We start from the raw sequence: 115,343 nt of genomic DNA, 5'->3' as shown, positions 1-115,343 counted from the left end.
AATTGGAATTGTTCCGAGTGACTTCCCTAAAAATATAGTATCGTTGTATTGCTCAGCTTTTAATACTTCCTTCATTACAGGATTCATATCATCCATCATTATTTTTGTTACTTCTTCCATTGGTTTATTCATTACTTGTTCGTCGTAAGAATAATGAATATATACAACATCAATTTTCTGTTCAAGCATAAGCATCGTCGCGTAATAAAATAACGGCTTATCATAATTGTATCCTGAACCTGAAAACATAAAGCAAACGGTACTAGAACCTTTTTCGATATGTGTGTAATAAATTACTTTGTCATTTATATGTATCTCTTTTTTAATCCCCTTCATCCTTTTCTCCTCCGAATACATTTAATCTTGTAAAATGATATGTTCTGTATGAACTGCTATATTCTTTACTTTCTCTTTTATAAATGCAGGCTGTAAATTATATGCATGTAACTCTTCTACCGGCACCCACTTAAACAAATATGTTCTATCCTCTTCTTCCAAAATATATTGATCCGCTCCATTTGCAGGTAATTCATGTAGCTCTACTTCATAATAAAAACTAATCTCATGAAACTTTTGCTCAGAAAGTGTAAAGAAATTTTCTACTGACCATATTAATCTCTTCCCTTTAATAGGAGCAGCTAGTTCTTCTGCAAGTTCCCGTTGTAACGCATCCTCACTGTTTTCTAACATTTTCACTCTTCCGCCCGGTACGTACCAAAAATCTTCACCGTCACCTTGCAGAATAAGTATTTTATTATCCTGTTTACAAATTGCTCCGACTCGGTAATTAAAACATGTTTCCTCAACTTTAAACGTAAGATCCATCCGTAACGCCCCCTTATATAAATATCGAATTATTACAAAACAATTATGTAATTACTGTACAAATAAGGTTACTAAATTTATCCACTCCATTCAATGGTTTTTGAATTTTCTAAACTATTATTTTTCATCATTACAAGTGTATATACATATGTTACAATCATATTGCACACTAGAAAACATTATGGGGGTACGGATGGAAACGTTATTAATCCAGCAAACTGAGAAATCAAATAAGTTTTGGAAAATCGTTGTGAAAGAAAAAGACTATGTTGTGTTTTACGGAAAAATTGGCACAGCTGGCAGTGTGAAAGCGAAAGAGTTTGAAACAGAAGAAGAATGTATGAATGAAGCTAATAAACTAGTTGCTTCCAAACGTAAAAAAGGATATACAGACCCGTTGCCTGGGGAAGATTACATAAAAGAAAAAACGATAACCGAAGAAGAATTTTGGGAGCTACTTCATCGTGCAAAAACGAAAGGTGAGGACCAAGAAGAACAAATAGAATGGCTTACTTCTCACCTTGCTAAACGTACAGTACATGAAATTGTAGCTTTTGATACGCATATGCATCGCCTTTTGAAAGACTCCTATACCTCCCGTTTATGGGCAGCAGCCTATATTATTATGGGTGGCTGTTCAGATGATACTTTCGATTACTTCCGCGGATGGTTATTATATCAAGGAAAAGAGACATACGAAGCTTGTATTGAAGATCCAGAACGATTAATTCCTGTATTAGAAAATTTGAGTGAGTATGACGTCCCAGAGATTGAAGAACTTACTCTATATTTCGGGCAAGAAGTTTACATGGAGAAGACTGGGGATGAAGATGATACTTACTTTACACTATACCATGTCTTAACAAATGAAGAGTTTGAGGAAGTTGATATCGAGTTAGATTGGGATGAAGACGATGAGGAAGGTTTAAAAAAGATGTTTCCTAAGCTATGGGAGATGTACGGAGAAGAACCAATTGAGTGGTAGATTAATTATTCGTGAAAAAGTGCCTTGTTTCTTTAGTAACAAGGCACTTTTTTTGATACTATATTTAAATTATTATCTTTCCACTCTCCCACCACTCCATAAAAGTCTTTAAAGAAGGAGCAACCCACGTTCTACTATCATTTTCATGGTTCCATACATATATATCATCTCTTTGTACTTTTCCATTCAAAATGGAATAGCCAAACAAATCACCATTTCCCCCATCAGTAAAAAATAATAAACAGTCAAAAGGCATGTATAAATCCTTAAAATCAACTATATTTCTCATACTCATATTTTCAGTTTTAATTTTTGAAGCAGACCATATAAAGTCACCGTATTCACCTTCTATACCGTTTGTTTCCTGTAATAATTGATATAAATCATTCGGTAACTCCACATGTAAACATTTTTGTATATCAGTAAGTTCATCCTTCGTAGCTGGGTTTTTCAAGCTTAAATTTGATGAGATACTGTGAATGGTGTCTTTCCACATCACCTTTTCCTCCTTATGTGCAATCAAGCATATTCAAAGAACTCCGCTAAATTTATTGATACCATCTTTCTAACAATTTCTTCTCCCTCTCGCCTGAAATACCTGCTTTTAATTCCCATTCTTCCGTACTCTCCATCCACTCATACACATCTGTAACTGTCTCTTCTATTCTTCTAAAAGTAAGCCCTTCTTTCACAGCATTCTCGATACTTATAGTAAACCCGCCTTTCCACGGCTTCGTTTCCCCTTCTAATGAAAAAATTTCTGGAAGCCATAAAGGCATTTCTGTCCAAGGCTGCACATTATGTTCATTCATAAACGATTCCTCTACCCAAACGAATTCAGCATCACTATTCATAACCTTTTTACACGTATTTAATAGCTCTTCCATCGTCAAATCATAATTTGGACCTGTTACATTGAATGTACCTGCATTTTTGTTTTCTGCCATGTTTAGTCCCCAATTTGCGACGTCTTTTATATCAACTATCTGCACTGGACGGTCTTTTCTTCCTGGAACTAACACCTTACCTCCTTTTGCTACACGCTGAATCCAATATGGAAGCCGATCTGTATAATCAAACATTCCTGAAAGAAGTCCTGCTCTTACGTGTAAAACACGCCCAGGCCAATACTTCTCTGCTTCTTTTTCACATAATACTTTAAGCGCACCATAATGCTCATAAGGAGATATTTCACCATTTTCTACAGTCTTTATTTGCTCAGCCGTCGGTTCAGGTTGTAATATATAGTCTTCTTTTATGTCATGCGGAATCCAATCTTTATATACGGAAAGGCTTGAGATGAATATATAGTGTTCAATATTATCTTTAAGTACTTCTCCAACATTTCTAATGTGATGTGGAGAAAATCCACATGTATCTATGACAACGTCCCATTTTCGATTTTCTAAACTTGATACATCTCCATTTCTGTCACCGATAAGCTGCTCCACTTCTAGAAAAATCTCCCGGTTTGTTCCACGATTAAATAATGTAACTTCATGCCCTCTCTGTAAAGCCTCTTCTACAAAAGCTCTTCCTAAAAAACGTGTACCACCTAGTATTAAAATTTTCATGGTTCTCCCCCATTCGTGATTAATAACCCTTCCTAATGTTTAACGATTTTTTATTGAGGAAAGTTACGGGGAGCGTTTAAATTTTTCTACAAGCTCACCATTACTCTGTTAAAAGTATATACTCTTTGATTAATCTCCATCTATCATTTGCTTCTGGCACAACTTCAGAAGCCATCACCACCACCAATTCCTTCTCTGGAATACAACAAATCATATTCCCCCCATCACCCATAGCGCAGTATGAAAAGATTCCATCTTCTTCTCGTAACCACCATAAGTAACCATATTGATTTTGGTTCATTTCTGTCGATTCTTTTATCCATGATTTTGATAGAACTTGTTTTCCATTATGAATACCTTCATTCAAATACATCTGTCCAAACTTAGCCATATCCCTAACCGTTAACGTTACTCCCCAGCCGCCCGTCGAAATACCATTTGGATCGTGAACCCATCCTTTCACATCTTTTCCGAATAAGTCATCGAATCCAAATGCTTTCATATTGTAGTTTGGAATTTCGCTCATGCCCAGTGGTTGAAATAAGTACTCATTCGCAAATTCACTTGCACTTTTCCCTGTTGCATTCGTAATAATCGCTGATAGTACATGCGCTCCTGCAGATGAGTATTTAAAAGATCCAATTTTTCCGCCGTTTCCTATCCTATTTAACGTATACTTTACCCAATCTCGTTGCATACATAGTTCTTCTAACGGCTCCTGCCAGTCTACGAAAGGATGTGGAGCTGTCATTGTCAACAGATGTCGTACTGTTATTTCAGATGAATTAACGTTATATTCCGGGAAAAATTCTATTACTCTTTGATCAACGCTTTTTATATAGCCCTTATCTATACATATCCCAATTAGCGCAGAGATTATCGTTTTTGTGACTGACGCTATGTGAAATGCATCATCTGGACCGTAACCGTTATAATATTTTCCAAAAATAACATTACCTTTCTGCACTACTAACATACCATTCATATTTTCATATTCTTCTTTTATAATCTGATCTAACTTTTCAGCAGTTTTCATTATTCCTTCCCCTTTAACCTATAATTAAAAAGGTTCGATAGGTACATATATATCAACTATATGTTTATGCTTTGGATGCTGCTTTGGGTCATTTCTATATACTTCAAAAGGATACGAATCTCTCGGTTTATATCCGCTATTTGGAAGCCACTCACCGTATATAAAGTCCCATGCTCCTTTATATTCATCTTGGCATATTTCAAAATGTCCTACTGCATACTTTCCAGAAGGTATTACCATTATTCCAACGTCGTTCGTTTCTACTGTGGATTCATCTGAAATTGTTACACATAAACTTGTTCTTAAATGATATTCCTCAGTAAATTCATGATGATCGTGGTAAATGGTTAATACTTTCGTATCATCAAATACATGATAGTTTTGCTTAGCTGCGTAATGAAATAGTTTTTCTATCATTTCTGGAAAAGCTATAGTTAACTCCTCATATGTACCGATATGTCTTATGTATGCGACGTTTATATCGTCCGCTGTTACAATTTCAACATTTCCTCGAACCTTCTTACATTCATTGTATTGAGAAATTCCCCTTACGTCTTTGCAATTCTTGCTATTATAGTTTCGATATTGAGACGGACTTACTCCGTAATAATTTTTAAATGTACGGGAGAAAACTGCTGAATCTGTGAAACCAAAATGGTAAGCGATATCCGTAATCGTCATATCCAATCGATATGTAAGAAGGTTTGTTGCCCTTTCTAACTTCAATCGATTTACATATCGTGATAACGGCTCGTCTACTATTCCTTTAAAAATTCGATGAAAATGAAACTTTGAAAATCCAGCTACCTCGGCTAGCTCTTCAATAGATAGTGAACTATTTATGTTTGATTCTATATAATCTTGAACTGTATGTATGCGTCTTACATACTCATTTCTGCTTTGTTTATTTTCCATACTAATACCTCCTCACAACAAAAAGGCTAACTTTGTGCTAGCCTACTTTTACACATTTTTCAAAAATAAAACTCTACTACCGCCATTCCCATCATAATTTGTATGTACCGATACACCCTCTATCTCATCATCCCCAGCCTCAATTTGAAAGCCAATCTCCCTATGAAACTGTATCGATTTTTTATTAACTGGTGACGTGATTGCTTTTACAACTTTACGGTTATTTGCACGTGCGACATCAAAGAAATACGAATACAATGTCGATGCAATTCCTCTTCTTCTATACTTCGGATTGACACCGATAAAATGAACGTACGCTTCCTCTTTATGCGTTTGTGAGAAGAATCCGCATAAGAAACCTAACGTTTCTCCCTCTTCTTCAATAATAAAACTCGTTTCTTGAAAGTGAATGAAGAACAATTTTGGCAACATGGCAGCCATGTCTCTCCCGCCCCACCAATCATTTAAAACAGAATGAATCTTTACATAATCTTCCCCTTGGATGTTTCTTACTCGCATATGTTTCTCCCTCTCACTCACTTCATTTTTTCATAAATTTTAATGACTGTTTCTACTAATAGGATGAATACCCATATCCCGCAAAATACGAGAACTGACTGAAATATAGAACCTAGCATAACAATACTTATTAAACCTAATTCTGATCCTGAAATGGACATTTCATCAAACCCCAGGTTATGTATAAATGGACCAGTTGAAAAAGCCATTAAAATAGATCCTATTAAATAAATCACACTCATTATTTTGAATATTTTTATAGAAAGATACAAAGTTTGTTTTTCTTCCACTTGTGATAATTCGATTTCTCCACTCGCAATTCCTTTTTGTAAACAGTCCTCACATAGAAATTCTTCCTTAATTTTTTTACCACCGTGCAATGTACCTGTAATTTCTTTACAGCGCGAACACTTTCGATTTATCATTTTGTTATCACTCCAATCTCGTAAGATTATACTTATACAATTCTATTTTTACCTTATTATTCCTTTTGTGTATTTTATAGAGAGGTGACGTGTCTTATGATATCTAAACTTATTTTTGGTTATAAAAAGCCTACTGAGCAATATGTATTACGGCCTAGTTGTTATGCAATTATTTTTAACTCAACTTCTTCAAACATTGCTATTATCCAAAAAGGAGACCGTTATTTTTTACCTGGTGGCGGTATGGAAGGTACCGAAACAAAAGATGAATGCTTACATCGTGAACTACTAGAGGAATTAGGATGGGCAATTGAAATTAATCAATATATCGGTAATGCAATGCGATATTTTTATGCGGAAAAAGAAGATACATATTATTTAAACGATGGATTTTTTTATATTGCGAACATGGTGCAGACACAAACTGAAAACTGTGAGGAAGATCATGTTTTGCGGTGGATGTCTCCTTTACTTGCTGTAGAGCTTCTCATTCATGATCATCAAAAATGGGCTGTTGAACAAGCGCTTTTATTACAAAAACCAAAAGGATCTCCTTCTATATGAAAGAGATCCTTTTTATTGTTAACTTACTTTTTTCAAATTGAGAGCTGGCTTTTGAATTCCACCCTTTTTTACAACATATAAGCCGATAAAGATTATAAGTCCGCCAACGAGTTGCATCATGTTGATTTGCTCTCCGATAGTTACTGCCGCGAAGATAACTGCGAACAATGGTACAAGATACATATAAACCATTACTTTCGTTGAGCCTATTTTACTAATACCGACATACCACATTGCAAGTCCGAAGATTGTCGCGAAGACGATTGAATATGCTAGAGACCCCCAGCTTGGCATGTCTACTGGCCACGTTAATGTATTTACGTTGAATAAACAATATACAACGAGAGGTACAATTCCAATTAAAGTTGACCAAGATGTGACTCTCATTGCGGAATATTTTGTTATAAGAGGTTGCGCTAATATTGGGTACCATCCCCACGCAATCGCTGCGACTAATCCAATTATGTTTCCGAGCCACGCATATTCGTAAGTAGCTCCTCCTGTATGCCCTGTTAATAAAACGAATGCTGCACCAACAAAGGCCACTATTGAACCAATTTGTACTTTCATCGAAAAACGTTCTTGTTTGTGCAATACTGCTAATATCCCTGTAAAAATAGGTGACATTGCAATTAATAATGAGGCGTTCGTTGCTGAAGTATATTTTACAGATAGCATAAACATCGTTTGATACATTGCCGTTCCAACGATACCAACTGCTACTAATCGTAACCAATCTTTTCTTTCAATACGTAATGAGCGTTCCATTAAAAATGTAATAAGTAATAATACCGGTGATGCTACTAAAAATCGTAAACTATTAAATTGAATGGATGACATAAATGCCACGCCATACTTTCCTATTGTATAATTTGCTCCCCATACTAACGCTACTGATACTAGGAGCCATTCCATTTGCCATCTTTTCATCCGAATCTCCCCTTCCATATTTAGCATAGTAAAATTGGCTGGATATAACACCGTCCAATTGGCTGTTTTTTTACCCAGCCAATTTGTTATACTTAATGTATATAAGAGATGCGGAGGCGTTTGTATGGAATGGAAGCTAGATAACGACAGTAAAATCCCTATTTATCAGCAAGTTGTTGACTTTATTGAAAAGCGTATTACATACGGAGAACTTCCACCTGGTAGCTTCCTCCCTTCCGAACGGAAATTAGCTATGCAGTTAAATGTAAACCGAAGTACAGTAACGACTGCTTATAATGAACTACGTGCTATGGGGATTGTAGAAAGTACGACTGGTAAAGGGACACGTGTAAGTACACATATGTGGGGCGTCTCTCCAACATTAACGCCGAACTGGAGAAATTTCGTAGAAGGTGGTACTTTTTTACCAAACTTACCGTTACTTCGCCATATTCGTGCGGAAGTACAACAAAATGAAAATATCATTGATTTCGCAAACGGAGAGCTCGGTTGTAACCTCTATCCGCACGATCAACTACAAACGATTTTACGAGAACAACCGTTAACACATTCATTAAGTTATGATCATCCGCAAGGCTATCTCCCGCTAAGACAAGCGGTCGTAAAATATATGAAGGAATATTTAAAAGTTGAAGCGACTGAGCAATCCATTATGATTACATCTGGCGCACAGCAAGCACTTCACCTTATCGTACAATGTTTATTAAATCCCGGTGATGCAGTCGCTTTCGAAAGTCCTTCACACTGTTATTCCTTACCGTTATTCCAATCAGCAGGTATTCGTATTTTCCCTTTACCTGTCGATGAACACGGTATTAACCCAGACGATGTGCAAGAATTATATAGAAAGCATCGTATAAAAATGATCTTTTTAAATCCAAACTTCCAAAATCCTACGGGAACAATGCTTCATCCAAACCGTAGAAAAAAACTGTTATCACTTTGCGCAGACTTACGAATTGCGATTGTTGAAGATGATCCTTCTAGTTTACTTACGCTAGAAAAGAAACAACCTTGCCCTACTTTGAAATCAATTGATGAAAATGGAACTGTCATTTATGTACATTCCTTATCAAAAATGATTGCACCAGGCTTACGAGTTGGTTGGCTCGTTGCCCCGCAGTCTGTAGTAGAAAGGTTATCCGACGCAAGGCACCAAATGGAATTAGGTATGAGCATTTTCCCACAGTGGCTTATGCAACAATTTTTTGAAACTGTACCATTTCAGTCGCATATCGTACCGTTACGAAAACAACTAGCAGAAAAAAGAGACGTTATCGTCCACGCTCTAAACGAGCAACTTCATGATAAAATCTCTTTTTCAAATCCGACCGGTGGAATATACATATGGGGAAAATTAAAAGAACCGATAAACGAAAAACAACTTATTATGCAAAGTTTAAAACAAGAAATTGCTTTTATGCCAGGTAGTATTTTCGGCGCAAAAGATGGTTATATACGTTTATCTTATGGAAAAGTGAATATTAATCAAATTGAGGAAGGTATTTCTCGTTTGCGGGAGGCTATTTTGGTTTGTGAAAAATAACGTGAGATAAAGCTTTCTCGTTTGACAAAAGAAAAATCTACCATTATTATCAACACGAACCTAGTTATAGGAGTGATAAAAATGAAAATTTACGTTGATGCAGATGCTTGTCCTGTAAAAGATGTAATTATTTTTGAAGCTACGAATGCAGAAATCCCTGTAACCCTCGTTACTAGCTTTTCTCATTATTCTAATGCGGAACAACCAAAAGGTGTGGAAACAATATATGTTGATTCCGGAGCAGATGCTGCTGATTACCGAATTATGCAGTTAGCAAAAAAAGAAGATTTAATCGTAACACAAGATTACGGTCTTGCTTCGCTCGCTTTAGCAAAAGGCTGTATCGTACTACACCATAAAGGCTATAAGTATACGAATGATAACATTGAACAATTGTTACAAACACGATATTTAAGTGCAATGGTTCGAAAAAGTGGTAAGCGTACAAAAGGACCGAAACCATTTACAGCAGAAGATAAAGAGAAATTTAGAGCGCTCTTTAAAAGTATGATCGCACTTTAAAAATGAATCGTCTATTTGCTAGGAAAACTTCGCAAAACAAAGAAGAGAATATCGTAATGAACATTCTCTTCTTGAGGTTTACCCGTTTAGAATGAAGGTAAATTATCTAAGTTATTTTCTTTTATTCCATCCGGTTCACTACGTATAATATCTCTGCCATACTTATGAAATACGTCCACATGAGCTAACTTCCCTGATTTTGCTTCATTAAGAGCAGTCATATAATCTAACTCTCTCCCGCTACTTGTTTTAAACGCTATTAAATCTCCATCATCATTTTTACGAACAGCAACAATTTGTTCTGCTCCTGTATTGACTTCATGGCCTACTTCAAATTGAGCTTGCTCTTCTCCTTGATGTAAATAATCATTATACACCTTTTCAAAGTCTTTTTTGTCCATAAAACTCACCTCCAACACATTTTATTAGTATGGTTGGGAGGTAGTGGTTTTATGTACTTTTCTCTTAGAAAAACGTATTTTTAATACCTACGCAACCCTTTCAAAGTCTCCAATATATCATCTGTAAAGGCTGTGCTACCCTCTGTCTCTAAAACTCTAAAATATAAACTTCTTAAGAAAGCTCTAATATTTTGTACTAAAATATCATATTGAGGATGCGGGATGTCTTCAACAATTGCTATACTATGTAACCAGTTGCTCCACTCTTCTTCAGTTAAAAGGTTTTGGTTACGTAACGACATAATTGGTGCTACTAATCTCTCATCCTCAAAGTGAATGTATACGTAGTCATGTAAGCGTACCTTCTGACGAACGGCAGCTAGTATTGCATATGAGAACTCACGATTTTGGATTGTACGCGCTAAAGCATCAAGCGCATCTGCTGCATGTGCAGTAGAGTGTGCCCAGCCTTTTCCTTCTACGTAGCCCCTTACATCTTCTTCTAAATATACATATTCCAACACTTGTTCTGCCACACTGTACAATTGTTCTTCCGATAACAACGGTTCTCTTTCATGAACAGATAAAATAAGTGGTGGAATTAATACGGAGAATGCACGTTTAAATACAGAGTCTGTTCCCTTTTCACCAATTTTATAAAATAAATAATCAGGACTAATTGCTTGTAACATTAATCCTCTTAACTCTTTTTGTCTAAATACATCATTTGTAATCCATGTGTGAAGCGTACTATAAATTAAATCATCACGTAATTCAGCATCAGGTGATCCGATATAATCTAGCATCCATTGCGCATATGGATATGCATCTACGTCTTCTGGTACAGCATAATTGTTATTTTTAATTTGTAGTAGTTCTTCTTTTAGTTCGAGTACTTCATTCATTATATTTCTTGTCCCCTTTTTGCGTTTTTTATTGTCTTATCCCCTTTTATTTGCTTCATAAAATTAATTTAATTATAACAATAAACAAAAGGCTATACATATATTTCTGATTATGTATTACGCTCTTTCATGAAATATAACTTCTGGATTTCCTAAATCACTATTCTTAAATATAACATTCGCACACTCTTTTGGATTATGCTCATCTATATACATCTTACAGGCCGCATGATATCTGTTCAAAAACATCTTCTCTGCTTCTTCATAACTTCCAAAAGCTTCAGTTTCCCGCTTAGCACCACGTTTTCTCGCAATCTCAAAATTTGTATCTACAAAGATTTTGTAATCAAATAAATACGCAACGTCTTTTTTCAATAGAAACGTTCCATCTACTATTAATATCATATTTTGCGTGGCCAATAGCGGCTCATTATGTACAGGCATATTCGTTATTAAGTTATGAGAAATCGTTTCATACTGTAAATTTCCGTTAGGTCCTAAAGGCATTAATAATCTTTCTTTGAAAGCTGTATAATCGTGTGCATCTTCATAATACCCTCTTGCAGATTCTTTTCCTTTTGCATAGCGAATCACTCTTGGATTATGAAAATCATCAATGCTTGCGCGTGTTACTGGTAATCCTCGTTTTTTTATTTCTTCTGCTAATTCGTTTGCAAATGTTGTTTTTCCTGATGCTGTAATACCACTTACTCCAACTCTTGTTGGATAGGTTAAGTTTAGCTTTACAATATGATCTGCAATTTCTTTGATTCGTTGTTTTCGGTTCATGATATCTCCCTTTATAATTAGTTTACATAATATAATTATAAGTCACAATTCATGTCACTATTTGTCGGTAAATCGATATCCTTTGTCGAATCGTTGATATATCGAAAAAATCGTTGATATATTTTAAGTTATGATAGATATATTTGAAAAATCGTTGATATATTATTAGCTTACTTCCCCTTAAACCCCCGATATAAGGCCGTCCGTAACTCTTGCTTATACTCTTCAATTTCTGGCATTTCGAGTTCTTCTGCTAATCTGATAGCTAATTCAATATCATACGGTACTCGTACAAGTTGAATAGAAAAGCTCGCCGCTTCTTTTTCATTATATGTTCCTTCAAATATTAAATAGGAAGCTTGCGTTATTTCAAGTGGGTTTCCTACGCTACCGGCATTACATAACGTTTTCCCTCTGAAATTTTGAACGAACGCTTGGTGAACATCACCGTAACAAACGACATCTGGTTTTCTTTCTCCTTCTATATTTTCTGTCAAATCACTATTTTCGAACATACTAATACGTTCTTCTCTTGAAGCGTGTGGTTGAATTCTTTCATATAAACTTCTCGGTGAAGCGTGAAACATACGAATGAGTTTTCCACTCATAAAAAATTCGATTGAAAATGGTAAACTTCTTAAATAATCATTTTGTTCTTCCGATAATTGTTTTTGATGCCATTTTAATGCTTCAAATTCAGTCGGCTTTGTAATAAAATCATCCCAGTTTCCCATTACGACTACTTCACATTCTTTACGAATGATTTCAATTGCTTCACTGGAATGAGGTCCTTTTCCTACTAAATCTCCAAGGCAAATAATGCGCTCGATTCCTCTTAATTTAATATCATTCAACACGGATTCTAATGCTTGAATATTACCGTGAATATCTGAAATTACTGCTATTTTATCCATATAAATTACTCCTTTATTTATTAAATTCGCTTGATTGATACCATTTTGGAATATAAGATGAAAAATGATTATGATCTTCTAAAATTCCATTTAATCTTTCCTTCATATCATCTACTAAATGCGGTGTACTTCGATTCGTCCAAACGATATCCGCTGGGAATGTCATCGCGACGTACAATGTATACAGTTTCCAAAAATGAAGCGATGGTTCGCCTCCGAAATAACCGTGAACTTGTCCAACCGCAAATGGTTTACTTATTCTTATAGTAAAAATCGCTACGTTATAAAAATCGTGTATTGGATCACCAAAATCATATCCACCAAAATCGATAACGATAAATTCCTTATTATGAATCATGCTATTTGCTGGATGGAAGTCATCATGTAAAAATCTTATTGGACGATTTCCCAATAAATCTTTATGATTTTCTACAAAGGTTAATACTGGCTTCAAATCCAGAAAATTCACCTCGTAATCTGTTAGTGCCTCTATGTATCTTTCGTATTTATTCCATCTAGATGTTTCCCATTTATTACTTGCACTTTCTCTTTCAATTGAGTGAATCCTCTTTAATACTTCCCCTGCTTTTCTTCCTGCCTTATACTGTTCTTCCACCGATAACTTCGTTAAACCTTCTTCACCATTTATACCTCGGGTCCATTCAAATACTTGAACACATTTATTTAATTTCTCAATTATTATGAAATGAATTAACTTGGGTGTTGGAATATGTAATGACTCTAATCGTTTCATATACGTATATTCTTCTTGTTTACGTTCAAAATGAACAGCATCACATACTTTTACAAAATAGGTTTCTTGATTCTTTAATTCAATTTTATACTTCTCTTCATGTGAAAAACCTTTTGAAATAGCTGTACACGTTGCAATACGAGGCCATTCTAGTATTCTCTCTATCTCTCTAAGCATTTCTTCCACAACGTTCACCTCTATTAATATATGTACAAACTACCTAGCACTTCATGCTCTCGTTTATTTCCACCTTTAAACTCTACTGCAAATGGATATTCACCATTCTTATTCAAATGTTCTAGTACTAGCCCTTCTCCAATCGGTTCACAAAACTGCACATGAATATCTCCAAATACTACACTTTGACACTCGGCATTCCATTTTTCATTTTTCACAACTGAGCTTGTAGATAGCTCCATTACTTCTTTCCATTTCCGTACTGTTTCTCGAACATTTTTTACTGCGTAATGAATCGTTTCAATTTGTTGCACTTTGTTTTTATGTTCAGTAATCGTCCCACTGTTACGTAAATCGTTTCTTCTTTCTTCGTCCGTTTCATTCCACTGTATAAAGAAAGGTAATTTCGGTCCGTTCTCTTCTTGCTTAACGAATAACATTTTCCATTCTAAAAGTCGGCCATCTTTTCTCATGCGTTTCCCTTCAAATGGCCCTATCGTATGTAAGCCGTACTTATTAAAGTTAACTGCTAGCTCCTCAATTGCATCTGTTCGGATCGCGATTTGTAGCATTCCTTCTCCATTTTGTAGTTTCACCACTGTTTCTTGTACTAATGGATTTTCTGCTTCTTTCGCTTTTTCTTCATGTTGAACTGCTAAAAATTCTATATATGATAAATCAAAATAACTTAAACTATTCCAAGTACCCCAATTCGTATGCTCTCCGCCTAATACAGTATGAAATCCAAGTTCCTGTATTTGTTTTGCCGCTTCCTCCGGTGTACCATGAACTGTGTGAACGAGATGATCAAATCGTAACATGTCTTTCTCCCCTTTCTCTCCATCCTTTTATTGTATATTTTATTTTTCTTTCATTCAATTCAAAAACTTTAAAACCTAGTTGATTTATACGATTAATATGTATTATAATGAAACAAATTTAATTATTGCTGATTGGAAAAACCAAAGGCACTTTTCTCATACGGGAAAAGTGTCTTTTTCATTTATTATTACAGGGGGATTATTTATGCAGAAATTAATTGTCTTTGCTATTATTGGATTTTTCGCTCAACTGATCGATGGAGCACTCGGAATGGCGTATGGGGTAACGTCTACTTCACTATTATTAATGTTTGGTATTGCACCGGCTGTAGCTTCCGCATCGGTTCATTTAGCTGAAGTCGTTACAACTGCAGCTTCTGGCGCATCTCATATCAAATTTGGAAACGTTGATAAATATACAGTTTCCAGGCTTACATTACCTGGGGCAATCGGCGCATTTGTTGGGGCATGTTTTTTAAGCAATTTACCTGGTGATGTAATTAAACCGTACATTTCCGTATTTTTATTTACTTTAGGGGTTTATATTTTATTACGATTCATCATTCAAAAACAAATTGTCACTTCAAATAAGCGTATGTCTGCAAAACAACTTGTGCCGCTTGGTTTATTCGCTGGATTCGTTGATTCAACTGGTGGCGGTGGTTGGGGGCCGATTACGACACCTGTTCTTCTAGCAAGAGGAAATGAAGCTAGAAAAGTTATTGGATCTGTAGATACGAGTGAATTTCCTGTTTCACTCGCTGCAACAATCGGCTTCTTCATCTCACTTGGCTGGGAACAAGTAAGCTGGGTTTGGGTATTTTCTCTCATGCTCGGTGGTATCGTAGCGGCACCAATCGCGGCATGGCTAGTTCGCATTGTTCCTTCTCATTTACTTGGCGTATTAGTTGGTGGTCTTATTATCTTTACAAACATTCGTACACTGCTTACTACATTTAAAGTGGATCCAACTATTATTTCACTTTCTTACGTTGCAGTTGGTCTTGTCGTTATTATTTCTATTTTCATTGCTGTTCGTAATCATTCCAATCGTCCTAATACGTCAACGGCTGAGTATCCGAATGATCAGAAGCAAATGCTACCATAACTATAAAAAATACCGCTCAATTTAGAGCGGTATTTTTTATTTTTCTATTTTCCAATTAATCATCATTTCTGTAGCATTTACTCTCTTCATATGTAACTTTTCTAAAACACGCATCGAACTATAATTATCTAGAAGTGTCTCTGCAATTATTGTTTCTACCTCACCTGTTTTGAAAGCCCAATCGATTAGTTCTTTTACAGCTTCTGTTGCATAGCCCTGATTCCAATATTTCTCAATGATTCCATAGCCAATTTCTACTGTTTGATTCTCGTTTGGTTTCCCTTTAAACCCAATATCACCTAAAACGCTATCATCTTCTTTTCGAAGAACATACCACGCCCCCCATGGTAATAAAGTTGCATCTTTTTTTACATTCTTTACATGCCCTACAATATGCGGGCCGCTATTGTATCCTTGCTCGTTAGCGACTTGAATCCTCTCTTCTGTACACGGCACTATATAGAGCCTTTCTGTTTCTAATTTCATTTTGATTTCCCCTTTTCAATTAAACAATACCTCAATTTTACTAAAAATAAAAAGAATATTCATTCTATTTGTTAAATTTACACTTATTCTTTGAAACGAATTTAAGGAATAATCCTCTTTTGATAGTTATGTCGAATTATATTTTTCTGAATTTTCTTTTAATTTAGAGGGTTTTTCAATATTTTTTGCGAAACATTTGTATAACAATTTTTTCTTTGCTTATTGCTACATAATAGTAGGTTCGGGTGGAGTTTTGCAAGCGTTTCCTATACAATAACCGATATTTTTTGACTTTTCCTAACAAAATATCTTGCAATATATTCAGAAAGTCATTACAATTGCCATATATTAAAAATCTTAGCAATATATAAATCCTCATCAATCCGATGAGGTAGAGGTTGCGACTTTTAATAGTAAAACGGACGAGACACAGAGAATGTCAGCTGACTCCGTTTGAAAGGAAAAGTTGCCGAAGTTTATATTTCTTCTCTGGAAATATGAGCTGGGGCTGTCTCCGAAAGGAACAGAACTGTCACGTTTACAAAATTACCGTGTAAACGTGGGGTGCTATCTTAACGGAAGGGTATGATGGGGTGGTTATTTGTGAAACGTTCCGCCAAATTCCTTTGGCGGTTTTTTGTATTTTTCTCCCCCGCTCCTTCCTAACCTACAAGAAAAGGAGTGTTGAACATGAATAGCGCAACAAATCAATCTACCTCTAAAACGCAAACTACACAAGGACAAGGTGAATTAAAACGCGGATTAAAATCTCGTCACCTTACGATGATTTCTCTCGGTGGTACAATTGGTACCGGACTATTTCTTGCCAGCGGTGGTGTCATCCATACAGCTGGACCTGGTGGCGCATTAATTGCATACGCCGCAATTGGAATTATGGTTTATTTTTTAATGACAAGCTTAGCTGAACTTGCAGCTTACATGCCTGTTACTGGATCTTTTAGTACGTATGCAACAAAATTTGTTGATCCATCACTTGGCTTTGCACTTGGATGGAACTATTGGTATAACTGGGCAATTACGATTGCTGCTGAACTTGCAGCCGTAACATTAATTATGAAATTTTGGTTCCCAGATACCCCTTCTCTTATTTGGAGCGGATTATGTTTAGCTATTATTTTCCTTTTAAACTATTTATCTGTTAAAGGGTTTGGTGAATCTGAATATTGGTTCGCACTTATTAAAGTAGTTACGATTATTATCTTTTTAATTGTTGGTTTCATGATGATTTTTGGAATTATGGGCGGTGAAACGGTTGGATTTAAAAACTTCACTGTTGCAGATGCACCATTTAACGGCGGTATCATGGCAATTATCGGTGTGTTTATGGCAGCTGGTTTCTCATTCCAAGGTACTGAACTATTAGGAGTAGCTGCTGGTGAAACTTCTGATCCAGAGCGTAATATTCCGAAAGCGATTCGTTCAATCTTTTGGCGTATTCTTTTATTCTATATCCTTGCAATTCTCGTTATCGGTTTATTAATTCCTTATACAACTGAAAGCCTTGCTGCAAGTGATGTTACAGTAAGTCCGTTTACACTTATTTTTGAAAAAGCGGGCGTTGCCTTTGCTGCTTCTGTTATGAACGCTGTTATTTTAACGGCAGTACTATCTGCTGGTAACTCTGGTATGTATGCATCAACTCGTATGCTTTGGGATTTAGCTCGCCAAGGAAAAGCACCAAAGTTTCTTGGTAAATTAGATAGCCGCGGTGTACCTGTTAACGCATTAATCGTAACATCGATTGTCGGTAGTATCGCTTTCATTGCTTCTTTATTCGGTGACGGTGTTGTATACATTTGGTTATTAAATGCATCAGGAATGTCTGGCTTTATCGCTTGGGTCGGCATTGCAATTAGTCATTACCGTTTCCGTAAAGCATATATTGCACAAGGAAAAGATTTGAAAGACTTACCATATAGAGCAAAATGGTTCCCATTTGGTCCAATCTTCGCATTTACACTTTGTATCATCGTAATTTTAGGACAAAACTACGGCGCATTTATGGGTGAATCAATCGATTGGAATGGCGTACTCGTTTCTTACATCGGTTTACCACTCTTCTTAGTACTATGGTTAGGATATAAATTTACGAAAAAAACAAAAGTGATTCCACTTGATAAATGTGAACTAAAATAAAGTGAAACGAGCAAACAAATTTGTTTGCTCGTTTTTTGTTGCAAACCTCTTTGCTTCCCTATTGCTCCTGTTTTTGCCATAATAGAAGAAATATAAATAAAAGGTTGGGATACAATGAACATTCGCATTACTGATGAAGCAAAAGCAGCTATACATAGATTAGAACGTGAAGACAAAAAGATCATTCGCATTAGAGGAACAATGACAAACTCTTGTAGTATTTTCGTTGATGTCGATTTAATTTGGGATACATTTAACGCAGATGATGTTGTATATGAAGATGCGGAGCTTATCGTACAAATGGATTCATTTACGAAAGACTACACTGGTGATACAGTGAAGCTTGATTATAAGACGACAGGTTTTAGTATTACGACTCCGAGTGAGACTTTGGTTTATGGATTGTCGATTAAAAAATAAAAATTGTTTTCATTTGACCACCGAGGTGAAAAAATGGGTAAATATGTTCCGTTAAAATTTTTATTTAATGAAGAATTAGCAGAAAAAACAGCTGATTCTATTTGTAAACACGATCCTTGTTTCTCTAAAAGCATCTTTGTAGATTCTGTAGCTTGTAAAGTTGAAAATTTAGAGTTAAAACAGCGTATTGAAGTAATTGCAGATGAATTACACAATGCTTTACAAAAAGATTTTAATGCTGCAATACATATATTACTGAAAACATTAGGACCAGAAAATACAACAGAAGTAGGCACATTTACAAATGGATATATGTACATGCCTGTTGCAAAATACGTTGAAAAATATGGGCTTAACGATTTTAAAATCTCGTTTAATGCAATGTATGAAATAACGAAAAGGAATACTGCTGAATATGCCATTCGGCCCTTTCTTGAAACATACCATGAAGATACACTAAACATATTACAACAGTGGATTCATGACGAAAACAGCCACATTAGGAGATTAGTTTCTGAAGGTACAAGACCAAGGCTTCCTTGGGCTAAAAAAATAGGAGCTCTAAAAGGTGATTTTCAGTACAATTTACAACTTCTTGAACCATTAATGAATGACCCTTCTAAATATGTTCAAAAATCTGTAGCCAATCATATTAACGATATTACGAAAGAAGATAAAGAACTCGTTTTTCAGTGGTTACAGCAATTACGTGATAAACAGCATCCTATTAATCCTTGGATTATAAAACATGGGTTAAGAACAGTTATTAAAAATGGTACTTTACCAAAAGATTTTTGTTTTTAAGTATTTTAAACAAAACCGCTTATGCTTCAAAAATGAAGTATAAGCGGTTTTCCTTTTGAATACAGAAATAACAAACGTAAAAAGCACTTTAAATTTCTTCTTTATATCATTATTTTACTAGCTCTTCTATGTTATTACTTTCCTTAATTTTTTCGGATGATAGCCAGAGTGAATAACTTGTTCCATCCTTGTTCCTTAAAAATATGTTAAATTCCTTATTATATAGTTCTTCTTTAAGAATAGTGACTACCTTTCTCAAATCCTCTATTACATATGGATCATTTCTATATTTTATCTCACTGTCATTGAAAACTAATGTCAATTCATACTCTAGACAATTGCCGTCTTTCGGGTGTGGACAAATAATATCCTCAATTTCAAAGTGGCTATTTTGTATCTCATTTAATCTTTCGCCTACTTTGGTTTCAGTTTGAACCAAATATGTCCAATAACCGTTTACTGTGTTTTTCATTGTTAAAAGCAGTTCTTCTTTCGTTATAGCTTTTTGTATATTTTGAAAAGGGAAACCTATAGATTTACCATTATAATCCTCAATTTCAAGTTTTGTTATCTTTCTATTACTCTTCTGAATGAATTGGATTAGAGCATATAAACGATCTAATTCTTTTGATTGGAATTGACTGTAATCAATCTTGTCACTCATTTTTAAAGTTAATAATAACGTATCCGTTGGTTTCTCCTCTATATCATCATCCACTATATATTGAAAAACATTTTTATTTTCAGGTTCCACGTAACCTAATTTTTTAATTTCTTCTAGCATTGGTTTAAATTTCTTATATTCCTCATATGTTTTTTTTCCGTATTGATATTCATCACCTTTTATTCTTGAGTATACTAAGCCATCAACCTCTACTCTAAATTGAATATTTTTATTGTTTTTCGCTTGAACAGTATGGTATGTATGCCCCATATTCCCTTCGTGTATAGCACCCCAATCTGTTACAATCACATCAATTCCGTGCTTTTTTTTCACATATTTTTTCACCTGATCTTCATCTTCATAATTACAACCACTTAAACATAAGAAACATAACAATAGTAACATTACATTTTTTATTCTTTTCATATAGCACCTTGCCCTCTTTTCGCATAAACAAAATATTCCATATATAAAGAATACTAAATCGTTGAATGTTTTCAAAGAATTAAAATATTTTTACAATCAGTTTATATATTTATTTCTTTTATTAATGGCTCTAATAAACTTTACTATTGATAATCGAATATAATAAAAAGAAACCTAAATTTAAGGTTTCCCATTTTTACCAATAATTCAGATTTTAATAGATATTTTTTAGCCAAGTAATAATTCGTAGTACCTGAACCGGCTCAAACCAAGTAATGAAAAACAGGACAACAAAGAAAAAGATAAGTGATATGAATTTTACTCTTCCATCTTCACGTCTAGCAATTGCTATAAAACTTAGAACCATTCCAATTTAAAAAGAAATATACCCTAATAGGATAATAGGCTCAGAATAGCTATCTATTATCCTATTTAATCCAAATAATAATAGTCCAAAAGTCATCAAGATTATTGAAAATACACTAAATTTTTTCATAATTCAACCTCCAATATAATTTTACTATTTTATGGAGAGAATAATTTTTTATGCGTATGAATGAACAATTACACTATAAAAATAGATAACTCAATTTATTTTTTCATTAAACAACTGCCTTCTTTTATTCCTTCAAAGGATTTCCACTCAATTATCCCGAATATATAAATAACCATTCTCACAAGGAGCGAATTTATATGAATCTATTCGAACACGAAACGTAAAACCGCTTCTCTTTCATAAGAGGTCCTCCCGTTCTCCTTTCTCATCATATCATTCATTGAAAAATAGGAGGACATAATTATGAAACGTGATCCATTATTTTTAACTTTATTAGAAAGTGCAAATACACATTTTAGCGGTTGGGATTTTTCTTTCATTTCAGAAACGGGTCGAATGAAGAGCGAGCCTTTATCGTGGTCGTACGGCAGTACTGCTTTCCAACTTATGCAACGCGCTAAATCAATGCTAGATATGGGGACTGGCGGCGGAGAGTTTTTATCTATGTTACAACCGTTCCCGTCAACTATTTATGCTACTGAGGGCTACGCTCCAAACGTGCCAATTGCTCGAAAGAAATTAGAGCCTTTAGGGGTTACTGTTGTAGAGGTGAACGATGATACTGCATTGCCATTTCAAGATGGTCAGTTTAATCTAATCCTAAACCAACATGAATCATATGCTGCTTCTGAAGTAAAAAGAATCCTTTCTCAAAATGGGATTTTCCTTACACAACAAGTTGGTGGTCTCGATTGTGTGGAACTTAATGAGCAATTTAACGCACCGCTAAATAACGAATTTGCAAGTTGGTCACTTGAAGCAGCATGTAGTGAGTTAGAGGAAACTGGATTTACTATTTTAGAAGCAAAGGAAGAATTCCCTTTCCAACGATTTTATGATATTGGCGCTATCGTCTATTATTTAAAAGCAATTCCGTGGCAAATTCCTGATTTTACTGTCGAAAGGTATTATGAGGAGTTATATCGTATACATGAAATTATCTTACAAAAAGGATATTTTGATGTGAAACAACATCGGTTTATCATTAAGGCGATTCGTGACTAACGGAAAAGAGGTGGCAAAGCCACCTCTTTTCCGTTTACGTATGTTCTCTACTCTTTCACCATAAGAAAAGTTATATCATACATATTACAATTCTGACCAATAAATTGTATTTCTGAAACATATAATCACTTCGTATATATAATGAGAACAAAAACGTGATTTTTCACTATCCTCTTCTATTGAGAAATGAGTTGTTTTTCATATCGCTTGTTCGCATCATCTTCTGTCAAACATGCAGTTGTGTAATTAATAATATTCCGGTTATCGTACGTGAATATATGTTTTAACTTATTTTCTTCTGTTATTACTGTCGGTAAGTATTTTGGTAAGTTGCTAACTACACCTCTATTATCACCATCTAATATCCAATCAATTTCTTTCCATTCTAATAATCCTTCAGCCGTACGTAATGGTGTATTCATTTGCATTCCATCTGGAAAATCAGCAACGAACACATACATTCCTTCACTAGCCTGGGGCTCATCTTTACCTTTAAAAACAACAGTCCCTTTATACGTTACACTTGAAAGTTCTATACCCGTTTCCTCAAACGTTTCTCTAATTATTCCTTCGTATGGCGTTTCATTCTCTTCTATTTTTCCTCCAACACCATTCCACATCCCCATATTCGGCTTTTTATTTCTATTTAATAGCAGTATTTTATCGCTTTTTCTAATAAAACAAATTGTGTATTTGTACATACGATCATTTCCTTTCATTTTCCACATGAGTTATTTGGCTTATTTTCAAGTAAAAACACTCGCCTTACAATTCCTTACTACATAATATATAGTACAACTTTCATGCGTAAACACTTTACGTCAAACGAGAGAATCCTTTTTAGAAAGGAGAATTTAAAATCGATAATATAAGCAATGAATTTCTAAACCAATATTACAACAGCCTCGTGTGGTTAAACGATACACACTGGTTCGGGGTTCCAATCTGTAAACTTCCCTCTGATCTCTTTTTGTATCAAGAAATTATTTATGAATTAAAGCCCGATTTAATTATTGAATGCGGGACTTTTCACGGTGGTAGTGCACTGTATTTAGCTTCTATGTTAGATTTAATTGGAAAAGGTCACGTACTTACTATCGATATAACTCCGCAGCCAAATCGGCCATCACATAATCGGATTACGTATTTAACAGCATCTTCTGTTTCTGTGCAGGCCATCCAAACAATTGTAAGCATGCGCAAACCTAATGATGTGGTTTTAGTTATTTTAGATTCTGATCATAGTAAAGAACATGTCTCCAAAGAACTATTACTATATAAATCTATCGTCACTACTGGCAGTTATATGATTGTAGAAGATACCTCCATTAATGGAAATCCGCTTCTTCCCGATTGGGGTCCTGGCCCGATGGAAGCTGTGGATGAGTTTTTAACTAAAAATAATAACTTCATAATCGACGAGTCTAAACATAAATTTTTCATATCATTTAATCCAAAAGGTTTTTTAAAGAAAATAAAGTGAAACTTTAATAAGTGGGGTTTTGCTCATCCCCCACTTATTCTATCATTTTCATTTTTGAAAAAGGATAATATACAAATTCCACCTTGCCTATTATGTTATCTTCTTCAATATATCCTAAGCCATTTCGACTATCTCTACTTACTTCGCGGTTATCTCCCATTACAAATAACTTATTTGGCGGAATTTTTGTCTTTTGAAAATTATAAAACACTTGTGTGTTGTTAAATAAATCTTTGTTTGTATATGGTTCTTCTTGCTTTTTATCGTTCACATATACCTTTCCGTTCGTTATGTTAATTACATCACCAGGAAGCCCTATTACACGTTTCACATAATATTTCGATTCATCCTCTTCTTTTATAATGACAATTTCTCCGTGTTGTAAATTAGAAAGACGTACTACCGCTTTATTTACAAATACGTAGTCTTCTTCATATAAAGTCGGCTGCATCGATTCCCCTTCCACCTTACATAAAGTAAAAGAATGGTAGCCTATGACTATCACCAATATAAATAGTATGTACTTTCCCCAGCCTCTCTTAATCTCCTTTTTCATATCCATTCCCACCTTATAAAGCGCTTTTTAACTCAAAAAATATATCACTGCACAATATGTTTCCATGCAGTGATACTATTTTTACTGTGCCTTGTTCGGTTGTTCTACTGGAATTGAATTTGCATTTGATCTATTTGTTTTTAATTCAAAATACGCATCCAAAATCTCTTTACCAATCGCAGAATTAATTCCTGATTTATCATCATTCACCCATGGTACAACAACTGAAAAAGCTACTTCCGGATCAGCATCATATGGTGCATAACCGGCAAGAGTTAAATTATAACATTTTTTTCGGTTGTTGTTCTCATCTCTTCCAATATCACTTTCTCCACCATATACTGTCTCAGCTGTTCCTGTTTTTCCCGCTGGTTTATATGGTAGACCTTTAAACGTTCCGGTACCTGTTCCGTCAGCTTCTTGAAAAACTCTTCTAAATCCTTCTTTTACATGATTAATGTACGAAGTGTCCATATCCACTCTATTTAATACAACTGGTTCAATCGACCGAACGACTTTTCCTACATCCTCTGGTCTATTCGGTTGCTCTCTAACTTCTTGTACAATTTGTGGTTTCATTCGGTAACCGCCATTTGCAATTGTGGAAATATATTGTGCAAGCTGAAGCGGCGTATATGTATCATACTGTCCAATCGCGTAATCAAGTAAAAATCCAGGTATGTTATCAGTTCTACCTACTTGACCAATTGATTCATTTGGCAGGTCAATACCAGTCGACACACCTAGGCCAAATTGTCTAAAATAGTAGCGCATTTTATTAAATGTTTCTTGTTTAATGTCTAATGGATTGTTTGGGACATAATTAATGCCTGCCATTTTTAAAGCCGTATTAAACATATAAACGTTCGATGACACTTGCAAAGCTCTTAAATCATCAATATCCCCAAATTCTTTCCACGATTTCTTCGGCTTAGAACTTCCTTTAAAATACATTGGCGCATCAAAGAAATGTGTATACGGCTTAATCGCTTCTGTTTGATATCCAGTTAATACAGTAGCCCCTTTTACAGTTGACCCTAACTCATAAGAACTTGTCATCGTTCCTAATGCATAATCTTCTATTTGCATCCCGCCATCTTTATTTACAATTTTCTTTCCTGCCATTGATAAAATTTGACCGTTTTTCGGATTCATCATTACTACGAACGCACGATCCATCATCGGCTCTGCAGCATGAAAGGCTCGTAAATTCTTTTCAAGGCTTCCCTCTACTCTTTTCTGTAAATCCATATCGACTGTTAACATCAAGTTATTTCCACTTTTTCCTTCAGTCACTTTTTCTGTTCGAACAATCTTCCCTGCTTTATCCATAATATTTTTAGACTGTTCCTTCGTTCCATGTAGTGCATCTTCATATTGTTTTTCAATGTAACTTTTACCAATACGGTCGTTTCGATTATAATCACGAACTAAATAATAATCTAATTGTTCTCTTGGCAATCCTTCATTTTCATTAGAAACGCTACCTAGTATAGAGCGCAGTATTTTATCATTTGGGTATTCACGTTCCCAATCTACTGTCGTATCTACCCCTGGTAAGCTTGCCAACCTTTCACTAACGACAGCATATTCATTTTGACTTACATCTTTTTTAACGATTTGCGGCGTCATTTTATATCCCGCATTCATTTTGCTTTTAATTACTAATACTTCTATATCTTCCTTTGAAAGCTCATTTAATTCTTCTTGTGTAATTCTTTCCCGGCGCAGTTCTTCTACTTTTTTATCTAACTCTTTTCCTTCTATTTCTTGCTTTCTAAATTTACTCTCATCTTCTTTCGTTACTTTCGCTGCTGCCCGCTTTTCATTTAACTGCATCCAAAAATCTTTCTTATCTGTCTCTGTTAACTTATCCATGTCCTCTTGCGACATTTCAATTAGCTTAGCTAAATCTCTTGCTACTTGTAAAACTTCTTTCGAGTCTACTCCTCTCATTTTCGTATATGTAACGGTTCGCAATGGTTTATTATTTACAATAACGTGACCTTGTCGATCAAACATTTTCCCTCTAGGAACGGGAGTACTTACCGTTACATCTTCCTTTTTGTTTACTTCATTTCTATACGTTTCTCCATCAATGATTTGTACTTTACCTAATTGAATTATAATAGCTGAAAATAAAAGAAAGACAATAAAAAATAGTACATTTAACCGAAATGGAATATGAGTCTTTTTCTTTTTCGATTGTTTTTTCTGCTCCTTTTTCTGTCTCATTTCGCTCCCTCGCTTTATTCTATTAACATTTCTACGCAAAATCATTATGTATCAAATTTATTTATATGATATATATAGAATTTTATATTAATTATAAAAGAAATAAAAGATTTAATTTTCAGTTTTTTGTTTTTACATCCTATTTATTACCATTCCCTTAATGCACAATAACATGAATATTATTCTAAAAGAAAAATGGGGCAAATTGATTTTTATAAATTATAGAGATGTTGTTACTACATTATCAAAATGTTTTCATATGGCTTAAAACAGTGATTACTCAAATAAAAAACTGAGGCAGATACCTCAGTTTTTTCGATAACTTATTTCATTGAAGATAACCCTTCAACAAACTCACCAATCTTATTTTGAAAAACAAAATCAAAGTTATATTCCTGTCCTGTTAACTCTTCATTTACTAAAATAGTTGTTGCTCCTACTTCCCTCTTTGCGATTTCCGGGAATGAAGCGACAGGTTGTACTTTTAATGACGTTCCCATAACGAGAAGTACACCTGTTTCATATAAACGTTTCATCGCATTTTGATATTGCGGCAATGTATCTCCGTATAAAACAACATCTGGATTTAAAATAAAATTACACTTCTCACAACGCGGTACTTCATGATCAATCATATACTGTAAATCATAGCCTGATTTACATTTTGGACAATGTGCTGTTTGAAGTGTTCCATGTAAATCAATGACATGCTTACTGCCACCTAATTGATGTAAACCGTCAATATTTTGCGTTAAAATCGTAATATCTTTCCCTTGTTCTTCTAGCTCAGCTAAAAAGCGATGGCCACGATTTGGTTTATATTGATGGAACGTATTAATTTGAAAGATTTCTTTATAATGCTTCCAAAATTCTTTCGGACTTCGGTTATAGTACCCTCTTGATAAGTACATCTCCACATTCGCATCAGCATACAATCCATTTGCTGAACGAAAATCTGGAATACCACTTTCCGTACTTGCACCAGCGCCTGTTAATACTGTAATTTTCTTCGCTTTTTCTAAAATTGAACGTACTTCTTCAAATTGTTGCACAAAAATCACCTCTATGTATTTTCCTATTCTTATTATACCAGTTGTTTACAGGAGGTGTTGTACAATTCATTTTACTTAATGCGTTGCGCCCCCAACCTCTACAATATCTACCTTAACTGTCGTCGTTACTTCGATTGCCAATTCTATCCCCTTACGAATAGTAGAAAGTGACATACTCGGTTGCCCTGGATAATTACTCGCTTGTTCTGGTAAAAACGGAATATGAATGAATCCGCCTTTTATTTTCTTATCATGTTTCTCTAGTTCATGCATAAGTCCATAGAATAAGTGATTACAAACGAATGTGCCTGCCGTCTGTGAAACAGATGACGGTATACCCTCTTCGCGAAGTTTTTTTACGATTGCTTTCATCGGAAGTGTAGACCAATACGCAATCGCTCCTTCTTCTACAACCGGTACATCTACCGGCTGATTCCCTTCATTGTCAGCGATTCTTGCATCATCAATATTAATTGCGATACGTTCTATCGTAATATCTGGTCTACCCCCAGCTTGTCCAATGCATATAATAATTTCCGGCGCTAGTTCTTCTATATACTCTTTTAATACGCTTATTGATTTATGAAATACAGTTGGTACTTGTTTGCTTATTATCTTGTATTCTCCAATTGTTTTTTCATGCAAACCTTTTGCTACTTCCCAAGCTGGATTGATATTTTCTCCGCCGAACGGATCAAACCCTGTTAATAATACTGTTTTCATAGTTTTATCCTCCTAATTAGAAACGATATACTAGGCCGTACATAATAAACATATTTATGATAAAAATTGAAAGAGCAATTGGTACTTGCGCTTTAATAACCGCATTTTTATCCTTTAGCTCTAAAAGCATCGCAGGTACGATATTAAAGTTTGCTGCCATTGGAGTAAGCAGCGTTCCGCAATATCCAGCAAACATACCGAGTGCTGCCATAATTGCTGGGTTTCCGCCGTGCATTTGAACTATTAAAGGTAAGCCAATTCCGCCAGTAATAACAGCAAACGCTGCGAATGCATTTCCCATTACGACTGTAAATAGCATCATGCCTAAACAGTACGCCATAACGGCAACGAACGGATACTCTGTCGGTAGCACTTGTCCGACTAAGTCTGAAACAACTTGTCCAACGCCAGACTTCGCGAATATACCGCCAAGTGCTGCTAACATTTGTGGTAAAATTACAGCCCAGCCAACAGCTTGTAATAGTCTGCTTCCTTCTTGTACAGGTGTTGTTATTTTTGATTTTGTAATACGCATCGCCGCAACAAATGCGAGTAATGCACCAAGCGCTAGTGCAACTAATGTTACTTTATCTGGATCAACAAGAGAGACATTTCCCCATTTAATTTTCCCTAAGGTCAACGTACCGATAATTGTAAAAATAGGAATTAATAGTGCAGGCATAAAAATTTTATTTTTTAATTTCTCAGCATGTTTCACACGTTCTTGTACTGGAACTTCTTTTTCCTCTGATTTTGTTACTTTATTTAGCGAGGCTAAAACGACCATAGCGAGCACGATACAGCCAACGTAAAACGAAGGAATTACATTTCCAAATAAAAATGTAACTGCAAACAATGCCCAAAATAAACTAGAACCGAATCTGTTTGGATGTTTACAATCGAATGCGATACGAACAGCGATAAAAGCAACGATTATCCCTAATACATAATAGATTGTATCCATTGTGATGATGTTCATATTAGATTGCCTCCTTCTCTTCTTTTCCTTCTGCCTTCATTGTTTTCTCTATATATTTATCAAACCTTCTAAATCTAATCCAGCTTACAATAAGTGCAGATATTGCTGTCGGAATGCCCCAAAGTGCCATATCCCATACTCCGACATGCATACCTACTGAATCGAAGAATCCTTTCATTAATAAAATAGCTCCAGTTGCGATGAAAATATCTTCTCCGAAAAACCAAGCTGTATTTTCCGCAGCCGCTGCGTTTGCTTTAATCTTTTCTCTTAATTTTTCAGGAAGTTTACCGTATTTACCTTGCGCGGCCCCTTCTGCCATCGGTGCAACGAGCGGCCTTACTGTTTGCGCATGCCCACCAATATTAAGCCCTAGTGCTGCTGATGATTCTCTTATCGTAAAATATGACATTAATACTCTTCCAGTTGTTGCTCCTTTTGATTTCGTTATAAGTGCTTCGGCTCTTTCTTTTAAACCGTAACGCTCTAAAATTCCGATTACCGGTAAAGTTAATATAATTGGCATAGACATATATCTATTCTCTATGAAAAATTTACCGAACATGCTGATCACATCATAAAAACTTAATCCTGAAACCATACCAGTAACAATACCTGCAACCATAACTACTAAAAGTGTATTTAATCTAAATAAAAAGCCCACTGCAACAAGTAGTATCCCGATTAATTTAATCATTTCTAGCACTTCCTCTCATTTTTTATTTCGGTGTACAAATAGAAACTTCGTTAAGTTTGAATGTTCTGTATATTCTTCCTGCAAATTGCACTGCTTTTTCCCCATCACCGTGTAAACAAATCGTTTGCGCCTGAACTGCTACTTTCTCTCCATTGACCGCATATACATAGCCTTCTTTCACCATTTGAAGTACTTGCTTTATCGCTTCGTCTTCATCTTTTATAAGCGCATTTTCTTCTGTACGGCTCGTTAATGTACCATCTTGCTTATATGTACGATCCGCAAAAGCCTCTTGTACGAGAGTTACTTTGTATTTTTCTGCAGCCTGTATAAACGCCTCGCTATTTGCTAATCCATAAAGTAATAGACTTGGATTTATATGATAAATTGCCTTTGCAATTGCATCTGCAATTTCCGGATTAGACGCCGCCATATTATATAAGGCACCGTGCGGCTTTACATGCTGCATTTTCCCGCCTGCCGCTTTCACAAATGCGTCTAATGCGCCTGTTTGATATAAAACATAATCGTATACTTCACTTGCTGAAACATTCATGTTTCTTCTACCAAATCCAATTAAATCAGGAAATCCAGGATGCGCCCCTACTGCTACGTTATGCTCCAAAGCTTTTTCAACAGTTTGACGCATAATAGACGGATCACCCGCATGAAAACCGCAAGCAACGTTTATAGAGGAAACGAACGGAAGAATTTCATCACCATTCCCCATTTTATAAGCGCCAAAACTTTCTCCTAAATCACAGTTTAAATCGATTGTAGTCATAATGTATTCCTCCTAATTTTAGCTTCGTAAAGCGATGAATTTCTTTAATAGATTCATATTTACTTCTTGTTCTATGTACAATTGTTCCGCTTCTTCAAGCGTAATTTTCTCAAAAGAAACATAGTCCCCCGGCTTTAGCTGGGCAAGAAGAGGTAAATCTACTGAAATGATATTTCCCATTCTCGGATAGCCACCTGTCGTTTGCCTATCTGCCATTAATATAATCGGCTGTCCACCATTAGGAACTTGAATGGTTCCAAATGTAACAGGACTCGATAAAATCTCTTTTTCTTCAATCCTATTTAAAACTTCTCCCTCAACCCTATAGCCCATACGGTCAGCATAATTAGATACCTTATACTCTTTCGTAAAAAATGCCTTTCTACTTTCTTCTGTAAATTGATCGTATTCAAAGTCAGCTATGACACGAAGCTTAGGATGTTTCTTATACTTTGGTAGTACACTGTTGCTAATTGCCCATTTCGTTTTTATACGCTCATCTTTTTGTAAGTCTTGTATGAAACGATTCGCCATTTCTGGTTGTGCACCAATTTGGAAGTAGTCACCCTTTTTCAGCATTCTTCCTTCTATACCACCAATCGTAGCACGTATGTACGTACTTTTGCTTCCCATTGTACGCTCAATATGTATTCCACCCGCAAAGGTCACATACGCTCTGCAACCACTTTTCACTTTTCCAAAACAAAGCATACTACCTTCTTCCGCTAAAATGGGACGCCATAACGGGATACGTTCTCCATTCAATAACGGTTCCATATCTGCTCCGCCAATCGCAAGTAAAGTCGTTTTCTTTATTAACAATTTAGGTCCCATAATCGTCATTTCGAGTCCCGCTTCATTCTCCTCATTACCAACTAACATATTGATCATCCGAAGTGCACTTTGATCCATAGTCCCGCCAACTGGTACACCGTATTGTTGATAATGAGATCGCCCTAAATCTTGGACTGTTGTAAACATTCCTGCATGCAAAACCTCTACATCCATTCTTTAGCCCCCTCAAGTGATACGTACTCTTCCTTCGTTATTGGGATAAATCGTAAATACATACCGCTTTGAATAAAGGTTGGTGTTTCTTCTTCCGGATTAAATAAGGAGATTGGTGTTCGACCAATAATATTCCATCCACCCGGTGTTTCAAGTGGATAAATACCTGTTTGATTTCCGCCGATTCCTACCGAACCAGGTGAGATTTGTAACCGCGGTATTTCTTTTCTAGGTGTTTCTAATTCTTTTGATAGTCCTCCTAAATACGGGAACCCTGGTGTAAAACCTAACATATATACAAAATATGTAGTTTCACTATGTATTCGAATCACATCTTCTACTTGTAAACCTTTATAATGTGCAACCTCTTCTAAATCAGGTCCATATTCTCCCCCGTAGCACACTGGTATAGAAATATGTTTCACATCCTGTTTTACTTCTTCTTTATAAGAATCACACAGCTCCTTTATATACTGGCGAACGTAATCATGTGACCTTTCACGTCTCTCATTTCCCTTCCATACTTCGTATACATTGTAGTAAACAGCTAATGAAGTAAACGACGGAACGCACTCTATCATTCCTGCAAACGGATGTTGCTGCAGTGCTTGAAATAACCGCTGTACTTTCTCATATATATCCCTCTTAATTTCTTCACCAAATATAACAATAATTGCTTGATCCCCTAACGCAGAAAATTTCATCCTACTCCCTCTTTCTATGCCAAAAAGCCGAGTTCTTTCGAAATGCGATGCGCTGTTTCTTTCACCTTCGCAATAAAATATGAAATGTTACTTTCGTTGTACTCAATTGCTAATCCCGAAATACTAATGCCTGCTACAACCGTTCCATCGCTCGCGAAAATGGGTGCTGCTATCGCGGCTGTATGATTTTCTAACTCAGCATAACTAATGGTGTAGCCTTCCTTTTTTGCCATTTGCAACACTTCTAACAATTGTTTCTTATCCACGATTGTTCCATCTGCAAACTGTTTTAAATCCACTTCCTCTATGTATCTCCGTTTCTCTTCCTCAGAGAAATACGATAGTAAAATTCTTGGACATGCGCCAGCATAAAGCGGTGCTCTTCTTCCAACCGCCGTATACACGCGTACCGGCTGAACACCTTCCATTTTTTCAACATAAATTGCGTCATTTCCATCCTGAATTATTAAATTAACTGCCTGTCCTAAACTATCTCTAAGTTCTTTCATATAAGGAATTGCTATATTTCTTACTGATAATCGTTGTGAAACAAGTTGACCGAACCGTAAAAATACGACCCCTAAACGATATTTCCCCTTTTCGTTTTTTTGTAAAAACTCCATCTCTTCCAACGAGCCAATTAAACGATAAACAGATGTTTTCGGCATATTTGTAAGCTGAACCATCTCTGTTAAACTTAGCTCTTCATGCTCATAAAACAACTCCAAAATATCCATTGTCTTAACTGCCGTTTTATTTATACTCATTCTATCTCCCTTTCGTTCCGAATTACGGAACTTAAATTCCGTTTTTCGAAACAAACATATAATTTAAAATTATATAATATTCTTTCAATTCAATCAATAGATTTTAAGCAAATAAAAAAGTATGGAAGAATATCTCTCCCATACTTCACCACACTTTATAACGCTCTTACTTGTTCCAACGGCCAGAAAACAGCTTGTCCTTTTCCGACAATTTCATCTTCTGAAATAAAGCCAAACATGCGACCATCCTTAGAAACTTCACGATTATCCCCTAAAACAAATACTTGGCCTTCTGGCACTTTCGTTTTCCCAGTGATTTGTTCTAACGTAAAGTCTGGAGTTAATACACGGCCTACTGCTTTTTCTTTAAACTGTTTTAAATATGGTTCTTCCATCGCTTTTCCGTTTACATATAAAACATCATTTTTATACTCAACTGTATCGCCTGGCAAACCAATTACTCGTTTTACTAAATCGTATCCTTCTTTCCCGTGGAAGACGATAATATCAAAGCGATCTAATCCACTTATACTATAACCAATCTTATTCACGAGAACTCTTTCGTTATTTTTTAAAGTGGGCATCATTGATTCACCTTGTACTAAAGAAGGTGTAAATAAAACACCGCGAATAATAGCAATTAATACAAGGGTAAAACCTATCGTTTTAGCCCAAGAGAATAATTCTTTCTTCGTATTTTCCTTCATCGTTTCTCCTCTTTCTTAAGCACTTATTTTATTATTTCAACTAATTCTTGTACTAAATTAGGATCTATTTCAGAAAAACATGATTTTCCTTCTCTTACCGCTGTACCGACATGCGCCTGCGTGATTCCGGTTTCATCTAGCAATCGCTTTATATTTTCTTTCGTCACGCCAGCTCCAGCTACAAGCTGAATTTGACCCTCACTTACCTTTTGCATTTCTGTAAGCACCGGAATATTCTCTACTATATTTCCTTGTCCACCTGAAGTTAAAACGTGAGTCACTTTATGAAACTTCTTTAAAGTGCTCATCGCTTCTACTGGATTTTTTATATCATCTATCGCACGGTGGTACGTTACATTTATTCCATCTACAACAGATAGTAAATCCGCTAATTTCTCTTCATCCACTTCATTTCGTTCGTTTAATACGCCTAATACTACCCCAGCTGCTCCTAACTTCTGTGCAACTATAATATCTTCTTTCATCATTTCAATTTCTTCTTCCGTATATGTAAAAGACTTCGCATGCGGACGAATCATAACATGAATTGGTATACTTACTACTTCTACCGCTTTTTTTATAAAAGCATAACTCGGTGTTAAACCACCTTCTGTATAAGATGAAATTAATTCAATCCGCTTCCCGCCAGCACTTTCAATTCGTTTTACATCTTCTAAACATGTTGCAATAACCTCTAGCATGAGATGACCTCTTTTCGTGCTTTTTTCTTATTATAACATTAGTAAAAATAAGAAGCCTAGCTTTCTCCTTTAAAACTTAAAAAAGAAGAATGAAAAGAAAGATTTTTTATTGGCAACGATTATTGGTAACATCCTATTATTCATGTACACTCCTACCATAATGAAAAAAGCCCTTCATTTTGACGGATTTTTCTAATTTCAAGCTTTTCTTTCCTCAGTTTTCAGATCAATGCCTAATTGATCTTCCAATAACTTTACACCTTTCTTTGTAAGATGGACAGCTCGGTTCTTATCCGTTTTCGTAATCCATCCCTGTTCAAAAAGCAGTTTTGCAATTGCAGACCCTAACCAACCAGAAATATGGTAACGCCGTTCACTCCAATCAAGGCAAGGTTTTGCAAATACCCTCCTTTTTGTATCTGCCTCATCAACATTTATTCCAAAATTCAGAAACCATTTCTTACCTTGTTCCGTTACAATGTATTCTCCATCCTCTAAAATTATAAATTGCCTATCTAGTAATTTTTCAGTTATCTCTACACCGAGTTTGCCTGCAAGATGATCATAACAAGTTCGAGCATAACGAATTTGTTTTAGTTGGCTTGATTGTTTTAAAGAGCGAACTTGAACTGTTGGTGCAATTGTCCCTAACTTTTCAAGCACTTCTGCAACTTCTTGATTAGCAAGTCGATAGTAACGATGTCTACCATGTTGTTCAACTGTAAGTAAATTCCCTTCTACTAATTTAGAAAGATGCGAACTAATTGTTGGATGTGACACTTTTGCCATATAAGCCAATTCACTAGCAGGTAGTGCCTGATTATTCATTAGACAATCTAAGATGATTGCTCTTGTAGGTTCAGCAATTAGTTTAGCTATATATGAGATATTCGGATATACATTCATATTTCGATGATACCCTAACTATTAAATTGATACAATTATTTTAAGTTTAATAGTAAAGGAGAATGTATTATGAATGCAATTGATCTTAGTATATTAAATTTAAAAGAAACGAGAAGGCGCTCAGAAAAATTATGGAATTCTCTTCCCGATAATTTTCTTAATTGGAAGCCTGATCCTGAGGCTATGTCCTTTGGTGAAATGATTCGTCACGTATGGAGCTCAACTTTTTACTATCATATGATTATAAAAAACAACGGTTCAATAAACGACATACGTACCCCGTATGATGACGAGCCAATTACTTGTGTAAAAAAAGAAATTGAATTGGCACAATCACACTTTACTGACTTCATAGAATATGTTCAATCAATAAGCATAGCCGAGCTAGATTCAAGACTTATTGATCGAAGCGATGTTGGCTATCAACGATATTTAGGTGATATGCTATTACGAATTGCCTATCATGATGCGGTCCATGCGGGTCAATTTTTACAATATTTGCGAATGGTTAACTTGGAAAGACCTTTAATTTGGGATTAAATACGAAAAATGTTTATACAGCCTCCAAACTGGCATTACAATAAGAATTTTTCAACAAGAAACAATCACAACACCATGATAATCATTTATATTAAAAACCTACATCTCCATTAAGTACTTCATACACATAAAAAGCACGGGTTTGATTACTAATCAAACCCGTGCTTTCAAAACAACTATAATATCCATAAACAATAAAATGTAAACTTCAAAAATCACGACCGAAACGCCGCATCCGCAAGCATAGATAATGTTGCATCATCCATCGGTGGATTGTGTAATCCTGCTCTGACATTTAAATAGTAACGATGGAGCGGATTTTTTTCTGATAGACTTTTTGCTCCTACGATGCGCATTGATTTATCCACTATGGATATCGCCGCATTTGTTACGGCGTATTTCACTGCCGCTAATTCTGCTTGCAGTGACAGTTTATCTTCTGCCTCATCGTATTTTTTCGCAATTTGATATAAAAAGACGCGAGCTTGCATAAGCTCGAGTTCTAATTCTCCAACTAATCTTCTAACATTCGGTAATAAACTAATAGAATGGTTTAAACTATTTGGTTTGTATGATCCCGCAAACTGAACTGCATAATTTCTTGCTGATTGTGCAATTCCTAAATAACATGCTGGTATATGTAGCAACCAGCCAATACCCTTTTGTTTCACTTTCCCGCCTTTTACATCCGTAAAAAAGCGGTTGTCTATCTCTACATTTTGTAAAACAAGGTCGTGGCTAGCAGTCCCTCGCATTGCAACGCTATCCCACGTTTCTTCAATAGATACACCGAGTGTATTTCTTGGAATAACAAACTCACCAACTTCTTCACGGCCTTCCATACTTGCTGAAATAATAAAATAATCAAGTACTGGCGCCATCGTTGTAAAAGTTTTTCTTCCATTTATAATCCACTTCTCGCCTTGTTGAACCGCTATTGTTTCTGGTTTGCCGCCACGCGTCGGACTCCCTGTTTTCGGTTCTGTTGCTGCCCTGTTAAAGAGCGCACCATTACGTACTTCTTCGCAAAACCATTTGAACATCTCATCATTCCAAGAGCGATTTTCCGCTAGCTCCTTCACAATGCCAAGATGCCAGCCAATCGATAATGCAGTAGCTCCACAGCCTTCCGCGATTTTCTCTTGAAATAAAACGAAGTCATATAAAGAAATGGTACTACCACCAAATTCCTTCGGTAACGTTAATTTCGTATATCCGATATCTTTCAAATCATTTATATTTTCATACGGAAATGATCCTAATTCACTTAGCTGATGCTCCCTTTCCATGAACTTCGGAATCAATTTATTTATTTTCTCAATAATTAAAGACTGTTCTTCTGTTTCAACAAATGAGAGTGCCATACTATAATCTCCTTTATCCCGCTATTTGCGGGCAGTAAAACTCCCACCTAAAAATTCAGGTGAAGCAAAGGAAGTTAGGTGGGAGATCAACTGCCCGTAAACGCCCGATTGGTTCAACTAATAATCAGTGAGAAACCCACCCACTGATTAAAGTTTCACTTTATGCTCGATTCATAAACCGTTCATTTTGTCATTATGATTATATGAAGCTACCTCTCTATTGTTTCACTATTCCGATAAAAATACAATGTTTTTGACTAATAAGAAAAGTTCCTATTTAAGGATAGATCCTTTTCTTATATTAGTCCCCCTTCAATGCTTTTAATGGCAAAGAGGTTACATATCCAATATACGAGAATAATTCTTTAAAGAAGAATGGTATTTCTGTATCTAACGTTTTATATGCTGATGTCGGCGTTGGTGAAGCATATGCTTCAATATTAATATGTTTTGCGATTCTCATTGCGCGTTTCATATGAAGTGGATCACTTACAATCGTGTATGTTTGTATGCCGTTCTCTATTCCAACTTGCTTCGCATTCTTTAAATTTTCTTCAGTGAAAAGGGATTTTGTTTCAATTAAAATATCTTCCTCTTTTACACCTTGTTTCATTGCATATACTCTTGCAGTACGTGCTTCCTCAAGTTCTGCCTCGAACTTTGTACCACCTGTAAAAATAATCTTTTTAATATTTCCGTTCTTATATAAAGAAATCGCATGATTAATTCTTTCTTTAAATACAGGAGATGGTTTTCCGTTCCATGAAGCTGCGCCTAGTACGATACCAGCATCCGTTTTCACGTCATCATTTGCTTTAAAACGATAACTCCAAATATCGTAAGCTGCATAACTTACATATAAAATAGCAGAACAAATCATTAGTAAAAATACTTGAAAGATTCGTCTTTTCTTACTCTTCTTATTTTCTTTCATTTGTAATTGCCTCCGTACATCATCCATACTTCTATAAAAAACATTTATATCAAATCGTTTTGTTTGAGTTTATTTAAAAGAAGGAACTTTACTTGTTATTTATGTATAAAAGGGTTTTCATTTAAAATTGAGGATTATCAATTCATTTTCATTTGCGGTTTTCATTACATTTTTTAAATTCATAAGTTTATTACCATACAACTACATTGTAACGAATTTTTTCTCAGAAGGGAACGATGAAACAAAAGGAATTAAAATAAAGTAGCATTTTGTAAGAAAAAAGGTATATTTTTCATGTCTCACGAACAATATACCTTTCAAAACACGAATTATAACTTTTCTTTATACAACTCTAATTTTTCTAACAATTGTTCTTTTATGCCTGGCCATTCACTCGAGATAATACTGTACACCACCGCATCTCTCACATAACCATTCGGTAATTTTCTTTCATTTCGAAGCACACCCTCTTTTACTGCGCCTAATCTTTCAATTGCTCGTTGGGCTTTTTCATTTCTTGCATCCGTCTTAATTTGTACCCTAAGCATATGCAGTTTTTCAAAAGCATACTGAAGAAGCATATACTTACACTCTGTATTTATACTCGTACGTTGCACACTCGGATGATACCACGTTTGCCCTAACTCAACTGTCTTATCTTCTACTGAAATATTATATAACCGTGTACTTCCTACAATCTTATTCGACTGTTGATCTACGACTATGAAAGGTATTTGAGTACCTCTTCCGTAACCCTTTATTGCTTTTTGAACGTATTGTTGCATATCTTGCACACTATCCATTTTAGAGATTAAATACGCCCAAATATCCCGATTTCCTTCTACAATCGAAAACAAAGTTTCGACATCAATATTATCCATTAACCGCAACTTTGCTCTTTCGTGAATAATTTCCATTTTTAAGCCCCCTTTGTTGTTACTATAACACATCATTAACATAGTTTTATTAATATATATTAATGAATTAGCGCCATAAACATATAGTACATCTAAAAATAAAAAATACGATGCCTTTATTCAAGCATCGCACTTATAATTTCACACTACCTACGCTTTTACGATAAATATTCATTTACACAATTTAGTAAACGCCATATATTCAGAACTTACATTATAGTTCAAAGCAACAAATAAGCAATCGGCGTAATAATAAGCAACGTTAAAATCGTTCTCTGCACATATAAAATAATAAGTTCAGATACTTTTAATGGAATATCTGTTGATAATATACAAGGAATGGAAGCGGAGAAAAACAAAATAGATGATACGGAAACAACTGCAATAACAAACTTTGTCACAAGTGGTGCATTAACTACTAATAATGACGGTAAAAACATTTCTGCAATACCAACTGATGCGGCTTTAGCAGCTAAGTCTGCTTCTGGTAATTGTAATAGCCATGTAAACGGATAGAAAATATAACTAATCCAATCAAATATTGGCGTGAACTTCGCTAAGACGATACCAATTAATCCTACTGACATAATGGATGGTAAAATTCCCATTGTCATAATAAATCCGTCTTTTAAATTCACTGCAATATTTTTCATAATGCTCGGTGCCGACTTTGATACTTCTAACGCATCTTCCCAAGCACGTTCTAACATTTTCTCTTTATAAACAGGCTCTGGGAACCCTTCTTCTGTTACATATGTATCTGGTTTTCTACTAAGGGGCGGGATTCTTACGGTGATAGCAGTCACGATGAATGTTACAACAAGTGTAGTCCAAAAATAAACATTCCATAAATGCATAATATCTAATGTTTTTGCGATGATGATCATAAATGTAGCGGATACTGTAGAAAATCCTGTAGCGATAATCGCCGCTTCTTTTGTCGTATACTTTCCTTCTTTATACACGCGGTTCGTAATAAGAAGGGCAAGCGAATAACTTCCAACGAAGGACGCAACTGCATCAATCGCCGATCTCCCCGGCGTATTCCATAATGGCCTCATAATCGGACGACAAAATGTACCGATAAATTCAAGCAATCCATATCCGACTAATAACGCTAAAAACGCCGAGCCAATTGGAACGAGCAAACTTACTGATATGACTAGCTTCTCATACAAAAACGGCCCAATATCTGGCGCAAAGAACCAAGCTGGTCCTACTTTTAAACAATATAATATGCCAAAAACAACGCCAACTACTTTTAAAATAGAAAAACAAATGTCTACGATAGATGCATTCCATTTCTTCGTATAAAATGGATAAATCGCACCAATCGCCATAACAAATAATGCATAATAAGGTACTACGCCAGGAACCGAAGCCCTAATCCACGATACGATATGATCAATCATAATAGACGATGCACCGTTTATCGTAACAGGAACGAAAAACATAAACACTCCAACAAGACTAGCAAGTATAAACCGAAGAATAATCCCCTTCTCTCGCCCTGTCTTAATTACATTACTCTTTAATTCAATTTCACTCAAAATTCCACACCCCCTATTATCTAAATATTCTGTATAATTATGTTATATTCCTTCTTTCCGTTTCTACTATTTAATCATGTGAAAAACCCTATTTTGAAATAGGGTTTTCTATTACCCTTTATAATCATCCACAATCACTTGAATGACACGATAAGATTCTTCGACCACCTTCTCATTACTATCCCTATTTGCGTCATATGTAATTAACGCCTTCCAAAGTGCCCATCCTCTCGCTCTATTCCACGTTTCTTCATCCATGCGTAATACTTCTTTAAATACATTTCTACTATTTTCATCAAAAAACGTCCACGCCATCGCTGCATCACAAGCAGGATCTCCTACACCTAAAATACCAAAATCAATTACAGCACAAAGCTTTCCATCTTTAACGAGTAAATTCCCTGGCGCTACATCTCCATGAACCCAAACTGGCTTACGGTCCCATGTTGAACTAAGTGCTACATTCCAAAGGTGCTTTAATAATGCCTCGTCAAAAACATCCTTATTATTTTCAATAGCAACTCTCGCCTCTTCATCATATACAGATATAAGTCCGCCTCGGTAAAAATTATGTGTTCCAGCTAAAGGTCCGTTACTCGCATTTATAGATTGCAATTCTACTAAAAAAGATCCTAAGTCCGCCGCAAATTCATTTAAATCCCGAACGTTTTGTTTCGTAACTGTTTCTCCCTCTATCCACTTATTAATAGACCAAGGCAATGGATACGCTTCAGACGGATTTCCTTTCGCAAGTGGGGTAGAAATTGGTAAAGAAAGCCCCTTACTCAATATAGGAAGCCAACTATTTTCTTTCTCTACTTGCGGTGCATATGCCACATCACTTGGCAATCTTACACTCATCTCATCCCCTAAGTGAAACGTCCTATTATCATGCCCACTAAACTTTACAGGTTTCACTTCTAAATGGGCCCATTCAGGAAACTGTTCCTGTATTAACTTTTCCACTAAACTTACGTTAATTGGATGCATTCACATTCTCCTTTTCTTTTGAAACTTACTAAGCCCATCCGTACTTCCAACATATTCAAAACTATTTTTCTTATAAAAATCATTTAACGTACGATTATGCCCCACGCAATCTAACTTCAAATACTCTTTATCACATTGCACATTCTCTTCTACCCACCGTAAAATCCATTCTCCTATTCCATTTCCCTTATACTTCCGTTTCACCGCAAATCTATGAATATATAATGAATTAGAAACTTCCTCTTTACCAAAAATATGTTCATCCCATTCATTTTGTTTAGGAGAAACTGTAACCGTACCAACTATTTCATCTTCTTTCAGAACAACATATGTATATTTCTCTCTTATACATTCTAGTATTTCAGCCGTAGCTTCCTCTCCTAAAAGATACTGCCACTGATCCACTTCTTTATATTGTAGCCATTGTGCTACCTCTTTTAATAAAATGATAATACTATCACTTTCATTTTCAGTAGCAATTCGAATTGCATATTCTTTACTTATATTTCTCTCCATATTGCCTTTCCCCTTTCAATTTGCTACCATACTGACAAACGCGTTCTACCGTCGTTTTCGTCTGTAACATATTTCACATAAAATCCTTGTTTCCGTGCGTTTTCATACATTAATTCAATCGCTTTTTGATCTTTCGCATAAATTTGTATGTATTGAGCATCCACTGCTAATACGATTAGCTCACACTTACTTTCCTTAAACTCTTCATATGTTTCAATATCTATCGCTTTTTCTCCTTTAGGATATGCTTTTAAATCTGCAAAAATAAGATAATATATGTTGTCTTTAACTAACTTTTTCAATGCTAACCCTTCCACTACACTTGGTTCTTCTGGAAATAATGCCTCATCCAATTCACCACGTGCTATTAAGTAGGACTCCTCATCCCTCACTCGCCAATCAAATACAGTAATATCAATTGGCTTTAATACTTTCCAAAGTAAATTATCATATTCATCTAGTATATCTACTGTAATCCCTCTTTTCATATGCTTGCTCCTAACTTATTCATTTTCGTTTCATACATTATATATCAAATGTAATTACTATATTTTGTCGATACATATGTACATCATAAAAAACCGCTCCACTACTAGCGAAACGGTTTCCTTCTGCTTACATTTAAATATTTCATTCAATTGTTGCACTACGTTTTAAAATATTTTTTAATATATGCACCACATCAGTCGTTCATTCTTAATGCTCACTTCGACTTCACGAAGTAATATAAAAACCATACTGCATGATTTTGTTCATCCGCAGCTATTCTCCGTAACAACTCTTTCAAATGTGCATCCGATGTCTCATCTGAAATTTCCAAATAAAAATCTACTGTTTTTTGTTCATCTTGTATAGCGAACTCTAATCCTTGTAAATACGTATTTGGGCAGTCTTCAGTAATTTGTGGTTTTGGCTGCCTACCAGTTAAGTTCGTATAAATTTGTACAAAGTTGTGGAAATGCTTTATTTCATCATTACGAATTTCAAGAATTTGTTTTTGTTCTACTTGATTTGGAGCCATATTCGCTAATTTTGCATAGCAGCTTATAGCGCTATACTCTCCATTAATAGCTTTTTCAATATCACTAATTAACTTATCATTCTGCCTATACCAATCATAATAATTCGAATTATACATCATATCCCCCCATACTTTCGCTTAACATTTTATGCATTTAGAAATAGTAGGAGCCTGTGTATATAACGGGACGGCTTTAGATTGAAAGAAAAGTTTGAGAAAAGGGTCTATTTTGTAAAGGAATTGCTTATTCATAAAGTGAAACTATAATCAGTGGGGATTTTACTACACGGCAAATAGCGGATAAAATATCACTATTTTTTTGTACGCTGTTGCTATAAATTCGCGAATGAATCAGGTTTCCAACCAGATGTGGTGTTGAGATGCGAAGCTATTATGAATCCAGTCATATAACTAGGAGGTACCACTATGCCATCTTTATTTAAAACTATGGCCTTCCAGCTGAAAACCGAAAGACTTGAGCTTAGTATGTGGGAGGAATCCGATTCCGTTTGGCTGAGCAAATTAATTGGCGAACGTGGCGTGGACATTCCAGCCGTTGATTCCGTTCGTAACCGGCTTATTGAGATGCGCAAGAAGGCAGATGAAAATGGTATTTCCCTTCTCACTATTCGAAGGAGAGACGAAGGCGATTTCATTGGGTACTGTGGCTTAATTATCGGTCGTTCCACACTTGAAGAGCCGGAGATTGCATACGAGTTGTTCCGCAGCGCTCATGGTAAAGGTTATGCGACTGAGGCCGCATCTGTTGTACTGGACGCCAAAGACTTTGGTCGACTGTAGGTGCTTGGAATATCGCTTCCCTCCGGGTACTAGAAAAGATAGGATTTAAGCGGCATCACAGTACGTGGGATGATGAACGTGGTGAGATTGTTTGGAACGTACGCGATCTTTAAAGATTTCGCCTTAATTCTAAACACTACACTTTTCAACAATCAAGCATTTACATTGAGAAAAAATCACAAACAAGCCGTTTCACTAATTAGTGAAACGGCTTGTTTTTAAGCGTTCAATTCTGTTTTATGCCCTTTTACTACACTACGTTTGAGTGCAGTTGCTAATATAGTAACCATACTTACTATACCAATCCAAACGAGTACAGTAACAGGTGTATTCCAGCTTAACCCTTTTCCGAAGAAGAAGATTTCTCTTAGGCCTTCAATCATAAATTTCATTGGTAACCATGAGTAAACCCAGTCTTGATAAAACGGAGACAACATCTCAGGTGCTAATGATAATAACGGTGCCCCGAAGAATAGTAATAAAGCGAATAAACCGATTCCTTTTAGCCCAACTAATGATAGTACTGCAGATATCATTAAGAAGAAACTAAAAGAAGTAATGGATAAGAATAGAACTGTATCCGTGAAGTTCGAAATATTTAACCCTACCATCCCATCTGCAATCCATGTAAGACCAAACCCAATTACAAGTGTCGCAATAGCTCCTGTTACGATTTGTTTTACTTTTAACAGAAAGTTTTCTTTTCTTGAGCTTACTGGCATTTTACTAATCGCAATAAAAATAATCGCTGCACTAGCTAAACTTGCAATCCATAACGGCTGGAATAATGATATTGGTGAGTTACCGTTCGCACTATTTTTGCCGACCTCATTCACATTTTTCACGTTCTTTACAATAGGTGTTACTAATTTCTCAGCTTGATCTGTTGTTACAGTAGCTCCTTTTGCTTTCAACCCTTCTAATATTTGTGTACGAACAGTATTGTTCATATTATCAACAATCGCCTGTAATATTTGCCCTGCCATAGTTGATGCAGCCGTATTCATTCCTTGATTAATATATATTTCTATCTCAGGTGAAGATGGCTGTGGTGTTCGTAACGACGCTTGTTTTGCGCTAAATTCTTTCGGGATGACTAATGCCGCGTAATACTCTTTATTGTTTAATCCCTTTTGAACGGCTTCTTTATTTTTTACTTCTACCCACTTCACTGCGGGTTCTTCCTCTGATTTCGCTGTTTTTTTCATGTTATCAACGATCGTTTGCCCCATATTCATTTTCGGTTGATTTGGAATTTCTACACCTTGATCCTCATTTACAATTGCAATTGGCAAGTTTTTCGGCTGCGGTTGAACAGTTGGAAATAGCGTTAATGAAAAAATAAAAACAACAAGTAGTGCAATAACTGGTGATAAAAATAAAAGTTTATTTTTAAACATTTTCTTTTCTCCTCCCTTAATTTGATCTATAATAACCAACAACGTGTTGTTTATTTATATTTTGAATTATATGTTCGAGTTGAACCTTATACAATAATCAAAAATCGTGAATGTGTTGGTTATAAGACACATTTTCCAAATGTGTTGAGTAAAATTAAGGAGGGATATGCTTTGCGCGATAATAATTTAGATTTGCGTGTTGTTCGTACGAAAACTGCCATACGAAATGCATTGGTGGAGCTAATTGAAGAAAAAGGTTTTGACGCCATTACAGTGAAAGATATTACAACGAATGCAAACATTAATCGCGGTACTTTCTATGCGCACTATCAAGATAAATTTGATTTAATGACAAAATGCCAAGAAGACATTATGTACGAGTTTTCTAGCATTGCTAAACAGAAATTCCCGGAAGTTATTGCTGACCTTGGATCAAATCCTTCTCCAACAATGCCATTTATACTTATCACTTCTATTCTTGAATTTCTAAATGAAAATAGTGATTTTATGAGAGCTGTACTAAGTCCGAAAGGAGATTTATCTTTCCAAACAAAACTGAAAGACTTTATGTGGAAAACATTATTTGAAGATACGAATGGTCCTCTCATTAATAAGGAGAATTTACTTGTTCCAAGCGAATATTTAACTTCTTATATGGCATCTGCACATATAGGTGTCATCCAACAATGGTTAAATAATGGACAAAAAGAAACACCTGAGGAGATTGCTCGTATTTTATCAACAATCGCCGTTCATGGACCTTTTTATGCGGCTGGTTTAAAGAAATGAGTTGTTGCAAAATAAAAGATCATCCACTATTTATAGCGGATGATCTTTTATTTCATTACAACACTTCAATATACCCTTCTGTTCCATGTACTCGTATTCGTTGCCCATCTTTTATTAATTTCGTAGCATTCTCTACCCCGACAACTGCTGGTAATCCATATTCACGTGCGATAACCGCTCCATGGGTCATCAGCCCGCCGACTTCAGTGACTAATCCTTTTATAGATACAAATAATGGTGTCCAGCCAGGGTCAGTAAACGCAGTAACTAATATATCTCCTTCTTCTAAATTCACTTCTTCCATGTTTAAAATAACGCGAGCTCTTCCCTCAATCACTCCTGAAGAAACAGGCAGGCCTACAATCGCGTCAGCTGGAAGGTTTTCACGTTTATATTTACCTGTAATGATTTCTCCATCAGACGTCATTACACGCGGAGGCGTTAGTTTTTCATATAATTTATAATCATTTTTTTGTTTATGAATAATTTCGTAATCTAGTTTCTTCGTGCGAACAACTTCGTGAAGCTCTTCAAAAGTTAAATAGTAAATATCATCAACTTCATGAATAACACCGCTCTGCACAAGTTGCTCAGCTTCTTTCAATAACGCCTGCTTATATATGAAATAACGATTAATCATACCGTATTTTGGATATTCACGATAGCCAATAAAATTACGGATATTACGAATCATTCGCTTCGTTTCTTCTACTTTTTGTTTACTATCCGGCAAGTGCTGCAATCGGTCTAATAATTCTTCTTCTTTTTTTAAAGCTTCTTGCAGTCCTTCTTCAAACTTCCGCTTACTCGCACCATATTCAAAGTCTCTTATATTATTTAATATCATTGGGATAATGGTTGTTGGCTTCTCACTCCAGCGCGTTTTCGTAATGTCGATTTCTCCGCTACATCTCATTCCATATTTATTTAGAAAAGCAATGATTGTATCTCGAGCTTTTTCTCCGCCGTTATACTGAACAAGTTCATCTAAAAAGTTATCCTCTTCTACATGTTGTAAATACGCAATAACTTCTGGATACGGCCGAATCACATCAGCAACATCCATTAATGCTAGCCCCATTTCTGACGTAATATTATTTTGTACCGATTGAGAAAGCGCGTCTGCTACATTCTTTTCGCCTAGCCATTGCTCCATTTTTTCATTGATCCAAGCCGAAGCATTCATACCTGCCATAATGACCGCTATACTTTGCGGGTTAAATAATACTTTCTTTAATTGCTGAATGTCTTCTAAAATAAAATCAAGTACATCCACCCCTGATTTCGTTTGCATGTTTCGTTTTAACTCTTCGATTGATGCTTCACTATTCTTTATTAAATCTGTAACGATTGCTGAATCAATTTCGATTTCTGGTTGCGAACTTACTGGTGGCTTACTTTTACTAGCACTCTTTTCTTTTTCTTCATTCGGTAATAATTTAATAAAATGATCTCGCTCGATTATAGTCGTTAATGCATCTCTTACGAGTGGATCCGACTTCCCTAAAGTGTTTACTAAATAAGCTCTGCTAGCAGGTAAAGCTAATTGTTGCGTAGCATCAACAAATAGCCTTCCTCCCGCTTTACGCATAGGAGCACTAGTCGTTAACAGGAAAAAAGATAACCCTAGTGGTTTCATCGCATCGGTCATCATTTGTTGGTGACCAACCGATATATACACATGATTTCCCCCATCATTTACTTCTGGTATTGGATATAAAGTCGTAATGGGGCGACTTTGGACAATATAAAATGTATCATCCACTAAACACCATTCAATATCTTGCGGACAACCAAAATAAGCTTCAATCTGTCTTCCGATACTTGCTAGTTGTAAAATTTGTTGTTCAGACAATGTTTGAATTTTTTGCTGAGCCGGATCAATCTGTTTTGTTTCTGTTCCGCCTTCTTGTAAGCCATAGATAGCTAATTTTTTAGTTGCGATCATCTTATCGACGATTTCGCCTTCTTTTACTTTATAATTATCAGCAGAGACCAGTCCTGATACTAATGCCTCACCAAGTCCAAAACTGGCATCGATTGATAACACCTTCCGGTTAGAAGTAATCGGATCAGCGGTAAATAAAATTCCTGAAGCCTGCGGGAAAACCATTTTTTGAACAACAACACATATAGAAACTTGATTATGTTCAAAACCATTTTGCATACGGTACATGACTGCTCGCTCTGTAAATAAAGAAGCCCAGCACTTTTTTACATGCTGTAAAATTGCGTTTTCTCCGATAATATTTAAATACGTATCTTGTTGCCCAGCAAACGAAGCATACGGTAAATCTTCAGCCGTAGCACTAGAACGCACGGCATACGCATGTTCATTTCCAAAACGTGAGAGATAATGAGCTACTGATTCCACTACATCAACTGGAATTTCCACCACCATAATGACTTCTCTAATCTTCTTACTAATTTCACCAATTTGATCTCGTTCCTCAATTTTTAGCATTTTTAATTGATTCAACAAAGTTTGAAATGCTTCATTTTTTCCGATGGCCTGTTCATACCCTACCGTTGTAACACAAAATCCTTCTGGCACTTGTATCCCTTGAATATTGGATAACTCCCCTAAATTCAATCCTTTTCCACCAACAAGTGAAAGCTGCATTTTTTCTATTTCCTGAAAACCGAGAACGAAAGAACTCATTTGGCACCTCTCCTTACTATTCATGTGTTCTTGATTGTAGCAGTAGTAAATACGAATAAACAGTCTATTTCGAACTTGATTTACATGATATAATTAAGTTAGGAAGAGATTAAAAAATGCCCCAGTTGCATAATGAAGTAACTGGGGCTCCTTATTTCCGCTCAATTTTAAATTATAATTTATTCACAACTAACTTCAATGTACTTCTGTTTTTCCCCTTTTTTCTAAAACGCCATTAATTATCACACACAATTCTTACCTCGACAAATAGTATATAACCCGAAATACGCTTTAGTTTAACCTCCTGTGAGCCTTTTCACAGGAGGTTTTATACATACATATATTATTTATAATGAATTAGTTCTCCTATTTTCCCAAAAAAAGGATGATTGTATTGGAAATGAAAAAGCTTCAAGGAATTTATGATGATGTTATTAGTTTAGGGGAAAATTGTTATACCGCTATTCATCTGAAAAAATATAGGCTGCGGAAATATTCAGGTCCTCTAGATTGGTTTGAATCACCCAATCTTTCTTCTATCAATACATTATTGAAAAATAATTTTATAGACTTTATGGATTTAAAAAACATGCACGCAATGCCGGAACAAAATATTGTGTTTAATGATGGTGTGATACAACCTGTTTTTTCTCATATTATAAAAGACACAAAATATAACGTAACATCTTATCATGATTTCCCTGTTATTCCAAATGAAGATTGGTTCATCACATACCATGATTTTAAACAAAAATTAGATCGAAGAATTGATAACTTTTACGAAAAAATTCATCATTCACAATCCATTTTATTTGTTAGATGGGGCGGAAACTTGACTGAAGCACTAGAATTACAAACCGTTTTATCGAATATTGTTAAAAATAATTTTAAGATTCTTTTACTCTATCCAACAGGACTTGAAAATGAAATAAACGAATTAGAATGGGGGCTTGATCATGTTTTCCCTATTCAAGTTTCAAGTAATTATCAAAATAAAAGAACTTGGTATATCCTCTTAAAAGATATACACTTAAACTCAAAATAATAGTAGAAACTACGACTTTACAATCAATATTTTTTGTTTGCACTTTATATAAATTGATATGTCTCCACATTAATTCTAGGAGTAAATTATTGTTTTTTTAATCCCCCACTCATTCTTTTCTCAGATCCTCCAAAATGGATTTGAGAAATTAGGGAACTATAATGTCGTATTAACATATATTAAGGGGGATAAAAAGTGGACAATGAGATGAATTATGGAAGTGATTATAAGTTTATTCCAGCAACTTCAATTGAAAGTGGTCATGGCATCGAAGTATTGCCTGATTTATTTTGTTACACGATTCAAATCGTCAACATCTGTTTTGTTGGAAATCCCGAGAGCAATGATTTTGTTTTAGTTGATGCTGGAATGCCTAAATGTGCAAATGAAATTATCTCTGTCGCTGAGGATCGATTTGGTACAAACAGCCGCCCAAAAGCAATTATTTTAACTCACGGGCATTTTGATCATGTTGGTGGAATAATTGAACTCATTAAGTATTGGGATGTTCCCGTCTATGCCCATCAAATGGAGATACCTTTCCTGACCGGACAACAAAGCTATCCTGAACCAGATCCAACAGTTGAAGGTGGTATGGTAGCGAAAATGTCCCCTCTGTTCCCTAACGAACCGATTGATTTAGGAAGTAGCATAAAAGTACTTCCTACAGATGGAACTGTTCCCCATATGCCAGAGTTTAGATGGATTCATACACCAGGACACACTCCAGGTCATATTTCATTATTCCGAGAAAAAGACCGAACATTAATTGCTGGGGACGCTTTTGTTACGGTGAAGCAGGAATATCTATATAAGGTAATTACTCAGGAACAGGAAATAAGCGGTCCGCCTCGTTATTTAACAACAGACTGGAAAGCCGCTAAAGAGTCAGTTATTAAGCTAGAGAAGTTAAAGCCTCTAACCGCTGTTACTGGACATGGGATACCGATGTCAGGTGAATTGCTATCAACAAGCCTCAATACACTCGCTCAAGAATTTGATAAAATTGCTACACCTGATTATGGAAAATATGTAGATAAAAACATAAATTAAACAAAAAACTAAAATGTATCACAAAATCAAAACGTCAAAGGATATTAAAATATGTAAAAAACAATAATCTTAGACAACATCTTTATTTTAAGAATGGAACTATCCTTATTGAATAAAACTCGATATTCCGCAAACACTACCTGTAGTGTAGCCTGCTTCTTACCCAGGTTGTACTTCTTACCATAAAAAAGAGCAGTCATAATAAATAACTGCTCTTTTTACTTTTAACATACTTTTTTAAATTTTGTTCATACCATACTTAATCCATAATACGATTTAACTAAATTTTATTTCAAAGTTTTTAGTTTCAAAAAATCCGATACATCTCATGACCTTACTACATTATTAACTTTTGTTCTCTGTCTGCTACCCCTAGACCATTGCAAACAAAGTATAAAAATAAGAACAATATCAATGAAATCCCCGCCATAATACATCAGCACGCCTCCCATTTCAGCTTGTTCAGTAACTACACCAGTAGGCGGATGAGCATATATGTATTTTGATAATATCCCATGACCAGCTGATGCAATTATTAAAATAATTGATCGGTACATATAGCTATACCTATGGGATATTAAATCAACATAAATCATTGATGTGGTAAACAGATATCCTGCAATAAAAACGTGGAAATGTATGAACAAATGAAGAAGTATACTTTCGTGCATCATCGAGTATAAGCTAGTCGTATAGAGAATCCATAGTCCTCCTAAATTAAGCAAGGTTGCGATGATTGGATGAGTAAGAAGTTGTAGAGGCCTACTCTTTAGTATCCTTGAAAGACGTCGTGCTGCTTTCACATTGAGCGTTCGTAAAAAAAGAGTCATTGGAGCGGCTAATGCTATAAAAATTGGAGCAAGCATCCCAAGGAGTAAATGCACAAGCATATGCACTGTGAAATCATTATGAGCACGATGAGCTAAGGGCCCAACAACTGCTATTGCCACACAAATAAGTCCTAAAATCCAGAAGACACTTCGATATAACGGCCATCGTTTGTAATGGCGATTTGATAAAATCGTGGCTACTATATAAATTATTAACATAATTAAAATGAATACGAATAGTAAAATATCCAGTGCATTCCATATTTCATGATGAAGATGGTTATTGTTCATTTAAGCTTTTACCTCTCAATAATCTTTCATCAGTTCTTGTCTGAAAAACTAGCAGAATGCCAATTAAGAGCATTACAGTCGCAATTATGTTCCATATTACGTCGTAGATAAGAACATTATCTACGTATCGAATCTGATGTATTTTCATTAGTTTATGTTGAATTATACCGTCATATAATTGAAATCCACCACTACCAAGCATTAATCCGCTCCACCATCTTTTCAACCAAAATGCATTTCTACGACGAAGATCAGCAACCATAAACAAGGAACCAATCGTTGCAAACCAACTAAAAGCATGAAAAAGACCATCTGAAATGAGTCCAATATCTGTTGTAGATTTATCATAAAAATGGTGCCAATGCAGCAGTTGATGAAAAATAGTTTCATCTATAAAAGCTACTAACCCTAGCCCAAACAAGATACCTGACCATAGATTACGGGTCAAATAAACAGAAGAGGTTAAATAGCTTGTATTATCAGTTTTGGTAACCATTAAATCCTATCCTTTCCACTAATGTACATTATTATTTTTCCCAAAAGAAAAATGTGCTAAACATACTTAGTGCCAAAGGAAAATAACATTCAACTAGATGTATCATATAAATACTTATTCTCAAGCATATTTAATATTTGGTTAAAACTCACTAAAAAAGCTTTAAGAGGTTCACTATTCTAAAATAGCGCTAGTACAATTTCTTTAACACTTTAGAATGAATCTATATTTTTAGCATTTAATCAATTTATTAACAATGGAAATTACCATTGAGTCTTAACTAATTGACCTATAAATAAACTATAGTTTTCCTCTAAAGATAATTTCCATATCTTCATTTTAATATTGCATTTGTATTGCCTTTTGCACATTTTGAACATCATTTTTTAATAGTTGTTTTAAATCGTAAGCTGGATAGTAACCACGTTCGTACATAAAGTTAAAAACCTGCGCATGTAATTGTATAGCACCATTTATTTGACGGGTTAAAACTTCTCTAAGACGGGGCGTTGCAGTTTCAGTAATTGCAATTGCATAATTTCGAACAGATGTCTTTGCTAATCCAAGTAAATCTCCGGCGTAAAATCCAGTGTCATCACGATGCTGCGCTTGAAATCCAGGAGCATAAGGATAAAATTGTACTAACTCTTGTAAGTTGTTTTGGATGACATTTATAGCTTTAATATATAACGATTGAAGTGCTTGATCTGATACATTCCTAACTGATTTTTTTAATTTGATTAAACCGTTTGCTTGAAATGCTACTAATTCATGTAACTCCAATGTTTCATGCCAAGCTAGCTGATTAGGATAAGACATAGATGTTCCCCCTTAATATTCATTCATGCCACACTATGCAAAAAAATTCAAAAAGGGCCTATACTACTGAATTCATTTCAATCTAATTCATGATTACTTTTCATCCTTCTATGTTAATCACAATAAAGTATCCTTAATTCCTCTTCCCTACTTTTTTATATCCTTAATTTTGATTTTCAAAATGACTTCTTCGCCTTTACAATCTATAAATTTAATTTTTTCTTCCTTGAAAACCCCCATCATAATACATCCTTTCTTGTTTCGTTATAAACCATATTAGTTAGAAAATATAAATGTGAACATTGTACCTACATATTCCTTTTATATTTTTTAAATTTTATAGCTACTTAAATTTATACGTTATTAAAGATCCACTATTAAAGTAACTACATTGAAGGGGATTTTTCATTAAATCATTTTATTTTTATAGATTAAAAAATAATTATTCTAGCCGTGTTAGTCACCTATTCTTAAATAATTAATAGGTTATATATTATGACTTAGGAGGGATAAAAAGATGACTATACTTTATGATAAAGACTCTTTACAAAAAAATATTATTACCCTTCCACATTGGCAACGAGAAGCTTTCCGTTCTTTTAAATTAAAAATGACAGATAAAGATAAATTGTTTCCTTGTATACCAGCTCAACACGGCTTTACAGCCAATCACCTCCGGTACGGATTCATTGGTGATCCTAGAGATACGAATACTAGCGAGGACTTTGCCACATTACTTAAAGAATATACGGAATGTTCTAGAGACACAGGTCAATACGCCTCACTTATTGTTTTTATTCATACACCAATAGATTTACTGCGAGAAACTACAGTTGAAGATTTTGAACATATGTATTGGTCTCTACTTAATACAACCAGTTGTTTGGACGAGATGGAATGGCCTACGCACATTCCAAATGACCCTATGGAGAATACTTGGGAATTTTGCTTTCATAATGAATCATATTTCGTTTACTGCGCTACACCTGCCCATGTCAATAGACAAAGTAGACATTTTTCATGTATGATGCTCGCTTTAACACCTAGATGGGTTTTACAGGGAGTTATGAATTCTGAGAAACGCAGTCGAAAACTAAAAGACGTAATACGCCAACGTCTAGCCGCTTATGACAAAGCTCCTATTCATCCCTCTCTTAAAGATTATGGTGAAAAAGATAATTATGAATGGCAGCAATATTTTTTACGTGATGATGAAACCGTCCCATCCAAGTGTCCATTTTCTCGAATCATAAAATACTTTCATAAAAATAAGTAATTCACTCCGTTTTTTATTATTTAGTTGTACAAACTTTAACCACTGAATAGATTTAATATAGATCAAATTTAGTGGGAGGAGCATATTATACGTGGGCATATTTTTAAGCTATGTTTTCTTAGGTTTATCATTATCTGCTCCAATGGGACCTATAAATGCTGCGCAGCTAGAAAAAGGTATTAGGAGTGGGTTTTTTCACGCTTGGATTCTTGGCATAGGAGCCTTACTTGCAGATGTTATCTACATGGCACTTATTTATTTAGGTGTAATTCATTTCCTCGAAAAAGATATTATAAAACTTTTCTTATGGTCTTTCGGAGCTTTTGTTTTAATCTATACAGGCATTGAAAGTTTAAAAAATGCGAATCAAATTAGTATTAGTAATACTAGAAATGATGATTCAATTATTAAAAGCTTTTTTTCTGGTTTTTTTATGTCTTTATCGAATCCATTGACAATTCTATTTTGGCTTGGAATTTTCGGCTCTATATTAGCAAAAGCCGCTTCTTCCTATAATAAAGAGCAGCTTTTGTTATATAGCTTTGGTACTATTTTAGGTATTTTTATTTGGGATATTACGATGGCGAGTACATCTAGTATATTTCGTAAAATTTTAAATACGCGTATATTGTCTCTTATAACAGTAATATCTGGAATATCACTTATTATTTATGGATTATATTTTGGTTTTCAAACTTACCAAATCATTTTTCAATAGCTTCTATTATTTAGTTGTTATATACTACTCATATTGTGTAAAAATAGATTCTTCATATAGCTGTATTCCTTTTCCTTGAGACAAAATGAACAATTATAGTAACAATAATAACTATTCCTAAAAACAACAAACTCACTAGGAAACCAAAACGCGTTGTTTTTTGCAATAATGTCCCACTAACAGCTAGTGCAATCATTATAAGACCAATAATGCTTTTTATCTGCATCCAACCTTTTGGATTCATTAATCTCCAAAATGAAAGAAGAATGAGACTCCATGTATATAACAACATTAATCCAGCTGCAGTTGTTACATATTCATATATATTTTTCGGTAGTAATAAAGCACTAAGGATAGAGGCACCAAGTCCAATTATAATAAGAATTAGGGCTGGGAATGAGATGTTTTTTTTGTTTTTTTTAGCAAACATTGCAGGTGCATCACCTTCTTCAGCTAAGTTCATGAGTACACTTGTCACTGCAAATAATGAACCAACTAATGTTGAAAAACCCGCTAAAATTAATACTACATTTAAAATAAATGGCACATACGGCAAATTATAGTCTTGTAATGCTACTACAAAAGGGCTTTCTTTCGTATTAAACTGGTTTAATGGAACCATCATAATTGCCAACCCTAAAGAGACTACGTAAATAATCGTTAAAATCATTAACATTACTCTTCCTGATTTTTGTGCATCTTTAGGGTCTTTCAGTCTTATTGTCATTAACCCCATAATTTCGATTCCTCCAAATGCATAAAATGCATAAATTAGAGAGGACCAAGTGCCTTTTAATCCATTTGGGAACCAGTCTTTAAAATTCCGCGGAATTTGTGCTTTATATAAACCACCTTTTATAAATCCTAAAATAACTAAAATAGCAATTACAATAAACCCTATAATAGCAGCGATTTTTATAATAGCCATCCATTTCTCTAAACGTTCGAATATCTTTACCCCTATAAAGATAATTAATATAGCCGCTACTCCATATATAGCAGCAAATATCCATAACGGTATTTTAGGAAACCAGTAGCGTGAAAAGATTCCTAACGCACTTAACTGGCTGCCCATAATAAGCAGTTCAGAACACCAATATGTCCATCCATGACTAAAACCCGCCCAATTTCCAAAAGCTTTTTTTGAATAAATGCGAAAAGATCCTTTTTGCGGATCTTCTACAGCCATTTTTGCCAATGCTTCAAATACAATATAAGTAGTAAATCCAGTTAAAATAAGAATAAGAATAATTGACGAACCACCTATTTTAATTCCTATACTGGATCCTAAAAAGAAACCGGTCCCTATTGTACAGCCAATCCCAATAAGTGAGAGTTGCCACCATTTTAAATCTTTTTTTTCTTTCGTTTCGTTCTCAACATCATGACAGGTCATATCACTATTCTCCTTTATTCATTTTGAGAATGCCCCTCATGATCACTTAAGTACTTCTCAGCAAGCTTTTCAACAACATCAACGACATCATGAGCCTTTATTTTATGGTTTGCTACTCTTTCACTTCCTACAGAAATCTCAACTGTAAATAACGCTTCATATTTCATTTTTTCTGCCCCTTTCGCATCAAATATAACCTCTTATCTTTCATTTCACAGAAATTAATTATGTATTTAAAACCTCGAGATTATAAAAATTAAACAAATAAAGTTAAAAAAATTGTAACGCTACTAAGCTTATTTATTAAAAAAATGTATGAGGAAGGAGAGACGGCATGCCTCTCCTCTATATCCATTTCATATATAAAATTAGCGAGTAACGCCACCGCCAAGTTGTTGCTCAGCTAATGATACAAGACGTTTCGTAATTTCACCACCAACAGATCCGTTTGCACGAGCTGTTGCATCTGCACCAAGTTGTACGCCAAATTCTTGAGCAATTTCATATTTCATTTGATCAAGAGCTTGTTCAGCGCCACGTACTAATAATTGATTGCTGTTTCCACTGTTATTGTTTGACATGTTCATTCACCTCCTTCTTTCTTTAATATGTTAAATTACATGCTAAAATATATAGCTAATTAATTGGTAATTACGACCGTGAATTCAAAGGTATAGTTGATTCTCTTTAAACTAAAAATAATCGTGTATAGGAGAACGAAATATACCTTACGTGCCATGGGATATCATAAATAGGCCTCCAGTACAACATAAAACGGGTTAAGCTATTTAACAGCATAACCCGTTTTTAATGAAATATTGTATTCCATATACTTTTACACAATGGAGGAAAATGATGAAACATTTTGTTGCTTTATTAATTAAATACACAGCGATAACTGCAGTATTACTTATCGTACTTAGTATCTTTAAAGGCATTTCAATTCCTAGAGTATTACTAATTTCTCTTTTCCTTACAGGAGCTGCCTATTTAATCGGTGATCTCTTCATTTTACCTAAATACGGAAATATGATTGCTACAATGGCAGATTTAGGCTTAAGCTTCTTTGGAATTTGGTTACTAACATCCTTGTTTACTGATTTAGATGTTACTCGTAATATTGGACTTTCTTCATTTATAGCCGCTTTAATTATTGGTGGAACAGAAATTTTCTTCCACATTTATATGAAGAGGCTAGTACTGCGTAACGACAATGAATTAAGAAATCACAATCATATTCATCATGATAAATATGCTATAGAAATGTCAGATGAATATATAGATTCTTCCACCATAAATAAATCCAAGCTTAAGGATACATCTAAAAAATAAAAAAGTGGCCAACGCCACTTTTTTATTTTTGTTTATTACGCTTGGTCAGAATTTCTTACATGTAATGGAGGTGGAACTACCCATCCCTTTTTCTTACTTAAACGTAGCAGAGTTACACCTGCCTGCGCTTTTTTCATATGAAATTGTCCGAATAGCATACCTACATCTTCTCGAAGGCATTTTCCCATTACTTGACTACATGTCACAAGTCCAGCTGCTAACCCTGTAGAAACCGCTGCTGCAATTTCTGCATCATTAATACGTGCTCCAGGAGGAATGTCTTCAATAGATGCAACTGGTCGTTCTGGCGGAGCAGGTGGTAAAGCTATTCCATTAACCTTTAAAAGAGTTTTTAACTCTTCTATTTCCGAATTCATATCATTTTCAATTAAGCTTTCTAAAAACTTCTTTAAATCTTCGTCACCTGTGTGATTCATAAATACTTGATGGCTTGCGATTGCACCTTGTGCAGCAAGAAGATAACTCCAAATATCAAATACTTCTCCGTAATGTAACGGTTCATTTTGAGGATTTCCACTTAATATACCCATTTTTAAATTCCTCCCTTTCGAAAATATCATAATAAATATTGATTTTAATATTGAAATCAAATTTTTAAGTATGCTTTTTCCTGCAAAAGCTTTTCTACTATGCATGGAAAACACCTTTCCAACACTGCGTGTTTATTGTTTAGGAAAGTAGTTTACAAATTAAATACCCAAAGATTATGAAAGAAGATTATCAATAATCTTTGAGTGAGAATCTGTTTAATATAAGGTTTTTTATTTTTATGAATACACAAAAGAAATTGATTTACATATTTGCTATATTTTAAGCTAATTTACTTAGCGGTTAGCTCTACCACCAAGTTGTTGTTCTGCCATTGCTACTAAACGTTTTGTAATTTCACCACCAACAGATCCGTTTGAACGAGCTGTTGTATCTGCACCAAGTTGTACACCAAACTCTTGTGCAATTTCATATTTCATTTGATCAAGAGCTTGTTCAGCGCCTCGAACTAATACTTCATTACGACTTCCACTATTATTTTTTCCCATATTGTTTCACCTCCGATGTTTTTAATATGCTACAAATTATGAAATAATAATTATCCTTTTTATGGAAATTAGATTATGAATAAAAATTGATTTTTTTCTTAAAGTAGGGCAAAACATATAAGAAAGAATAACTGATATAACATACTTTCATAACAACACTATGTATACTTTCTAATTCCCTTCAGTAAATAAAAGAAAGATTTCTATTTCACCAAGAGATTAAATAAAATTATGTTTTGAGACATAATTCAAAAGGAGATATGAGATGAAAGCTGTAACCTATCAAGGACCAAACCAAGTACAGGTTAAACAAGTGGATGATGCAAAATTAGAGAAAAAAGATGATATTATTGTAAAAATTACTTCAACCGCTATTTGCGGTTCTGATTTACATCTATATCAAGGCAACATGCCCTTACCTCAAGGATACATTATCGGCCATGAACCAATGGGAATCGTTGAAGAAGTCGGGCCAGATGTCACTAAAGTGAAAAAAGGCGATCGTGTTGTCATCCCCTTCAACGTTTCTTGTGGACATTGTTTCTATTGCCAACATGAAATGGAAAGTCAATGTGATAACTCAAACCCTCATTACGATTCTGGTGGATACTTTGGTTATACAGAGAAATTTGGTAATCATCCAGGAGGACAAGCAGAATATTTAAAAGTTCCATTTGGTAATTTTACTCCATTTGTTATACCGGAATCATGCGAGCTTGAAGATGAATCCCTACTATTTCTATCAGATGTTTTACCAACAGCCTATTGGAGTGTAATAAACGCAGGCGTTAAGCCAGGTGATACTGTTATCGTCCTTGGTTGTGGACCTGTTGGATTAATGACACAAAAATTCGCTTGGATGCAAGGTGCTAAACGTGTAATTGCAGTGGATTACTTAGATTATCGGATGAATTATGCAAAAAAGATTAACAATGTTGAGGTATTTGAGTTTACAAAATTCCCCGATATGGGAGAACATTTAAAGGAAATTACACGTGGCGGTGCTGATGTAGTTATTGATTGTGTGGGGATGGATGGAAAAAAATCGCCTCTAGAATTTCTGGAACAAAAATTAAAATTACAAGGTGGAACTCTCGGTCCTATTCAAATCGCTACGAAAGCCGTAAGAAAATATGGAACGGTTCAAATGACCGGCGTTTATGGTGGCAATTATAACGCCTTTCCACTCGGTGCATTTTGGGTTAGAAATATTAATCTTAAAATGGGACAAGCACCTGTCATTCATTTTATGCCGGAACTATTTGAAAAAATAACAAATAAAGAATTTGATCCAAAAGAGATTATTACACACAAAATTCCCCTTGAAGAAGCGAGTTATGGTTATCAAATTTTTAATAACCGGGAAGATGATTGTATAAAAGTCATTTTGAAGCCTTGAAAATACATCCTTTTTAAATGATTATTTTTAACTATTCTTAAAGCTAAAGATAAGATTAAAATCCATGCCCTTATCTTTTTCACCCAAAATTAGTAGTTATTTTTGATTACATCCTACCTTCTTTTATGCCCTCTTTATTATACAAAAAATGCAAGTTGTAGCTTTTGTATAAGGCTTGATTCAATTAATTTAATAAACCTTGATAAAAGAACAAATTGAAATAGCGTGTTTTGAAAATTTTTTTTGATTAAAACACGCTTTTCTATATTTAATTGAATCATCCTTTTATAAAAAAGTTTGATAATTTTTGTGATCCTTGCTCAATTAAAACGCCCTTTAGCTGAAGGAAAAATCAGTTTATAACTGATTTTTCTTCTCTAATTCTAATTGATTAACAATGTAAGATACTAATGTATTTAATGGATTAATAATAGTCTTAGATGTTTTATACTCAACTTGCTGAGATGCATCAACCATAGATAATTGAGCAACGGAGATAATTTTCTTTTCATCTTTAATAATTTGATTTAAGGACTTTGTAATTTCTTGGTTGTATTCTTCTTTTAGCCCTTGCATTATCAATTCAAAAGTACTATCTATAACAATAACTTCTAAATCTAAAGATTTTTGATAGTTATTAGCATGATGTTTAAGACGTTTTACTGTACCTTCAACAGTTGCAGGATTTGTAAAAAGAATTGTCTGAGGTTGCTGTATATTGCTGATGTAATCAAAGAAAGGTTCATCAACTTTAATAATTGGCACTGATGTTGAGAGTTGGTCTTCCTGTAAAATAGCAATATAGTTTGTGCAAGTAATAAGGATAGCATCAACATTACATTGGGCAATCCATTCTATTTGCTCTTTAACTTTCAGTTGAGCATCTGATTCTAGGAAATTTTCATTTGATGTAACTCGATACATTAATGCCGGGTCAACAAAATGTATTAATTCAATGTTAAATGAAGAAAGTGCATTTTCTATATATTCTATATTCGAATAATGGGCGTGTAAGCAGCCTAATCTTTTTCTCAATTCCATCCCACCTATATTATATTTCTGCTTATTCTATCAGTACGCGAATTAAAATGTCTATTAAAATTGAGAATGAGATCTTTCCTCTTATTTCACAAAATGGCCTTTTAATGAAACAACTTTCTTGTCACTTAACATAAAGGAGTAAATCATGGTAACTTTTTTATAAACATCTCGTCCTTCTTCAAAACAATGCTTCTTTTTTTAATAACACCGTGACTTTATTTAAAAGCAATACAAGTTCAAATCTTCCCACACTCATCTCAAATTTAAAATGGTTGTTTCACACCTTCACATTTTTGAGGAAAAACCTACAATCAGAGAAAAGAGAAATATAAGTAATAAACATCCTATTATTGGAAACTATATCAATGTTAACTATCTTAAAAAGAGGTGTACTTCATGTTTTATTATAAAGAAGAACTGATTAATATTATCAAGCCGGACAAGCCAGATCCAGCTGCCGCAAAAGTTTTACAAGAAATATTAGGTGGGCATTATGGCGAAATGCGTACAATGATGCAATACTTCTTCCAAAGCTCAAATTTTAGAGGGAAAGAGAAGCAATATCGTGATTTACTTCGAGGTGTTTTTTTAGAAGAAATAAGCCATGTAGAACTTGTACAACATACAATTAATCAACTATTAACTGGATCTGGTGAACCTACACCAGGAAATGCAGGTGTTGACACAGCACCACTTGATGAAGCGGTTAAACATGCCAATCCTCATCACTTTATTGTAGGTGCTCAAAGTTCATTGCCCGTTGATGCAGCTGGCAACCCATGGAATGGATCTTGGGTATATAGCCATGGGAATTTAATTAGCGATTTATTAGATAACGTAGTACTTGAATCTACAGGTGTACTTCAAAAAACTAGAATTTATGAAATGAGTTCCAATCAAACTTTTAGAGAAACACTTGCATTTTTAATTGTACGTGATAATGCACATCAAAATGCTTTCGCAAAGGCTTTAGAGACATTGGGTGTTGAATGGGGGAAACTCTTCCCTGTGCCGAACTATGATATTAATAAATACCCAGAGTGCAGAAAGTATGTAGACATGGGATTCCATAACGCACAATTTAATTTTAGCTTAGATCCAACAAGAATGGGAGAAATATTCCAAGGTGAATCACCAAGTAGAAACAAAGGAACATTAGCAGTAACGGACCCGCCAAAAGGTTTTCCTGTACCAGAACTTCCTGAAATGCCAAATGAGCATAGTCCCGGATTAAAAGATATGGATCTTTAAGATCATTATGGCCAACTATTGATTCATGGTTGGTCATAGTTATTTATAAAGATTCATGTAAACTTGTTGTTAACATGATAGGATGTTTTAATAAATCCTCTTTATTTAAAAGTGATGTTGATTATATTGCTGCTCCTCTTAATTTTGTTTCTATGAACTATTAAACGCCACTGTTACTTACTTATAATCTCCCTACCTCTATTCACGTATAAAATCCCTATATTGTAAACAAAGAGGAGGGACTTGTCCCCCCTCTTCTTTTAATTTTTCTTTAAAAGAGTTGCTCCTGCAATCCCTGGGTGCGTCATTTCGAATGGATCTAGAATTAACTCTAAGTCTTCTTGTGACAGTACACCATTTTTCACACAAAGTTCTCGAACGGATTGCCCTGTCGCGATTGCTTCTTTCGCAACGCGAGCTGCAGCTTCATAACCGATATGAGGGTTCACGGCTGTAATAATTCCTACACTCTTCTCAACATACTCTTTTAAGCGATCTTCATTCGCTTCAATTCCTTTTAAGCAATTATCTGTAAAGGCACGGAAACCGTTATTCATAATGCTAATTGATTGTAGTAAGTTGAAAACAAGTACTGGTTCCATAACGTTTAATTCTAATTGTCCTGCTTCTGAAGCAAGGCAAATTGTATGGTCATTACCAATTACTTGGAACGCAATTTGGTTAATAACTTCTGGCATAACAGGGTTTACTTTCCCTGGCATAATAGATGAACCTGGCTGACGAGCTGGTAACATAATTTCTGCTAAACCAACACGTGGACCTGATGCCATTAAGCGAAGGTCATTCGCAATTTTAGACATATTCATCATACATACTTTAAGTGCTGCTGATACTTCTGTGTATGCATCCGTATTTTGCGTTGCATCTACTAAGTCTTCTGCACCAACAAGTGGCAGTCCACTAATTGCAGCTAAATGTTTTACAACCGCTTCAATATATTCTGGATCTGCATTTAAGCCTGTACCAACTGCAGTTGCTCCCATGTTCACTTCATATAAGTGTTGACGTGATTGCTGAATTCGTTTCATATCACGTTCAAGCACACGAGAGTATGCTTTAAATTCTTGCCCAAGACGAATTGGCACAGCGTCTTGTAAATGTGTACGACCCATTTTAATTACATGATCGAACTGTTCTGCTTTTAATTCAAATACATCGTGCATATAGCCCATCGTTTGTAATAAACCTTCTAATGCGTTTAATGTAGCGATATGAATCGCCGTTGGGAATGCATCGTTTGTGGATTGCGCCATGTTTACATGACTATTTGGACTAATATAGTGATAGTCTCCCTTTTCCATTCCTAATAATTCAAGAGCACGATTGGCAATGACTTCATTTGCATTCATGTTCATTGAAGTACCTGCTCCGCCCTGAATTGGATCTACGATGAAATGATCATGCCATTTTCCATCAAGAATTTCTTGAGCAGCCTCTGCGATCGCACCACCCTTGTTCAATTCCAATCTTCCTACATCTGTATTAGCAAGCGCTGCTGCTTTTTTTACAATTGCGAACGCTCTAATTAAGCCTTCATGGATTTTGTATCCTGTAATCGGGAAATTTTCAACAGCGCGTAAAGTCTGAATTCCGTAATATGCCTCAATAGGTAATTCCTTTCCTCCCAAAAAATCATTCTCCACTCGCACGTTCTTGTTTGTCATTGCCATTTTAATTTCTCCCCCATATTAAATGTAAAACCTAAATAAATCATATGAAGTCATTACCAATCCTTATCAGATTTTATTGTTAAATCGTAGGCTAAAGGCTCTTCAATAATTTTTTTAATCTCTTCTAATTTATTAGTTTTCCCAAGCGCCCACATCAATTTTGCTATGATGGCTTCCGTATTCATATCTCCAGACAATATTACTTGATGTTGCGCCACTTTCCGTCCTACTTCATAGAGAAGTATGTCTTCTCCTTCTTCCAGGCATTGAGTAGTAATCACTACAGCAATCCCCATTTCAGTCAACTCTTGAATTTTCGAAAGCAAGTTCCTTCCTTCAAAAGGTAATCCACCGTTTCCAAAACTTTCAATAATAATCCCTTTATACAAATCTTTTAAACAATCAAACACCTCAGGCTTTGTACCTGGATACAATTTCATAAGAAAAACATCCGTACATAAATTAGTATTTATTGAAAGTTCACTATGTGAGGAAGTTGGCTTCCAATGATATTTCACTTCATCTTCATTTACCTCAGCAACATATGGATAATTCACACTTTCAAATGCATCATAACTTTTTGTTCGCATTTTAACTGCTCTCGTCCCAATAATCACCCTACTATCAAAAACAATAAACACACCGCCAACATCCTCACAGGCAAACCTAAGAGCATCAGCTACATTTTTCTTTGCGTCTGTCTTTTTAAAACTAATAGGTACTTGTGAACCTGTTAAAACAACTGGTTTTCTTAAACCTTGCAGCATATAAGATAACGCAGAAGATGTATAAGCTAACGTATCCGTTCCATGTGTAATCACAAACCCGTCATAGTCATCATAGTGATTAAAAACAGCATTAGCTATTTCTTTCCAGTGCTCAGGTTGCATATTGGTACTATCAATATTCATTAAGATTTTGCAATCTATTTCTAAGTTTCGAGAAGACTTCGAAAAATAATTCAATAATTCCTCAGCGGACAATCCTGGAACAAGCCCCTCATTCCCCTCCACAGATGCAATTGTCCCACCAGTTGCAAGTAATAAAATTTTCTTCATACACAACCCCTCCATAAAATAAACAACGATATATCGTTCGCGTAATGCGTATTTATATTTATCATTATAGAACTTAATTTGAATTAATCAAGATTTTGTATTCAATACGCGTACTTTTTTTCTATTCTTGATTCTTTTTCTATGTTATAATTAATTTAATAAAATTAGATGGGGTATGAGACGAATGCTGGAACGTTTATCTAAATTAAGAAAAAATCAAAAATGGTCCTTACAAGAGACAGCAGATCGACTTGGGATTGCGAAAAGCACCTATGCCGGGTATGAAAATGGTTATAGATTACCTTCATTACAATCTTTATCAAAAATAGCCGATTTATTTGATACATCTGTAGATTATATATTAGGCCGAATTGAACATTCTCATCAAAACAAAGATGTAATTGATATTACAAGACTCCTAAACGATCCAGATCCAACACTTTTAATAGATGGAGAAGCACTGTCAACAGAAGAGATAATAGATTTTATTGCTTTTGTGAGAAGTAAACGAGAACTAAGTTCCAAGAGAATAGAAAACATTGAACCAACATGTAAAAGTTGATTCAATAAAAAACGAAGACACTGTACTCTTTAAACTTAGAAATACTTAGACAATTAATTTGCAAACGGTTTATATAATAAATTCTTAGCAGCTGGCCTCATTCGGGGACTTATACTTGGAAACAATCCCATTGGTTATATGATTCAATTATTTTTCATCATTTGTATAGTGGTAGCAGCTATTTTCCGAGGTTTCACATCCAATAAATCAATTATCATGAAACAAGGATTTCTCGCTATTTTAGCGTTGCTTGCCCTTTTATCTGTCATATAGAACTAAAACTTTTCAATAAAGGAACTCACTTTTGAAGAATACGCCATTCTTTCTGTAGATTTATAAGAAAGAATGGCGTTTTTGTATGTCTATTTCTGTATCGAAAGAATTTGAAAGTATAACAGAATTTAAACAAGAATTAGCAAAGTATATAAAATACTATAATCATGAAAGAATCAAGGAAAAATAAAAGGAAATGAATCCAGTATTGTACTAGGCTCATTCCCTAGAGGCTACTTAATAAACCGACCTTTCTAACTTTTGGGGGCACAGTCTAGTTGAAGTGCTACAAGCAACGAATTTACTACTTTAAAGTTAAGTGTTTAACCTTGAAGTACTGAAATTCTTTTTTTCCAGACAAAGCATACATTATATCTTGATGCTTTATTGTCCTCTTATAATTATGTGGTATCGGGAATTTGTTTCGTTGTTCTTTTATTATAATTATGATTACTATAAGTGATAAAGCTACAGGTATAAAAACGATTAACAAAGCATCTTAATGTTTATGAAATTCTTTGTTAATCGTTTCTCTTCTCCCTAATCTCCTGCGAGACTATATTTTTTTATTAAAATTTTCCATATCTTATTTGATTTATTCTGTAACACCAGATTGGGTTACTTTTACATCAGCTGTTACACGAAAACGTAAATGTTTATAGGATTCTTCCCATTCTTGACTGTTCCATTTTCTTACGTGAGTTCTACCAAGCTTTCTAAGTCCTATAGGATCTGTGTCTTTTTTAATAAATCTCTTTATCAATGTAGTTGCTTTTTTTTCTATTTCTTTTTCCATAATTTTTTCTAATTTTTTTATTTCTTTAGGATTATCTAGATTTTTTGTTTTTGTAAATTCTTGAATTTCAGCTTTAACTTGAATATGAGCATTTACGAATGGAGGCTTACTATTCCCCTCCATCTTATATTTTGTTCTAGCTTTTATATTCTCTATCGTGGCGTAAGTATTTGAGGAACCAGGTAGTTTGAATTGGTATGTACCTTGTTTAAAATTATCTGTCAACAATTTAAATACAAATAAATCTTTAGGGTTTACTTTATCAACCATTTTACATCTTTTAAAAAGTGCTATTCCATCTAACTCCAACACATTACCTTTTTTAGATATTATCGGTAAATAGGAATCTCTCGCATCATCATTAAGTTGGTTTAAAAACATAAAAAAATTTGTTTTTGGCTGCGTTCCATTATCCATATTTTGCTCCAGTAAAGAGGATAGATAGGAAGCAATTTCTTTTTCTTCAGAATAATTCCCCTTTAATAGTGATTCCCCTTTTACATTTGTAATTGCTAAATAAATTGCATTTCCTACACTAGGATTTCGGTTCAAAGTCTCTAAAATTTCCTGCATTCCCTTATCAATTATTTTTTCATTAAATATAATAACACGCAATTGCCCCAACTCTAGAGGTCCAGAAGATTTTTCGGATGCTCTTGCAAGAACTTCTCTACCAGTCTGGCCTGATGCTGAATAGATTTTCGTTTCACCTTCCCCGCCTCCTTTATAAGCTGAAATCGCAAAGGTTCCTTTTAGCTTACCTTTTGCTTCGGTATCATATGCCGCAACTTGAACTAAGTCAATGTCATCCACAATTTTCGTTTTAGCACAACCTATTAAGAAGACACTTACTATAATGAAAAGTAACCATCGCTTCATGTTTATCTCCTTAACTTTATTTTGGCGGTTTGAATTAGCCATAGTACAGGTAAGTATACATATATATACATAAAGCCAATTTGACCTGTCCAAGTATTTAATAAGTTAATTTTATTACGGTTATTCAAGAAAAATGATAAAACGAAGATGAATACGATGATAACTGGCAAAACATATTTTTGCTTTATTCCCAGCGCCTCTTTTATACCACGACTTACTCCCCACAATGTAAAGGAAACGTTAGGTAATATAAAAAAAGCCCAAACAGAAACAATAATGTATTCAAACCGCTCTATAAAGGGAAATTGTATAATTTTAATCATGCTTAAATATGCCCATATCGCGCTCGCTAGTTGTTTTTCACTAAAAAACGCGAGAGTTAAAATCATAAGGTATGTGTAGACAATAGTCGTTACTAAATTTGCATAGTGCGCATATTTTTGAGACGTTCTTGCCTTTTTAATAAATGGGTAGTACAGCAATAACATTTCAAATCCAAAAAAACTAAACATATTTCCTTTCATTCCTTTCATAATTTCTAGGAATGAATGCTGTGCAATTGGAAATAAATTTTGAAAATCTGCATACTGCAAAGGATAAAAAAATGTGAAGATTAGAATGCTTGGGATAACGATTCCAAAGAAGCCGATTCCGGCAACTACCCGAAATCCTCCAGTAACAATGTAATAACATAGACCCAAAAAAGCCCCTGCTATAATCCAAGATGAAATGGAAGGAAACATCCAAACATGTACTACTTCGATATAAGTATGTAGTGTTGTTGCACCTAACAATACAATATAAGATAAAAAAATGAAGTTGAACATTCCACCAATCCATTTCCCAAACACGTTTTGATTGATTGCAATGATATCTCCATTACCCTGATTTAAAATCTGATATATGATCCAAATCATAAGATTAACAGATATTCCAAAAAGTAGCGTACTTATCCACGCATCATTTCCAACTAATTTTGCACTAATCCTTTCAAAACCAAGCATACCAACCCCCATCTGTATAGTAATAATTAAAAAAAATACCATAAATGGAGAGACTTGATACTCAATTGGGATCTGTTTCATAATGCTCCTCCCTGTTAATTTCAATCATCAAAATCATTTCGTGATTTGATTTTATTTTTCTCTACCTCTTCTGGATTAAAACGAAAACGCTGTTTAGATCTTGAAAAAATAGGACGTCGGAACATCGCTGAGATTGGCATACGTATAATGCTGTCTTTCCAATCTGTAGGGCGTGTAGGATAAAAAGGGAACAAATAAGGACGTCTTAATGATTCTGTACGTAATAGGCGTGCTAAAAGTAAAGAACTTGTTAAAACAATTCCTAATAAGCCCAACAGGTGTGCAGCTATTATAAAAGGAAAACGAATTACTCGAATTGTATTACCAATTCGATATATTGGTGCTGTAAATGAACTAAGAGCTGAAAGTGCAACAATGATAATAAGTACGTTACTTGTAAGACTTGCCTCTACCGATGCTTGTCCAATAACAATACCCCCTACTATACCGACAGTTAGACCCACTTTAGTTGGTAAACGTGTCCCCGCTTCTCTCAGTAATTCAATCGTTATTTCTAAAAAAAGTGCTTCAATGACTGGAGGAAAAGGTACTTTACTTCTCGATATGATCAACGTTTCAAGAAGTTCTTTTGGAATTAGCTCATAATGATATGTTAAGATCGCAACATATAATGGAGTCGTTAAAACAGAAAAGATAAAAGCAAAAATCCTTAACAGTCGAAAAAATGAGGCCATAATCCAAGGCATGGTATAATCTTCTGTCGTAGAAAAAAAGTCAATTAATGTTGTTGGAAGAGTGATAGCATAAGGCGAGCCATCTACAAAAAGTGCAATTTTCCCTTCTGCTAATACAGCTGCTACACGGTCAGGACGTTCTGTATTCAAAAATTGAGGGAATATAGAATTCGGGTTGTCTGCAATTAACTGCATCAAATACGTGCTATCCAAAACGTGGTCTGTTTTTATTAGACTCACCCTTTTTATAATTTCTTGTAGATTTTGATCATTTACAATTCCCTCAATAAATACAATTGCAACAGTTGTGTTAGAGAGCGCGCCTACTTTCAATTCCTTCATTTGTAAATAAGGTGTTGGAAGCTTTCTACGTACTAAATTTAAGTTTACATCTAAATCTTCGACAAATGCGATTTGCGGACCCACAATATTGTATTCAATTTCAGCTTTTGTAATATCCCTTTTTTCTTTCTTTGACACATTTACTAACAAACAATTTAATGTATCTGTATCAAACTGAATAAGTATATAGCCATTTAAAATACTATCCTGAATATCTTCCATTTGATTTGTTATTTTTGAATTTTCAAAGGGTAAGACAGACCGAATATCTTGTAATGAATCGAAGCTCTTCTCTTTTATATAAGTTAAAACCTCTTCATGAAATATATTTACATCGATTAAGGTTCTAAAATATGAAATGACTATAGAGGATTTGTTTGAAGCAATCTCCAACGTTATAAAATCTTTAGATTTTTTTAGTAATTGCATTAATTCCTGCAAAGATTTTATAGAGTGAACAGGTACTTTTTCATGTGGTTTCAATTGATAATACCCTTCCTTTCAAAAAGAACCTATATATAGTTTTTAGAAATTTCTATTTTAAAAATGAGGGATATTTATATGTCAATATGCTCCTTAAAAATAATGCCTTTTTAACTAACTTAACCAAAATTAGTTAAAAAATGTATTACAAGTAAAAATTTGAAATGTCTCCAAGAAAAATTACAATATTAAAAACATCCTTTCTTTTGGTTCTAAAGAAAGGATGTTCTTATAACAGGCTTTTTCAAGTGTCTATTCTATAGGGTACATTTACCAGTGTTCTTCTCTTTATTATTTCATTAAGTAACATTGGCATTACATTCTGTATGGTTTCTTAAAAAATTTCAGTAAGAGAATATCTTAATTTTGAAGTGTACAAATAGGGAGAGTGACTTCAACTGTAGTCCCCTTATTCATTTCACTCTTAATAAATATCTTTCCCTGATGTGTTTCAATGATTTTATAACAGATCATTAATCCTAAGCCAATCCCCTCTTCTTTAATACTATAAAAAGGTTCTCCGAGGTATGGTATACGTTCTTTTGGAATCCCACACCCTTGATCGATAAAACGAATGCTTACTTGATTATTATCAAGTATATTTATTTGAATCAGAATTTCCCCTCCCATCGGCATAGATTCAATTGCATTTTTTAATATATTAACAAATACTTGTTTTAATTGATTTCCTTCACATGAAATCAATGGAATACCAGGGTTAAGATCGATTCTAAATTTTATATTATTCATCATTGCTTGAGGTTGTAGTAGCATTAAAACTTGATCCATTAGCACACTCATATTATTAGGTTGCATTTTTACCACCTGTGGTTTGGCTACCGCCATAAATTCAGTTGTAATGCTCTCTATACGCTCAATCTCTGATGATATTATATTAATATAACCCTGATTATTCTCATTTTCCGTTGATTTTAGTAATTGCATGAACCCTTTCATTGCAGTTAATGGATTATTAATCTCATGAGCCATTACAGTCGCTAATTGTCCTACAACAGCAAGTTTTTCAGATTTTCGTAATAATTCTTCTGTTTTTAGCCGTTCAGTGATATCACGAGAAATGCTTAGGAAAACCTTTTTACCATTTAAGTTAAAAACACGAACACTAAACTCAGTTGTTATTACTTTTCCTGTTGGAAAAACATATTCATCTTGCAAAGTGAAGGAAGTTTCTCCCTTTTTAATTTTTTCTAATAGCCTTACGATCATTTGAGAATCTTGTGGTACTATATTTGAAAATGATAATGAGAGCAACTCTTCTCTACTATATCCAAATCTTCTACACCCAACAGGGTTTACCTCAATAAATCGACTTGGAGCATTATCTTCATTTAGCTCTACTACATATACCGCATCAGTTGCTTGTTCAATTAGTGCACGGTACTTCATTTCACTATCTCTTAATTGCTGGTGTAATCGATGTCGTTCTCTTTCTGCTTGTTTTCTTTCAGAGATGTCTCTACATATTGCTGATAAAGCTATCACATTTCCCCTTACATCTAGTATAGGAGAAACTGTCAGACTAACATCAAGAAGACTCCCATCGCTCCTTTGTCTAACAGTTTCTAATCTAGTAACTACAGATTCACCCGTTAGAATTTTCTGAATATTTTCTAGCGATTCTTCCATTAAAAAATTTGGTACACAAGGTAATCTCTTACCTCTGATTTCTTGTGATGACCACCCAAATATCTTTTCATAAGCTTTATTGGCTTGTAAAATATGCCCTTCTCGATCAGAAATGGTAATAGCATCTAGATTGTGCTTTATAAATGATTCTAATAATTCTTTGGTAGCTCTTAATTCTGATTCTACCTTTTTCCTTTCGGTTATATCAACTGTAGAACCAACAACTTCAATAACTTGTCCATTTCGTTTAATTGGCCTAAGCGCAATAAGAATAATAGTTTTATCATTTGGCCAAGGTAATTCAAATATAATTTCTTTTCCTTCCCATGCCTGGAGATAGTACTTCATCAATTGTGGAACTAAATGTGGAGGAATAATAGAAGCATCAATAGTACGTAAGCTTTTTCCTACCACCTGTTCAGAATAAAATCCGTTTTGATAATAAAACTGTCCATCACATAAAGTGTGTATAAAGTGCTTACCCACTTTTTTAAATTTAAAAATTCCTCCTTGAAGCTCATGTACGGTATCTGTAAGTTCTTGCTTCGATTTTTTTAATTCTCGATTCATTTTAGATAAGTCCTGTGTTAAATAATACAATCTCTGGTAGGCTTCCATAAGAAATAGCCCAATTAAAAGTCCTAACGCTATATATAATAAGCCTCCTGTGTAAAGTATTGTAGTGTTAAATAATACGCCAACTAACCACTTTATTCCAATAAAAACAGAAAAATATAAAGATGCACTTTTAAAAGGATGTTGTTTTTTTACATAAATTTTAAAAGTAGAAAATAGAATCCCCATACATAAATAAGCAATCACAGGAGGTTCCCAATACTCTCCAATGTAAAAAATACGCATTAATATTATGCTAATTAGCGTAATCCAACCAGCAATACGACCAAAGTAAATAAAAGATAGAATAAGAGGAACAACTCGAAGATCGTAGGAAAATCCCATGTATGGAAAAGAAAAGAACATTAACGTAACTGCAATAATCCCTCCATAGAGCTTTTCGAAATATCGACTAGAATTAATTGTAAACACTTGAATAAATATTGCTGCGCTAACTAATAAAGAAAAAATAGAAAGGTTGATGAAATAATCTTTAATAATCATGTAATGTCCCTCCTTGCATTAAGTGTATTCGACAAAAAAGCTAAAAATCCTACAAATTGTATAAACAGTTCAAATGCATAAATTTTAAACTAGGATAAAATCTGGAAAAGTAAATAAGGAGCACAGCAGATGAGATATTTTAATGAAAAATAGTTCAAAAAAGATAATAGCAACTGTTGACTACTATTATCTTTTTTCTTTAAGTTATCATAATATGTCTGAAACTCTAAGCGACGTGGTATGTCATTTCATCGAACAATGATTATATAATGAGTCATGAATATAGAAATTTCAGCCTTAATTTTTGAAAAATAACACCAAAAACAAAACTATCTTTGAAAATGAAAAAAACTATATAAATATCAACTAATCTATGTACAAAAACGTTCACTTAATTTTGCATAAAATTACTACACTTAGGAAGCTAAGTAGTTCTTCAAGGTCGATAAGAACACCTGTAGATGCTTCAGGATAACTACATAATTGTATGAGTAATGTACTTGAAACCTTTCGGTAAAACCATACACATAATACAACTAACTCCTTGGTTCAATATTTACTTTTTCGCTGAACAAATTCTTTTTCTTGGGCAAAATATTCTAGGATATAAGGAGATTTTTCAATTAACTTGGTGTCTAGTTTATTCTCCAGCTCCAATTACTTCGTTACTTTCAGATTCAGTTCATTATATTTTGTACTTTGTCTTTATACACAACATATTCTTTACCATCCACTACTGCTACTACCGCAAATTCATCATTTGGATTGAATGAAAGCCAATCAGCCCACATGTTAGTATTAGCCCCTCCACTCCACATATTATGAACAGTGTTTTTAGTTAAATTCATAACTTTATAAGACGCATTTGGCGCATTTGTTCCAGTCTTTATTTCAAAAGTGTATGCGTTATGAATCTTTTTATAAAAGTAGAAAACGTTTGATGGACGAAGCTGATTCAAAAAATCCTGTTCTTTTTTCTCTGCAATTTTTATTCCTTCTTGCAAAGTGACAACATCTGTTTTTAATGTTTTCCAACTGTTTTTCGCTGCATTCAAGCTAGGGGTTAAGAATTTATATTTATTTTGATCAGCTTTTTGATCAGCTTTATCAATATGTCCCAGTACACCCGAATATTGAGAATCTAAATCCTCCCATTGCGTAGACATATAAGTAAGAGCAGTGATAGCACTATCAAGCATACTATGCATATCACTAATATTATGAAATGCAACTCCAACTACACGATTCAATGTTATTTTATAATCTACATTCTGACGCAATTTTGCTAATTCAGGTTCTAGCCAACCTAACTTACCTCTTGCATCACCTATCATTATGCCACCAGCAATCAAGGTTGGAATAAAGGGGATTTTCACCATGTCTAACCCCTTAGATTCTATGTCTTTCTGATATTTTACTTGTCCTAAAAGGTCCTCTAGACGCTTTTGGTCAGCCTCCACATCGGCACCTTGGTTTTTTAAAATCGATTGCAATGTCTCTTTATGACTTCCAAATGTTCTAACATCTTCTCCAATAGCATTCTTTAATTGCATTAATTCTTCTATTAATGCTTTTGCAGACTTTTGATTTTGTTGAATTCCTCCCTGTAAATCTGTAATCCCTTTTTTTAAAGTATCTCCATTTCCAGTATTGATCGCCTCTACTAATGTTTCATAATAATTTTCAAATTTTGTATCGTATTCTATAATGCCTGTCAATGTATCTAAAAGCTGTTTTTTTACTTGTGTATTCCATGTAACAGCATGTGCTCTTGCATTCTTTTGATCTTGTACAATTTTACTAGGTAAATCCGCATTTCCATTAATAGTTATTCCTTCAAAACTCACATCTGGATTATTAATTAGCAAATAAGAATATTCATTCATAGATTTTGCAAATAAACCAGCATCTTGCAAAGCTTTTTTCATCTGTTCTTCATTTGCTGAAAGAGATATATTTTCAATGTTCGTTTGTTCAATTTCAATTGCAAAAGTTTCTATTGGTATGACTGCATAAGTAGTTGTTATAGTTATAAACGCTGATACAGCGAGTAGTTTATTAGGGATTTTTTTCATCATTTCGTATTCCTCCTATATAAGGTATGGTTTCAAGTTCTAATCTTATTAAAAAGCGATGTCTTTCAAAATGAGTTCTACATCTTTTATCAGTATCGTTTGAACTTTCTTTAGCAGCCTTCAAATCATTAAGTATTAAAGAAAATGTATATAATCTACTTCAAATTAACCGATTCTGTTGCAAATTTTAAAAAAGCAATTAAACTACAAGGTTATTTTTTATTCGAATCATACTTATATATAATTGAAAGGCGAAGTCTTTAATGAGACTCCGCCTTTCTGTTATATAAGGATTTATTAATTATTACTTTTCTGTTTAACATTGTAATCATAGACTTTCCATGTTTTAGTTCACTTTACAACAGAATTAATATTTCCCTATTTTTGTGAAGTAACAGTTTCCACTTTTAATTCCTTTATTCCTTCTTTTAATGTAACAGCATCTGTTCGTAATGTTTTCCAACTGTCTTTCGCTGCATTTAAATTAGGTTTTAAGAATTTAAATTTATTTTGATCGGCTTTTTGAGCTGCATTCTCAATATGCCCTAGAACGCCCGAATATTGAGAATCTAAATCATGCCACTGCGTGGACATATAAGTAAGAGCGTTAATGGCATCATCAAGCGCCTTGTGCATTTCATTAATATTACTGTAAGCAACTCCAACTACACGATTTAAGGTTACTTTATAATCCACGGTCTGACGTAATTCTGCTAATAAAGGCTCTAACTTACCTAAATTATCCCTTGCTACTCCCACTATAATACCGCCAATTATTGGTAGACCCAAAATAGCACCCTTCATTACATTAAACCCATCAGATTCTAATTGTTTATAATAGTTTACTGATCCTAATACTTCTTCTAGACGCTTTTGATCGGCATCAACATCTGCACCTTGATTTTTTAAAATTGACTGCAAGAGCTCTTTATTACTTCCAAATGCTCTAACATCGTGTCCAATAGCGTCTCTTAATTTAGTTAATTCTTCTATTAGTTGTTGTGCATACTTTTGATTTTGTTGAATTTCACCCCGCAAATCTGTAATCCCTTCTTTTAAAGTTTCTCCATCCCCTGTATTAATCGCCTCAATCATTGTTTCATAATAATTGTCAAATGTTGTATCGTATTCAACAATACCATTCAATGTATCTAAAAGCTGTTTTTTTACTTTCGTATCCCAAGTAACAGCATGTGCCCTTGCATTCTTTTGATCTTGTACGATTCTACCAGGTAAATCTACATATCCATTAATGGTAATTCCCTCAAAATTCACATCAGGATTCTTAATTAACATATAAGAATAGGCATTCATAGATTTTGCAAATAATCCAGCCTTTTGCAAGGTCTCTTTCATTCTCGCTTCATTTGCAGAAAGAGCCGTATCTCCATTGTTCGTTTGTTCAATTTCACTTGCAAAAGTTGTTACTGGTGAAACTACATTAGCAGTTGTAATAGTTAATAGCGTCGATACAGCGAGTAATTTGTAAGGGATTTTTTTTATCATTTCATTTTCCTCCAATTTAGGTTTTAAATTTCAGTTCTACTCCTGTTTAAAAGCAATATCTTTTGAAATGAATTCTGCATCTTTATGAATATCATTCCAACTTTCTTTAGCGGCTCTTAAATCATCTGGTATTAAAGAGAATTTGTGATCTTGCATAGAATCGATATTATCCAGTAAATCTGTATAATTTGCGCCCATTGTATTCCATTGCTTTTGAATATTTGTTAGAGACAATATCGCTTGATCTACAGTCTGATATAAATATGCCAATGTTTCTTTCGCGTTAGTAAGCGAAAGAACTGCTTGATTAGCACGATCTGCTTTCATACTTAATTCTCCGATTTTGTTAGAAATTTCATTATAGGAGTCCATATGCTTAGATGCTGTGACACCAGCCGCAGTTCCTAGACCGATACCAGCTGCACCAAGAGCTGAAAGTCCACCAACAACAGCCGGTGTTGCTGTACCGCCAGTTACAACAATAACTACCGCTCCTCCAATAGCTGCAATAACTAAAATAGCTGCTCCCAATCCACCACCAATTGACCATGCTAATACATCATCAAAATGTTTTTTCTGAGTAGAACGAAGTTGCTCAATTTCAGCTTGAAGTTGTGGAATCGTTGCCTGTTGACCTGCTAATATTGCAGTTAATCCACCTTTCCCATCTGGACCACCAACATTATTTTTAAAATCTGTAGAATTTTGATATAGTTTCCCTTTGAAGTCTTGTAGCATCTTAATCACATCTGTAACTTCTTTTGAATTTGTATTGATTGTAGTAATTAAATCATTTATACCCTCTTTTAGACCTGCCTTATCTTTCTTTTGTACAGTTTCTACTAATGTGTCGTAATAATTTTGAAATTGTTCATCGTAATTTACAATATTACGAGCAGTTTTTTGAATCTGTGGCTTCGCTGTATCTAACCAGTAATTCGCATTGATTCGTGACAGCTCTTGATTAAGGTGAATATTTTTGAGCAACTCTCCCCCCTCTGAGCCTAAATCGATATTAGATAAATTTACATTTGGTTGCTTAATCATTGTTTTTGCGTATAAATCCATTACTAGAATATGAGACCCTGTTTCAGCCAATGCTTTCTTCAGTCCTTCGGGGCCTAATGCATAATTGCCTACTTTTTGTTCTTGAGCAGTCGTTTCTTGTGCAAATGCATGAATAGTGTTACCGGTAGTAGCAGTTATAACAGTTGCTAATGTAGCTAAAGTTAGTACTTTGAATGGAAATTTTTTCATGACTATTCTCCTTCTTTCGCTAAATGCTTATAATTTTTATACATTTCCAAAAAACGCAATATTAAAATTTATATACTTGTTCTTCAAGGTAACTTATTACATTTTTTAATTGTCTTAATGTATCTTTTTGAGACTGCTCGTTAGTTGTATCAACATTAGTAGATAATTTTGTAATGCTATTTTTTATTAGATTTAAATCTTCTTTATAGCGCTTTAGTAGATCCAGTTCTACATCTACTTGATTTGCAAACGTATGCAAATCATTTTGTGTAAGAAGAAGCATTGATTTTTGTAAATCAGCTATTGATAGTTTCGTTGTTAAATCATATATTTTTTGATTTTGTTTCTCTAAATCATCTAAATATGCTCGCTGTTCTGCTGTTAATTTATTTACTTCAGCAAAAACGCCAAATGTTTTCTTAATCTTTTCAGTATCAATGACCTTCATTAGGTCATACTCTTGTGTTTTTGCTGCGGCTGCGGCTGCTATTTCACCTTGTTTGCTTTTCTCAATTGCTTCACGAGCTGCTTTTTTTGCTGATTCAATCTCTAGAGCCGTTTTACCTTGCTCTGTTGCTTCTTGCACTGCTTTTTTCTCAGCTTCTAGAATAGAGTTGTTAATTTCTTTTCCTTTGTTATATGCTGCCACCCCTGCTTGAGCAGCTGGTTCAATAATTTCTTTTGAAAGACTATAAACTTCTTTGAATATAGCAAATCCCTGTTCATTTAAAGCCCCTGGTATTAATGCAATTTGCTGTAAATCATTTTGAATTGCTTTTTTGGTATTTAATATTTCATTTTTTAACTGGTCTATTTTTCCTGTTCCGTCTGTACTTAGTATGCCTTGAGCAGTTGCCACATTGGTATCAAAATCTTTTAATTTTTTATCAAGCTGTAATTTAAGATCTGTTAATTCATTGATTTGCCGTTGCGTATTTTCTTGATTCGTCATAGCCATTTCTTGAAGTACTTCAAGTCTATCCGAAAACCCTTCTCTATCTTCTTTATTGTCTACAAACGATTTTAATGTCGGGTAATAGCTATTAAATTTTGTTACAAATCCTTTACTTTTTGAATTTAATAGAATTAACTGTGGATAGAGTTCCGATGACCATTCCTTCATATCTTGTTTGATTAGGAATTGATTTGTATTTAAAGCTGTGACTTCCTCTAACTGTACATTAGGACTCATTAAAGATTGATCAATATACGTTTGAATTAATTTAGATTGCGCACCTAATTTTCGTAATGAAGAGGAAATATCCATGCCTTCCTGTTGAGTTTCCGCTTGAACGATTGGTGTTGCGAGAGTATTGATAGGAATATTTCCTCCAGTTACAATGGATGTGACTAATAATCCTGTAATTATTTTAGTTTTCATTCTGTACACTCCTTTACCATTGTTTTTATAACTTAATTCATATAACTTGTACGACCTCTCTCTTTGTAAACTAGTTAAGAAGGAGAAATCTTTCAGATAGGGTAATATCGTTAGTTTTTACTTCTAATAGGATGTAAGGATTTTACTTATCTCTCATTTCGATACTCTATTTTTTCAAATATAAATAACAAAAATTTATTAACTATATTTGAATCAAGCACCCTATGAATAGTAAATTATTAATTCTTCCCTAGAATTGCGGTTTAACCTACAGAACCGCGAGAATCAATAAACCAATGCTTACAGTTAATCTTGCCATAATATTGTTTAATTTCAATTTAATAATATATCTCTTAGTTTTGTCAGCAAACTCCTTACTAGATAACAAAAGGTGAAATTATACTGTACATCGCTTATACTTTTATTGCGGAATAACTTGACTTTTGTTATGCAGAAACTTAGGACACGTTTATTACAAATTTGATTCTTGACCTCTTGTAAATAAATACACTATTCAGAAAAATATACTCTACATAATGTTACTTACAACTTCACTATAATTCCTATTAGCGTAACCTTCTCCTTTCTGTCTGGTCATACCAGTTATGTTGTTCATTAAAACATTAAATTTTTAATGCGTAAATAGAAAAATTTTGTCGATTACGCTCGATAATTTACTGTTAAATAAAAATATGAACCGGAAAAAATTATATAAATATAGTTATTCGTAAATTTCATTTCTGTAATTGTAATGATTACAAATTAATGTGTATACGGTTAAAAATAACTATTTTAGCTCAACCAAGAAATTTTATTTTAGAAAAAATACTTATAGAATAATATAATAGGTCTTTTTATACTTTTTTACCTTTATTTAGTTATGTATAATTGCATAAAATGTAGATATATTTAGTAATATATGTTATATTGTTGATTTTTTTACAAAACATCCTTATATATTTATTAATAAATATATAATGTGAAGATATTAGTCTATAAACTTATCTTCGTTATAAACGTAGGTTTTAAATTACAAAAAGGCTGCAAAGCTTACTTGAAACACTTTGCAGCCTTCTGTCTTTTTGTTTTCTTTAGCAAAATAATGGTTAGTGAATTTTCATTTTTGGGGATACTTATACCCATGTTTAAGTCTTTACATTGGAGACAGCAGATAACAAGCTTATATTACTGTATATTTTTCACGGTACTGCCTAGGAGTCATGCTAGTGTTTTTTTTGAAAACTCTTATAAAATAACTTTGGTCATTAAAGTTAAGCCACGCACAGATATCTGATAACGAATAAGTAGTGAGTGTTAATAATTTCTTTGCTTCTTCCACTCGTTCCCTTTGAATATATTCGCTTAAAGTAATTCCCATTTCTTTTTTAAATAGTTTAGACAGATAAGTAGGCGTAATTTCTAAATGATTAGCAAGTTCATTCAGAGATATTCCATCGTAAACATTTTTATTAATATGTTTTATACATGTAGTAACCGCGTAAGAATACTTTTTTGCATTGTATTCTTTCACACGATCTGCAAAAGTACGTAAAGCATCCCCTGACAATCGCTTTACAGATTCTACATTATCTAATTGCTCCAGGGTTTGTATATATAAAATACTATGAGCAAAAGCAATATCTGGTGGCAGGTTTCCTTCTATTGCATATCGAGTGGCTAAGGTAATCGCAATAATTCCAAGGTTTTTTTGATTCCTGAGCGGATCCTCTATTAGCATAAGCTCAACATCTTCTTGCGAAACCGCATACATATACTGTATTAACTTTTTTTTATTCCCTTCTTTAATAGTCGAAAAGAAATCATTTACTAATGCCATATTGTGCGTTTTAGGTTTGTTTTGTCGACGTTTTAAAATATATAAATCAGGTTTCACATTTTTATTAGGAATTTCCTCTAGTACTTTATTTTTTTCCAAGACAATATCTACATCTAACTTTTCATTGAAAATCATGTAATGTAATAAAATTCCCATATCAATTAATGTAGTTTTTTTAATCTCAGATAAACACTGATAATATGCAAGTCTTTCTTGAATGTTATCATTTGCTTTAAATTCTTTCTGAAATTTTATGATCATATCATCTGAATCTTTTGGATGTATAGTAGGACCGATTATAATAGTCCCTTTAATATCATCATGATTTTCTATATGAATTAGAACAAAATTTTCAAGATAGTTGTTACTTCGGAAAAGTGGCAAGTTAAAGGGATCGTTTTCTTGATAAATATCACTAAGATGTTCTTCTTTTGAAGAATAAAAAGGACTACAAACATTATCAGATGTAGAATGATATAAAATCTTTCTGTCTGCAGATAAAATATGTACAGGGGCATTAAATGCTTTATGTGCAAGATCACACAAGTATTGTATATCGATAGAAGTATTCATTACATTCTCCTTTATAGATCCATAAAATATATTCTGTTAGATATAATTCACGACAAATAATACTATAAAATATCAAATTAGTACAATTCATAACAAAATATTACTATATCTTTTTTATAAAAATCATATATTATTTAATTGTAGTTAGCATCTAAACATCAGAGTAGATAAGTAAATGAAATAAGTTAAGTTCTTTTCTTAATTCTACAAGATATAATTATTGAACTTGAGAAAACAGTGAAATACTACAAAATACAGTGGTAGTCAATGCGAGGACCAAGCTGGAAAAAGATTTAAAATACAGCGAAAGTAACAGGAGATACTGTACCACCGCAAGAAACAACAGTCAAAGTTCCAATTCAATCACTTATACAAATTGAATTCAAAAAAATAAATACTGCTAATTTAAATATGAAACTGAAAAACTATTTTGCTCCAAATTTTAAAAAAAAGATAATAAAGAAGTTGTGAAATTGGAAACAGATGAAAGCGATACGGCTATTTTTGAAGCACTATGCTTTGAAAAGTACAAGGTGGAGGAAATTCAAGTACTCAACTAAACATTTAATTGAGAGAAAGGTCTTTTCATCAACTAAAAATAAAAAAACGAATGGAATTTTCAAAAAAAATGACACTATATTACTGATCGCAACATTAGTTTACTTTCCACAAAAGAGGAAAATATATATAGACTTTACAAATACTAAAAATAGCAAACTAGATAGTTTTAGTACCGCATCACATAAAGTGAAACTTTAATCAGTGGGGATTTTGTTCATCCCCACTGATTATTAGCCCACACCAATCGGGCTTTTACGGACAGTTGATCCCCCACCTAACTTCTTTGCTTCCGCTGAATTTTGAGGTCGGGGTCTTACTGCCCGGCAAATAGCGAGATAAACTTATTATTAATTTCCAAATACAATAGTTGTTAATCAACCAAAAACTTCAATAACCAAGGTGCACAGTAAATTGACATCAAAACAATTCTTACTACAATATCAGGTTTTGCTTATTCTATAAAAAAAGAAATATCACTTAAAAACTATTCCTTTATATCGATTTAGACATAAAACATTTTATTATATCGGCTTAAGTATTATGGAATTAAAATTGCAAATAACACCAAAACTCTTTAAAGGGTTCATACATCACTCGTATCGAATTTATCACCTTTCGATACCTACGTCATTAACATAACTAAAAAATATTATTACAAAGGAATCTGAGAGGTTTTTTCAATTTCGAAATTTATTTTTTTGTAAATTAAAGGAAAAACAATCCGTATATATACGGATTATTTTCTTAGTGTAGTCTGTATTGACCTGTTAACTGTTTTTCAGCTATTCGAACTAAGCGTTTTGTAATCTCTCCACCGATCCGAACCATTTGCAGATGATGTGATGTATCAGGTCCCAGTGTGACCCCTAGTTCAAAAGCACTTTCATACTTCATTTGCTCAATAGTACTTGTAGTAGCAGAAATAAGAATTTCATTTGTATTACTTTCGTATCTTTGAATATTTATAAATAACATGTGCCTAATTATGCTATTTATGCATGATCAACCTAATTTATTCCAGTATTTTTATAGGAACCCTTTCCCTCCCCTTATTCCACCAATTAAATTTGAAACACAAATGTACATTGCATTTCAATATAACAATAAAAGCTATAAAAGCTACAAAAGCAACGAATTTACTACTTTAAAGTTAAGTGTTTAACCTTGAAGTACTTAAATTCTTTTTTCCAGATAAAGCATACATTATATCTTGATGTTTTATTGTCCTCTTATAATTATGTGGTATCGGGAATTTTTTTCGGTATTCTTTCATTATAATTAAAGTTTGAAGTTCTATGCTCAATACTTTTGCGAGGATATGATAGTTATATCCATTGTTTAACAGAGAAATTATGTCATAAAACATAGTTTTTCCACCCACTAATTTTACTAATTTATTCTTTAACTCATCCCCTTTTTCTTTAGCTTTATCAATTTCTAACAACATAGATTTTTTATTTGTCTGCTTAATGTATTGAGTATACAACTCTGGGAATTCTTTTTGTACTTCTTTGTTTAATACTGGTTTATATTTAATCATATAAGTAACTTGTAACAAAGAGCGTTTTAACAAACTATCTTCAATGAGATACGCTACTTTATTAAATAAATGTACATATTCCTCAATATTGGAATAACTATTAAAATGAGCTAATACTCTACTTTTTATACTAAAAGCCTTGCCTACATAAATAATATTGTCATTATAGTCTTTAATGAAATAAATACCACTGTCAGATTTTTTTAATTTATTATCCAATTCTTCTATACTCATAAAATGCAATTCACTCATACTTCTCTCTCCTTAGCAGTGTTAAATCGTAAAAAACAAGCAAAGTTTCTAAAAAAGTACTTAGCTGCCCTAGCATCTCTTATTTTATCTCTTGCTAAATGTCAAAAAACTGTTTCTATGTTACTCAACTATCAATATGATTATTAATAAAATTTTCGATCGTTATTATCTCGCAATTTTATCATGTAATTTCGAGATCGTTTCCTCATTTAAATTACTGTGTTTTATCGAATAAAGGAAATATACTACTACCCCAATAGTAATCCAAATACTAAAGTACACCCATGTCCTTAACGGTAAATTTAGCATTAAAAACACACAGCATACAATTGCAACGCATGGTAATACAGGTACAAAAGGTACCATAAATCCACGTTTTAAATTTGGATGTGATTTACGAAGGATAATAACTGATAGACAAACTAACGCAAACGTCACCAAACTACCGATATTAACTAAATTAACTAATTCTTTCAAATCAATAAACCCAGCTATTATAGAGCTCCCTATTCCTGCTAATCCAGTTATAAAAGTGGGTGCTCCAGTTTTCTTATTAACTTTCGCAAATGATTTCGGTAACAATCCATCACGACTCATTGCAAAGAATACTCGTGTTGCCGCATACATATTGGAAAAAATAACAGCCATAAGGCCAATTACAGCACCTGCAGCAATTGCACCAGCGACTTTTCCTTGTCCTACAACTTCCATTACATAAGCCATTGCCTCAGGAACATTTAATTCTTTATAGGAAACCATTCCTGTCATAACAAGGCATACCATAACATAAATAATTGTACATATGATTAATGATGCAATAATACCGATGGGAAGATTACGTTTCGGATCTTTTACTTCTTCTGCTGAAGTTGCTAATATATCAAAACCTGTGAAAGCGAATAAAATAGCTGCTCCACCCGTAAAAACCCCACTTAAACCGTATGGTGCAATTGGTATCCAGTTCATTGGTTTTACATAGAATATACCAACTGTAATAAACAACAAAATCATACCAATTTTAATCAATACCATTATATTATTGATTCGTTTACTTTCCCTTGTACCACGGGATAACATCCATGCTAATATCAATGTAATGATTACTGCTGGTAGATTCACAATACCACCATGCGAAGGAATCGTTACTAGAGCTTTAGGTATCTCTAATCCAAATCCCTTTATTAAATTGTGGAAATAGCCTGTCCATCCAGCAGCGACAGCCGCTGTTGCCACGATATATATTAACAGCAATGACCAACCTACTAGATGAGCAACAAACTCACCAATTGTTGCATATGAGTACGTATATACACTACCAGACGCCGGGAGTGTAGAAGCAATTTCCGCGTAACATAATGCTATAAATCCACATATAATTGCTGCAAGTATAAATGAAAAAACAACTGCTGGACCAGCATTTCTTGCTGCTACTAATCCAGTTAACACAAGAACGCCCGTTCCAACTATCGAGCCTACCCCTAACATAATTAAATCAAATGCTCCTAATGTTTTCGTTAAAGTCTTGCTTTGATTATGCTCTAACAATTGTGTAACGGATTTCTTTTTTAGTAAATTACTCATATTTTCTGTATCCCCTTTAAAATAAGGTTTGTTCTTCTCGTTAGTGTTGTATATAAATTTACTTAGTTATTAACTAGCCTCATAATATTTCTTTTACATTAAATAGATTTGAAATATTATATAAATTCGCTTCTCACTTACTAGTTAAACTAGACATTTCCATAGATTTTTGCGTACAACGTTTCATAGCTGAAATGATAGCTGTTCTTAAACCTTTTTCTTCTAGCGTTACTACAGCTTCTATCGTCGTTCCACTTGGAGAACAAACCATATCCTTCAATTCACCTGGATGTATTCCTGTTTCCAATACCATTTTTGCAGAACCTAATACAGCCTGAGCCGCAAATTTATAAGCTTGTTTTCTCGGCATACCGCCAAGTACAGCAGCATCTGCCATGGCTTCTATAAACATATACACATATGCTGGAGAAGAACCACTAATAGATGTAACAACATCCATTAGTTTTTCATTTATGACCTCCGTCTGGCCGAAAATATTAAATATGTTCAGTACCTCTTTTATATCTTTTTCTGTAACCATTTCATTAAAACATAACGCAGACATTCCTTCTCCAACAAGTGCCGGTGTATTAGGCATTACTCTAACAACCTTTAACTTTCTACCAAATTCATTCTCAGTGCTCTTAATACTTTTTCCTGCAGCAATAGTTACAACGATTACATCATTTTTTATTTGATCTTTTATTTGGTTAATTACCGATGAGTATAAATCTGGTTTGATTGATAAAATTAAAATGTCAGCACTGTTAGCGACTTCATTGTTGTTAGTAGTTATAGTTATGCCATATTCATTACTAGCATTTTTTAAATTACTGACGTTTAAATCTGAACAAATTATTTGATCTGGAGAAACTATATTTTTTTTTATCATCCCACCTATCATAGCAATACCCATGTTTCCACATCCGATGAATCCTATTTGTTTATTCATAATAATTTGCTCTTGCTCCTTCTACTCTAAATTTTATTGATTTTGAAATTATTATTCTAAATAAGGGCTATTACAATTACTGGGTTTATCAATAGAATTTCAAAATTCTCCTTCCTATAATGAGTTATGTTTTCGTATTTCGTTTACAAGCATGCATTAAAAAAATGAAGAGACTTTCTATTCATAGAACTATTAAAAACGAGAGTAAAATGGTGATAATTTTTATGAATTAATAATCTTTAACTATTCAACATTTTAAATAGAGCTTACACATCCCTCTAATAATTACTTATTTTAACAATTTATAGTTAACCTTAAAAAAATATATTTAAATTCCAAATAATTATCCCCATAGATAATATGAAACAAAGTAATGCAGGAATTGCCATTAAAATAGATTGTTTTGCTCGAAAAATATGAGCATGAATGGCTCCGACCATGAGAACTGCTAATAACGTATTTGCTCCTAGCGCTAAGTATTGATTCCAAATACCACCGATTATACCTATTGCTCCAATAATTTCAATAAAACCAATTATAGACATAAACCATAATGAATATTGATATTGTCGCCAATGTTCTACCTGAAAAGATATACGGAAAATTTTTATGAATCCCCCTACTACAATAAAAATTGCTAAAACTACCTGAAGAACAATCATCATTTAAACTCGCTCCTTTTAAGACTTTGTTAATTTTCATACTTCACAAGGAATAAATATATGCGTTTTACAAATATCAGAAAGGGAGATACACATAATTTAACTTTTTATACGCTAAGAACTAAGTAGATAACCTTTACTACATAATATTTTCTTAAGAAAAATATTTATTTTAATATATTTACCTCTTTTGTTAACCTGAATAGATTGTTTTTAATTTCAGACATGCTGATATTTTTTCTTGAAACACCGGTTTCCACTGCAGCACGTGCGACAGCATATGCTACATGTGGCACCACCCTAGGATCAAACGGATTTGGAATGACATAGTTGACATGAAGCTCTTCTTCTGAAATTAACTCAGCTATTGCATAAACAGCTGCTAGCTTCATTTCTTCATTAATTTCTTTTGCTTGTACATCTAAAGCTCCACGAAAAACTCCGGGGAAAGCTAGTACATTATTTACTTGATTAGGAAAATCAGAACGTCCTGTACCAACTACTAGTGCTCCTGCTATTTTTGCTTTATTAGGCATAATTTCAGGTGTAGGGTTAGCCAAGGCAAAAATAATAGGATTATGATTCATAGAACGAATCATATCCTCATCAACTACATCTGCAGCTGATACTCCAATAAATACATCAGCATCAATAAGGGCCTCTGCTAATGTTCCCCGCTTCTGTTCTATATTTGTAATACGAGCTATTTCTTCTTTAAGCGCATTCATTCCAATAGGTCGCTGTTCATATATTATCCCTTTTGTGTCACACAAAATAACATTTTTTACATGCATATGAAGTAACAGCTTAACAATCGCTATCCCAGCAGCACCAGCACCATTCACAACGATTTGCACATCTTCAATTTTTTTATTTGTTAACTTAAGTGCATTAATTAGGCCAGCAATCGTTACAATAGCTGTACCGTGTTGATCATCATGGAAAACAGGAATATCACAAGATTTTCTTAGGCGCTCCTCAATTTCAAAGCATTGTGGTGCTGCAATATCTTCTAAGTTTATCCCACCAAAATTTGGTTCTAATAATTTAACAACCTCAACAATCTTATCCGGATTATTAGTGTTTAAACAAATAGGAAAAGCATCGATCTCAGCAAATGATTTGAAAAGTAAAGCTTTTCCCTCCATCACTGGCATAGCTGCTTTAGGTCCAATATTCCCAAGACCTAATACTGCAGTTCCATCAGATATAACTCCAACTAGATTCCCTTTCATTGTATAATCATATACTTTGCTTTCATCTTTATAAATCTCTAAGCATGGCTCAGCAACACCTGGTGAGTAAGCGAGACTTAAATCTGTTGAATTTTGTACTTTAACTTTAGAATAAACACCAATCTTCCCCTGTTTTTCTTTATGCATTTTTAATGCTTCATCTCGTAAAGGTGACATATAATTTCGCTCCTATAATTAAGTTAAGAGTTCATTAACTCTATCTTAAACTTGATATTGTATGATATAAGTAAGACTTCTAATATAATCATTATTTATTTTTATAACCTTTTAACATATCTTTTGCATAACGATTGGGGTATAAAGTATTTAACATATTGTATGGACTTCCCTTCCAATATCTTCTTAATGGTGTCCATAACTTATGTTTAATTAACCATCTTTGTGTGTAAATAGATAGTAATTGCCCCTCTGTTAGTTTTTCCTTTTCTTCAATAGTCCACTTCAGCGCCTCTAATGCTTTTTTTTCAGTCCAAAATCCGGTAGGTGTGAATTTATATTCCCATTCTTTATTTTGACCAGGATATAAGTCATTGATCATGGCGTACGGACTGTTATTCCAGAATATTTGACAAGGAGAAATTAAATTATGAATAGTAAGCCATTTTACACTGTAAACTTGTAATAATTGAAAAGAAGTTAATTTTTCTTTTTCTTCAATAGTCCACCTTAATGCTACCAATGCTTTTTCTTTAGTCCAAAAATTGTTAGGAGTCATACTAAATTCCCACTCTTTAAATTTATTAGGATATAAAGAATTTATCATTGCATAAGGACTACCATTCCAATACATAACTAATGGTGCACTGAGTTTATTTTTCTCTAACCATTTTTTACTATAGAATTTGAATAGTTCTACTTTACTTAGTTTTTCTTTTTCTTCAACAGTCCATTTTAATGCTTCAAGAGCTTTTTCTTTAGTCCAAAAATTTAATGGTGCCATACCAAACTCCCACTCTTTAAATCTATTGGGATATAAGTCTTCAATCATCTTATAGGGACTATTATCATAACTATGTTTGAGCGCGCCGAGTAATCGATATTTTATAATTAAAGGCGTATTCCATTTTTGTTTAATATCCTCTTCATTCCATTTTAAAATTGTTTCAATTAAATATTTTGTGACCCTTTTAGATAGCTCTCTATTGCTATCTTCTTTCCATGTATTCGGTGGAAACCTACTTCTTTTACCGTCTAATATTTCTTGATAGATTTCTTCTATTTGCACTGCTTTCGCTTGCACTTCAAACTCCCTCCTATTCAAGACATATAGCGATTCCTCTTTCCTAACGTTAAATAACACGCCAATAGTAACTATTGTGATTTACTTTTATAACGCAAAAGAAATGTATAGGGTAAAATCATTTCTTTAATTTATAATAAGAAGGACATAAAAAAACAAAAAGTTACAAAAGTTTTTAAATTAAAATTTTTGTAACTTTTTGTTTTGATGCAAATATAATTTCAATTAAGGTATCTCACCGTTTTAAACTTGACGCTCCATAATCTTGTATAGTTACATTTATATGATATTTAATCGGTACCTTACTAAATGTTCGATCCCAATCTTTTTTGACTTTCTCCCATGTTCTCGGGTGTTTAATTCTTAATTGGTTGCCAAAACCCGCAATATCGACTTGGTATTCTTTTTGTATTTTTTTTGTAACATGATGTACTAAGTGCTTTACTTCTTTTTCAATAGCTTTTTCTTCCCTTTTTAAAAATTCATTTTCAAAATCTTTTCCTGATTGCATCCAATTTTCAGACAAACGCCCTTCTGATTCAATGTTTACATCAAAGGAAATATTATTTCCGTTAACATGTGGTATGATTTTGCTTTTTATTGACTTTATTTCGTATATAATGAGTTTCTTTGATTCTTTATCAAAAGTTTTTACCACACCACCATTCCTTTTTCCGTTTATCCATACTACTCCTTCCAATTCCTGTTCATTTAAAAAGCCCATCAACTTTTTTGTCTTCCCTTTAATTACAGCAGCTCCTACAAATTTCGTTTCTCCTTTTATCGAGATTACATTTTGCAATAGAAAACTGGACCCTGACCGCATCTTTCCTTCCAATTTAGCGAGTGATACAGGAGGTAAAATCCTTGTTGTTCTCTTTCGATTATCTGCAATTCCAGACAAACGAAATGCTGGGATTTCTCCTTTTTTGTTTGATTCCAGTACCTCCTTCGCTAGACCCTTGCTAATTAAGATCATACAGCTAAGCCGAACTTCATTGTCGCGGAGATACTGTTCAAGTAATTGTTCTAAACTGTATGTACGTACAAGACTATCACTAATAACAATGTTTTTTAAATGTGGGCTGAACATTGCGCTCTCTCTTTTCAATGAAAACTCACGAACAATTTGATGAATGGAATCACCGGTCTCAGAAACATTTATATAACGTTTTTGTTGTCCGTTTCCTTTACTTTGTGCTTGCGAACTGACAATTTGATAAGTTGCTTTTATAAGATTTCTTTTAGGATAACCTCCTTCCTCATCCTCTTTCTCAATTGTTGAATCCTTCCCTTTATCTAGTGCTATACCTGCAGTTAAACTCAACTCTTCTACTTCTTTACTGCTCCAACATCCTGTTAAAAATAGAAGCAAAAGCGTACATAACAAAACCAAATAGAACCGCATATAATTAAATTTATTTTTCACACTACTCCTCCTTTTAATCGCTTAATAATAAGAAGAAGCAGTGGCAGTAAACCAAATAAAAATAAAGCAGCATTACCGAGCATATCCCCCAGTTTAAGCAAATCATTTATATTTTTCGAAGTCATAGCAATGATGTAAATGATTGGAATCAAAGCAAAAATAAACGGATGAATACTCTTTTTAAAGAGCTGTGCCAATCCTAATGCAGCTGCATAGTAACTAATTGTATAGGTAGCAAATATTTGCATAATCCATATTACAAGCAGTAAAGATTCAAAACGTTCAAATATTAAACCAGAAATTTCAAAACTGCGCATAAGGTCAATTGTCGGCCATGTTCTTGTTACAACCCCATCAATTGATAATGCACCAATGACCATTACAACAGTTATTACATAAAAGATTAACGGAATAGAAATTCCAACTAAAATAGCTTTTACTGCTTTCTTTCGTTGTTCCATAAACACCAAAAGAATTAACATAATTTCTGGACCTGTATATGCGAGAGACGTTGTTTTTACCCCATCTAACACCGGTTTAATTCCCAAACCTAATACGGGACGGAGATTATCTATCTCGAATATCCCTATACTCATAAAGGAAATGAGTAAAAAAATAAAGAAAGTAATAGGAAATATTATTTCAAACATCCGTGCAATCGAGTTAATACCACTCATAATCAAATAGAGACCTATCCACATAAAAGGCATAACAATAGCCCATGTGGGAGTTCCTTCTAGCAAAAAAAAGCTTATTACTTCTGCCATTGAACGAATTTGAAAGGCTGAAGTTGTAAGAAAATACCCTATAATAAGAAAACTAAGCAACCTGCCTATCCATTTCCCTACAATATCTTGACTGTATTGATAAAATGTTTTATCTGGAAACTGCTGACTTAGTTTGACCATAATTACTCCTGAAACCATTGCGAGTATCCCACCTAATATCACACTTAACCATACATCTGGTGTTTTCACTTTTTCTACAGATGCTCTGGGCAGAGTGAGGATTCCTGTTCCCAGTATGTAATTTACAATAATAACAACTGCTTGTGCAGTTGTTATTCGGTCTTTAGGTATAGTAATCACTGAAGGCCACTTCCTTTCGTCATCAGCTACCTTTTGCGGTTAGTTTTTTTGGTATGCATTATTTTCGGTCGACGTCTCATTATTTTTAATGGCATGCGAACCATAAAATCTTTCCAATCACTAAATCGGTACGGAACAGCAGGGCTAGTATAAGGAACGCCAAAACTTTTCAGTTTCACTAAATGACTGCAAAGTAAAAGAAAGAAGAGAATAACTCCATACAAGCCAAATATCGCAGCACAAAACATAGCTACAAAACGAAGAATGCGTAACGTAATTCCCACACTATATTGCGGAATAGTAAAAGAAGAAATAGCTGTTACCGCAACAACGATAACCATTATTGGACTAACAATTCCTGCTTCTACGGCAGCCTGACCAATTATTAAACCGCCCACAATTCCCATTGCAGGTCCAATTGGTTTAGGCAGACGTAAACCCGCTTCTCGTAAAACTTCGATAGCTACTTCCATAATTAACGCTTCTATTAAAGCGGGAAAAGGAACTCCTTCTCGCGATCCGAGAATAGAAATAGCGAGCTTAGTGGGAATTAATCCTGGATGAAACGAAATGAAAGAAATATACAGTGCTGGAGCAAATAATGAAACAAAAGCTGTCATGAAGCGTAATAAGCGGAGAAGCGTACCAGGAAGCCACCTTTCATAATAATCTTCTGGTGATTGCAGTAGCATACTAAATGTAACTGGAGCAATTAAAACAAATGGTGTTCCATCTAACAAAATAGCTACTCGACCTTCCATCAAAGCACTAATAACACGATCAGGTCGTTCTGTATTTTGAATCTGCGGAAAAGGACTTAGATAATTATCTTCAATGAGTTGCTCAATATAACCAGATTCGAGTACACTGTCTATGTCAATTTTCTGAATTCTGTTTTTTATTTCATCCACCAATTCTGTACTAGCAAGATCTTTAATAAATGCGACAACTAACTCTTTCTTTGCACGTTCTCCTACTGGTAGCTTTACTAATGATAAGCTCTCATCCGCACAATGTCGTCGCAAAAGTGAGGTATTATCACTTAATACTTCAGTAAAACCGACCCGTGGCCCTCTGACTAATGCCTCCGATACTGGTTCTTCAATGTTTCGTTTATTTGCTTTTGTTGTACCAAGAATAAACACATCTGCTAAACCATCAATTAAAAGAGCTGTTGAACCTATCAATACTTTGGGTATTAAATCTTTTATGTAATGGACTTCTGCTACTTCACTAATTGTAAGAACTTTATTTTTAATATATTCTTTTGAAACAGTCCCCTCTACATAAGAAGATTCATTTTTATATTCATCAGAAAAATCATCCATTAGTAATTTCATAATATGTTTGTCAATTATCTCTTTATCTGATAGACCATCAACAAAAACGATCCCAGCCTGAATATCTGTGCGTCCAATATTAAACTTCCGAAAGCGAACATCAGAATTATGTCCGATTTGTTGCTTTATAAGTTCTAAGTTAGAGGCAAAGTCATTTGTGAAATGAACGGTTGCATTTTGAGATGGTTTATGCTCTTGTTTCGTTTTACTTTGAATATTATTTTTTTTCACTTGTTTGTCTCTTGACTTCCACCAACTCATTCTTCCCACTCTTTCTCTGACATACGAACCCAATGAAAAAATCTTGAGATAGTATACGGAATTAAAAACAAGATAAACGCTTGTACAAAGACTTTCCAATCTGGAAGATAAGAAGTAATTATGTTCCACATTTTTATCACCCAATTTATATACTCTGCTAGGATTGAGACTTCTAAAGAACGGTATGTACTTAATAAAAAATAACGATAAGATTAAAGAGCAGAAAAGCAAGACATTATGCTTATTTAGTACCAATAACCTAATTAGTATAAAAACATTTCTGACCTAAAATACCATTTCCAATTATAATTTGTTAAATATTATCTCCTTTTCCTTTATTTATATGCCCGCATTTGAATTTAAAATAATATAAGTATCAATGATATTTCCTCTTAAAGAAAAAAGATGCTAGAAGATAGCATCTTTTTTCTTTATTCAACTTACTATGTATTTATATCTTATTGTGGAATTTTTTATTTCCTTTAACGAATATTAATATTTAAAAATAGAGCATACACATTTTTTTGTTCTAAGTTAATATATTTCCACTGAATCCATACGGAATTTTCTGATTTTAAAACCAATATGAAATAAAGGAAAATACTCTCTTAGAAAAACTATATAAAACAAATAACATGAAAACAACTATCAATCTATTAATTGAAAGTAATAATGAGCAAGAGTTTATCATCGTAATTCCGAGTGTATTCGTTTTGCTTCAAAATAAAGAACTTGAATAAATTTTTTCGTATCAATACGAGCAGGTAATGTTGGTTCATTATTCAATTCTGTCATCTTTCTCCTTACGGTAGTAAAATCAAAAAATCTAGAAGCATAATTTTCGAACTTCGGGTTTAAAAAATCAGTAAGTCCAAGGGATGCTAAATGGTTTAATGATTGATAAATTGCTCTCCGAATCCGTTGTTTGGAAGCTTCTATGAACCTTTTTAATTCGGCATCTTCAGCTGAATCCCCCAGTTTTTTTTGAGCCAAATTCATAAAAATCTCTTTTAGTGAGGGAAAGCCTTGTTCCAACGTGTTATCTTGTTCATATTTATATAAATAATCTAGCATATCCATTAAATCTTTACTTCCACTTTCACTGGCTATTCCTAATTCAGACAAAAGAAAATGAATGGAATTTTGAAAATGATTGAAAGTATTTAAATGTTTTTCACTACGGTATTTTTCTTGCGTACTTAAATTACTATCCAATTTTAGTACCATATTAAGCGATTCTTGAATGTTTTTTATTGATTTTTCCAAACGAATTCGTTCAATGACTTTCCGAACAACTGTTAATACTTCAATCCGGTTAATTGGCTTAATAATATAGTATTCAACACCAAGCGAATAAGCTTCAGCAATTAATTCTTTTGATTCTACTTGAGAGACCATGATGATTTTCCCTTTAAACGAAGGCTTTATTTGACGAATTGTTTTTATTCCATCTTGATTCGGCATTAACAAATCGATAAATAAAATGTCTATATTTTTAAGGATTACCATTTGTTGCTCTAAAGATAAACCATCCTCAGCTTCTCCTATAACCTCCCCAAGATCTTCATCCTCGATAATTTGAGCCAACATTGAGCGAACCGCTTTTTCATCATCTACTATATAAAAATACATAGAATCACCCTTTCGAAATTATATGATCAATCCCTAATCTAATTATAAAAATTGATCCTTTTCCTTCGGTTCTGTCCTCAAGCGTAACATCACCTTCTAGTTGTTCGACCATTTCTTTAACATACGATAGTCCGATGCCTGTCGATGGGTTGCCTAAATCATCATATTTAGAAGTAAACCCAGGCTCAAAAATTGAATCTTTATATTTTGAAGAAATACCAGGACCATTATCGCCTATTTGAAATTCAACAAAATGGTGGTCTTTATTAATGTCAATTGTGATGGTTCCCATACCTTGGATAGCTTCTACAGCGTTTGTAACGATATTATTTATAATAGATAAGATTGTGTAAATATGATAATGAGGATGCACACCATCAATTTTATACACAAATTGGATGTCTTTCTCTAGCAACCGTGCATATTTCGTATTTGCCCGTATAATGATATTTACTAGTTCATGCACAGACATATAATCTGTAAAACTTTCATCAGAAATTAATTTTGAAAGTCCCGCAAAAATACGTTGGTTATCCTTTTTAACGTCATGGACCTCACCAGCAATTTGTAATGCCTGTTGCCTTAAATCCTCAAACTGAAAATCCATCTGTTTGTGCTCAAAAGAGTCTAAGGTTTTATATAAATCATAGGATTTTTTTGTTATATTCTCAGCATCTTGTAATGTTTTTTTTAAATGAACAGCATCTTCATATAAATTAGAGATGAGCATGAGCATGTGTTCATTTTGCTTCTTTATATGTCTCTCCCTTGATTGCGCTTCATACAATTTCATCATATTGAAAAAGCTTAGAACTATAAAACTATGGGAACATGCGATAACAATGATCTCATTTATTGCCTCGGATGTGATCGATGTTTTTAATACGAAATATTGAATCATTAATTCCACACAGTCTGACAGTATTTCAATCATGCAACCAATAAAACCAATCATTAGTGGTTGATGATAAAAACGTTTGATTTTTGCTAAATGAAAGAGATACGAATAAGTAAAATAAAAGAAAAAACTAGGATAGTGCGTATGAAAAGCGGCTAGCCAATCCATATTTCCCTTTATAATGACATCCATTGAGATACGAAATACTACCACGACTATCGCTGTTAAAAAACCCGGTAAAAATGCTGGAATTCGTCGAAACAATAACAAAAAAAAGAAAAATGTTGGTGCGCCAAAGCTCATTCTAAATGTTTCATTTAAAGGAAATGACTTTATTTCACCTACTAAGGGTACTGTAAGTATCATTAAAACGAGAATATAGATGTCTTTTTTTACTAAATTACTAAGATTCAAAATAATCACTTCTCACTTTCGCCTAACAGTCAGTATACAAACCTATTTGCATTAATACAATACTTACTCTATTTTTTTCAAAAACTGATAAATAAGATATAAACGAAAGCATTATAGATTGTGAGTATTCATTACACCCTTCTACTTTAGAAAGATACTTTATAACTCAAAAATGTTCAGACACAATATAAGGTCTGAACACTTTTGGACTCGCTCTAACACCAAAATATCTGTGCTCCTTTTTAAAATATACTTAAATCCCATTCTTTTGCAATATGTTCTAACAACATAATTCCTGGTAAACTATTCCCATACTCATCAATGGCTGGTCCGTAAATACCAATACCACATCCATCTTGGAACGATAAATCCTTCCTAGATTTTGAGGGAACAAGTGTCATAATTCCGCCAGATACCCCACTCTTAGCTGGTAATCCAATGAAAGCAGCAAATTTTCCAGAAGCATTGTACATTCCACAAGTAAGCATTAAAGCTTTTGTTAACCTAGCCACTTCTTTAGGGAGCACTTGTTCTTTGCGAATAGGATGATATCCATCATGTGCTAGTATAAGCCCTATTAAGGCAATATCTTCTGTATTTATTTCAATCGAACATTGTTTTAGGTAAACCTCTAGTGTCTCCTCCACATCTGATTCTAGAAAACCATTTTCCTTTAAATAGTATGCTAAAGCTCTATTACGATGAGCCGTTTCCCATTCGGATTGAAATACTATTTCATTAATAGCAGGACGCTTCTCTATCATTTTTTCAATTAATACGTATAGAGATTCTAATTTTTCTTGCACCGATTTCCCTGGCAAAAGTGAAGCTATCGTAATCGCTCCAGCATTAATCATAGGATTAAAAGGTTTTCCTGGTTTATGTATCTCTAAACGAATAATTGAATTAAAGGCATCTCCAGTTGGCTCTACGTCAACTCGTTCTAATACATAAGAAATACCGCGACTTAAACAAGCGGCTATAAAACCGATTACTTTTGATATACTTTGTAATGTGAAAGGTATCTCCCAATCTCCTGACTTTATCATTGTTCCATCTGGCTTTACTATACAAATACCTAACTGCGATACATTTATTTCCCCCAGAGCGGGAATATAACTGGCGCTTCGTCCCTTAGCTGCATACGTTCGATAATGGGCTACCCATTGATCTAAGCAAACTTTTTCTTGACCCTCAATTTGAATGCTATAATCTTTTATCATTTAAAAATATTCCCCCGTACTATTAACTTTATATAGAATGATTTTTTCTTTACTATAATCAATAATATTTGCACTAGAACCAAGAAAGATATTCAGACATATTGCAGTCTGAATATCTTTCTTATTACACACTTTTCTTTTTTGAATTTTTCTGATAATTTTCCCAACATTCAATATTTTTAAGCCCTTTAATGTTTTCTTTATAAAAAATAGGATCTTTACCAGCTTTTTTCTGATTTATATAATCTTGTAACGCCGCAAATGCTACTTTTGAAAGTAAGGTAATAGCAATTAAATTAATAATAACCATAAAGCCCATAAATAAATCCGCTAAATCCCATACAATTTGAACCTTTGCAACGGAACCAAATACAATCATAGCCAACACACTTATTCTGTATATCATTAACCACACTTTACTTGTATGTAAGAAGCGAATATTTGTTTCACCATAATAATAGTTGCCAATTAACGCACCAAATCCAAATAAAAAAACAAAGATAGCAAGACAACCCGATGCCCAAGAACCGATGTGTTCACTTAATGCTGCTTGTGTAAGTGCAATACCATTTAACCCCGGTTGTTTATATGCATCAGAAAGCAAAATAATAAAGGCAGTGCTAGTACAAATGATCAGTGTATCCGTTAATACACCAAACGCTTGAATCAGTCCTTGTTTCACCGGATGACTTGTTGTTGCTGTTGCAGCAACGTTTGGTGCACTTCCCATACCAGCTTCATTTGAAAATAAACCACGTTTAACCCCATTCATAAGTGCTGCACCAATTGAACCTCCTGCTATTTGTTTAAAACCAAATGCGTTTTGAACAATAAGAGAAAGAACTTCCGGCATTTTTGATATGTTGGTAACTACAACAAATAATGCAACTCCAATGTATAATACCGCTAAAAATACCACTTTGTATTCAGCCATTTTTGCAATACGTTGTACACCACCAAAGATAATCGCAGCGAAAGCAATGGCCATGATTATCCCGACTGTTAGGCGATCTGTACCAAATGCATTTTGAAAAGCAATTGTAACTGTATTTGATTGTACTGAATTGAATACAAGACCAAAAGTAATTGTGATTAAAATAGAGAATAATACTCCCATCCAACGTTTATTCAACCCTTTTTCCATATAATAGGATGGACCACCGCGGAAGCCAGTTTTATCTTTTACTTTATATATCTGTGCTAATGTGCTTTCAACAAAACTGGATGCCGAGCTAATAATAGAAATAATCCACATCCAAAATACAGCTCCAGGCCCCCCTAATGCAATCGCAATCGCAATTCCTGTAATATTCCCTGTTCCAACGCGAGCTGCCATACCAATACAAAACGCTTGAAAAGGGGAGATTTGATCTTTAGAACCACTTTTCCCCTCCATTAATACACGGACCATCTCTTTTAACATTCGAAACTGTACAAAATTCAATTTAAATGTAAAATAAATTCCGCAAATAACAAGCATAATAATTAACAATTTAGACCATAAAAAATCATTCGTTGACCCGACTAAATCTACAAAAAATCTTTCCATATTATCACTCCATACCAAAAATTTATCTATCATAATCTATATAAAATCACCTATATTCCCTGGCATAAATACCTCATTCATATTCAAATACAACAAGGATAAAAATTTTCTATATTAATAGGATTGGCCTGTTTAAGCAAACATCACAACATGTAACTGTAAAACTGAATTTTCGAAGAACTTAACGCTTATACATACGGTGCTCTATCCCCTTCTGTAAAACTAATATTCTTATCCACTAATATTGTTGTACTATTATGTTTGTTTCGTTTACCGGTGATTTACATTTAAATCATAATAATCAATAGTGATTAACTGGTTTTTTGTTAATTTTCCCTAGAACATGGAAATATCTCCTTTCTCACTACTAATCTCAAAAATAGGCTAGGTAAAAAGTTCATAGAAAAACTATGAAGCGCTTTCAATCTTCAACTAAGAGAAGCTTATTTTTAATTTATAATCAAAAGTACAGAATGTTACGAAAAAGTACAGATTTTTATAAAAACCAAAAAATATTTTAAGGTTTTTTCATCTAAAAAAACAGTGAGGTTTTGTGAATTTTATACAGTATCCAAACATCACGGATTCCGTTCTACCTAACTTTTGACAAGTCTCTATTTTCTTCATAAAAACATGCATACTTTTTCTCTTTTAGAACTTCATATAAAGTATTTGAAATCAAGAATCGATAAGTTATTATAAGAATATTAAAAAAACAAAACATTTAATTTATTTATGGTATCATACAAAAAACATTTGTTTTCTCAATTAATCCCCTAGTGAGATTTGTTGAATATCTATTATTAAATGTATATTTCCTTTGCGTTTCATTCTACTAACATAGATTACAGGTGGTGTATTGTGAAAGAAATAGTATTCGTTCAAAGTAAAAAAAGACTCCTTATGAAATTCGAATTTTTAAAAAAGGATTTAGTACTTACCATTTCACTGATACTAGCAATTGTAAGCTGCTTAATACATTCGCCAAAGATCGAATATATTAACTTTGAAGTGTTAATTAGCTTATTTAATCTAATGGTGGCCATTAAGGCCTTGGAACAGCTAAAGATATTAGACAAACTTGCCGTTGCGATTTTAAATAAATGCAATAACAGCAGGTCAATATCTATTATTCTAATTTTGTTATGCTTTATTTGCTCCATGTTTGTAACAAATGATGTCGCTCTCCTCACTTTTGTTCCAATAACACTTGTCATTAGTAAAAAAACACAAATGAACATGATGGATACAATCATCCTGCAAACAATTGCGGCAAACATCGGCAGTAGCTTGATGCCTATGGGAAACCCACAAAATTTATACTTATATTCTTACTATGGAATTAAGCTCATCCCATTTTTAGGTTCAATCCTGCTTTTAGCTGTACTTGGAATCAGTTTGTTATTTATATTTACTCAAAAACTTCAAAAAACAAATTTAAAAATAGAACTACCTGTTATTACCGTGAAGAATCGAAAAAAAGCTACCATCTGGATTTTGATACTTATCACTATCATTGCATCTATTTTTGGTGTCATTAATTATTACATTGCGCTAATGGTTACATTGATGGCAGCATTTACGTTAGATAGAAACTTACTATTTAAGATCGATTACTTTCTTCTAATAACCTTTGTCTGTTTTTTTATTTTTATCGGAAACATTTCCCATTCCGATGCGCTGGAGACATTTGCTCGCGCTAATTTAAGAGGAGATACTTCAGTCTTCTTTAGTTCCATATTCTTGAGTCAATTGATTAGCAATTTTCCTACTTCAATTCTTCTATCAAACTTTACTTCTGATTGGAAAGCTTTATTACTAGGAGTAAATATTGGAGGGCTTGGAACAATTATCGCATCTTTAGCCAGTGTAATTTCCTATAAACTATTCACTCAGGCCAATGGTAAAGAGAGTAAGGCGTATTTAATTAAATTTAGCATTTACAACTTTTCATTTTTAATCATACTTACATGTATACAATACTTTATCTTTAAATTTCTAAAAATTTTTTAAAAAATTGATTACTTTAAAAAAACCCAAATATCTCAGCATTAAATTGAGAAATTTGGGTTTTAATATAGGTATGTTTAAAGAGATACAACAAAGTTACCATCAATTTAATATTTTAAGATGTTCTCAAAGCGAAAATCTTTTAGCTTTTACGTTATTTATTAGAATTCAGTTCATTTTTTATGTACTCAGTTATATAATAAATGACTGAATTTATAGGGTAATAACTTTCAATTAATAATAGAAATATAACTTATTACAATGTTATTTCATTTTTGAAGTCCTCTTCACAAAATCCTTAATGTCCCTCAATTTTTTTCCGCTAATATTATCTTTGATCGTTGAATCTATGTCATTTTCAATATAAAAAGTTTTATTCTTAACCTTTGTTTCAAATTTATATTTATTTTTATCCCAATTTATTAGATTGCTCTTTAGGTGTGCAATATTTCTTACATCAAATTCAATCATAAAAGGTTCTAAAGCTGGATAAAAATGTCCAAGTTTATTATTTTCTTTTAAAAAAACTATATATGTCTCCTCGGATTTTGGTTTTATATACAATGGATCTTTATTTTCTACTTTTTTAGTAAACACTTTCGTAGCACCTTTCAGAATGATTCCATTTTTATCAATGATTTCATTACTTTCCTCTAATACGAGATTTTCTGAATATCTATGATTTATTAAGATTTCATTCTTTACATAGTCCCCTTTTAAGATTTCTTTGACATGAAAACTAAACAAATGGCCTTCAACATCTTCACTTTGAATCTCATGTGATGAACTGTTTGCCATATTCCATTTAGAGTATAAGCCGTCATATTCACCTAGTACAATAACGTCTGCTTCTTCAACCATTTCGCTTAAATGATTTGTAGTTTTGAATGTCTTATTTAATACTATAGTTTCAGAATTCGATGACACGCTAGACACTCCTGCCACATCTATACTGGACCAAATTGTTTTACCAATAATAATTAAAAAAGTAAATATGAATAAACATAGACACCATTTCATTGCTTTATATTTATACATTATAATAAAGTCTCCCTAAATTATATTTTCTCAATACAAAATATTCTAAATGTTAATTAAATATTAATCCAAAAGAAGAGAATGGTGCTATAATTCTCTTGTTAAAAATAATCTTTGGAGGGATAATATGAATTTTAAAAAAGGGATTACTGCATTTTTATTAGGTACTGTGTTTGTTTTTTCAAGCGTTGGCGTTTCAGAGGCTTATGTAAAAGAAGGATGGAAGCTGCCTTCAAAATCAGCTACATATAAATGGGGAGACAGATTAGACGATGGTTCAAGTATCATCAAATCTGGTTGGCAAGCTGCCGATTCAGCCTGGTACACTGCTTCTCGTATTAATTTTACAGTTTCCTCTTCTTCTGTGAACACATTAAACTCTTGGTTTGAAAGTTCCTCTACTTATTATGGAAGAATGAAGACATCTTATAATACATCCACTAAAAAAGTAACGAAATTTGCTGGTGATATTAACGCAGGTAATACAAATATTACAAAATCAAATGTTGCTAAAAGTACAGGAGTCCATGAGTTTGGTCATGCAATAGGAATAGGTCACAACAGTGGTACTTCAATTATGAACAGCAATCGTAATCGTACTACTATGCATGTCCCTCAAACTGACGATAAAAATGGTGTAAATGCAATCTATTAACAGAAAAAGGAGATGATTTCTTAATGTTAAGTAAAAAAGCAAAAACTATGGTAATTGCAATACCTTTGGCTACAGTAATTGGTTTGGGAGGATATTCAGCATTTAATAGTCACTTCTCCCCTGTTGCTGAAGAAGATAAGAATACCGAAACTGTTATTCTCAGTAAAGATTTCCCTGCTACAAGTGATTTAAATCAAATGATTAATGAAGCAGATCTAGTTGTAATCGGTGAATATGAAGGTCTTGACTCTAAGTGGAATATGGCACGTAATCCAAGTAATCCATCGGAAGAGGACAAAGAAAATTACGTTGAAGGACATCTTTATAATTTCAACATTTCCGAAACAATTAAAGGTGTGAATGAAAATAAACAAATAAAAATCAATCATCGTTTCGCTGAAACTGTAAAACTTGAAGATTCTAATGCAGTTGTTGCACCAGATGGCACAGTTACAAAAAAGGCTACTAAGATAACTACTAAAGAGGTGCAAAATAAGGATCCTTTATATATCGAACCTATGGTTAATAAAAAATATATGATGTTTTTGAAGAAGGATCAATTATTTGGTAACTACTACGGAGCAATTGAACCATTCGCAATTACCTTTGATGAAAATAACAAAGCAGACCTTCAGACAAACATAGAAACTATTAATGAAAGTAAAATGTCTTCCAAAGCACAACTTGCAGGAAAAACAATTGTATTAAAAAATGAAATACATGAAACTATTACTGACAATATTAGCGGTAAGACCCTTGATGAATTAAAAGAACAAGTAAAACAAAAAAACAAGTAATAATTATAACTTATATTGATTTTCCCTATTTCATAAGATAATTAAAATTAATTTATAACTGTTATTACAGATTAAAGAAAAATCATTTTTTTCACCCAAAAGCAAAGCAACTGCCTATCAAATTTTTTAGTAGGCAGTTGTTCAATTATTAAAATAAAGTACCATACTGTTTAATTAAATACTATTTCCAAAACAAAAAAGTAAAGGTTTTCAATTCACTTGAGCTTTCTTGTCTCTAATTCATATATTCTTCTAAATTTATTTTTTGTATATCCCCCAAAAAAATCCTACATAGCGCATGTACCAAGCTTCATCTGCATAACTAGTTACATTCTCCTTTTTCTATTGTTAATAGCTTCACAATAAAAGCTGTTAAACGGAAAAAGTGGGAAGTCTTAAATTAGACTTCCCACCTTATATAAATTTACAATTAGTGACAATACCCATACAAATACAATAGTATATATAATAATCACTCATTATATGTGTTGCTCTTTTAACCGGCCAATGTAACCCCTTAGCCATCCTTCATGATTGACTTGATTGTTTCTAGATACTTAATCCCTCTATACTCATTTCAAGCGGTAATCCATTCCGATGGAAATTACAAATGACAAAATTTATCCGTTTTTCCTACTTGCTAAATTCAGCAAGTAAAATGTTTTTAAAAACTTCCGGGTTATTAATGTTTAAACTGTTCGAATTGATAGCGAGTGTATGTTTACCTCCAAGTGTTCCACCAGCAAAAGTGGAAAACCCTGGAACGCCCCCCCTGTGTCCCCATACCGAGACACCGTTCGGAAGCTTAATTTCAAGGATTCCAAGACCATACCCGGTTCCCTCTCTATTTGTAGGAACTGTAGTAAGCATTTGTTTTAACTGCTGTTCCTTCAGTAATTTGCCACCTAGTAAGTAAGAGAAGAATTTGTTTAAGTCGTCAGCAGTAGAAATCATATCTCCATCCGAGCTACCTGGGTTAATATAAGTAACGTCTTTTAGCTCACTCGCTCCGTCTAGTTGCAAATAGCCACGGGCATGCTTGGTGCCTGGAATCACGCTTGAATTACCAGGTAGAAATGTATTTGACAAATCAAGAGGTTCAATAATCCGATTTTCAACCTCTTCCGCATAACTGTTGCCAGTTACTTTTTCAATAAGGATCCCCAGTAATACGTATCCTGTGTTTGAATAAGACCAACCCTTTCCTGGGGCAAAGTCTGGGGGAAGTGAAATCCCCATCTTTACAAATTCTTCAGCCGTATATGATTTTTTTATATCCGTAATATCAAAGTCTTTTGAATTTATATAGTCAGCAATACCACTTGTATGATTCAATATTTGCCGGATCGTAATCTGATTACCATCATATCCGTTTCCTTGAATAACACCAGGTAACCATTTTTCAATGGAGTCGTCTAGATTCAAACGGTTCTCTCCAGATAATTGAAGCAGAACTGTTGCAATGAACGTTTTCGTCACACTGCCAATGCGAAAGCGAAAATCTGCTTTCATTGGTTTCTTAGTTTTCAAATCCGCTATCCCAGCACTATAACTCCAAGTTTTACCCCCCTTAGAAATTTGAGCGAGTATTCCCGGGTATCCAAGTTGCAGTTCATCTCGCATTGCTTTCTTAACGGAAGTACGATCGCTTTTCGTACTTGTTTGTAACGAACTAGATACATTTTGCGTAGATTCTGCTTTTACAATTGATGTTGGTGTTATGTATAACAGGGAACTTCCACCTATTAAAAGTGCTAGACTTGCACATGTAATTTTACTGCTTGTTTTCATAAAGAATTCCTCTCTTCTATTAAAATCGTATTGATGGTTAATAATTATGTCATATGCTAACCACACAGCTATCAACTCTCCCAATGATAAAAGTCAACACTGAATTTGCAATCAACGTACTAATCATTATTTTCACAAACACCATTGTATTCTAACAATCTCTAAATCACTCTTTTTCCACATACATATTAACCATAGAAATTACTTCTTTTCCTTAAAACACTCTTGTTACTGATTATTTGTTTTATATGTAGGCCGTACTTGTTCCCCCCTTCATGCCTCCTTATATTTTTATCCTACACAATGAAAATCTCTTTTTTCTTACCTATTCCTTACAAATTCCTTACATACAAAATCACTTCTACAATAGGATTGAAGTAGCATCTGTGCCCGAAAGCGCAAAAAACACCGATGCTTTTTCGCTTCAGTGTTTTTTGCGCTTTACATATTGAAGATTCATTTTACTCTTAGCAGGTTGAATTGCTAATTTTTTCTAATACGATTATTCTTCTTACTATATAAAACAAATTTTATAGTATTATATGAAACACTTCTCAAGTTGTCATTAAGGCACATTATTCTAAATTTATTGATCTAGTTGAGATGGACTCACTTTTTGAATTTGAACAAGTATATCAAACGTTTTACCTAATGATATATCAACAGTTTTTGGTATATCAGGCCCTTCGGTAGCTATTCCAGCGAAAATTGGATGTTGTTCGTTTAACCAAGTTTTTGTCACGCCGTTCGCCTTACGTAAATCAATAAAAAATTGATCTTTTTTGACCTGTCCAAAAATGTAGTTATAACTGTTTTGATCATCCGATTTTAATGTTCCATAGGGGCCAAATTCACCATTGCTATTCTTGACATTGTATTGTCCTTCATAAACTGACGTTCCAATAGATACGTATCTTTTTCCATAATATTCTGCTAAATGCTGCCCAGCTACTTTAGGATATATAAAAGGAAGCATATTTGTTTTCGAAACGTGTCCATTATGTCCCCATACAATGGTTTTTCCTAAATGTTCTTCAGTCCACTTCGCATTTTCATACATCGCAATATCATGTTTCAAATAAAAATCCGCTGGTTTATCAGGAGGTGTCGCTAACATTGTAGTAAACTGTTCAATAATACGAGCATTTTGCTTTATCCATGCAAACTCTTTAGATTTTCCATTTAAATAGCTTTTATTTTCCTCTAATAAAGCACTAATTTGTTTAGCATCTAAAACATACTTTTCTTTTTCTTCTTTCGTAAGGCTTTCAAAAGTATTCATATCCTTTGTTACAGGAATAAGACCTTTTATCTTCTCTTCTACTCTAGGCAACAGTTTTGAATTGTTCGCTTTAATATATTCTGTTATATTATTATAAACATTTTCGTTTACTGATTGAATGTCCATCCCGATGACACGTACTTTCGATTTATGTTTTGGATTAGCATTATATTGCCGAATCCAATCAAGTAAATCTAGCATTTCTTTCGTCTTAAATACAGGTGTTAGATGTTGGCTTGGGTTTCCCTTACCAGTAAGAACATATCGATCAAGTTCCAAGGCCCTGTCCCATCCCTCTTCTAAAACTAGATTGGTAAAGCCCTTTTCAGATACTAAATACTTAACAATGCGGTGTTTCATCGTAAAAACTTCATGAGCTCCATGCGTAGCTTCACCTAAACCTACAATTGAAGCTGAACCTACCATATCCTTAAGTGGTTTCAAATCATTAAGAGATGCAGTTGGATTAGTTGTTTTTAAAGGCTTTGCATGTGCTTCTAACCATTTTGCTATTTGATTTGTATTGTAGGGAGCTGTAACAGAAACCTCTGTTTTCGAATCTGCATAAGTATTTCCTACAAAATGAGTCATTGTTATAGTAGAAGCAACAATTGCAATAATTATTTTCTTTTTCATAAAAAACCTCCTGAAATATTTACTTATAGCTTTTTGACATACTCTGCCAACTTCCGTTTAAAACATTCATTTTCTTATTACTGTTAAGATATATTTATTCTAGTTCCTAAAACTCACTTATTTCTTAATAGGTTCTTAAGAAATTCTTAATTCACTTATACGAATATAAAACTAAATAAGCTTCAATTCATTGCATTGTAAATTCCTCATTGCATAACATTATAATGTACAGATATTCGTTATAAATGATGTTATCTAAAGTATTCAATTTCAGTATGTATTATTAACGTAGTTAATATATGGTTAATATGAAGTTCCAAATTTTGATTGTCTGTAGTCTCTTTATCATAGGGTTAATTTAGGGGTTATTTTTTGTTCACTTCATTTTTTTCGGCACTCTGCATCTAGACGGTATACCCATTGGCCACAGTTAGACTATTTCAAATCAAAAAAATAGATTACCTGCACACTAAAGAGTATAGCGCACAAATAATCTAGTTGTTTTTGAGATTAATAAAAAACTAATTTATCTTTTGAATTCTTCCATCAATAATAGACTGAATTGGTTCTTTTGATTTTTTTATATAATCTACTAATGCTTCAAAATCAGTTGGTCCTGTTTCAGCATCTTTACCGTTTTTAAAGGATACAAATCCATCTCCACCTGAAGCTAGAAATGCGTTCGCAACGACGCTGTAAGTTTTAGAAGGAATGATTTCTTCTCCATTTGCTAAGCGAATACTTGTTACTTTTTCTCCATTAGGCTTGTTCGCATCCCAAGTGTATTGGATCCCTGAAATTTGAAGCATTCTTGTTATGTCTTTTTGCCATTGTTGATTTAAAATATCACGAATGTCTTGACCTGTTAAATTTACTTTTATTAATTGATTTCCGAATGGTTGAATACCATATATCTCTCCCCATGTAATATCACCAGCATCTAAGTCATTACGAATACCACCAGGATTCATAAGTGCAATTTGGGATTGCATTGTTGCACGCTGAGCATCAGCAACTAAATTTCCGAGAGTAGATTCACCAGCCGTATTGAGTTTACGATCTAGTGGAGCAATAGACTTACCTACAATTTCATTAACAAGAGGTGCGATTTTTGCTTGATATTTCTCCATCTTCTTCTTGATTTTTTTATCAGGCTCCATGCCTTCATGGTAAGTTGTAACAATTTCTGCTTTTTTCTCAACAATATCTTGTGTTTTACGATCAATCTTTACATCAACATCAGCAAAAGCCATACCATATGAATTTGCTTGTACGACAAGTTTATTATTAACAGTTCCATTTACATAGGTGTGGCTATGGCCACCAAAAATAACATCGACTTCTGGATCAGTCTCATTTGCTAATCGGACAATATCACCATTTGTTACGCCGTTCCCATCTGTTATACCTCCGTTATGTGCAAGAACAACGATAGATTTAACGCCTAGTTTTTTTAATTGCTTTACGGATTTGTTAATAGCTTCAACTTCATCTGTAATTTCTACATTCTTTAGCATAGTAGGCATAACAAGGTTAGGAACATCCGTTGTTACGACTCCGATAAATCCAACAGGAACTCCTTGTACCTTTTTTATAGTGAATGGTGGTAAAAATAAACGACCGGTGGATTTATTATAGAAATTTGCAGCAACATATGGGAATTTTGCTCCTTTAAAATTACCTGTTTTCTCATGGTATCCACCATAAATAAGGCGGTTCATTTCTTCAACACCTTCATCAAATTCATGATTTCCTATCGTTCCAACATCGAATTTCAAATCATTTAGAAATTCAATTGTAGGTTCGTCTTGTAATAATGCTGAAACAGGAGTACTTGCTCCAACAACATCGCCAGCATGTACCTTTAATGTATTCGGATTTTGTTTTTCACGATCACGTAAATAAGCCCCTAAGTACTCAATTCCCCCTGCATCTTTATTGTTAATTTTTTTTACAGTGTCTAGTTGCCCATGAAAATCGTTAATACCGAGCATTTGTACATCTATGTAGCGGTTTTGTTCTGTACTTGCTTGGATTGAAGGCGCAGCAAATACACTAGTAAAAGTAACTGTACTTAATGCTAAAGCAACTGGAATGATTTTTTTCAACATAAAATTTCTCTCCCCTAATTAAAATCTGACATAATACGATGTTATTTTAATATATTAAGAGAATTATTTCCACAAAAATTCTACCAATTATAAAAATTAATAAGATTTTATTGTTTTCTGACAAGATATTTCTTCCTCAGAAAAATGTATATTTCTTTGTTTTGAGGATTATTCAAAATATTATCTTGATAGTAATATAACAATACTTCTAAGAAATCTAAAAAACTCTAATCAATATATTTTAGCTGTTAAGAAGAGTATTCAATCCAAAATTAATGGAGATTTATCAACCTAACATATCAATATCACCATTTAAAAAGATGCTCCTGGATTTATCCAAGAGCATCTTTTATAAAGGTTTATTTTTTACTTATTTATAATTTATCAACTAACAATTATATAGTTGTAATCAGTCCTTTAAAAATAATAGGAGTGCTTCATTAAATTCTTTAGCATGCGTTGCATTTAGCCCATGTGGACCACCCTTTATTAAGGCTACTTTAGAATTAGGAATTGCTTCATGTGTTAATTTCCCACTATATTCATATGGTACAGTTGCATCAGAATCACCGTGAATAATAAGAGTAGGTATATTAAACTTCTCCAAGTCTTTTCTAAAATCTGTCTTACTAAAGGCGGTAATACAATCAAGTGTTCCTTTAGGTGATGCACTGGCTGCAATATCCCAATTATATAAACGGAATGGCTCACTTACTAAATCTGTTCGATTACCAGCCGTGAAAAATCCCTTAGTAAATTCATCAAGAAATGCAAGGCGGTCATTTATCACACCACTTTTGAATGCTTCAATTGTTGCATCATCTAAGGCCCCTTCAGGATGATCCTCTGATTTGTATAAATACGGAGGAACTGCCCCAGCAAAAACAGCCTTTTCAATACGATCTGTTCCATACGTACTAATATACCGGGCTACTTCGCCTCCACCCATAGAAAAACCAACAAGTGTGACATTTTGAAGCTCTAAATGTTCTAATAGTTGATGTAAATCAGAAGTAAAGGTATCATATTCATACCCTTCCCACGGCTGAGATGATTGTCCAAATCCTCGACGATCATATGTTATAACTCTGTATCCAGCCTCAACAAGAGCGGGAACTTGGTATTCCCAAGATCGACCACTTAACGGCCAACCATGAATGAGTACAACTGGTTTTCCTGTGCCATGATCCTCATAATATATCTCAATTGGTTCTTGCTTTTCGGTTCCTACAGTAATTTTAGCCATGCTTCTACCTCCTAAAAATATTCCAATATGTATCCTTTTCTTCAATAATCTGGATGAACATCATAACCTATTCATGCACGTTTATGTTGTGAATTCTAAGTATGAAACTCTATTGTTCCAATGCATTCATTTTCTCCTTTTGGAACAATCCCCCCTCTAATACCTTTTGCATCATAAAATAATTACTGAACATTACTCCTATTCAATTGTAATAACAAAAATAGGTGACTATCAATATCGTTCTATCTATAGGATGTATAGGTAAAACCAATCTATTTTATAGTGAAAACAACTATAGTTACGACCTATACAAATTATAGATAATTTAGAATTGATTAACGAATCAGTTTTCAAATACTATAAATTTGTATAGCACTTCATGTTCTGTGAATGCTGCTATAACCAATATTATTGGTCAGCTTAGTTATAAACGAAGAAACTTATGATAGTATTCGACTATTTAAACTTTCTTCGATTACTTAATTTTTAGGAGGAATACATAATGACTGATCTCTATTCTCGTATTAACAAAGATGATGCTGTTGTGCTTTTAGTAGATCATCAAACTGGTCTTATGTCCGGACTAGTACGTGACTATGGTGTTGATGAATTCAAGAACAATGTTTTAGCTCTTGCTCATACTGCTAAGTTTTTTAATTTACCAGTTATTTTAACAACAAGTTTTGAAAACGGGCCTAATGGACCTTTAATGCAAGAATTGGTTGATCTCTTTCCTCATGCACCAAAAATAGCTCGACCTGGACAAATTAACGCATGGGATAATGATGATTTTGTAAAAGCAATCGAAGAAACTGGAAAAAAACAACTTATCATCGCAGGCGTAGTTACGGACGTTTGTGTTGCTTTCCCGGCACTTTCCGCTATAAAAGCTGGATATGAAGTATTTGCTGTTACTGATGCTTCAGGAACTTTCAGTAAACAAGTTGCAGATGCTGCCAATACACGTATGGCACATAGTGGCGTGCAACTTATGAACTGGTTTAGCGTAGCTTGCGAATTACAACGCGATTGGCGCAACGATGTCGAAGGTTTTGGCAATTTGCTTGCTAGCAATCTTCCAGGCTATCAAAATATAATTGGAAGCTATAGAGGAGCTCAGCGAGATCTTAGTAAACAAAATGCATAAATGTATCTCAAGGAAATAGCTTTAAATCACCTTTTTTAAAGTAGATAGTATAAATTTAGTGCTGATTAAATCAGCACTAAATTTAAATTAAAAAGTATAGTAGAGCTTCAATTGACAGAAGATACATTACTTTCAATAAACAATTGAAAAAGGAGCGTTTTATTATGAGTAATTTAGAATTGTTAAATCCGGAGAACAGTGCCTTAATTTTAATTGATTTTCAACCTCAAATGACTTTTGGAGTTGCAAGTATTGATAGACAAACATTGATTAATAACGTTATGCTACTTGCTAAATCAGCAAAAACTTTTAACGTACCTACTATTCTTACTACAGTTGAAACACGCAGCTTTTCTGGTTATTTTTGGCCACAAATTCTTGATATATTCCCAAACCATGAAATTATAGAACGTAGTTCAATGAACTCTTGGGAAGATCCGAAATTTGTTGAGGCAGTTAAAGCAACCGGTAGAAAGAAATTAATATTTGCAGCACTTTGGACTGAAGTTTGCCTTGCATTCCCTGTGCTTGAAGCAATTAAAGCTGGCTATGAGGTATATGCAGTTGATGATGCTTCAGGTGGTACTAGTTTGACAGCACATAACGCTGCTATGCGTCGTGTAGAACAAGCTGGTGCAATTCCAGTGACAGCAATTCAAGTTTTACTTGAATACCAACGTGACTGGGCACACAAAGACACTTATGATGCTGTAATGGAGATTGTAAAGGAACACACTGGTGCTTATGGTCAAGGTGTAGAATACGCATATACTATGGTGCACGGCGCGCTTCCAAGCAGGAAAATATGAAACAAGAAGGAGTAGCTGTCGAAGAGACTTATACAGGGAACACGATGGATGCTGGCAATCCAGTAACAACCATTGTTACATGGGAAATTCAAGAAGGTAGAGAAAAACAGTTTGAAACATGGAGACATGAAATTGAGGCTGCGGCTACTAAATTCCCAGGACATTTAGGTGTAAATCTAATAGTCCCAAGTAACGAATCCAGAGAGTATACTGTTATTTTTCGCTTTGATACGTATGAGCATCTACGTACTTGGCAAGAATCAGATGTTCGCCGGGATTTGTTAAAAACGGCGGAGCAATTTCAAGCCACTAATCCAACTTACAAAACTGAAAGCAGTTTGGCTTATTGGTTTGTTACTCCGAAAACGCCAGTTCCACCGCCAAAATGGAAAATGTCTATCGTTACCCTTCTGGGTGTATGGCCTCTTAGCATGTTAGTTCCTAAAGTGATAGGACCTATTATAAAACATATGAATCCTATTATGTCAGCTTTTTTTGTTTCTGTATGTATCGTGTCCTTGCTATCATGGGTAGTCATGCCGATTTTCGGTAAATTATTTCATCCATGGTTACAAAATAATAGAAAGTAGACGAGGTGTGAACATGAATTTACCGGATATGATCTTATATAACGGAAAAATTACTACCCTTGACCCTTCTCAGCCTGAGGTATCTGCTATCGCCATAACTGATGGTTTAGTCACTGCAGTAGGTGGAGATGAGCTTCTTAATAGTGCCACGGAAAAAACAAAAAAAATAGACCTTAAAAGAAAGAGAGCTATTCCAGGCTTGAATGACTCCCATATACACGTGATTCGTGGTGGTCTGCATTATAATATGGAATTACGTTGGGAAGGCGTGCCATCACTTTTTATTGCTCTAGAAATGCTCAAAGAACAGGCAAGGCGTACACCTGCTCCTCAGTGGGTAAGAGTAGTTGGAGGTTGGTCTGAATTTCAATTTAAAGAGAGACGGATGCCAACATTAGAAGAGATTAATGCTGTTTCTGAAGACACGCCTGTCTTTGTGCTACATCTTTACGATAGAGCACTTGTAAATCGTGCAGGGCTACGTGCACTGGGATACACGAAAGATACCCCAGACCCTCCAGGCTGTTTAATTCAGCGGGATAAAAGAGGTAATCCAACGGGCCTTTTAATTGCTAACCCTAACGCTTCTATTCTTTATTCAAGTTTGGGTAAAGCTCCAGTACTTAATCTTGACGACCAGATTAACTCAACTCGCCATTTTATGCGTGAATTAAATAGATTAGGTATTACAAGTGCCATCGACGCAGGTGGTGGTTTCCAAAATTACCCTGATGACTACAAAGTTGTTGAACATTTAGCCGAGAAGGAACAATTAACTTTGCGTATTGCTTATAATCTATTTACGCAAAATCCTAATCATGAATATGAAGACTTTGCTTCATGGGCAAAAATTGTTTCTCCCGGTCAAGGAAATGATAAGTATAAAATGAATGGTGCCGGAGAAATGTTAGTATTCTCGGCAGCCGATTTTGAAAAATTTCAAATGCCACGGCCCGAACTAGCTACAGTAATGGAAGCCGACTTAAAGAAAGTAATTTCTCTATTGGTGGAAAACCGTTGGCCATTCCGTTTACATGCAACTTATGACGAGTCA

At 33.9% G+C, this 115,343-nt stretch carries 108 protein-coding genes, 7 pseudogenes and 1 riboswitch (2 of these 116 running past the window's edge); of the genes and pseudogenes, 31 read left to right on the top strand and 84 right to left on the bottom strand.

Annotated features, from left to right (window positions below):
- Both ACTFSL_RS09460 and ACTFSL_RS09455 read right to left on the bottom strand, forming a co-directional pair.
- Nucleotides 1–336 carry the 5' portion of an alpha/beta hydrolase gene (locus ACTFSL_RS09460; RefSeq protein WP_400154802.1) on the bottom strand. It extends 309 nt beyond the left edge of the window, so the window shows 336 of its 645 coding nt (coding positions 1–336); the start codon lies at nucleotides 334–336; its stop codon lies off the left edge, out of view.
- A 21-nt stretch (nucleotides 337–357) separates the two neighbouring features.
- Nucleotides 358–825 carry an NUDIX hydrolase gene (locus tag ACTFSL_RS09455; RefSeq protein WP_000366244.1) on the bottom strand — a complete coding sequence of 156 codons (468 nt, stop codon included), beginning with the start codon at nucleotides 823–825 and terminating at the stop codon, nucleotides 358–360.
- 193 nt (nucleotides 826–1,018) lie between these two features.
- On the opposite strand from ACTFSL_RS09455, the gene ACTFSL_RS09450 reads away from it, so the two are divergent.
- Nucleotides 1,019–1,810 (top strand): DUF4240 domain-containing protein, encoded by a 792-nt coding sequence (locus ACTFSL_RS09450; protein ID WP_000449125.1) that lies wholly within the window; start codon nucleotides 1,019–1,021, stop codon nucleotides 1,808–1,810.
- A 64-nt stretch (nucleotides 1,811–1,874) separates the two neighbouring features.
- Here ACTFSL_RS09450 and ACTFSL_RS09445 read toward each other — a convergent pair whose 3' ends face one another.
- From ACTFSL_RS09445 to ACTFSL_RS09420, 6 genes are all read right to left on the bottom strand, one after another.
- The gene (locus ACTFSL_RS09445; RefSeq protein WP_400154803.1) at nucleotides 1,875–2,306 is read right to left on the bottom strand and encodes an SMI1/KNR4 family protein; all 432 of its coding nucleotides are present in this window, start codon (nucleotides 2,304–2,306) and stop codon (nucleotides 1,875–1,877) included.
- Nucleotides 2,307–2,358: 52 nt separating this feature from the next.
- The gene (locus ACTFSL_RS09440) at nucleotides 2,359–3,384 is read right to left on the bottom strand and encodes an SDR family oxidoreductase (protein ID WP_400154804.1); all 1,026 of its coding nucleotides are present in this window, start codon (nucleotides 3,382–3,384) and stop codon (nucleotides 2,359–2,361) included.
- Between the two features lie 100 nt (nucleotides 3,385–3,484).
- Nucleotides 3,485–4,420, bottom strand: coding sequence for a serine hydrolase domain-containing protein (locus ACTFSL_RS09435; protein ID WP_440041564.1), 936 nt, complete (start codon nucleotides 4,418–4,420; stop codon nucleotides 3,485–3,487).
- Between the two features lie 24 nt (nucleotides 4,421–4,444).
- Complete coding sequence (locus tag ACTFSL_RS09430; protein ID WP_440041562.1) at nucleotides 4,445–5,335, bottom strand: AraC family transcriptional regulator; 891 nt, start codon at nucleotides 5,333–5,335, stop codon at nucleotides 4,445–4,447.
- Between the two features lie 48 nt (nucleotides 5,336–5,383).
- Nucleotides 5,384–5,854, bottom strand: coding sequence for a GNAT family N-acetyltransferase (locus tag ACTFSL_RS09425; protein WP_001266040.1), 471 nt, complete (start codon nucleotides 5,852–5,854; stop codon nucleotides 5,384–5,386).
- A 17-nt stretch (nucleotides 5,855–5,871) separates the two neighbouring features.
- Nucleotides 5,872–6,279 (bottom strand): DUF3980 domain-containing protein, encoded by a 408-nt coding sequence (locus ACTFSL_RS09420; RefSeq protein ID WP_440041561.1) that lies wholly within the window; start codon nucleotides 6,277–6,279, stop codon nucleotides 5,872–5,874.
- 96 nt (nucleotides 6,280–6,375) lie between these two features.
- Between ACTFSL_RS09420 and ACTFSL_RS09415 the strand changes: the two genes are divergently transcribed.
- A complete protein-coding gene (locus ACTFSL_RS09415) occupies nucleotides 6,376–6,843 on the top strand; it encodes an NUDIX hydrolase (protein ID WP_000623966.1) in 468 nt (155 codons plus the stop codon).
- Nucleotides 6,844–6,861: 18 nt separating this feature from the next.
- Here the strand turns inward: ACTFSL_RS09415 and ACTFSL_RS09410 are convergent, their stop codons facing one another.
- The gene (locus ACTFSL_RS09410; RefSeq protein WP_017674170.1) at nucleotides 6,862–7,773 is read right to left on the bottom strand and encodes a DMT family transporter; all 912 of its coding nucleotides are present in this window, start codon (nucleotides 7,771–7,773) and stop codon (nucleotides 6,862–6,864) included.
- Between the two features lie 124 nt (nucleotides 7,774–7,897).
- On the opposite strand from ACTFSL_RS09410, the gene pdxR reads away from it, so the two are divergent.
- Nucleotides 7,898–9,340, top strand: a complete 1,443-nt coding sequence (gene pdxR / locus ACTFSL_RS09405) for a MocR-like pyridoxine biosynthesis transcription factor PdxR (protein WP_017674171.1) — start codon at nucleotides 7,898–7,900, stop codon at nucleotides 9,338–9,340.
- Nucleotides 9,341–9,421: 81 nt separating this feature from the next.
- Nucleotides 9,422–9,862: a YaiI/YqxD family protein gene (locus ACTFSL_RS09400; RefSeq protein ID WP_000708761.1), complete on the top strand. Its 441-nt coding sequence runs from the start codon at nucleotides 9,422–9,424 to the stop codon at nucleotides 9,860–9,862.
- Nucleotides 9,863–9,948: 86 nt separating this feature from the next.
- Here the strand turns inward: ACTFSL_RS09400 and ACTFSL_RS09395 are convergent, their stop codons facing one another.
- The 6 genes from ACTFSL_RS09395 to ACTFSL_RS09370 all read right to left on the bottom strand — a co-directional run bounded on the left by ACTFSL_RS09395 (nucleotide 9,949) and on the right by ACTFSL_RS09370 (nucleotide 14,623).
- Nucleotides 9,949–10,263: a DUF3892 domain-containing protein gene (locus ACTFSL_RS09395; RefSeq protein WP_000358176.1), complete on the bottom strand. Its 315-nt coding sequence runs from the start codon at nucleotides 10,261–10,263 to the stop codon at nucleotides 9,949–9,951.
- Between the two features lie 80 nt (nucleotides 10,264–10,343).
- Nucleotides 10,344–11,168: a DUF2785 domain-containing protein gene (locus ACTFSL_RS09390; RefSeq protein ID WP_001006674.1), complete on the bottom strand. Its 825-nt coding sequence runs from the start codon at nucleotides 11,166–11,168 to the stop codon at nucleotides 10,344–10,346.
- Between the two features lie 117 nt (nucleotides 11,169–11,285).
- Complete coding sequence (locus ACTFSL_RS09385; protein ID WP_119683613.1) at nucleotides 11,286–11,957, bottom strand: hypothetical protein; 672 nt, start codon at nucleotides 11,955–11,957, stop codon at nucleotides 11,286–11,288.
- Nucleotides 11,958–12,127: 170 nt separating this feature from the next.
- Complete coding sequence (locus ACTFSL_RS09380; RefSeq protein WP_000357656.1) at nucleotides 12,128–12,871, bottom strand: metallophosphoesterase family protein; 744 nt, start codon at nucleotides 12,869–12,871, stop codon at nucleotides 12,128–12,130.
- A gap of 13 nt (nucleotides 12,872–12,884) precedes the next feature.
- Entirely contained in the window at nucleotides 12,885–13,811 is a 927-nt protein-coding gene (locus ACTFSL_RS09375; RefSeq protein WP_406903960.1) for an aminoglycoside phosphotransferase family protein, read from the bottom strand.
- Between the two features lie 14 nt (nucleotides 13,812–13,825).
- On the bottom strand, nucleotides 13,826–14,623 hold the full coding sequence (locus ACTFSL_RS09370; RefSeq protein WP_058839144.1) for a VOC family protein: 798 nt from the start codon (nucleotides 14,621–14,623) through the stop codon (nucleotides 13,826–13,828).
- A gap of 97 nt (nucleotides 14,624–14,720) precedes the next feature.
- Here ACTFSL_RS09370 and ACTFSL_RS09365 point away from each other — a divergent pair, with 97 nt between their 5' ends.
- A complete protein-coding gene (locus tag ACTFSL_RS09365; protein ID WP_002024365.1) occupies nucleotides 14,721–15,731 on the top strand; it encodes a sulfite exporter TauE/SafE family protein in 1,011 nt (336 codons plus the stop codon).
- 36 nt (nucleotides 15,732–15,767) lie between these two features.
- Here ACTFSL_RS09365 and ACTFSL_RS09360 read toward each other — a convergent pair whose 3' ends face one another.
- Nucleotides 15,768–16,217, bottom strand: a complete 450-nt coding sequence (locus ACTFSL_RS09360) for a GNAT family N-acetyltransferase (protein ID WP_440041559.1) — start codon at nucleotides 16,215–16,217, stop codon at nucleotides 15,768–15,770.
- 384 nt (nucleotides 16,218–16,601) lie between these two features.
- A riboswitch (Lysine riboswitch) is annotated at nucleotides 16,602–16,795 on the top strand.
- Nucleotides 16,796–16,907: 112 nt separating this feature from the next.
- Here ACTFSL_RS09360 and ACTFSL_RS09355 point away from each other — a divergent pair.
- From ACTFSL_RS09355 to ACTFSL_RS09345, 3 genes are all read left to right on the top strand, one after another.
- On the top strand, nucleotides 16,908–18,374 hold the full coding sequence (locus ACTFSL_RS09355; protein WP_001083395.1) for an amino acid permease: 1,467 nt from the start codon (nucleotides 16,908–16,910) through the stop codon (nucleotides 18,372–18,374).
- Nucleotides 18,375–18,488: 114 nt separating this feature from the next.
- Entirely contained in the window at nucleotides 18,489–18,794 is a 306-nt protein-coding gene (locus tag ACTFSL_RS09350; RefSeq protein ID WP_002026004.1) for an iron-sulfur cluster biosynthesis family protein, read from the top strand.
- Nucleotides 18,795–18,827: 33 nt separating this feature from the next.
- On the top strand, nucleotides 18,828–19,598 hold the full coding sequence (locus tag ACTFSL_RS09345) for a DNA alkylation repair protein (protein ID WP_440041558.1): 771 nt from the start codon (nucleotides 18,828–18,830) through the stop codon (nucleotides 19,596–19,598).
- A 109-nt stretch (nucleotides 19,599–19,707) separates the two neighbouring features.
- Here the strand turns inward: ACTFSL_RS09345 and ACTFSL_RS09340 are convergent, their stop codons facing one another.
- Together ACTFSL_RS09340 and ACTFSL_RS09335 are read right to left on the bottom strand one after the other, a co-directional pair.
- A complete protein-coding gene (locus ACTFSL_RS09340) occupies nucleotides 19,708–20,688 on the bottom strand; it encodes a hypothetical protein (protein WP_326235059.1) in 981 nt (326 codons plus the stop codon).
- Between the two features lie 214 nt (nucleotides 20,689–20,902).
- Nucleotides 20,903–21,184, bottom strand: a pseudogene (locus tag ACTFSL_RS09335) (hypothetical protein).
- A 303-nt stretch (nucleotides 21,185–21,487) separates the two neighbouring features.
- Here ACTFSL_RS09335 and ACTFSL_RS09330 point away from each other — a divergent pair.
- On the top strand, nucleotides 21,488–22,249 hold the full coding sequence (locus ACTFSL_RS09330) for a class I SAM-dependent methyltransferase (protein WP_242291986.1): 762 nt from the start codon (nucleotides 21,488–21,490) through the stop codon (nucleotides 22,247–22,249).
- Nucleotides 22,250–22,425: 176 nt separating this feature from the next.
- Here the strand turns inward: ACTFSL_RS09330 and ACTFSL_RS09325 are convergent, their stop codons facing one another.
- A complete protein-coding gene (locus ACTFSL_RS09325) occupies nucleotides 22,426–22,950 on the bottom strand; it encodes an NUDIX hydrolase (protein ID WP_002182860.1) in 525 nt (174 codons plus the stop codon).
- A 158-nt stretch (nucleotides 22,951–23,108) separates the two neighbouring features.
- On the opposite strand from ACTFSL_RS09325, the gene ACTFSL_RS09320 reads away from it, so the two are divergent.
- The gene (locus ACTFSL_RS09320) at nucleotides 23,109–23,732 is read left to right on the top strand and encodes a cephalosporin hydroxylase family protein (RefSeq protein ID WP_440041605.1); all 624 of its coding nucleotides are present in this window, start codon (nucleotides 23,109–23,111) and stop codon (nucleotides 23,730–23,732) included.
- Nucleotides 23,733–23,766: 34 nt separating this feature from the next.
- Here ACTFSL_RS09320 and lepB (ACTFSL_RS09315) read toward each other — a convergent pair whose 3' ends face one another.
- From lepB (ACTFSL_RS09315) to ACTFSL_RS09255, 13 genes are all read right to left on the bottom strand, one after another.
- Nucleotides 23,767–24,288 carry a signal peptidase I gene (gene lepB, locus ACTFSL_RS09315; protein ID WP_002094069.1) on the bottom strand — a complete coding sequence of 174 codons (522 nt, stop codon included), beginning with the start codon at nucleotides 24,286–24,288 and terminating at the stop codon, nucleotides 23,767–23,769.
- 81 nt (nucleotides 24,289–24,369) lie between these two features.
- On the bottom strand, nucleotides 24,370–26,523 hold the full coding sequence (locus tag ACTFSL_RS09310) for a peptidoglycan D,D-transpeptidase FtsI family protein (RefSeq protein WP_440041556.1): 2,154 nt from the start codon (nucleotides 26,521–26,523) through the stop codon (nucleotides 24,370–24,372).
- A 323-nt stretch (nucleotides 26,524–26,846) separates the two neighbouring features.
- Nucleotides 26,847–27,584 (bottom strand): NAD-dependent protein deacylase, encoded by a 738-nt coding sequence (locus ACTFSL_RS09305; protein ID WP_074554685.1) that lies wholly within the window; start codon nucleotides 27,582–27,584, stop codon nucleotides 26,847–26,849.
- Nucleotides 27,585–27,650: 66 nt separating this feature from the next.
- Complete coding sequence (gene pcp / locus ACTFSL_RS09300) at nucleotides 27,651–28,298, bottom strand: pyroglutamyl-peptidase I (RefSeq protein ID WP_000859708.1); 648 nt, start codon at nucleotides 28,296–28,298, stop codon at nucleotides 27,651–27,653.
- Between the two features lie 16 nt (nucleotides 28,299–28,314).
- Nucleotides 28,315–29,277 (bottom strand): DUF979 domain-containing protein, encoded by a 963-nt coding sequence (locus ACTFSL_RS09295; RefSeq protein WP_001021642.1) that lies wholly within the window; start codon nucleotides 29,275–29,277, stop codon nucleotides 28,315–28,317.
- A gap of 1 nt (nucleotide 29,278) precedes the next feature.
- Nucleotides 29,279–29,974, bottom strand: a complete 696-nt coding sequence (locus tag ACTFSL_RS09290) for a DUF969 domain-containing protein (protein WP_000593392.1) — start codon at nucleotides 29,972–29,974, stop codon at nucleotides 29,279–29,281.
- A 22-nt stretch (nucleotides 29,975–29,996) separates the two neighbouring features.
- Nucleotides 29,997–30,758, bottom strand: a complete 762-nt coding sequence (pxpA, locus tag ACTFSL_RS09285; RefSeq protein ID WP_059303679.1) for a 5-oxoprolinase subunit PxpA — start codon at nucleotides 30,756–30,758, stop codon at nucleotides 29,997–29,999.
- A gap of 18 nt (nucleotides 30,759–30,776) precedes the next feature.
- A complete protein-coding gene (locus ACTFSL_RS09280; protein WP_059303678.1) occupies nucleotides 30,777–31,766 on the bottom strand; it encodes a biotin-dependent carboxyltransferase family protein in 990 nt (329 codons plus the stop codon).
- Nucleotides 31,757–32,470, bottom strand: coding sequence for a 5-oxoprolinase subunit PxpB (gene pxpB / locus ACTFSL_RS09275; RefSeq protein ID WP_059303677.1), 714 nt, complete (start codon nucleotides 32,468–32,470; stop codon nucleotides 31,757–31,759). The genes ACTFSL_RS09280 and pxpB overlap by 10 nt, the downstream gene beginning before the upstream one ends.
- Before the next feature lie 14 nt (nucleotides 32,471–32,484).
- Nucleotides 32,485–33,237 (bottom strand): IclR family transcriptional regulator, encoded by a 753-nt coding sequence (locus tag ACTFSL_RS09270; protein ID WP_059303676.1) that lies wholly within the window; start codon nucleotides 33,235–33,237, stop codon nucleotides 32,485–32,487.
- Nucleotides 33,238–33,392: 155 nt separating this feature from the next.
- Nucleotides 33,393–33,944, bottom strand: a complete 552-nt coding sequence (gene lepB / locus ACTFSL_RS09265) for a signal peptidase I (protein WP_000662501.1) — start codon at nucleotides 33,942–33,944, stop codon at nucleotides 33,393–33,395.
- A gap of 23 nt (nucleotides 33,945–33,967) precedes the next feature.
- A complete protein-coding gene (locus ACTFSL_RS09260; protein ID WP_000895121.1) occupies nucleotides 33,968–34,645 on the bottom strand; it encodes a copper homeostasis protein CutC in 678 nt (225 codons plus the stop codon).
- A gap of 198 nt (nucleotides 34,646–34,843) precedes the next feature.
- Nucleotides 34,844–35,551, bottom strand: coding sequence for an ArsR/SmtB family transcription factor (locus ACTFSL_RS09255; protein ID WP_001103806.1), 708 nt, complete (start codon nucleotides 35,549–35,551; stop codon nucleotides 34,844–34,846).
- A 69-nt stretch (nucleotides 35,552–35,620) separates the two neighbouring features.
- Between ACTFSL_RS09255 and ACTFSL_RS09250 the strand changes: the two genes are divergently transcribed.
- Entirely contained in the window at nucleotides 35,621–36,091 is a 471-nt protein-coding gene (locus tag ACTFSL_RS09250; RefSeq protein WP_000991272.1) for a DinB family protein, read from the top strand.
- Nucleotides 36,092–36,306: 215 nt separating this feature from the next.
- Here the strand turns inward: ACTFSL_RS09250 and ACTFSL_RS09245 are convergent, their stop codons facing one another.
- From ACTFSL_RS09245 to ACTFSL_RS09210, 8 genes are all read right to left on the bottom strand, one after another.
- Complete coding sequence (locus ACTFSL_RS09245; protein WP_059303675.1) at nucleotides 36,307–37,455, bottom strand: acyl-CoA dehydrogenase family protein; 1,149 nt, start codon at nucleotides 37,453–37,455, stop codon at nucleotides 36,307–36,309.
- A 301-nt stretch (nucleotides 37,456–37,756) separates the two neighbouring features.
- Nucleotides 37,757–38,389, bottom strand: coding sequence for a YdcF family protein (locus ACTFSL_RS09240; RefSeq protein ID WP_000662215.1), 633 nt, complete (start codon nucleotides 38,387–38,389; stop codon nucleotides 37,757–37,759).
- A 329-nt stretch (nucleotides 38,390–38,718) separates the two neighbouring features.
- Nucleotides 38,719–39,306: a GNAT family N-acetyltransferase gene (locus tag ACTFSL_RS09235; protein ID WP_000402578.1), complete on the bottom strand. Its 588-nt coding sequence runs from the start codon at nucleotides 39,304–39,306 to the stop codon at nucleotides 38,719–38,721.
- A 221-nt stretch (nucleotides 39,307–39,527) separates the two neighbouring features.
- Nucleotides 39,528–40,856, bottom strand: coding sequence for a YjiH family protein (locus ACTFSL_RS09230; protein ID WP_059303674.1), 1,329 nt, complete (start codon nucleotides 40,854–40,856; stop codon nucleotides 39,528–39,530).
- A gap of 111 nt (nucleotides 40,857–40,967) precedes the next feature.
- Nucleotides 40,968–41,846 (bottom strand): aminoglycoside phosphotransferase family protein, encoded by an 879-nt coding sequence (locus ACTFSL_RS09225; RefSeq protein WP_059303673.1) that lies wholly within the window; start codon nucleotides 41,844–41,846, stop codon nucleotides 40,968–40,970.
- Nucleotides 41,847–42,362 carry a GNAT family N-acetyltransferase gene (locus ACTFSL_RS09220; protein WP_059303672.1) on the bottom strand — a complete coding sequence of 172 codons (516 nt, stop codon included), beginning with the start codon at nucleotides 42,360–42,362 and terminating at the stop codon, nucleotides 41,847–41,849.
- A gap of 23 nt (nucleotides 42,363–42,385) precedes the next feature.
- Nucleotides 42,386–42,850, bottom strand: coding sequence for a DUF2691 family protein (locus ACTFSL_RS09215; protein ID WP_059303671.1), 465 nt, complete (start codon nucleotides 42,848–42,850; stop codon nucleotides 42,386–42,388).
- Nucleotides 42,851–43,065: 215 nt separating this feature from the next.
- Nucleotides 43,066–43,500 carry a ferritin-like domain-containing protein gene (locus ACTFSL_RS09210; protein ID WP_000282830.1) on the bottom strand — a complete coding sequence of 145 codons (435 nt, stop codon included), beginning with the start codon at nucleotides 43,498–43,500 and terminating at the stop codon, nucleotides 43,066–43,068.
- A gap of 309 nt (nucleotides 43,501–43,809) precedes the next feature.
- On the opposite strand from ACTFSL_RS09210, the pseudogene ACTFSL_RS09205 reads away from it, so the two are divergent.
- Nucleotides 43,810–44,297, top strand: a pseudogene (locus tag ACTFSL_RS09205) (GNAT family N-acetyltransferase).
- A 105-nt stretch (nucleotides 44,298–44,402) separates the two neighbouring features.
- Here ACTFSL_RS09205 and ACTFSL_RS09200 read toward each other — a convergent pair.
- A complete protein-coding gene (locus tag ACTFSL_RS09200; protein ID WP_059303669.1) occupies nucleotides 44,403–45,584 on the bottom strand; it encodes a YhgE/Pip domain-containing protein in 1,182 nt (393 codons plus the stop codon).
- A gap of 171 nt (nucleotides 45,585–45,755) precedes the next feature.
- Here ACTFSL_RS09200 and ACTFSL_RS09195 point away from each other — a divergent pair, with 171 nt between their 5' ends.
- A complete protein-coding gene (locus ACTFSL_RS09195; RefSeq protein ID WP_059303668.1) occupies nucleotides 45,756–46,373 on the top strand; it encodes a TetR/AcrR family transcriptional regulator in 618 nt (205 codons plus the stop codon).
- A gap of 55 nt (nucleotides 46,374–46,428) precedes the next feature.
- Here ACTFSL_RS09195 and ppsA read toward each other — a convergent pair whose 3' ends face one another.
- Nucleotides 46,429–49,035 (bottom strand): phosphoenolpyruvate synthase, encoded by a 2,607-nt coding sequence (gene ppsA / locus ACTFSL_RS09190; protein WP_059303667.1) that lies wholly within the window; start codon nucleotides 49,033–49,035, stop codon nucleotides 46,429–46,431.
- 385 nt (nucleotides 49,036–49,420) lie between these two features.
- Here ppsA and ACTFSL_RS09185 point away from each other — a divergent pair, with 385 nt between their 5' ends.
- Nucleotides 49,421–50,080, top strand: a complete 660-nt coding sequence (locus ACTFSL_RS09185) for a DUF1796 family putative cysteine peptidase (protein WP_050552316.1) — start codon at nucleotides 49,421–49,423, stop codon at nucleotides 50,078–50,080.
- Nucleotides 50,081–50,275: 195 nt separating this feature from the next.
- Nucleotides 50,276–51,133 (top strand): MBL fold metallo-hydrolase, encoded by an 858-nt coding sequence (locus ACTFSL_RS09180; protein WP_000368273.1) that lies wholly within the window; start codon nucleotides 50,276–50,278, stop codon nucleotides 51,131–51,133.
- A gap of 326 nt (nucleotides 51,134–51,459) precedes the next feature.
- Here ACTFSL_RS09180 and ACTFSL_RS09175 read toward each other — a convergent pair whose 3' ends face one another.
- From ACTFSL_RS09175 to cotF, 3 genes are all read right to left on the bottom strand, one after another.
- Nucleotides 51,460–52,254, bottom strand: coding sequence for a cytochrome c oxidase assembly protein (locus ACTFSL_RS09175; protein WP_001063489.1), 795 nt, complete (start codon nucleotides 52,252–52,254; stop codon nucleotides 51,460–51,462).
- Nucleotides 52,244–52,750 (bottom strand): DUF2243 domain-containing protein, encoded by a 507-nt coding sequence (locus ACTFSL_RS09170; RefSeq protein WP_000256787.1) that lies wholly within the window; start codon nucleotides 52,748–52,750, stop codon nucleotides 52,244–52,246. The genes ACTFSL_RS09175 and ACTFSL_RS09170 overlap by 11 nt, the downstream gene beginning before the upstream one ends.
- A gap of 339 nt (nucleotides 52,751–53,089) precedes the next feature.
- Entirely contained in the window at nucleotides 53,090–53,569 is a 480-nt protein-coding gene (gene cotF, locus ACTFSL_RS09165; RefSeq protein ID WP_000121390.1) for a spore coat protein CotF, read from the bottom strand.
- Between the two features lie 517 nt (nucleotides 53,570–54,086).
- Between cotF and ACTFSL_RS09160 the strand changes: the two genes are divergently transcribed.
- Both ACTFSL_RS09160 and ACTFSL_RS09155 read left to right on the top strand, forming a co-directional pair.
- A complete protein-coding gene (locus tag ACTFSL_RS09160) occupies nucleotides 54,087–54,845 on the top strand; it encodes a YqcI/YcgG family protein (RefSeq protein WP_059303666.1) in 759 nt (252 codons plus the stop codon).
- A 91-nt stretch (nucleotides 54,846–54,936) separates the two neighbouring features.
- Nucleotides 54,937–55,563, top strand: a complete 627-nt coding sequence (locus ACTFSL_RS09155; RefSeq protein ID WP_000510848.1) for a LysE family transporter — start codon at nucleotides 54,937–54,939, stop codon at nucleotides 55,561–55,563.
- A gap of 52 nt (nucleotides 55,564–55,615) precedes the next feature.
- On the opposite strand, the gene ACTFSL_RS09150 is transcribed toward ACTFSL_RS09155, so the two are convergent.
- The 3 genes from ACTFSL_RS09150 to ACTFSL_RS09140 all read right to left on the bottom strand — a co-directional run bounded on the left by ACTFSL_RS09150 (nucleotide 55,616) and on the right by ACTFSL_RS09140 (nucleotide 57,540).
- Complete coding sequence (locus tag ACTFSL_RS09150) at nucleotides 55,616–56,959, bottom strand: amino acid permease (RefSeq protein ID WP_000128218.1); 1,344 nt, start codon at nucleotides 56,957–56,959, stop codon at nucleotides 55,616–55,618.
- A 14-nt stretch (nucleotides 56,960–56,973) separates the two neighbouring features.
- Nucleotides 56,974–57,126 carry a hypothetical protein gene (locus ACTFSL_RS09145; RefSeq protein ID WP_000872953.1) on the bottom strand — a complete coding sequence of 51 codons (153 nt, stop codon included), beginning with the start codon at nucleotides 57,124–57,126 and terminating at the stop codon, nucleotides 56,974–56,976.
- Nucleotides 57,127–57,327: 201 nt separating this feature from the next.
- The gene (locus tag ACTFSL_RS09140) at nucleotides 57,328–57,540 is read right to left on the bottom strand and encodes an alpha/beta-type small acid-soluble spore protein (RefSeq protein ID WP_000069657.1); all 213 of its coding nucleotides are present in this window, start codon (nucleotides 57,538–57,540) and stop codon (nucleotides 57,328–57,330) included.
- 274 nt (nucleotides 57,541–57,814) lie between these two features.
- Here ACTFSL_RS09140 and ACTFSL_RS09135 point away from each other — a divergent pair, with 274 nt between their 5' ends.
- Entirely contained in the window at nucleotides 57,815–58,291 is a 477-nt protein-coding gene (locus tag ACTFSL_RS09135; protein WP_000680267.1) for a YndM family protein, read from the top strand.
- A gap of 35 nt (nucleotides 58,292–58,326) precedes the next feature.
- Here the strand turns inward: ACTFSL_RS09135 and ACTFSL_RS09130 are convergent, their stop codons facing one another.
- Nucleotides 58,327–58,842, bottom strand: coding sequence for a DUF3231 family protein (locus ACTFSL_RS09130; protein WP_000512129.1), 516 nt, complete (start codon nucleotides 58,840–58,842; stop codon nucleotides 58,327–58,329).
- 294 nt (nucleotides 58,843–59,136) lie between these two features.
- Nucleotides 59,137–59,349 (bottom strand): small acid-soluble spore protein, SasP family, encoded by a 213-nt coding sequence (gene sasP, locus ACTFSL_RS09125; protein WP_000517671.1) that lies wholly within the window; start codon nucleotides 59,347–59,349, stop codon nucleotides 59,137–59,139.
- 265 nt (nucleotides 59,350–59,614) lie between these two features.
- Here sasP and ACTFSL_RS09120 point away from each other — a divergent pair, with 265 nt between their 5' ends.
- Nucleotides 59,615–60,748, top strand: a complete 1,134-nt coding sequence (locus ACTFSL_RS09120) for a zinc-dependent alcohol dehydrogenase (RefSeq protein WP_000649086.1) — start codon at nucleotides 59,615–59,617, stop codon at nucleotides 60,746–60,748.
- 357 nt (nucleotides 60,749–61,105) lie between these two features.
- Here ACTFSL_RS09120 and ACTFSL_RS09115 read toward each other — a convergent pair whose 3' ends face one another.
- Nucleotides 61,106–61,789: a hypothetical protein gene (locus tag ACTFSL_RS09115; protein ID WP_033690600.1), complete on the bottom strand. Its 684-nt coding sequence runs from the start codon at nucleotides 61,787–61,789 to the stop codon at nucleotides 61,106–61,108.
- A 396-nt stretch (nucleotides 61,790–62,185) separates the two neighbouring features.
- Here ACTFSL_RS09115 and ACTFSL_RS09110 point away from each other — a divergent pair, with 396 nt between their 5' ends.
- Nucleotides 62,186–63,040, top strand: coding sequence for a manganese catalase family protein (locus ACTFSL_RS09110; RefSeq protein WP_000500358.1), 855 nt, complete (start codon nucleotides 62,186–62,188; stop codon nucleotides 63,038–63,040).
- Nucleotides 63,041–63,300: 260 nt separating this feature from the next.
- On the opposite strand, the gene aspA is transcribed toward ACTFSL_RS09110, so the two are convergent.
- Both aspA and ansA read right to left on the bottom strand, forming a co-directional pair.
- On the bottom strand, nucleotides 63,301–64,731 hold the full coding sequence (gene aspA, locus ACTFSL_RS09105) for an aspartate ammonia-lyase (RefSeq protein WP_440041553.1): 1,431 nt from the start codon (nucleotides 64,729–64,731) through the stop codon (nucleotides 63,301–63,303).
- Between the two features lie 53 nt (nucleotides 64,732–64,784).
- A complete protein-coding gene (gene ansA, locus ACTFSL_RS09100) occupies nucleotides 64,785–65,789 on the bottom strand; it encodes an asparaginase (RefSeq protein WP_000722302.1) in 1,005 nt (334 codons plus the stop codon).
- 184 nt (nucleotides 65,790–65,973) lie between these two features.
- Here ansA and ansR point away from each other — a divergent pair, with 184 nt between their 5' ends.
- The 3 genes and pseudogenes from ansR to ACTFSL_RS09085 form a co-directional block, all read left to right on the top strand.
- Nucleotides 65,974–66,351: an HTH-type transcriptional regulator AnsR gene (gene ansR, locus ACTFSL_RS09095; RefSeq protein WP_000893569.1), complete on the top strand. Its 378-nt coding sequence runs from the start codon at nucleotides 65,974–65,976 to the stop codon at nucleotides 66,349–66,351.
- Nucleotides 66,352–66,408: 57 nt separating this feature from the next.
- A pseudogene (locus tag ACTFSL_RS09090) lies at nucleotides 66,409–66,624 on the top strand (DUF1304 domain-containing protein); the annotation flags it as partial.
- A gap of 103 nt (nucleotides 66,625–66,727) precedes the next feature.
- A pseudogene (locus tag ACTFSL_RS09085) lies at nucleotides 66,728–66,814 on the top strand (IS3 family transposase); the annotation flags it as partial.
- A 125-nt stretch (nucleotides 66,815–66,939) separates the two neighbouring features.
- On the opposite strand, the pseudogene ACTFSL_RS09080 reads toward ACTFSL_RS09085, so the two are convergent.
- From ACTFSL_RS09080 to ACTFSL_RS09030, 11 genes and pseudogenes are all read right to left on the bottom strand, one after another.
- Nucleotides 66,940–67,072 (bottom strand): annotated as a pseudogene (locus ACTFSL_RS09080) (excinuclease ABC subunit C); the annotation flags it as partial.
- Nucleotides 67,073–67,219: 147 nt separating this feature from the next.
- Nucleotides 67,220–68,299 (bottom strand): Ger(x)C family spore germination protein, encoded by a 1,080-nt coding sequence (locus tag ACTFSL_RS09075; RefSeq protein ID WP_000832925.1) that lies wholly within the window; start codon nucleotides 68,297–68,299, stop codon nucleotides 67,220–67,222.
- 2 nt (nucleotides 68,300–68,301) lie between these two features.
- Nucleotides 68,302–69,384, bottom strand: a complete 1,083-nt coding sequence (locus ACTFSL_RS09070; RefSeq protein ID WP_000809689.1) for a GerAB/ArcD/ProY family transporter — start codon at nucleotides 69,382–69,384, stop codon at nucleotides 68,302–68,304.
- A gap of 20 nt (nucleotides 69,385–69,404) precedes the next feature.
- Entirely contained in the window at nucleotides 69,405–70,904 is a 1,500-nt protein-coding gene (locus tag ACTFSL_RS09065; RefSeq protein WP_440041552.1) for a spore germination protein, read from the bottom strand.
- A 360-nt stretch (nucleotides 70,905–71,264) separates the two neighbouring features.
- The gene (locus ACTFSL_RS09060; RefSeq protein WP_440041551.1) at nucleotides 71,265–73,670 is read right to left on the bottom strand and encodes a PAS domain S-box protein; all 2,406 of its coding nucleotides are present in this window, start codon (nucleotides 73,668–73,670) and stop codon (nucleotides 71,265–71,267) included.
- Between the two features lie 429 nt (nucleotides 73,671–74,099).
- A pseudogene (locus tag ACTFSL_RS09055) lies at nucleotides 74,100–74,327 on the bottom strand (hypothetical protein); the annotation flags it as partial.
- A 20-nt stretch (nucleotides 74,328–74,347) separates the two neighbouring features.
- Nucleotides 74,348–75,748: a hemolysin BL regulatory component HblB gene (gene hblB / locus ACTFSL_RS09050; protein WP_440041549.1), complete on the bottom strand. Its 1,401-nt coding sequence runs from the start codon at nucleotides 75,746–75,748 to the stop codon at nucleotides 74,348–74,350.
- Between the two features lie 375 nt (nucleotides 75,749–76,123).
- The gene (gene hblA / locus ACTFSL_RS09045; protein WP_440041548.1) at nucleotides 76,124–77,251 is read right to left on the bottom strand and encodes a hemolysin BL binding component B; all 1,128 of its coding nucleotides are present in this window, start codon (nucleotides 77,249–77,251) and stop codon (nucleotides 76,124–76,126) included.
- Nucleotides 77,252–77,287: 36 nt separating this feature from the next.
- Nucleotides 77,288–78,508: a hemolytic enterotoxin HBL lytic component L1 gene (gene hblD, locus ACTFSL_RS09040; RefSeq protein ID WP_063536778.1), complete on the bottom strand. Its 1,221-nt coding sequence runs from the start codon at nucleotides 78,506–78,508 to the stop codon at nucleotides 77,288–77,290.
- Nucleotides 78,509–78,569: 61 nt separating this feature from the next.
- Entirely contained in the window at nucleotides 78,570–79,889 is a 1,320-nt protein-coding gene (gene hblC / locus ACTFSL_RS09035; RefSeq protein WP_000850152.1) for a hemolytic enterotoxin HBL lytic component L2, read from the bottom strand.
- Nucleotides 79,890–81,069: 1,180 nt separating this feature from the next.
- Nucleotides 81,070–82,299 carry a helix-turn-helix domain-containing protein gene (locus ACTFSL_RS09030; protein WP_440041546.1) on the bottom strand — a complete coding sequence of 410 codons (1,230 nt, stop codon included), beginning with the start codon at nucleotides 82,297–82,299 and terminating at the stop codon, nucleotides 81,070–81,072.
- 430 nt (nucleotides 82,300–82,729) lie between these two features.
- Between ACTFSL_RS09030 and ACTFSL_RS09025 the strand changes: the two are divergent.
- Nucleotides 82,730–82,859: pseudogene (locus ACTFSL_RS09025) on the top strand (peptidase).
- 745 nt (nucleotides 82,860–83,604) lie between these two features.
- On the opposite strand, the gene ACTFSL_RS09020 reads toward ACTFSL_RS09025, so the two are convergent.
- The 15 genes from ACTFSL_RS09020 to ACTFSL_RS08950 all read right to left on the bottom strand — a co-directional run bounded on the left by ACTFSL_RS09020 (nucleotide 83,605) and on the right by ACTFSL_RS08950 (nucleotide 100,177).
- Nucleotides 83,605–83,835: an alpha/beta-type small acid-soluble spore protein gene (locus tag ACTFSL_RS09020; protein WP_000897407.1), complete on the bottom strand. Its 231-nt coding sequence runs from the start codon at nucleotides 83,833–83,835 to the stop codon at nucleotides 83,605–83,607.
- A 175-nt stretch (nucleotides 83,836–84,010) separates the two neighbouring features.
- Entirely contained in the window at nucleotides 84,011–84,652 is a 642-nt protein-coding gene (locus ACTFSL_RS09015) for an excinuclease ABC subunit C (protein ID WP_001292163.1), read from the bottom strand.
- Between the two features lie 165 nt (nucleotides 84,653–84,817).
- On the bottom strand, nucleotides 84,818–86,233 hold the full coding sequence (locus ACTFSL_RS09010) for an amino acid permease (RefSeq protein WP_000067450.1): 1,416 nt from the start codon (nucleotides 86,231–86,233) through the stop codon (nucleotides 84,818–84,820).
- Nucleotides 86,234–86,366: 133 nt separating this feature from the next.
- Nucleotides 86,367–87,185 (bottom strand): pyrroline-5-carboxylate reductase, encoded by an 819-nt coding sequence (proC, locus tag ACTFSL_RS09005; protein WP_440041544.1) that lies wholly within the window; start codon nucleotides 87,183–87,185, stop codon nucleotides 86,367–86,369.
- A gap of 314 nt (nucleotides 87,186–87,499) precedes the next feature.
- The gene (locus ACTFSL_RS09000) at nucleotides 87,500–87,850 is read right to left on the bottom strand and encodes a DoxX family protein (RefSeq protein ID WP_440041543.1); all 351 of its coding nucleotides are present in this window, start codon (nucleotides 87,848–87,850) and stop codon (nucleotides 87,500–87,502) included.
- A 164-nt stretch (nucleotides 87,851–88,014) separates the two neighbouring features.
- On the bottom strand, nucleotides 88,015–89,259 hold the full coding sequence (locus ACTFSL_RS08995; RefSeq protein ID WP_000074778.1) for an NAD(P)-dependent malic enzyme: 1,245 nt from the start codon (nucleotides 89,257–89,259) through the stop codon (nucleotides 88,015–88,017).
- Between the two features lie 91 nt (nucleotides 89,260–89,350).
- A complete protein-coding gene (locus ACTFSL_RS08990; protein WP_001148033.1) occupies nucleotides 89,351–90,343 on the bottom strand; it encodes a DUF4046 domain-containing protein in 993 nt (330 codons plus the stop codon).
- A gap of 235 nt (nucleotides 90,344–90,578) precedes the next feature.
- Entirely contained in the window at nucleotides 90,579–91,772 is a 1,194-nt protein-coding gene (locus tag ACTFSL_RS08985; protein WP_431139907.1) for a Ger(x)C family spore germination protein, read from the bottom strand.
- Entirely contained in the window at nucleotides 91,769–92,860 is a 1,092-nt protein-coding gene (locus ACTFSL_RS08980; RefSeq protein WP_017673624.1) for a spore germination protein, read from the bottom strand. Before ACTFSL_RS08980 ends, ACTFSL_RS08985 begins: the two co-directional genes overlap by 4 nt.
- A 26-nt stretch (nucleotides 92,861–92,886) precedes the next feature.
- Nucleotides 92,887–94,461 carry a spore germination protein gene (locus ACTFSL_RS08975; RefSeq protein WP_440041541.1) on the bottom strand — a complete coding sequence of 525 codons (1,575 nt, stop codon included), beginning with the start codon at nucleotides 94,459–94,461 and terminating at the stop codon, nucleotides 92,887–92,889.
- Nucleotides 94,458–94,592, bottom strand: a complete 135-nt coding sequence (locus ACTFSL_RS08970) for a hypothetical protein (RefSeq protein ID WP_000267088.1) — start codon at nucleotides 94,590–94,592, stop codon at nucleotides 94,458–94,460. Before ACTFSL_RS08970 ends, ACTFSL_RS08975 begins: the two co-directional genes overlap by 4 nt.
- Nucleotides 94,593–95,148: 556 nt before the next feature.
- Nucleotides 95,149–96,093 (bottom strand): response regulator, encoded by a 945-nt coding sequence (locus ACTFSL_RS08965; protein ID WP_061457413.1) that lies wholly within the window; start codon nucleotides 96,091–96,093, stop codon nucleotides 95,149–95,151.
- A 4-nt stretch (nucleotides 96,094–96,097) separates the two neighbouring features.
- Complete coding sequence (locus tag ACTFSL_RS08960; RefSeq protein WP_000584790.1) at nucleotides 96,098–97,414, bottom strand: sensor histidine kinase; 1,317 nt, start codon at nucleotides 97,412–97,414, stop codon at nucleotides 96,098–96,100.
- Between the two features lie 233 nt (nucleotides 97,415–97,647).
- A complete protein-coding gene (gene glsA, locus ACTFSL_RS08955) occupies nucleotides 97,648–98,628 on the bottom strand; it encodes a glutaminase GlsA (protein WP_048527827.1) in 981 nt (326 codons plus the stop codon).
- Nucleotides 98,629–98,752: 124 nt separating this feature from the next.
- Nucleotides 98,753–100,177, bottom strand: coding sequence for an alanine/glycine:cation symporter family protein (locus tag ACTFSL_RS08950; RefSeq protein WP_048527828.1), 1,425 nt, complete (start codon nucleotides 100,175–100,177; stop codon nucleotides 98,753–98,755).
- 861 nt (nucleotides 100,178–101,038) lie between these two features.
- Between ACTFSL_RS08950 and ACTFSL_RS08945 the strand changes: the two genes are divergently transcribed.
- On the top strand, nucleotides 101,039–102,190 hold the full coding sequence (locus tag ACTFSL_RS08945) for an anion transporter (protein ID WP_440041540.1): 1,152 nt from the start codon (nucleotides 101,039–101,041) through the stop codon (nucleotides 102,188–102,190).
- A gap of 261 nt (nucleotides 102,191–102,451) precedes the next feature.
- On the opposite strand, the gene ACTFSL_RS08940 is transcribed toward ACTFSL_RS08945, so the two are convergent.
- Nucleotides 102,452–103,225: a hypothetical protein gene (locus ACTFSL_RS08940; protein WP_000280045.1), complete on the bottom strand. Its 774-nt coding sequence runs from the start codon at nucleotides 103,223–103,225 to the stop codon at nucleotides 102,452–102,454.
- A 127-nt stretch (nucleotides 103,226–103,352) separates the two neighbouring features.
- Here ACTFSL_RS08940 and ACTFSL_RS08935 point away from each other — a divergent pair, with 127 nt between their 5' ends.
- Together ACTFSL_RS08935 and ACTFSL_RS08930 are read left to right on the top strand one after the other, a co-directional pair.
- Nucleotides 103,353–103,880, top strand: a complete 528-nt coding sequence (locus ACTFSL_RS08935; protein ID WP_001009605.1) for a matrixin family metalloprotease — start codon at nucleotides 103,353–103,355, stop codon at nucleotides 103,878–103,880.
- 23 nt (nucleotides 103,881–103,903) lie between these two features.
- Nucleotides 103,904–104,677, top strand: coding sequence for a hypothetical protein (locus tag ACTFSL_RS08930; protein WP_000949362.1), 774 nt, complete (start codon nucleotides 103,904–103,906; stop codon nucleotides 104,675–104,677).
- Nucleotides 104,678–105,310: 633 nt separating this feature from the next.
- Here ACTFSL_RS08930 and ACTFSL_RS08925 read toward each other — a convergent pair.
- From ACTFSL_RS08925 to ACTFSL_RS08910, 4 genes are all read right to left on the bottom strand, one after another.
- Nucleotides 105,311–106,468, bottom strand: coding sequence for a serine hydrolase domain-containing protein (locus ACTFSL_RS08925; protein ID WP_088363636.1), 1,158 nt, complete (start codon nucleotides 106,466–106,468; stop codon nucleotides 105,311–105,313).
- Nucleotides 106,469–107,054: 586 nt separating this feature from the next.
- A complete protein-coding gene (locus ACTFSL_RS08920; protein ID WP_440041538.1) occupies nucleotides 107,055–108,386 on the bottom strand; it encodes an erythromycin esterase family protein in 1,332 nt (443 codons plus the stop codon).
- Nucleotides 108,387–108,907: 521 nt separating this feature from the next.
- The gene (locus ACTFSL_RS08915; protein WP_257115490.1) at nucleotides 108,908–110,497 is read right to left on the bottom strand and encodes a bifunctional metallophosphatase/5'-nucleotidase; all 1,590 of its coding nucleotides are present in this window, start codon (nucleotides 110,495–110,497) and stop codon (nucleotides 108,908–108,910) included.
- 409 nt (nucleotides 110,498–110,906) lie between these two features.
- Nucleotides 110,907–111,743: a bromoperoxidase gene (locus tag ACTFSL_RS08910; protein WP_440041536.1), complete on the bottom strand. Its 837-nt coding sequence runs from the start codon at nucleotides 111,741–111,743 to the stop codon at nucleotides 110,907–110,909.
- 502 nt (nucleotides 111,744–112,245) lie between these two features.
- On the opposite strand from ACTFSL_RS08910, the gene ycaC reads away from it, so the two are divergent.
- The 4 genes from ycaC to ACTFSL_RS08890 form a co-directional block, all read left to right on the top strand.
- The gene (ycaC, locus tag ACTFSL_RS08905; protein ID WP_000131227.1) at nucleotides 112,246–112,890 is read left to right on the top strand and encodes an isochorismate family cysteine hydrolase YcaC; all 645 of its coding nucleotides are present in this window, start codon (nucleotides 112,246–112,248) and stop codon (nucleotides 112,888–112,890) included.
- Nucleotides 112,891–113,054: 164 nt separating this feature from the next.
- A complete protein-coding gene (locus tag ACTFSL_RS08900) occupies nucleotides 113,055–113,699 on the top strand; it encodes a hydrolase (RefSeq protein ID WP_000067162.1) in 645 nt (214 codons plus the stop codon).
- On the top strand, nucleotides 113,696–114,289 hold the full coding sequence (locus ACTFSL_RS08895; RefSeq protein WP_000806860.1) for an antibiotic biosynthesis monooxygenase: 594 nt from the start codon (nucleotides 113,696–113,698) through the stop codon (nucleotides 114,287–114,289). The genes ACTFSL_RS08900 and ACTFSL_RS08895 overlap by 4 nt, the downstream gene beginning before the upstream one ends.
- A 13-nt stretch (nucleotides 114,290–114,302) precedes the next feature.
- Nucleotides 114,303–115,343: the 5' portion of an amidohydrolase gene (locus ACTFSL_RS08890; protein ID WP_440041534.1), read on the top strand. The gene runs 795 nt beyond the window's last position; only the first 1,041 of its 1,836 coding nucleotides appear in the window; it begins with the start codon at nucleotides 114,303–114,305; its stop codon lies beyond the right edge, outside the window.

The organism is Bacillus cereus group sp. MYBK108-1, from assembly GCF_051917185.1.
In the GTDB taxonomy this organism is placed as follows: Bacteria; Bacillota; Bacilli; order Bacillales; family Bacillaceae_G; genus Bacillus_A; species Bacillus_A cereus.
Note: the sequence above shows the minus strand (reverse complement) of the source record. Positions and strands in the feature narration are given on the sequence as shown.

What these genes read in the sequence shown, in the direction of transcription:
- ACTFSL_RS09455 (WP_000366244.1), bottom strand. Translation starts at nt 825, where the DNA reads ATGGATCTTACGTTTAAAGTTGAGGAAACATGTTTTAATTACCGAGTC.
- ACTFSL_RS09450 (WP_000449125.1), top strand. Translation starts at nt 1,019, where the DNA reads ATGGAAACGTTATTAATCCAGCAAACTGAGAAATCAAATAAGTTTTGG.
- ACTFSL_RS09445 (WP_400154803.1), bottom strand. Translation starts at nt 2,306, where the DNA reads ATGTGGAAAGACACCATTCACAGTATCTCATCAAATTTAAGCTTGAAA.
- ACTFSL_RS09440 (WP_400154804.1), bottom strand. Translation starts at nt 3,384, where the DNA reads ATGAAAATTTTAATACTAGGTGGTACACGTTTTTTAGGAAGAGCTTTT.
- ACTFSL_RS09435 (WP_440041564.1), bottom strand. Translation starts at nt 4,420, where the DNA reads ATGAAAACTGCTGAAAAGTTAGATCAGATTATAAAAGAAGAATATGAA.
- ACTFSL_RS09430 (WP_440041562.1), bottom strand. Translation starts at nt 5,335, where the DNA reads ATGGAAAATAAACAAAGCAGAAATGAGTATGTAAGACGCATACATACA.
- ACTFSL_RS09425 (WP_001266040.1), bottom strand. Translation starts at nt 5,854, where the DNA reads ATGCGAGTAAGAAACATCCAAGGGGAAGATTATGTAAAGATTCATTCT.
- ACTFSL_RS09420 (WP_440041561.1), bottom strand. Translation starts at nt 6,279, where the DNA reads ATGATAAATCGAAAGTGTTCGCGCTGTAAAGAAATTACAGGTACATTG.
- ACTFSL_RS09415 (WP_000623966.1), top strand. Translation starts at nt 6,376, where the DNA reads ATGATATCTAAACTTATTTTTGGTTATAAAAAGCCTACTGAGCAATAT.
- ACTFSL_RS09410 (WP_017674170.1), bottom strand. Translation starts at nt 7,773, where the DNA reads ATGAAAAGATGGCAAATGGAATGGCTCCTAGTATCAGTAGCGTTAGTA.
- pdxR (WP_017674171.1), top strand. Translation starts at nt 7,898, where the DNA reads ATGGAATGGAAGCTAGATAACGACAGTAAAATCCCTATTTATCAGCAA.
- ACTFSL_RS09400 (WP_000708761.1), top strand. Translation starts at nt 9,422, where the DNA reads ATGAAAATTTACGTTGATGCAGATGCTTGTCCTGTAAAAGATGTAATT.
- ACTFSL_RS09395 (WP_000358176.1), bottom strand. Translation starts at nt 10,263, where the DNA reads ATGGACAAAAAAGACTTTGAAAAGGTGTATAATGATTATTTACATCAA.
- ACTFSL_RS09390 (WP_001006674.1), bottom strand. Translation starts at nt 11,168, where the DNA reads ATGAATGAAGTACTCGAACTAAAAGAAGAACTACTACAAATTAAAAAT.
- ACTFSL_RS09385 (WP_119683613.1), bottom strand. Translation starts at nt 11,957, where the DNA reads ATGAACCGAAAACAACGAATCAAAGAAATTGCAGATCATATTGTAAAG.
- ACTFSL_RS09380 (WP_000357656.1), bottom strand. Translation starts at nt 12,871, where the DNA reads ATGGATAAAATAGCAGTAATTTCAGATATTCACGGTAATATTCAAGCA.
- ACTFSL_RS09370 (WP_058839144.1), bottom strand. Translation starts at nt 14,623, where the DNA reads ATGTTACGATTTGATCATCTCGTTCACACAGTTCATGGTACACCGGAG.
- ACTFSL_RS09365 (WP_002024365.1), top strand. Translation starts at nt 14,721, where the DNA reads ATGTATTATAATGAAACAAATTTAATTATTGCTGATTGGAAAAACCAA.
- ACTFSL_RS09360 (WP_440041559.1), bottom strand. Translation starts at nt 16,217, where the DNA reads ATGAAATTAGAAACAGAAAGGCTCTATATAGTGCCGTGTACAGAAGAG.
- ACTFSL_RS09355 (WP_001083395.1), top strand. Translation starts at nt 16,908, where the DNA reads ATGAATAGCGCAACAAATCAATCTACCTCTAAAACGCAAACTACACAA.
- ACTFSL_RS09350 (WP_002026004.1), top strand. Translation starts at nt 18,489, where the DNA reads ATGAACATTCGCATTACTGATGAAGCAAAAGCAGCTATACATAGATTA.
- ACTFSL_RS09345 (WP_440041558.1), top strand. Translation starts at nt 18,828, where the DNA reads ATGGGTAAATATGTTCCGTTAAAATTTTTATTTAATGAAGAATTAGCA.
- ACTFSL_RS09340 (WP_326235059.1), bottom strand. Translation starts at nt 20,688, where the DNA reads ATGAAAAGAATAAAAAATGTAATGTTACTATTGTTATGTTTCTTATGT.
- ACTFSL_RS09330 (WP_242291986.1), top strand. Translation starts at nt 21,488, where the DNA reads ATGAAACGTGATCCATTATTTTTAACTTTATTAGAAAGTGCAAATACA.
- ACTFSL_RS09325 (WP_002182860.1), bottom strand. Translation starts at nt 22,950, where the DNA reads ATGTACAAATACACAATTTGTTTTATTAGAAAAAGCGATAAAATACTG.
- lepB (WP_002094069.1), bottom strand. Translation starts at nt 24,288, where the DNA reads ATGAAAAAGGAGATTAAGAGAGGCTGGGGAAAGTACATACTATTTATA.
- ACTFSL_RS09310 (WP_440041556.1), bottom strand. Translation starts at nt 26,523, where the DNA reads ATGAGACAGAAAAAGGAGCAGAAAAAACAATCGAAAAAGAAAAAGACT.
- pcp (WP_000859708.1), bottom strand. Translation starts at nt 28,298, where the DNA reads ATGAAAACAGTATTATTAACAGGGTTTGATCCGTTCGGCGGAGAAAAT.
- ACTFSL_RS09295 (WP_001021642.1), bottom strand. Translation starts at nt 29,277, where the DNA reads ATGAACATCATCACAATGGATACAATCTATTATGTATTAGGGATAATC.
- ACTFSL_RS09290 (WP_000593392.1), bottom strand. Translation starts at nt 29,974, where the DNA reads ATGATTAAATTAATCGGGATACTACTTGTTGCAGTGGGCTTTTTATTT.
- pxpA (WP_059303679.1), bottom strand. Translation starts at nt 30,758, where the DNA reads ATGACTACAATCGATTTAAACTGTGATTTAGGAGAAAGTTTTGGCGCT.
- ACTFSL_RS09280 (WP_059303678.1), bottom strand. Translation starts at nt 31,766, where the DNA reads ATGGATGTAGAGGTTTTGCATGCAGGAATGTTTACAACAGTCCAAGAT.
- pxpB (WP_059303677.1), bottom strand. Translation starts at nt 32,470, where the DNA reads ATGAAATTTTCTGCGTTAGGGGATCAAGCAATTATTGTTATATTTGGT.
- ACTFSL_RS09270 (WP_059303676.1), bottom strand. Translation starts at nt 33,237, where the DNA reads ATGAGTATAAATAAAACGGCAGTTAAGACAATGGATATTTTGGAGTTG.
- lepB (WP_000662501.1), bottom strand. Translation starts at nt 33,944, where the DNA reads ATGAAGGAAAATACGAAGAAAGAATTATTCTCTTGGGCTAAAACGATA.
- ACTFSL_RS09260 (WP_000895121.1), bottom strand. Translation starts at nt 34,645, where the DNA reads ATGCTAGAGGTTATTGCAACATGTTTAGAAGATGTAAAACGAATTGAA.
- ACTFSL_RS09255 (WP_001103806.1), bottom strand. Translation starts at nt 35,551, where the DNA reads ATGAATGTATATCCGAATATCTCATATATAGCTAAACTAATTGCTGAA.
- ACTFSL_RS09250 (WP_000991272.1), top strand. Translation starts at nt 35,621, where the DNA reads ATGAATGCAATTGATCTTAGTATATTAAATTTAAAAGAAACGAGAAGG.
- ACTFSL_RS09245 (WP_059303675.1), bottom strand. Translation starts at nt 37,455, where the DNA reads ATGGCACTCTCATTTGTTGAAACAGAAGAACAGTCTTTAATTATTGAG.
- ACTFSL_RS09240 (WP_000662215.1), bottom strand. Translation starts at nt 38,389, where the DNA reads ATGAAAGAAAATAAGAAGAGTAAGAAAAGACGAATCTTTCAAGTATTT.
- ACTFSL_RS09235 (WP_000402578.1), bottom strand. Translation starts at nt 39,306, where the DNA reads ATGGAAATTATTCACGAAAGAGCAAAGTTGCGGTTAATGGATAATATT.
- ACTFSL_RS09225 (WP_059303673.1), bottom strand. Translation starts at nt 41,846, where the DNA reads ATGCATCCAATTAACGTAAGTTTAGTGGAAAAGTTAATACAGGAACAG.
- ACTFSL_RS09220 (WP_059303672.1), bottom strand. Translation starts at nt 42,362, where the DNA reads ATGGAGAGAAATATAAGTAAAGAATATGCAATTCGAATTGCTACTGAA.
- ACTFSL_RS09215 (WP_059303671.1), bottom strand. Translation starts at nt 42,850, where the DNA reads ATGAAAAGAGGGATTACAGTAGATATACTAGATGAATATGATAATTTA.
- ACTFSL_RS09210 (WP_000282830.1), bottom strand. Translation starts at nt 43,500, where the DNA reads ATGTATAATTCGAATTATTATGATTGGTATAGGCAGAATGATAAGTTA.
- ACTFSL_RS09200 (WP_059303669.1), bottom strand. Translation starts at nt 45,584, where the DNA reads ATGTTTAAAAATAAACTTTTATTTTTATCACCAGTTATTGCACTACTT.
- ppsA (WP_059303667.1), bottom strand. Translation starts at nt 49,035, where the DNA reads ATGAGTTCTTTCGTTCTCGGTTTTCAGGAAATAGAAAAAATGCAGCTT.
- ACTFSL_RS09185 (WP_050552316.1), top strand. Translation starts at nt 49,421, where the DNA reads ATGATTGTATTGGAAATGAAAAAGCTTCAAGGAATTTATGATGATGTT.
- ACTFSL_RS09175 (WP_001063489.1), bottom strand. Translation starts at nt 52,254, where the DNA reads ATGAACAATAACCATCTTCATCATGAAATATGGAATGCACTGGATATT.
- ACTFSL_RS09170 (WP_000256787.1), bottom strand. Translation starts at nt 52,750, where the DNA reads ATGGTTACCAAAACTGATAATACAAGCTATTTAACCTCTTCTGTTTAT.
- cotF (WP_000121390.1), bottom strand. Translation starts at nt 53,569, where the DNA reads ATGTCTTATCCTAATCAGCTAGCTTGGCATGAAACATTGGAGTTACAT.
- ACTFSL_RS09160 (WP_059303666.1), top strand. Translation starts at nt 54,087, where the DNA reads ATGACTATACTTTATGATAAAGACTCTTTACAAAAAAATATTATTACC.
- ACTFSL_RS09150 (WP_000128218.1), bottom strand. Translation starts at nt 56,959, where the DNA reads ATGACCTGTCATGATGTTGAGAACGAAACGAAAGAAAAAAAAGATTTA.
- ACTFSL_RS09145 (WP_000872953.1), bottom strand. Translation starts at nt 57,126, where the DNA reads ATGAAATATGAAGCGTTATTTACAGTTGAGATTTCTGTAGGAAGTGAA.
- ACTFSL_RS09140 (WP_000069657.1), bottom strand. Translation starts at nt 57,540, where the DNA reads ATGTCAAACAATAACAGTGGAAACAGCAATCAATTATTAGTACGTGGC.
- ACTFSL_RS09135 (WP_000680267.1), top strand. Translation starts at nt 57,815, where the DNA reads ATGAAACATTTTGTTGCTTTATTAATTAAATACACAGCGATAACTGCA.
- ACTFSL_RS09130 (WP_000512129.1), bottom strand. Translation starts at nt 58,842, where the DNA reads ATGGGTATATTAAGTGGAAATCCTCAAAATGAACCGTTACATTACGGA.
- sasP (WP_000517671.1), bottom strand. Translation starts at nt 59,349, where the DNA reads ATGGGAAAAAATAATAGTGGAAGTCGTAATGAAGTATTAGTTCGAGGC.
- ACTFSL_RS09120 (WP_000649086.1), top strand. Translation starts at nt 59,615, where the DNA reads ATGAAAGCTGTAACCTATCAAGGACCAAACCAAGTACAGGTTAAACAA.
- ACTFSL_RS09115 (WP_033690600.1), bottom strand. Translation starts at nt 61,789, where the DNA reads ATGGAATTGAGAAAAAGATTAGGCTGCTTACACGCCCATTATTCGAAT.
- ACTFSL_RS09110 (WP_000500358.1), top strand. Translation starts at nt 62,186, where the DNA reads ATGTTTTATTATAAAGAAGAACTGATTAATATTATCAAGCCGGACAAG.
- aspA (WP_440041553.1), bottom strand. Translation starts at nt 64,731, where the DNA reads ATGGCAATGACAAACAAGAACGTGCGAGTGGAGAATGATTTTTTGGGA.
- ansA (WP_000722302.1), bottom strand. Translation starts at nt 65,789, where the DNA reads ATGAAGAAAATTTTATTACTTGCAACTGGTGGGACAATTGCATCTGTG.
- ansR (WP_000893569.1), top strand. Translation starts at nt 65,974, where the DNA reads ATGCTGGAACGTTTATCTAAATTAAGAAAAAATCAAAAATGGTCCTTA.
- ACTFSL_RS09075 (WP_000832925.1), bottom strand. Translation starts at nt 68,299, where the DNA reads ATGAAGCGATGGTTACTTTTCATTATAGTAAGTGTCTTCTTAATAGGT.
- ACTFSL_RS09070 (WP_000809689.1), bottom strand. Translation starts at nt 69,384, where the DNA reads ATGAAACAGATCCCAATTGAGTATCAAGTCTCTCCATTTATGGTATTT.
- ACTFSL_RS09060 (WP_440041551.1), bottom strand. Translation starts at nt 73,670, where the DNA reads ATGATTATTAAAGATTATTTCATCAACCTTTCTATTTTTTCTTTATTA.
- hblB (WP_440041549.1), bottom strand. Translation starts at nt 75,748, where the DNA reads ATGATGAAAAAAATCCCTAATAAACTACTCGCTGTATCAGCGTTTATA.
- hblA (WP_440041548.1), bottom strand. Translation starts at nt 77,251, where the DNA reads ATGATAAAAAAAATCCCTTACAAATTACTCGCTGTATCGACGCTATTA.
- hblD (WP_063536778.1), bottom strand. Translation starts at nt 78,508, where the DNA reads ATGAAAAAATTTCCATTCAAAGTACTAACTTTAGCTACATTAGCAACT.
- hblC (WP_000850152.1), bottom strand. Translation starts at nt 79,889, where the DNA reads ATGAAAACTAAAATAATTACAGGATTATTAGTCACATCCATTGTAACT.
- ACTFSL_RS09030 (WP_440041546.1), bottom strand. Translation starts at nt 82,299, where the DNA reads ATGAATACTTCTATCGATATACAATACTTGTGTGATCTTGCACATAAA.
- ACTFSL_RS09020 (WP_000897407.1), bottom strand. Translation starts at nt 83,835, where the DNA reads ATGTTATTTATAAATATTCAAAGATACGAAAGTAATACAAATGAAATT.
- ACTFSL_RS09015 (WP_001292163.1), bottom strand. Translation starts at nt 84,652, where the DNA reads ATGAGTGAATTGCATTTTATGAGTATAGAAGAATTGGATAATAAATTA.
- ACTFSL_RS09010 (WP_000067450.1), bottom strand. Translation starts at nt 86,233, where the DNA reads ATGAGTAATTTACTAAAAAAGAAATCCGTTACACAATTGTTAGAGCAT.
- proC (WP_440041544.1), bottom strand. Translation starts at nt 87,185, where the DNA reads ATGAATAAACAAATAGGATTCATCGGATGTGGAAACATGGGTATTGCT.
- ACTFSL_RS09000 (WP_440041543.1), bottom strand. Translation starts at nt 87,850, where the DNA reads ATGATGATTGTTCTTCAGGTAGTTTTAGCAATTTTTATTGTAGTAGGG.
- ACTFSL_RS08995 (WP_000074778.1), bottom strand. Translation starts at nt 89,259, where the DNA reads ATGTCACCTTTACGAGATGAAGCATTAAAAATGCATAAAGAAAAACAG.
- ACTFSL_RS08975 (WP_440041541.1), bottom strand. Translation starts at nt 94,461, where the DNA reads ATGAGTTGGTGGAAGTCAAGAGACAAACAAGTGAAAAAAAATAATATT.
- ACTFSL_RS08970 (WP_000267088.1), bottom strand. Translation starts at nt 94,592, where the DNA reads ATGTGGAACATAATTACTTCTTATCTTCCAGATTGGAAAGTCTTTGTA.
- ACTFSL_RS08965 (WP_061457413.1), bottom strand. Translation starts at nt 96,093, where the DNA reads ATGTATTTTTATATAGTAGATGATGAAAAAGCGGTTCGCTCAATGTTG.
- glsA (WP_048527827.1), bottom strand. Translation starts at nt 98,628, where the DNA reads ATGATAAAAGATTATAGCATTCAAATTGAGGGTCAAGAAAAAGTTTGC.
- ACTFSL_RS08950 (WP_048527828.1), bottom strand. Translation starts at nt 100,177, where the DNA reads ATGGAAAGATTTTTTGTAGATTTAGTCGGGTCAACGAATGATTTTTTA.
- ACTFSL_RS08940 (WP_000280045.1), bottom strand. Translation starts at nt 103,225, where the DNA reads ATGTATAAATATAAAGCAATGAAATGGTGTCTATGTTTATTCATATTT.
- ACTFSL_RS08935 (WP_001009605.1), top strand. Translation starts at nt 103,353, where the DNA reads ATGAATTTTAAAAAAGGGATTACTGCATTTTTATTAGGTACTGTGTTT.
- ACTFSL_RS08930 (WP_000949362.1), top strand. Translation starts at nt 103,904, where the DNA reads ATGTTAAGTAAAAAAGCAAAAACTATGGTAATTGCAATACCTTTGGCT.
- ACTFSL_RS08925 (WP_088363636.1), bottom strand. Translation starts at nt 106,468, where the DNA reads ATGAAAACAAGCAGTAAAATTACATGTGCAAGTCTAGCACTTTTAATA.
- ACTFSL_RS08920 (WP_440041538.1), bottom strand. Translation starts at nt 108,386, where the DNA reads ATGAAAAAGAAAATAATTATTGCAATTGTTGCTTCTACTATAACAATG.
- ACTFSL_RS08915 (WP_257115490.1), bottom strand. Translation starts at nt 110,497, where the DNA reads ATGTTGAAAAAAATCATTCCAGTTGCTTTAGCATTAAGTACAGTTACT.
- ACTFSL_RS08910 (WP_440041536.1), bottom strand. Translation starts at nt 111,743, where the DNA reads ATGGCTAAAATTACTGTAGGAACCGAAAAGCAAGAACCAATTGAGATA.
- ycaC (WP_000131227.1), top strand. Translation starts at nt 112,246, where the DNA reads ATGACTGATCTCTATTCTCGTATTAACAAAGATGATGCTGTTGTGCTT.
- ACTFSL_RS08900 (WP_000067162.1), top strand. Translation starts at nt 113,055, where the DNA reads ATGAGTAATTTAGAATTGTTAAATCCGGAGAACAGTGCCTTAATTTTA.
- ACTFSL_RS08895 (WP_000806860.1), top strand. Translation starts at nt 113,696, where the DNA reads ATGAAACAAGAAGGAGTAGCTGTCGAAGAGACTTATACAGGGAACACG.